Here is a 115,343-nt window from a genome sequence, read left to right as displayed (position 1 = left end):
CAAGCATAGAGCCAAGTAGCCAAAGCCGACCTTGCGAAAGCCGCTAGTAGTTCGCCAAGGAAACTTGGCGGGGTAAAGGGCAAGGGGAAAGGGAAAAGATGTTTACTCCTTTAACCTTTAACCTTTCCCCAATTCCTGCGCCCTCACAAGCGCATTTTTGGGTTGGCAGACTACTAGTCGTCTTGTGATTGATGTGCAGGTTGAAGCAGAAATGGTAGAGGTTGTAACGCGGTTGAGTTCGGTGTTGACGTTTAAGGTGTAGCCCCTGAATAAAAAGCCCCTGGTCAACACCAGGGGTATCCATCTTTATTCCCTGATATTAGAATCGCATCTATAGAGCCATTGTAAATCCAAATCATGCAATTAGTGCATAACCTTGATGGTTATTTTGCAATCAACCCAACCTACGATTATCTGACTATTACGAATTACTTGTTGTACCAAGCTTTTCGCCACTGTTGCATTTCTTTAATTTCTATCTCTTGGGCTTTAACAATTTCTTGGGCTAATTTCTTGATTTCAGGGCGCTTAGACTTACTTAAGGCATCCTGCGCCATTGTTACAGCCCCTTCGTGGTGAGGAATCATCGCATTGATAAAGCGCAGATCAAATTCTGCATCGGCTGCACCTAAATTCTGACTCATCATCATAGTTTTCATTTGATCGGGCGACATTTCCATCATGTGGCCCATTTGGCTGTTGTAAGCCATTGGTTTATCTCCCGCCTTGGGATACCAAGCTTGTCGCCACTGCTTCATCTGAGTAATTTCTTGATTTTGCGATTTGATGATATTGTCTGCTAGTTTTTTGATTTCAGGACGTTTTGATTTCTGCTGTGCAACATTCGCCATTTCCACAGCGCCTTGATGGTGCGGAATCATCGCGTCGATAAATCGTAAATCAAAATTTGCATCGGCTGGGCCTAAATCCATTCCCATACTGTGATTCATACTTCCACCATGATTCATCATCTGCTTATCGTTAGCATTGGTGACAGTTTCCTTTAGGGCTTGGCTTTGGTTTTGGGAAGCAGTATTGGTACATCCTGTGATTAACCCACCGGCTGAAGCGATCGCAGTCAAGGTTAACACCAAAAACCCATTCCTCAAAGATAGCAGTTGCATAAATCTCACCTAACAATTTCCCAATTCTAATCTAATCAAATTGCTAGACTGAAATCTAAAGATCCCCGACTTCTTAAAGAAGTCGGGGATCTGGTTGGTCATTTATCAGTCAAAGTTGTGTAAGCTTCATTAACTAAGTGCATTTTCTCTTGTGCTTGTTTTAGCAGTTGCGGCTGATTAACAAACAAATCTGGATGCCATTTTTTTACTAAAGTTCGATAAGCCTGCTTTATCTCAGCCAAAGAAGCATTTGTTTGCAATCCTAAAATGCTGTAGGCGCGAGTAATCTTATCTTTTTCCGTCTGGGTTTTTGATTGGTTGGGTGTTTTGTTGCTTTGAGCTGTATTTTGCTGTTTGCCAGTTTGAGAACCAGGCGATGTCTGACGAGAAGCCTTAAGGCTACGCATCTCTGCTTTCATTCGCGCTATTTCCTCATTGAGTTCCCACTCACGAAATTTCGCCTCCACTTCTTCTTTCCGTGGAGAGGGAGAAACTTTTGGCGGTGGTGGAGAAACAGATTTTACCTTTGTCTGAGTATTCTTAGCACTATTTTCCTGTTGTTGCTTAACACTAGTATCTTTTTGAGAAAAACTTTGAACTCTCTCTGGCTGTGGTGAATATTTTCTATTAGTATTATTGGATTTGGGTATTTCTTTATAAGGTTGATGATTTGAGGACATTTTTACTTTCTCTAACTCTTGCAACAACTGATTAAAGCCGTTTTGTAACTGTTGCAAACTTTCACGCTTTTTAGTAATTTCTAGCGGTTCTTGACTAAACTCAAAACAAATTACTTTTTCTGCTTTTTGTTCATATTCATTCAAAATAGATAACCCTTGGCTACTGAAGCTAGATAAATAATCTTCAATTGCAGTTATACAAAGTTTAGCAACTTCTTGGTGATAAGATTCCTTTGCTAATTGATCGTCTTGTTTTTGGATATTCTTGTTTAGCAAATAAGAAATACTCCCGACGACAGCAGCACCCACTGGGCCACCTAATAACCAACCAATACCACCACCAACAGCAATAGAACCAGGTTCACTCAAATTATCAGTATTGCTTGGCTTTGATGGTAATATTACTTGTGGTTCGCTAGGAAAGGGAATTATTAAATCTTGCGGTCGTTCTTCTTGGAAAAATTCGTAAGCTTGATAAAGCCATTTTACCGTAGCAAATTGTAATTGAGTCAGGTCTTTTTTAAGAATATTTATTTGCCAATCTTTAAATTTATTTTCTGCCAATGCGACTGCTGCATCAGCTTGATATTTTGTGAGTAGCTTGGGTAATGCTAGCCAATCGCGTAATTCTCCTACGCTAGTAGAAAAACCTTTATAAATTAATTCGGCTGCTTTGCGTTTAATTTCAATTTTGCTATGTTCTTTCTCATCAAAGGATTTTATTTCAAGAGCAATTGGGTCAATTTTAGCTTTTAATGAGTATTGGATTTGAGAAGCGATCGCTTGCACTCTTGGCAAACGCACACTACCACGATTTGGTTGCAAAATTCCTACAATATTTTGCAAAGCTGTTTCAAAAGCCGCTAAACCGCTACTATTAGCAGCAGCAACATCACCTTTTAATCTAGCTCTTAAAGCAGGTAAAGCATCAACACGATATAAATTACTAAAACCTGGAGGTAATTCGGCTCGAAAGCTCTCTGCAACAAACAGCAGGCGATTTTGGACTTGTTTTTGCTCGTCAGGTTCGAGTAGATTAAGAAAATTGGCAACAAAAATAACTGTTTTAATTCCGCGATCTAATAGCCAATCTCGTAAGTTTTCCCGCTCACCTAAAGTCATTAACTTACGTGCATCTAATAATTGTATAACTAAATCTGCACCTAAAAGTTGTTCTCGAACTAAATTATCTTGTTCATCTCTATCATTGGTTCCCGGTAAATCGAGAAATTCTACACCTGTTTCTAAGAAAGGATGCGGACAAAAAAGTTCTACAGATGCTACATCTTTTCGCATCTGTCTATTGCCATCAAGAATTGCAAATTGTTGTAAAACTTCTGTGCCACTGCGATAGACTTCTGTACCGTCTACCAACATAATGCGAGTCCGCACATCAGAACCATACTTGACAGTAATTGCTGCGCCTGTGGTGGGAATTAAATCAATTGGTAAGGTACGATTCCCTAACATGGCATTAAGTAAAGTAGATTTGCCATGATTAAAAGGGCCAAATACCGCAATCCGAAAGCTAGGATTAACGAGATGATTGCAAATGGTAATTATATCTTGATGCAGCTGCGATTTGCGTTCTAAATTCAGTAATTCAGATGCAGATTTGAGAGAATCTGCTAAATTCTTATAACTTTCATACTGTTGTTGCATAATTCCTCGTTTCCAGTCTTTCCCTGGTAATGCAATTACCTCACATTCTTATAGTTATGGGAGGCAGTAGCCCTCCCAGTAGGTATTCCCAGCTAGAAGCTGGAAACGAGAGTAATGAGATTTATCAACTATAATAAGCTAATAAATTGCTATACGCTGCCTCGATTTTTTGCAACTGAGCTATTACATCTTCTTGCAATTTTTTTAAACGGTTGAACTCACTCTCACGATTGATTTCACGGCTTTGTTTCTGTTTGACTAGATTATCTAATTCAGATTTGCGAGAGAGAATATCATCGTTAATCCGCTTACCCACTTCTCTTTCATAAGAGTCAAAACATTCTTTTACAGCATTGTATACAACCTGAGATTGTTCATGTGCAACTTGGGGTAGATGTTTAACTAACTCTTTCTTCGCCGTTTTAACTAACTCTTTACGCGCTTGATCTGCTTGCAAAAATCCGACTCCTAAACCTAGCAGTGCAAACCCAATGGGGCCAAGAAAAATACCTGTCACTGCTGTAATTATCCCGCCAATACCAATTACAGTAAAGTAGTTTAACAAGATATTTTTCCAATCAAATCCGGCTCCTGCCAGTGCGAAACCAGCAAGATTTCCTTTAGACAGTGATAACAATCCCATTGCCCATTTTGCCCAGCCGGGAGAGTTATCTTCTTCAGCTGTAGTAGTAGTATTTAGTTTGACATTTTGTCCGGTGAGCTTTTCTGTGATTTGATCTGTAACTTGACTGTAAGACGCGCCATATTGTGAAGCACTGCGAGAAAGTTCTTTAAAAGCGGCATTGATATCTTTTTCAGCAGTTAATGTCCAAGCAGCAGATTTGTCAGTGATATATTGCTCAAAGGCTTTTTGCAGTGCAGTGTTAAATGCTTCTCGTTTACCACTACTGAGAAAATCAAACAAATTTAATTCCGGTTGATAGCGTAAGAAATCAGTTTCAAAAGTATCACCTAAATTTAAAACGTAGCCGCGAAAAGATTCGGAAATCGTTCTTGCTTGAGTGTCTCTGGTATTGATAATTTCTTTTTGGAATTCATCTCGAATACCTGTGAGTTTATTAAACTCTGGTTCTACTGAATCGATCCGTTTTTTTAATTCATTTACATCTTGGTCAAGTAATGGTATACGTCTTGCAACTGCTTCGCGGGTATGATTGCAGGCAAGTCTAGCTAAGGTTCTGACTTGACGGAGTTCTGCGATCGCACGTTCTCTGGTAAGAAAAGTATTAAGGGCTTCCATAAACTTTGGAAAGCCAGTCCCCTCTAAATCAGCTTGGGGATTTTTCAACCGTCGTCTGAGTGCTTGAATTGACGAAAGCTCAAACACTCGTTCGTCATAAATATTCTGACCTTCTATAGTACAATATTCTGCTAAGTTCGCGTTAAATACTTGGCGTAACCTATTCTCAGATGCTTGTAATTCTTCTACATCATCAGGATCAATCAATGATTCTCGTACCTGATCCCAAGCATTAACTAAGAAGAAAACTGTCAATCCTCGACCTTTAATATAATTTTCTAAGTAGCGACGCTCACCCAAGGTGCAAGGTTGAGAAGCTCTCATGACAAACAAAATTGCATGGCAGTTATTTACATAACCTAAAGATAATTCGTTTCGCGCTTCTGTATCATTCAATCCCGGACTATCGACAATTTCAATTCCTTTTTCTAATAACGTTAAAGGATACTCAACTACTGCATAATCAACATCGGGAAAGGCTTGTTTTTTCTCCTGCTCTAGTTTTTTCGCTTCAGCCGGATCAATGGTATATTTATATTTAAAGTTTTGAAAGTCTAACTGTTGTGGGCTTTTTCCATCATTAAAATGAATAGTAACTTTCTTTTCTGGGCCATAGCGTAAAACTGTTAAGACTGCGGTACAAGGGTTAACATCGCTTGGTAATAAGTTTTCCCCAATTAAGGCGTTGAGAAACGTACTTTTTCCGCGTTTCATATCGCCTAAGACTAAAAGGCGAAATACACCTTGGTGGAGATTTTTACTAGCTACTGTAATATCTTCAATATCTCGCTCCAAACTGAGTTTTCCTGATGAAGAGTCTCCAGCCAACTCAGCTTGATTAATTGTTTGGGCTAGTTTAGTTAAACATATAGAAATCTCCGATCGCACTTGAGCAACGCGCTCTAAATCTTGGATAAATCTGTCAGTTGCTACTTGATCAGTCATAACAATATACCTTAATTAAAGATTGGTTTTTTTAAATTCAAAAAATAATTTGTAAGACATCCACCCCAGCGTACCAACAATAATAAACCCAGCTAACACTGAAGCTATTCTCACTGCAACTAGTGCTACCACACCAAGAGCAAAAAGCTTTCCACCCAAAATTACTTTATTCATCCAAGGTTTTTGGGAATTTTCTGGTTGATGCTTTACAGTTTGATGAAAAGCCGCATCGCTAGCATGAATGTTACTTTCCATTTCCCGCAGTCGCAATTCAACTTCTCGTTCTCGTAATATACGTTCTCGCTGTTCAAGTTCTTTTTCGCGGTTGCTTTCAGATGTCATCGGTATCCATCCCGTTTAAGACAATGAAAAGATATCAGCATTTACTCGTTAATCATGCTGTATCGTAACTCACGTAAATATTTAAAAACCACAGTAAAATTACTATTTAAATTTTCATTACCTACTAAAACTTATAGAGTTAGCTACCACAAAATGCACCTGCTTTCCAGAATCAAAATGAAGTGCCTAAGAGTGCGATCGTGCGATACCTGCGGCGATCTACTCCTACACAAGAGGCATCATATTATGTCTGCTTGATTGCTTATTAAACTCGAAGAACCCCACCCCCAACCCCTCCCCGCAAGCGGGGAGGGGAGACAAAGCATAGCTTTGGCGGGGTGGGGTTCTTTTATTATGGGTAATTTAGCGGACATAATATCATTCACTACAGTGAATGATGGCTAATTTTTGCCAGTTACGCCGTCTGTTTAGAAGTTGCTTTTAAGTCTGCGGTTGATTTTAACCGGGTAATGGTGGCTTTACGAATGCGATCGCTTTTGCGTGTCCCGCCTGTCATTTCGTATTCTCGGCTGTCTTTGCCATACTTCAATGCTACACCACTAACCAAGCGTTCTGAAGTTTCCCGAATGCTCTTTTCAAGGGTTTCTATTTTTGCCTTTGCTGAGTCAATGGAAGTTAGCATCATATTATACTCGTCAATCTGGTTGCGGAGTTGCCCGATTAACTGGGTTAAATGCTTTAAACTAATTGAATCACCAAAGTCAAGGCTGGAATCAATCGATTTAAATCCGATTACTCTCTGTTCGGTTTTTTCTAGCACAGGAGAGGTTCTTTTTTGGCGTGGCATCAATGCATACCTTTTACTAACCTTTACCTTTCTAGAGTGGCTCAATGGGATAATGTAGTGGTTCAGTAAACCTTGCAGAAATAAGTATTGTTTCTAATAAGATTAGATGGCTGGCTCAGTAATTACACGAGAGTGAATAACAAATCGTTAAGAAAAAACTTGCGTTCTGAACGAATGAACTTGCGTTCTGAACGAACGGACTTGTGTTCTGAACGAACGGACTTGTGTTCTGGACGAATGAACTTGTGTTCTGAACGAACGGACTTGTGTTCTGGACGAACGGACTTGTGTTCTGAACGAATGAACTTGTGTTCTGAACGAATGAACTTGTATTCTGAACGAACGGACTTGTGTTCTGAACGAATATAACAACAGCAAAGAGTTGCTGTCCTGATTTTATAGTTGAACTGCGATCGCATCAATGCAGTATCTCGCCAATCACGCGATTTGTATCAGCTAATCGGCGATCGCGGCGGCGAATATCGGCGATAATTTCGGGAAAAAGGTGATAATACGGTGAAGGTTACTGTGGAAACTCCTGCTGTCAGCCATGCCTCTAAACTTCACCTTCGCCCTCAGTCAACAGCAAACTTTTGAACTGCGCTGTGATTATGGCTCACGTCGCCTGGATAAAGCGGAATTGGCAGCGCTGATTGATTTATGTGAGCAAAATTACTATGCTCAACAAAGAGATCATCTACCTTATCTCACCCAGTTGGGACGGCAACTTTATCAATGGCTGGATGGTAAAGAAGTATGGCTGAGAAAGGCGCTGGATGAGGCGGATGAGCAAACGATTAATCTAGATTTGATTCAAACCAGCGAAGCGCAGGGGTTGAACCCGGAAACAGAACGTATAGCGTTGGGACTAGCACATTTGCCTTGGGAATTGCTACATGATGGTGCAGGGTTTTTAATAGAACGCCAGAATCTTTCCGTCTTACCAGTGCGTTCTGTGCAGCAGCGTCAAACCCAAGTGATTGGCGTGCAAAATCGCCCATTGCGGTTGCTGTTCATGGCGACTTCTCCTGAAGATCCCAGAGTTCCACCACTAGGGTTTGAGCAGGAAGAAGCGAACATTTTGCAAGCAACTAAGGATCAAACTTTGGCGTTGATTGTTGAGGAAAGCGGCTCCGTTGCAGAGTTAGCCAATTTGGTGAAATCCTACCCAGAAGACTATTTTGATGTCTTTCACCTCACGGGACACGGGATAATTTATACCAAAAAAGATTACGGCTCTTTGCTGTCAACAGGTGCAACGCTGCCAGACAATACCCCCTGCTTCATCACTGAAGATGAGGTGGGGAATATGCAACTTACTACCGTCAATGATTTAGCTAAAGCCTTTCGCGGACGCTGGCCGCGTGTAACTTTTCTCTCTGGTTGTCATACGGGACAGGTTTCTAACAAGGGGACAGTACCCTCGATGGCGCAGGCATTGGTGAAGGCGGGGGCAGGTATAGTTTTAGGCTGGGCGCGTCCGGTGTATGACCGCACGGGTATTGTAGCGGCACAGGCATTTTATCAAGCTTTGGTGACGGGGGCAACTGTTGAAGAAGCAGTCAAGGCGGCGCAGCAGGAAATGATTGAGAAAGAATGCACCGACTGGCATCTGTTGCGGATGTATCGGGATACGCGCCCTATTGCAGAACTGGTAACACCTCTGAGAACAAGAAATCGTGAAAAGCTGAAGTTTACACCGTCAGAGCAAGAATTTTTGGATGAGAATAATCAAGTTAAAGTTGCCAGTCAGTTTGAGTTTGTCGGACGCAGGCGACCTTTGCAACGCTGTCTCAAGGCTTTGCAAGAAACCAGCGATCAAATCGGCGTGTTTATTGCAGGGATGGGTGGACTGGGCAAAAGTACTCTGGCGGCGCGGTTATGTACGCGGGTGCAGATGCAGCGTTCTAATTTTGTGCGAGTTGTGGTGATTGGGCCTTTGGATGAGATAGGTTTGCTGACTAAGCTTTCTAATAAGTTTGAGCGGTTTGCAGATGTTCCCGCACTTTTGAACGAACCAAAGGTGTCTCTTAAAGGGCGGTTGCAAAACTTTTTTGAAGCAATTGAAAACGAACACAAGCAACCTTTGCTGCTGGTACTGGATGACTTTGAGCAAAATATCCCCGTTAAAGATGGCTCATTGCGGATGACGGCAGAAGCTTACGAGATTTTAGGGGCGATTTGTGGGGCGTTGGAGGAAAACGGGGCAGAAAGTCGGCTGATTGTCACCTGTCGTTATTTGAAAGAAGACACTTTGCCACCTCATCGCCTGCACTTAGAATCTTTGGCAGCGATGAGCAGCAGTGATATTGATAAAATCTGCTTTCCTTTAGATAAAGAAGTTAGGCAGCAGTTAAGAACTCAGCGAATTATTTACATTGCTGATGGTAATCCCCGCTTGCTGAAGTGGCTGTTAGAGGTGATTCAGCAACCAGGAATAGCGGCGGATGAATTACTGAATCGGCTGGAGGCGACTGAGCAGAAATTTCGTGAAGATATTTTGGCACAAACTCTGCTGGATACTTTGGAACCGGAAGAACGAAAGTTTCTCACACGGTTGAGTGTATTTCACTTGCCTGTGACGGAGGAGATTGGAGGGCTATTTCTTCGACTTCCCACCCTAACGCCTGGGACTCGAAGTCCCAGGCTAATAGCGAAAGTCCTCTGAAGAGGACTGAGGATTTAGGGGAGGGAATTTCTAGTCCGCTTGAGCGGACTTTAGCTATGAGCCAGGAAATTGATTTCCTGGCGGTTGTGGGCAAGCTTGTCAGCCTTAGCTTAGTTGAGTCTGCTACCACTCACCCCACCCAGCCAGCTAATTATCGAGTGACGACAATTTTAGAATCGTTGCTAGAAACAGTGTTGATTCAGGAAGAATGGCAAACAACGCGACAGCAAGCGGTGAGGAAAATCCATCAAGCTTGGTGGGAAGAGAATGACAACCGCACGGAAGCAGAAGCACTGGAAATTGTACGTTTGGGATTGCTGGCAAATGAGCAGGAGATTGCTGTCAGCGTTGGAAATACGATTGCAAGTAATTGGGTGAACGATTCTCGCTTTGTGGAAGCTTTGGAGTTATGTAAGCAAGTTCTGGCAGTTTTTCAGGATTACCGCATCTTGGGAACCATTGCCCGTGCTGAAGAGGTTTTGGGTTTTGTGCAAGAGGCTGTTACCCATTATCAGCAAGCTTTAGACCTTTGCCCTGAAGAGGAATTGCAAGAAAAAGCCACTATCCTCAACAACATGGCAGGGGTATTCGCCCAACAAGGGAACATCCCAAAAGCGATCCCACTCTGGGAGCAAAACTTAGAAATATTTGAGCAGATTGGCGATGTTAAAGGTAAGGCTGTTACCCTCAACAACATGGCACAGGTAATCGCCCAACAAGGGGACATCCCAAAAGCGATTACACTCTGGGAGCAAAACTTAGAAATATTTGAGCAGATTGGCGATGTCAAAGGTAAAGCCGTTACCCTCAACAACATGGCAGGGGTAATCGCCGACCAAGGGGATATCCCAAAAGCGATCGCACTCTGGGAGCAATCCTTGGAAATATCTGAGCAGATTGGCGATGTCAAAAGTAAAGCCACTACCCTCAACAACGTGGCACAGGTATTCGCCCAACAAGGGGACATCCCAAAAGCGATCGCACTCTGGGAGCAATCCTTGGAAATAAAGGAGCAGATTGGCGATGTCAAAGGTAAAGCTGCTACCCTCAACAACATGGCACAGGTATTCGCCCAACAAGGGGACATCCTAAAAGCGATTACACTCTGGGAGCAAAACTTAGAAATATTTGAGCAGATTGGCGATGTCAAAGGTAAAGCCATTACCCTCAACAACATCGCACAGGTAATCGCCGACCAAGGGGACATCCCAAAAGCGATCGCACTTTGGGAACAAGTTGTTTCCACACTTGCACAACTAAGTGCCTATGGTGATTTGGTAACAGTTCTGAGTAATTTAGGCTTAACAGATGAAAGCAACGGTTTGGTTTACCTAGCTCAAGCAGTCTGGTTGACGCTAAGGATTCAAGCCACTTTAGAGCAGACCATTCGGTTAATCCCTGCTTTATATAATAGAGTGCCTCAAGGTGATGAACTAGAAGCTTTGTTAGGAGCAACAGCAATATTCTTTTGCAACTACCGTGGTGAAGGTCATCCCCAGTTAGAGGAACTTCAGTATCCCAGTTTCAAGATGCTATCAGCGGCAGCAGTTGCTCAAGGATTTGAGACTGATGAAGCTTTTCATACTTGGCTTGTCCAGCAACGGCTAAACGATCCAGAATATTTCCTTTTCCGACTCAATCAACGCCTAGAGGAGATTGTTGGCGATGGGTGGTTGTTTGACTGTAGTCAGGTTGTGGGGGAGTCAGGGAGTGCGAATATCTCGGCTCAATACCGGGTTGGGTGGTCATAATTTACACAAGACTGTAAGGATTCATAATTTTAACTGGTGTCAGTTTAAAATCATCAATATTACGGGTAACTAAAGTTAATTTATGATGATGTGCTGTTGCGGCAATTAGACTATCCATTACAGCTAATTTTTTACCTTTCAATTCGGCATTTGCAGAAAATTTTGCCCAATTATCTAAAATATCATCGGTTAGCGGTAAAATATGAGAAGTAAATTCAATTTCTACTCTTTGCAGCCATATTTTTAGTTTTTGATATCGTTCCGGTTGTGAATCTTGGATCTTATAAATCCCTTTTTTTATTTCAGCGATAGTAATACTACTTAAAAATAGTTGTTCAATCGGTTGCTGATTAAACCATTGACTAACTTGGGAGTTGGGAGCTTTTTTAACAAACTCAGACATTACACAGGTGTCTATTAGATAAGTCATAGTTCAAAATTCCTACCTGTGTCTCTATCACGTTCAAACAACGAGGCGATATCATCTTCAGCAGATTCGTCGTCTATAAAACGTAGTCGCTCAAATAAAGGCAGTTCTTTTTTTTGTTGCTGCAAGTAATTGGATAATATTTTGATGACTGCTTCCTGTGGATTTTTATAGTGACTGACTGCGATAATTTCATTAATTAGTTCATCATCTATTGTGATAATGGTCATTGCTTTGTCCTCGGTTGTGTAAAATACAATTTATGCAATCTGAATAATTTTTTTAAGCTTATTGCATACTTATAGAAAAGATTCTTCACGCATACACTCTGCTGTAAAAGCAAATACTGCCCTTAATGCTTCTGGAGTTAGAGTAGGATAGTTTTCTACCACTTGTTGTTCTGTCCATCCTGCTGCAAACAAACCCAATAAGAACTCTACAGAGAAACGAGTTACTTTGACAGTCGGCTTACCCAGCAGAATTTTGGGATCTGAATGAATGTACTGTTGCCAGTCCATAATTTGTACTCCGACTAAACTACAGCTATTGTTGCACAGTATGATTTTTGTTGGGTTGGTGAAGAGGGGATGCGATCGCGCTACTCTTAAATTAATTGACAACAATATAATTAGCTTATGCAATCACTAAATATCACACTGCCAGATGCGATCGCTAATGCTCTCAATGCTTACATTGGCGATCAAGAAGTTTCCTTACCTGCTAACGCTATCGTAGAAAATGCTCTCGAAGAATTCCTCAGCCAACGTGGTTATTTACCTCCACAAAAGCAAGGTTTACGCCTTACTCCTGAACCCAAGGGAAGCGGATTTAAAGATACGTCAGTAAATCACGATAAAATTCTAGCTGAACAAACGTTTTTGCAGTCATTGCCACCAAACATACCTTGAGAGCCGTAATTGCTGACACTGGGCCTTTATATGCTGCTGTAGATATAGACGACCAATATCATGAGCGCTCCCAAGCCGAACTACAACGTATAAATACAGAAAATTTAATAATCCTAGTTCCCTTTCCTGTTTACCTGGAAACATATAATCTTTTGCTATATCGTCTCGGAACTGAACAAGCGATTAGCTTTGCTAGACAATGTATAGGAGCAGTTCATTTTGTCAATCCTTCACAGGAACAATATATGGCAGCAGTTGAAAAAGCTGCAAGTTTTCCAGATCAACGGATTACCGTCTGCGATGCTGTCACTGCCGTTTTGTCAGAAGAAATGAAGCTACCAGTGTGGACGTATGACTTTCATTTTGATCTGATGCTGGTTCAGGTATGGCGGTAAACAACTATGATTATTGTTGGATTGCTTAGAGATGAAATGCGATCGCGCTAATCTTAAATTAATTGACGACAATATAACCAGCTTATGCAATCCCTAAATATCACACTGCCAGATGCGATCGCTAATGCTCTCAGTGCTTACATCAACAGCATATTTTGAAATATATCTAGCTCACCTCTATTGTTTTTGGCGGGTTCCCAGCAGCATAAATCTCCCACATGGCAAAATAGGCTTGTTCTAAATTACGGGTAAAGCGTGATGTATCAAATAGAGGATAAGTAGTACGATTCTGGGCTAATCTCTGTCTGAGTTCTTGCAATGCTGTAGGAGAATGGCCTAAATGTATTGCCAATTGCTCATATTGTTCTAAGTTATTAGTGATTAAGTCTGGTAAACCAACTGCCCTCAGCAAACTAGCCCCAACACGAGAAGAAAAGGTGGTTCCGATACAGGTAAGAACTGGTAAACCTGCCCATAAAGCATCACTAGCAGTAGTGTGAGCATTATAATATAGAGTATCTAAAAATAAGTCTGCTAATTGATGTTTTGCTAAATGTTCTGCTTTGGTGTGATATTGGGCAAAAATTAAGCGATCGCTATCAATTCCCCTTGCTTCGGCTTCTCTTCTAAGGTTATCCTCAGCAGCAGGAAATCTTACAAGTAACCACAGCACACTTTCTGGAACTGCGGCGAGAATTCTCATCCAAACATCGAAAATTTGCGGTTCAATTTTATAGTTGTGATTGAAGCAGCAAAAGACAAAACCCGACTCTGGTAAACCATACTGAGAACGAGTTACAGGGGTAGAAGCGATCGCTTGTTGATGATCGTTGACTTGATAACTGTGGGGTAAGGTGACTAACTTCTCGCTGAAACCATCAGCAAATTCTGGCGGTGTGACTACTGGATCGCTAATAATATAATCGATAAAGTCAGCACCCATAGTTCCATGATAGCCCAAATAACTGACCTGAATGGGAGCAGGCCGCAAAGCTAAAATCGCACTGCGAGAACCACCAGTGTAACCCTTGAGATCAATTAATATATGAATGCCATCATCATAAATTTGGCGGGCGCTTTCTTCTATAGATAAATTAGTAATATCTTGGAAGTGTTCGCAGTTAGTAGCAATGTATTGGCGGTATTCGCTATTGTTATCTGCACTGAAAGAGTAAGCAAATATCTCAAAATTAGCTTGATTATGCAGATTAAATAAGCTTTTCATCAAATGACTAGTAGCATGGTTGCGGAAATCATTAGATAAATAACCTATGCGTAGCCGCCCATTCAAGGAACGGGAATGAGTAAAATTGAGAGATTGCTTTTCACTTGCCCATTGTGTTTTAATACTTTCTCCATAAGTTTGAGCTATTTTGAGCAGAAAATTCCTGTCCCAAGGCTTGTATAAGCTATCGAAAGGGCTGATTGTTGTGGGTTTTGCTTTTTCAACTTCAGAGAGAGTTTGTTCCCGAATGCGGGTTAAATCAGATTGACGACTACGCCAATCGCAACTCATTTCTTTGAGGTAAAACAAGTAATTGAATGCTTCAGCCGAGTCTGGTTGTAGTTGTAAAACCTTTTCAAATGCTACCCTGGCTTCATCTACTTGACCTTGAGTAGTCATTGCTAAAGATAACAACCCTGACCCTAAGCGGATATAAGCTTTAATATAGTCTGGGTTGTGGCGAATAGCAGAACGATAACAAGCGATCGCACCTTCTAATTTCTCTTGCGCCTCTAAGACTATGCCCAGATTTAGATAAGCTTCTGGATAATCGGGATTTTTTTGTAAAGCCTCTTGAAACTTAGCAGCAGCAGCTGATAGCTTACCTTGCATTTGCCAAATTAGACCAAGATTATTGTGAGCAAAAGCATAGTTCGGGTTGCTGAGAATTGCAGACTCAAAATAAGCGATCGCTTTTTCTAAATTTTTCTCGGCTACTTCCACAATACCCAAATTATTGTATGCTTCTGCATATTTCGGGTTAATTGTCAATGCTTGTTGATAAGCCAAAACAGCTTGGTGAGTTTGTCCTTGATTGTCCATAATTACCCCCAACTGATACCAAGCCGGAGCATATTGGGGATATTGGGCGATAATTTGTTCGTATAAAGCGATCGCTTCTGTAAATTGTAGTTGTTTTTGTAAGGCTAATGCCTGCTGATATTGTTCTACAACTGAGAATCGCTGCGCTTGTTTTGTCCATAAATCAGAATCAGACCAGACTTGATTTTCAGTCGGGATTGCAGAGATGATATTATGGTTATCTGTGTCACCAGCAAATGGCAGATTTCCTCCAAGTAAAGGAGAACGGGGGTCGAGGGTAATTAACTGCTGAATCTCCTGAGTCTGGAATCCTAACGCTTGGGGGCAACGGACTCCTGGTAAAACCTGCACATCATAAAGTTCTGTCACTTCTCCTTCTAGACGTAGCCAGTGGACAACTTCGCCAGTTTTTAAGTCAATTACCATTAACCCACAACGGGGTTCAGCATTTTTGCTGTGGAGATTCTCATCTAGTTTTAAACCAGAAAAAGTTTTGTCACGGGGTTTAGATAAACCGACAATGGCATAATTGCCACTAAATGCCAAACCACGCAGAAAACCCGGACAAAAAGTCACGGCTTGAAATTTGCCATCAGCGTTAATATAGCCAAATTCCCCGGTGCCAGCATTAAGCAACCACAACTTACCCTGATAAAATCGTGGGGCATGGGGCATAGATAAACCCGTAGCAATTACTTCATCAGATTGAATATCAATAATACAACCGCCGCCTTGTCGCTTGTCGCGCCAACCATCTACCACATCAGATTGACTGCACAGAGTGACATAGCGGGGTTTACCATCTACCATCGCCAAACCATTGAGGTGACAGCGATCTTCATTTACCAAACGAGAAATAAACTTAGGTTTCCATAAAGGAATGCAACTATGGCGATCGCTCACCGTTGCTAAACAATTTAATATAGTACTGATAAAAATAATGCGTTCAGTATCAGCTTCTACTACCAAATCATGAATATCTAAATCCCCAGTAGTATAAGCAATCCGGGGAATATAAAGCTTGTCATAACCATCATAAAGTTGTCCGGGAGTCAGCACATTGTCTAACTGCCAGAGTTGCGATTTAGAACTGAGATAAATTCGTTCTGGGGTAGCATATAATCCCATTGCACGGTCAAAAACACGCTCAAATCCCGACAATTGTCCGTGGGCGTTCACCCCTAATAGCATCAGACGCGAACTTTGATAAGTAGTGAAAGCCAGGCTAATTTGCTGCAATTGCAACCAGTCAACGAAATGACGTGAGGTGAGCATTTCTACAGGGAGAGCAGCTTTAGCAGTGGATTGTACAATCATTAGCAAAAAAATTAACTTTTGACACTAGTAATAAACATTGCTAGAGTGTTGGGCGTTTAGTTATTAACTATACATACATACAAAATCAAGTCAATAGCTACATAAATTCATTAAAACATTTCTCACCCCTGCTCTTCGCCGCCGCAATCCTACTGGGAGCTTTAATATCTCCGACTTATTAGAGAAGTTGGGGATCTGACCACTAAGTAATTTTACTCAAGGTCAAATGAATACCAAAACAGGGAAAAACTTAAACATTATGACAACTGCAACTACCACAAAGCACACCCTAGTCATCATCGACTCAGCAATTGAAGATCATCAAATACTCGTCCAAGGCATCATACCCACAGCCAAAGTAACTGTCCTCAACAAAGACCAAGACGGTATTGCCCAAATCAGCGCCCTCTGCCACAACTATCCGGCAGCCAGTATCCAGATAATTGCCCACGGTAGCTCCGGCAGTTTGCAACTAGGTAGTAGTCAACTAAATTTAGACAACCTCCACACCTATCGCCAGCACCTACAACAATGGCTTGCTGCCGAAATCCTTATTTATGGCTGTGAAGTCGCCAGAGAAGAAACGGGAAAAACCTTTATAGAACAGCTACATCAACTTACTGGGGCAAACATCGCCGCCTCAGATAAAAAAGTTGGCAACGCCCAACAAGGGGGAAGTTGGGAACTAGAAATGAAGATCGGGCAAATCGCCTCTACACTAGCGTTGCAACCAGAAATTAGGGAAGTCTACCCCGGAGTATTCGCCACCTTTGACACCGCCACCAACTTCTCCGTCGGTAGTAGTCCCAGTTCAGTCACAGTGAGAGACTTCAACGGCGACGGCAAGCTGGACTTGGCTGTGACTAACCAAGGCAGCAACACCGTCTCCGTGCTGCTGGGGAACGGCACAGGTGGCTTTAACACTGCCACCAACTTCACCGTCGGCACTAGTCCCTTTTCAGTCACAGTGGGAGACTTCAACGGCGACAGCAAGCTGGACTTGGCTGTGGCTAACCTCAACTACTACGGTACAGTCTCCGTGCTGCTAGGGAATGGTACAGGCGCCTTTTACACCGCCACCGACTTCTCCGTTGGCAAGGGTTCCCGGTCAGTCATAGTGGCAGACCTCAACAACGACGGCAAGCTAGACTTGGCTATCTCTAACTTCTACGACAGCACAATCTCTGTGCTGCTGGGGAACGGCACTGGCGGCTTTGCCAACGCCACCAACTTCGCCGTCGGCGCTGGTCCATTTTCAGTCACAGTGGCAGACTTCAACGGCGACGGCAAGCTGGACTTGGCTACTCCTAACTTCTACACCAGTAGCACAGTTTCCGTGCTGCTGGGGAACGGCACTGGTGGCTTTGGCACCGCCACCAACTTCTCCGTTGGGAATTATCCCACTTCAGTCACAGTAGGAGACTTCAACGGCGACGGCAAGCTGGACTTGGCTGTGGCTAACGGCAACACAGTCTCCGTGCTGCTGGGGAACGGCACAGGCGGCTTTGGTACTGCCACCGACTTCACGGTTGGCAGTGTTATCAATTCAGTCACAGTGGGAGACTTCAACGGCGACGGCAAGCTGGACTTGGCTATGGCTAACGGCAACACAGTCTCCGTGCTGGTAGACAACGGCACAGGCAGCTTTGCCACTGCCACCAACTTCACCGTTGGCAGTAATTCCAGTTCAGTAACAGTGGGAGACTTCAACGGCGACGGCAAGCTGGATTTGGCTGCTGCTAACGTCAGTAGCAATAATGTCTCAGTGCTGTTGAATACTACTCCCAAAATCAGCATCACCGCAGGCACCAGCCCCAAAGAAGGCGTTACAGATGGCACTTTTACCATTAGCCTCGATACTCCTGCCCCAGTTGGTGGTTTAGTCGTCAACTTCAACACCACAGGCACCGCCACCGCCACCACCGATTACACCTTGGCAGCAGGTACAAATATTACCGATGTCACAGCCAACACTTTCACCATCGCCGCCGGGCAAACCACCGCTACCTTAACAGTCAAAGCGATCGCTGATGGAGTCTCTGACCCCAACGAAACTGTCACTGTCAACCTAGAAGCCAGTCCAGACTACATTCTTGGTGCCAACAGCACCGCCAATTTTCAACCAGCCACCAACTTCAGCGTCGGCACTAGTCCCATTTCAGTCAGGGTGGGAGACTTCAACGGCGACGGCAAGCTGGATTTGGCTGCTGCTAACATCGACAGCAATAATGTCTCAGTGTTGCTAGGCAACGGCAGTGGCAAAGCTGCCACTGCCACCAACTTCAGCGTCGGCACTAATCCCCGATCAGTCACAGTGGGAGACTTCAACGGTGACGGCAAGCTGGATTTGGCTGCTGCTAACATCAATGGCAATAATGTCTCAGTGCTGCTAGGCAACGGCAGTGGCAGCTTTGCCACTGCCACCAACTTTAGCGTCGGTAGTAATCCCATTTCAGTCACAGTGGGAGACTTCAATGGCGACGGCAAGCTGGATTTGGCTGCTGCTAACATCAATAGTAATGATGTCTCAGTTCTACTTGGCGACGGCACAGGCAGCTTTGCCACTGCCACCAACTTCAGCGTCGGCACTAGTCCCTTTTCAGTCACAGTAGGAGACTTCAACGGCGACGGCAAGCTGGATTTGGCTGCTAACGTCAGTAGCAATAATGTCTCAATGCTACTAGGCGACGGCACAGGCAGTTTTGCCACTGCCACCAACTTCAGTGTCGGCACTAGTCCTATTTCAGTCACAGTGGGAGACTTTAACGGCGACGGCAAGCTGGATTTGGCTGCTGCTAACATTAACAGCAATAATGTCTCAGTGCTACTCAATGCTAAACCCAGTGCCACTTTAACAATTGCCGAACCTGTTGCCCCAGTCATTACCTTACCTGGTGATAGTATTGTCTATACTGAAAACTCCGCCGCAACTGTTTTAGATTTAAATGCAACTGTCAGCGATACTGACTCGTCCAATTTCAATACAGGTAATCTCACAGTCCGCTTCGCTAGTGGGGGGACAGCAAGCGATCGCTTAAGTATTCGCAATCAAGGCACCGGGGGAACTGAAATTAACCTCGATGGTAGGGAAATTTATTACGGCAGCACCAAAATTGGTAACTTTAGTGGCGGTATTGGTACTGAGAGTTTAGTCATTAACCTGAATTCTGCCGCTACTGTAGCAGCAACTCAAGCTTTAGTACGTAATATTGCTTTTGCTAACACTTCTAAAAATCCTGCCACTGTTGACCGTACTGTAGAGATAGTTTTAACCGATGACACAGGAACTAAAAGTGCAGCTGTAACAAAAACAGTCAAAGTGGCTGCTGTCAACGATGCACCCAGTGTTGGCAATACACTAGTTCTTTACGACGGTAGTACTGGTAAGAAACCTGAAGAATCAGGTGCAGCTAAAGATGCACCTTGGTTTGCTTATCAAGTTATTGCACAGCCTGGTACTGCGACCACTTCTGCTACAAATAATACAACTAATTTAACGACCAATAATTCAGCCGATGCTGGTTATACCAACTACGGTATCACTGGAACATCTTTAACCCCTAACCCTTTAAATAGTTTCTTCCCTACCCTTGATAGGAATACTGGGTTTGTTGTCTCCTTTGGGTTACAGGTAAATTCTCAAACTTTAGCTACCACTGCCGATAAGAATAATGATGCCGAAACAGATCGGGCTGGATTTAGCGTTATTGTTCTCGATCAAGACAAAAAGGGTATTGAATTAGGGTTCCTCACTGACCGGATTTTTGCTCAGGATGACGGCACAACACAAAAAGATCCGTCTCTGGAACCTGATACTTCTGGTAATCCATTCAAAACCCTATTCACCCAAGCCGAAAGGGTGGACTTTAACACCGCTACAACAGCAGTCAACTACGATTTGGCAATTTTAGGCGACAATTACACCCTATTTGCTGATGGTGTCGCCAAATTGACAGGTAAAGCAAGAGATTACACTGCTGCTGTAACACCGGCTCCCATACCTGATGTCTACGAAAAGCCCAATTTCCTCTTCTTTGGAGACGATACCCCATCTGCGGGTACAAATAGCAATTTAGCGTTTGTCAAAGTTACTACTAGCGGTGATATTCCCGACCAAACCATTGATCAGGATACCGCCACAGCCGAAATTCCTTTTAGTATCGGTGACTCGGAAACGGCTGCTAGTAATCTGACGGTGACAGCAAGTTCATCTAACCCAGATTTAATTCCCAACAATGGTATTTTGATTAGTGGTACAGGAAGCGATCGCACTATCACTGTCACACCTGCTGCTACTAAATATGGTCAATCAAAAATCACTCTCAATGTCAGTGATGGGGAGCAAGTAACTTCTCGTGCCTTTGTTGTTAATGTCAACAATGTTAATGACAAACCCACAGATTTGGCATTGAGTAAGACAGATGTCGATGCAAATGTGCAAGCGGGAACAGTCATCGGCACATTTAGCAGCACTGACCCAGATCCAGAAGATACCTTCACCTATAGCTTAGTTTCGGGAATTGACGATGTTGATAATAATGCCTTCACCATTGATGGCAATAGCCTCAAAATCAACAATTCTCCAGACTTTAAAACTAAATCTAGTTACAAAATCCGCGTTCGTACCACTGATGATGGTAATCTCACCTTTGAGAAAGGATTGACTATTAATGTTAATAATAATGTTGAAACACCCAGCCGTCTCACTAACCCGGATGATGATGTCTTTAACATTACAGGTAAAGATGCCAAAGTCAAACTGGAAATCAAACTCACTGGACAAAGTTCTAAGCTGGTGAATGAACTGGTTTTATTTACTGTTGATGATGCCAAAGGTACGATTAATGGTATTGCCCCTGGTGCTGAAGGTTATGCCAAAGCAGCAATAGATCGGTCAAAAGTAATTTTATCAGCGATCGCTAAAATCCCTAAGGGATTTGACACCAATAATCTCACCACTCTGCTGGAATTGAATTCTGGTCAGAGTTTGAGATTCTTATTAGTTCAAGACGGTACGCTTGATGATGTACGCAATAATCCTAACTCCATCGGAAAATTACTGTTTTCTAGTGTTTTAACCCAAAAAATTACAGATTTGGGTGATGATGGTTTCTCTCTCGCTTGGAAAGATGCTTCTGGTAACAGTGCCACAGATTTTAATGCTTTAGTGGTGAAAATTAAACAGACAGATCAAGCTTTACCTTTAGGTACAAATCTCCAAGATAAATTCCAAGGGGAAGTGATTGATTTGCGAGATATCAAACAATCAGTCAAGGTTCAATTTAACGTTAATAGAGAGGCGTCTTACAACAATTACGTCGGCTTCTATCAAGTGACTGATGTTCAGGGTGGAATTGATACCAATGGCGACGGCAATGCTGATATTCTCACGGGACAGGCTGGTTATACTCAGGCTGCTGTGCGTGATCGGGTTGCTGGTATTGATTTGAGTGTAAGTAACCAAAGTAGTGCTACTTACAGTGGTACTTTTCAACCCGGTGCGATTTTTGTTCCCTTTATTATTGTTAATGGTCGTCCTGATGCGCTTTTAGATAACAATTCTAATAACGATCCGGCGGTTTATTTTCCATTCTTGGGTGCTAATTCTGATCAGTCGGATCACATTCGCCTGTTAGCAAGTAACACCTTTGGCTTTGAGGATTTGCCTGGTGGTGGCGACAAGGATTTCAATGATGTGATTATCAAAGTTAATTTAGCAACCACAATTTAACAATTGTATCGCTCGTCTGATATCCGAAATGCTGCAATCGCAAAGATACCATAATGTGTAAGTAGCGATCGTTTTTTTGATCGCCCCTTGTAGAGACGCGATTCATCGCGTCTTTCTTTTCATAGGCATTATAGGATTTTAGGCAAATTAGTTGTAAATTATGCGATCGCTATAAGCCAAAATTTTTATAGATACTCACACAGGTATAGTCAAAATGGATATTAAGAATGGCTTCGTCGGTGCTGTTGGCAACACACCCCTGATTCGCTTAAACAGCTTCAGTGAAGAAACAGGGTGTGAAATCCTCGCTAAAGCAGAATTTCTCAATCCTGGCGGTTCCGTCAAAGACCGCGCCGCACTTTATATCATCGAAGACGCAGAAAAGAATGGTTTACTCAAACCCGGTGGCACAGTTGTAGAAGGAACTGCTGGTAATACTGGCATTGGGCTGGCGCATATTTGCAACGCCAAAGGCTACAAATGCCTAATTATTATTCCCGATACTCAGTCACAAGAAAAAATAGACGCACTAACAGCACTAGGCGCAGAAGTTCGTCCCGTCCCTGCTGTACCCTATAAAGACCCCAACAACTACGTCAAGCTATCTGGCAGAGTCGCTGCTGAGTTGGAAAACGCTATTTGGGCGAATCAGTTTGATAACTTAGCCAACCGCCGCGCCCACTACGAAACCACAGGGCCAGAAATTTGGACACAGACAGATGGTAAAATAGATGCATGGACAACTGCAACTGGTACTGGTGGTACTTATGCTGGTGTGGCCTTGTACTTGAAAGAACAAAATCCGGCAATTAAATGCGTTGTTGCCGATCCATTGGGTAGTGGACTTTATAGCTATGTCAAAACTGGCGAAATCCATATAGAAGGAAGTTCTATCACTGAAGGCATTGGTAACGGTCGCGTTACAGCCAATATGGAAGGCGCACCTGCTGATGATGCCATCCAAATCGATGACCAAGAAGCTTTACGAGTAGTTTACCAATTGCTAAGGAAAGATGGACTATTAATGGGCGGTTCAACAGGTATTAATGTTGGGGCAGCTGTCGCCCTAGCAAAGCAGTTGGGGCCAGGACATACCATTGTCACCATCTTATGTGATAGTGGTTCCCGCTATCAGTCGCGGATATTCAACCCTGAATGGCTAGCCTCAAAAGGACTTTCAATACATTAGTCATTGGTCATTAGTCATTGGTCATTAGCAAAGGACAAGTGACGAATGACAAATGACAAATGACAAAGGACAAAGGACAAATGACAACTCAACCATCAAGCTTCCCCACAATAGACCAACCCTCTTCTCCTAAATGTGTGCGGGTTTGTCAAAATCGCACTTGCAAAAAGCAAGGTGCAGTTAAAGTTTTAGCAGCTTTTACAGCTTTGCCAATCCCTGGTGTATCGGTAATGGCTAGCAGCTGTTTAGGACAATGCGGCAATGGGCCGATGGTGCTGGTATTACCCGATATGGTCTGGTATAGCGGCGTTCAACCCCATGAAGTATCTCTACTGATAGAAAATCATTTGCTAGGTGGTCAAAGAGTCCAACAGATGCTCTATTATCGGTTTCATCACCAGAAATAAAGCCAAGTTTTCAATATCAATGTCTGCAATATTGTTGACTGAAGTGAGGTATCCAATGAATATCCAACAGCTGCGTCAATCCTTAAAACAAAAGTGGCTGAGTTACTATGAGCAAAATATTTCCTGGCTGGTCAAAATACGAATTTGGGGCACTTACGATGGTCTGCGCCGTCCTTTGTCCGGTTTTATTTTGGCAACACTGTCTGTTTTAGAACCCCAGTTTGATGAAATACTTGCTTTTATGCTGGATCTGAATAACGATCCAGATAAAATAGTCGCCGCTTTAGGTCTTAACTTCAATCCTGATGAAGAGTTACGTTTAATAAAATTAGACCATTCTATGGCTATAACCCAAGTTGATAGTGAGTCGCCAGATGAGAAGCATTCTGAGGATAAACATCTGTCATCGGTTGTAACTGCCAGCCAGATTAACTCTCATTCTCTTGCCAAGACTCTAGATTCCAACTTGTCACGCACTGATGAACTTGTGTCATCAATTACAGCTAACACTGAAGTAGTTCGCACACGCAAACCAGAGTTGGTAGTAGCTGCAACTAAAATTGCTCCAGACACTCCGGCAAAAACGCCATCCTCTGGTTTGCCAAGGGAACATCAAACAGTACGCTGGCACTCTGGTCAGTTACCTTCAAGAGGATCGGCGACAATGACCAGTGAGGTTAACAATAAAGGCAAAACTATGCCATCTGTGGCATTAGCTACCGAGGTTAAAAGCAACGCGCCACCTGTCCGAATCCCTGTGAGCGCATCATTGGCAATTACCACTGACATTAATAGTAATGGTAAACCAGTCCGTAGCTGCTTTGCAGCTTGTCGTCAGACATCACCCCTTGGGCGGCTCCCTTCAGAAGCATCGCTAGCAATTACTACTGAGATTAAAAGCAACGGGAAACAGCCGAATATTCAACCAGAAGATGTTAAGAGCAAAGTGAATCTAGAAACCACTAATGCCCGTAGTATAGCTTCTTGGATAGATGAATTTTGTTACGGCGCTAGGAATAAAGAAGAAGATATTTTGACTTGAATTACTTATGGGTAATCGTGAGAAACAAACGGAATTTCTATAATTTCACCCTCAGTTTCTCCCACTTTGACTTTCAACCCCACGCCACCAGCTTTAGTGCGAATGTAACCTAGTCCAAAGTAACCATCAGCCGTTTCTGTGTAACTAGTAAGTTTGCCGACCTTTTCATCTCCAACTGCGATCGCACTTCCAACTGAAGCAGGGGCACTGAGGCGTATACCCAAAAGGTGTTGTTTTACACCTTTATATGTATTTAATCGAGCAATGGTTTCTTGCCCAATATAGCAACCTTTATTAAAAGAAATTGTTTGCCACAAACCAACTTCTAAAGGATTGTAATCATCTGTAAGTTCAGCATCTGGGGCGGGGCGGCCTTGTAAGATTCGCAAGGCATCCCAAGCGCGATCGCTCATTTCTACTGCCCCAACTTCTAACAATTTATTCCACACCGTTTCTTTGTCAGTATAGGGGAAAGTTAAGGTATATCCGGGAGCCGCTAACCCACTACCCACAGCAATCCGTACCCCTTCAGCCGGAGCAATTGTGTATACTTTATGACTACCGTAAGGTTGCCCAATAAGTTCGCCAATACCCAACTTTTCTAAAACAGCGTCACTTCCTGGGCCAATAAGGCTAAAAGTATTGGTGTATTCTGTAATATCAGATAATTCCACCTTATCGGCAAAGAAAATATATTTATCCAGCCATTCCATGAGATATTGGCGGCGGTTGGGTGAAACTAGCAGGATTACTGCATCTTCTCTAACGTAGGCGGTTGCTAAATCAATTGTTCTGGCTGTAGAAGTCACGAAAACAGTATCGCAACCTTGCCCAGGCTTGAGTATTTGGAAATTGTTAGTGCTTTGGTTGTGTAAGAAATTGAGGCGATCGTCGCCAGCTACTTTAATACGTCCCCAGGCGGTGCGATCGCATATTGCAACCCCAACTCTGGCAGCTTGGATAGCTGCTGCATCTTTATCGTCAATTGTAGATGTTGGCATAGTGATGAGAAGTTGCCCTGTTTCAATGTTGTCGCACTGAAAATCTTAGCAAATAATACCAATTCGCAATTCGCAATTCGTAATTCGCAATGACGCTCGTTCCTCTCTACGAGACGCTACGCGAACGCTAACGCTGCGCTAACGTAATGGACTTCGCCCTGCTTGGCTAACGCAATTAAGAAACTTAGATGCAGTAAGACTTTCGTGATTTATGTCTGTTGCATCCTTTTGGAGAATTGGTATAAGCGTTTGCGGCTTCAATGGCAAGGCGATGCCAAGGGCGGGCTGCGCCTACGCTGGTTTTCAAAATTACATTGTAATTGATACCAATTTAATGTGAAGCTGTACTAAATGAGTAACTCTCTATTCTTGGCGGTTCGTTTAATATTCTGTACATCTTCATACATAATTGCTATTAAAAATTTTCTTTCGAGACTTTTTTAATTTGCCCAGCAAAGTATGCTTCCTCATGTTTAAGTTGTTGCGCTACTTCTAACCCTTTCTGAAAAGCTGTTAGTGCTTGAGGAAATTCTTTGCGTTCTAGATACAATTGTCCAATTTGGTCATAAGCTTGCATCAGCCCGTAAAAATTGGCGGCTTGCGTCTCTGTCTCCACAAGAATTTGGCTAGCTTGCAAAGCCTCCTCTGTTTGTCCTTGAGAACGGTACAGCGCAATTAACTTCTGCAAAGCTTCACCAGCACGAACGTATTCCTTTAATTGCCAAGCAGTAGTATAAGCTTCTTGATAATTATTAAAAGCTTCTAGCAGTAAGTTAGGATCTTTCTTTGCTAGAGATTCGTAATCTGAAGCGATCGCTAGCTTTAATTGTGGTATTTCAGTAAGATTATTTTCACCAACGTAAATTTCTACTAGTTTATTAAGTACATTCAATGACTGCTGTGGTTGGCTTGTCCAATCGTAAATTTCAGCCAACTGTCGCAGATATGTTACCTCATTTACACGTTCGCCAACAGATGTAGCTAAACTCAATAATTCCTCGTAGATTGGCGCAGCTTTGGGATAATCAAACCAACTCAAATGCACTTCTCCAATTGTCTTGAGTGTTTCTATGAGTGCTGTTGTATCTTTTTGTTGCCGTACCACTAGCAAAACTTGGTCGTAAGCTTCCGCAGCTAGTTTAGGCGATCGCACATTTTGATAAGCTTGACCTAGCGATCGCCACAATTCTAGATCAATTGGGGCAGTTGTTTTCTGAGATTGTGCCTGCTTTTGAATTGCTTGCAATCGCTGCGTAATATATTGTACTTCTTGTGCATCATTTTGCTTCCAGGCGATCGCCCCGACTCGTGATAGTGCTTGCACCTCTGCTAATGAACCTAAAAAGCGGCGCAAACGAAGTTCCCGGTTCCAAATTTCAAACGCCGCCACTTGATCTCCTGCTTGCAGTTTTGCTGCTGCTTCTTGATTTAAGACATCCAGCGCCGATTCTAACTTTTGCTGTTCTTGGAGAGTTAACGGCTGTTTATCTTTGGGCGAACGTGGTAGCAGTGGATCGGGTGTGGTAATTTCTAGGGGATTAGGAGGAAATTTATCCGGTACTTTGGGGTTTTTAGTTTGTGCCAGCGTCAAGGAACTGCTAAAAAGCATAGCAGCAGTAACAATCACAATTAAACGCCTAAACATGTGTACTTTACCTTGCCTTGAGTTGGTTGCATAAGTTAATTATCCCCATACCCTATTATTTTTACCTTATTCCAGCAATTCCGAAGCGTCACTGACATTGCTTTATGTCTCTATTTATTCTAAATACTAAAGCAATCAAGCTAATATCAAGCTAGTATAGACAAAGGTTTTTAAGTGTAATTGATGGGTTTGTTTATCATGTTTACATAATTTATGCAAGCGAGAATCTATTGAAAATACTTACGGGATATACTGAATAATTTAATAAAGTTTATTATTTGTCTTCCCATGAGTCAGGAAATATACGCTCCCAATAATTAACTAAATATAGGTATCCTTTATTAGAGCTAATTTGCTCTTGAAGTTAAGAAACTTGGTATCAGTTAGCACGACTATGACGAGTAGTACTGTGAAAAACTTTTGGCATTACTGATTTAGACATGAATCAAGAGGTAGAGAAGCGATATATCGCGTCTCTATATCGGTTTTCTTATTCAGCAAGCCAATTTTTTCATGGGTCTTGTTTGGTTGGAACGAAGATATAGCCGCTTGGACTCGGGCTGCTAGTCAACCTTCTCCTTCTGTGCGGTACGACGCTAACGCGTAGCTTGCTTAGAGGTAGAGGTAAGGATTTTCTAAGGTCGCTAACGCTGCACTAATAGGTGTTACCCGTCTACAGAGGTGGCTCACCGTTTTTACCAATTTAGTCAGCAGCTACTTTTTCAACTAGGAAGGTAAAAAATGGAATGGGCTATTTACAAAAAGAATACGGGCAGTTTTGTAATAGCAGTCGCAATTATGACTGGTGTTGGCGTAGTTTCGTATCTTAGTTTGCTTCAGTATAGAGAAAATGCTCAATGGGTAACACATACACGCGAGGTGCTGGACAAAACTAAAGAAGTAATGTCACAAATCAAAGATGCAGAGACTGGACAACGAGGCTATATTCTCACAGGTAAAGAACGGTATCTAGAACCCTATCGCACTGCAACTAGCGAGATTACTCAGAAAATTAAGACTTTGCGCCAATTGACTGCGGATAACCCCAGTCAACAACGGCGGCTTGATCGCCTTGAACCCCTGGTTGCCAAAAAACTAGTTTTGATGGAACAGGCAATTAACGCCAGGAGCAAAAATTTAGAATCTGCGCTGCAAATAATTCAGACAGATCAAGGTCAGCAGGTTATGGAGGACATCCGAATGCTGACTACAGATATGGAGAAAGAAGAGAATGAGTTGTTGAAACAGAGGTCGAGAGAGGCGAACATCAGCGCTCATCAAGCAACTTTGCTAACTATTTTTGGCAGCGTTATCGCTTCTGCGATCGTCGGTTTAGCAGCGATGATTACCAATCAGGAACTTCTCAAACGCAAGCGGATGGAAAATTCTCTGCAAAAAGCTCGTGATGAGTTAGAAATAGAAGTTAGCAAACGGACTGCCGAACTGAGAAACACTAACGAAGAATTGCAAACTGAAATTAATGAGCGTAAAAAGGCAGAGTCAGAGATTCTGCGCTTGAACGCCGAGCTTGAGGGGCGAGTTGCAGAACGTACAGCACAACTCGAAGCCACTAATAGAGAAATGGAAGCATTTAGTTATTCTGTATCTCACGATCTGCGGGCCCCCTTACGGAGCATCGACGGCTTTAGCCAAGCGCTACTAGAAGATTATAGTGATAACCTTGACGCACTAGGGCAAAATTACCTACAGCGAGTGCGTGCAGCCACCCAGCGAATGGCACAACTGATCGACGATTTACTGAATCTGTCAAGACTAACGCGTAGTGAGATGCGTTACGAAAAGGTGGATCTGAGCGCATTGGTGGAAGCGATCGCCACAGAGTTGCACAGAACACAACCAGAACGCCAAGTAGAGTTTGTAATTACACCGGGATTGGTTGCCAATGGTGATACTCATCTTTTACGGATCGTGCTAGAAAACCTGCTGGGAAATGCGTGGAAGTTTACAGGAAAAAATCAAAAAGCACGCATAGAATTTGGGCTTTTGCAGCAAGATGACACCCATGTGTATTTTGTCCGTGACGATGGCACAGGCTTCGATATGGCTTATATTGATAAACTTTTTGGTGCTTTTCAGCGCCTACACGCCATGACTGAGTTTGAAGGCACTGGCATCGGACTAGCTACTGTGCAACGCATTATCCACCGTCATGGTGGCCGTGTCTGGGCGCAAAGTGCAGTAGAGCAAGGCGCAACATTTTACTTCACCCTTTAACTATAGGAGAACACACAACATGATTTTACTTGTAGAAGATAATCCTGATGATGAAGCGCTAACCCTACGCGCACTCAAGAAAAACAATATTATGAACGAGGTAATAGTGGCACGCGATGGGGTAGAAGCCCTAGATTATCTGTTTGGTAAAGGTATATACGCCGATCGCGACATGAGCGTTATGCCGAATCTTATCCTGCTAGATTTGAAGTTGCCTAAAATGGATGGTTTGGAAGTTTTGCGACACCTGCGAACCGACGACAGGACAAAAATCCTTCCCGTCGTCATTCTCACTTCCTCCAAAGAGGAGCAAGACTTAATCAATGGTTATAGCTTAGGTGCCAACAGCTATGTTCGTAAACCAGTAGACTTTTCTCAATTCAGTGAAGCAGTGCGACAACTAGGATTGTACTGGTTTGTGTTAAACGAATCACCGCCAAGGGTATAGGCAGGGGGCAGGGAGCAGAGGGAGAGAAAATCCTTTTAATTCGGTGAAATTGGATAATTTATTTCTTGGAAGTCCGTTATACCAGTCCTTCAAAATGCGGCTAGAGTCCAAGGCTAACTTTCTTAATTGCGAATTACGAATTACATGGGTATACCACTGCGCGTGTTACTTGTTGAGGATTCAGAAGATGACGCTTTGTTGGTGCTGCGTGAACTGCAACGTGGTGGCTATCAAGTAACCTTTGAACGGATTGATACGCCCACAGCTATGAAAGCTGCGATCGCTGGGCAAATATGGGATATCGTCATATGCGATTATTCTATGCCCACCTTTAGCGCCCCTGCTGCATTGAAGCAAGTCAAGGAAAGTGTACTTGACTTGCCATTTATTATTGTCTCAGGCACTATTGGTGAAGATACCGCAGTAGCAGCCATGAAAGCTGGTGCCCATGACTACATTATCAAAGGCAATTTAGCACGACTTATCCCTGCTGTTGCCCGCGAGTTACGTGAGGCACAGGTGAGACGAGAGCGTAAACAAGCAGAGGAGCAGATTAAAGCATCGCTTCAAGAAAAAGAGGTGCTATTAAAAGAAATTCATCATCGAGTAAAAAATAATTTGCAGATTATTTCTAGTCTGCTCAACCTGCAAGCAGAGTATCTCAAGGATAATCAAGCCCTTGAGGTATTCAAAGATAGCCAGAACCGGATTGACTCAATGGCTTTGATCCACGAGAAACTATATCAATCTCAAGACTTGGCAAAGATTAATTTTGCTGATTATATCCAAGATTTAGTAACTAATTTATTTTATTCATATAACGTTAATTCCAGTGCTATTACCTTAAAAATGAACGTTGAGGAGGTTTTTTTAGCCATTGATGCAGCTATTCCTTGTGGCTTGATTATCAATGAGCTTATTTCAAATTCACTAAAATATGCCTTTCCTCAAAGAGAATTAGGAGAAATTTGTATTGAATTTTGTTCCATAGAAGCAAATTTATTTAAACTTACTATCAGTGATAATGGTGTCGGTTTTGCCCAAAATTTTGACTTTCAAGCTACAGAATCGTTAGGTTTGCGATTAGTCAAAGGTCTAACACATCAGCTACAGGGCAATATCGATTTTATCAGCTATAACGGAGTAGAGTATAAAATTATATTCCCGACTAAGAATTTATAAAGCTATAAGCTTAAAAATCATGAATCCAGTAAATATATTAGTTGTTGAAGATGAAATAATCGTAGCAATGGATATACAAAATCGGCTAAGAAAATTTGGATACACTGTTATGGGGCTTGCCGATTCTGGAGAAGAAGCTATTAAAAAAGCAGCAAATGATTCTCTAGATTTAGTTTTAATGGATATTCATCTCAAAGGAAAGATGGACGGTGTGGAGGCCGCTCAAATAATTCATAATATTTTTAAAATTCCAGTAATATATCTTACCGCTAATGCAGATGAATCAACATTGAATCGAGCAAAGGAAACAGAGCCATTTGGCTACATTCTCAAGCCTTTCAAAGAAAAGGAATTAAAGTTCACTATTGAAATTACACTTTCTAAACATCGAACAGAAAAAAAGTTAAAACAGAATGAACAATGGTTGACTACTGTACTTAAAAGTATTGGAGATGCTGTCATTACTAGCGATGCCTCTGGAAATGTAACTTTTATGAATCCTATGGCAGAAGGGCTGACGGGTTGGAATTATTCTGATGCCTTTGGTAAAGAAGCAACAGAAATATTTAATATTGCTCATGAAGAAACTCGGATAACAATTGAAAGTCCGATCAAGCAAGTCCTTCAATCTGGCGTTAATGTCGGTCTACCAGAAAAAACGATACTTATTACTAAAAACGGTACAGAAATCCCAATTGATGATAGTGTTGCAGCGATTAAAGATGACAACGGTAACATCACGGGTGCAGTTTGCGTTTTTCAGGATATTACCGAGCGTCAGCAAATATTGAAGGCACTAGCGCGTCGTCAGCAAGAATTTAAAGCATTAGTTGAAAATGCACCTGATATTATTTCCAGATTTAACACTCAATTGCGCTACGTTTACGTTAATCCAGTTATTGAAAATGTTACAGGAATCTCAGCCGAAACATTTATTGGCAAAACAAACACAGAGTTAAATCTGCCAGACGAATTTTGCCGGATATGCGATCGCAAACTCCAGCAAGTTTTCCAAACTAAGCAAGAGACGGAGTTTGAATGCAGTTTAGCGATCGCTCAGGAAACAAAACATTACCATATCCGTCTTGTGCCTGAATTCGCTAGCGATGGCTCAGTATATTGTGTTTTGAGTATTTCTCGCAACATTACTGCCCTAAAACTTGCAGAGGCGCAATTAATTTATGACGCTTTTCACGATATATTAACGGGTCTGCCAAACCGCGCCTTATTTATGGAACGACTAGAACGGGCGCTGATGCTGTCAAAACGACGTGCGAACTATACATTTGCTGTTCTCTTTCTAGACCTAGATCGCTTCAAAGTTGTTAACGACAGTCTTGGCCATACAATTGGCGATCAACTACTAACTGCCCTTGCTCGCAGACTAGAAAGCTGCCTACGTGCTGGAGATACGGTTGCGCGTCTAGGGGGAGATGAGTTTACGATTTTGCTTGAGGATCTCAACAATATCAATGACGTAACAGGCGTAGTGGAGCGGATACACGAAGCTCTGACATCTGCATTCCAACTCAGTGGATATGAGGTATTTACCACCGTCAGCATTGGTATCGCTTTAAATAAGGGTAATTACAACCTACCAGAAGAACTACTGCGCGATGCTGATATTGCAATGTATCGCGCTAAGGCATTAGGTAAGGCACGCCATGAGATATTTGACTCAAGCATGTACAGGCAAGCAACGGAGCAATTAGAGTTAGAGATGGATCTACGGCGGGCAGTTGAACGCCAGGAGTTTCAGGTTTACTACCAGCCAATTGTATTGTTAGAAACTTACAAAATTATTGGTTTTGAGGCTCTTGTTCGCTGGCAGCACCCACAACAGGGATTAATTCCTCCAGACAACTTTATTCCACTAGCGGAAGAAACTGGGTTGATTATCCCTATTGGTTATTGGGTACTGCGCGAAGCTTGTCGGCAGATGCATGCTTGGCAAATACAATTTCCTATTGACCCACCCTTGACAATTAGTGTAAATCTTTCCACTAAACAATTCTCACAGCCTGGGCTAATTGAGCAAATTTGCCAAATTATGCAAGAGACTGGTCTGGAAGGCAGCAATTTAAAGCTGGAGATTACCGAAAGCGTACTGATGGAAAATATTCAATCAGCAACTTTTATGCTCTTGCAACTGCAAGAGATGAATATCCAAATACACTTAGATGATTTTGGTATAGGCTATTCATCCTTGAGTTATCTGCACCGCTTTGCAAGTAATGCCTTGAAGATTGATCGTTCTTTTGTTACCAAAATTGGTGCTAACGGCGAAAACTTGGAGATTGTTCAAGCGATCATCACCCTAGCTCAGAGTCTAAATATAGATGTAATAGCAGAGGGCGTAGAAACTGTAGAGCAACTGGCACTACTTAGAGCCATGAAATGCAAGCACGCACAAGGATATTTCTTCTCCAAACCTTTAGATAGTAAATCGATAGAAACATTACTTGCATCTGGCATTCAGCCGAGACAAGAATAGCGTTACAAAGCCTAAGTATTTAGCGGTAGGTTAGGGACATCCCATCCAAGAATTAAATTATTCAATTTTTATATCCAACATCACTATCCAATTTTTTCTCCCCCTGCCTTCCAAAACTATTGATTATTTTTTTATTTGAAAGTCCCTTATTTACTCTCTGTTTCTCCTTTGGCTCGTTCCTGTGTCAAGCTATCAATAGCATCACCCAAAGCAGTAGTAAGGCTATTGCGGGTTTGAGCGTGGTTATCCTGCTCAGTTTTCAAAGCTTGCAAGAGGCGATCGCGTTCTTTGATTACGCTGATGAGTTTATCTTGCAATTCCTCTACAGATTTTAGTTGTTCTATTTCTTGTTGGATTGCTGTTACTGGCGTTCCAGGAGCCAGTGTTTCCATCTCAAGACCCTGGAGTTTATGCAATTCTGCCTTGAGGGATGCGATCGCCTGTTGGGACAATTGGGCATCTGTGCGCCGTTGTTCTGCTTCTGTGTTGTAAAGCTGACGCCATTTTTGGGCGCTTTCCCAAGCAGCATCGCGATCGCTCTGAAGTGCCGCCATCTGCTCTTTGATTGTTTGGATTTCGGTCAACCACTCTTGTGTTAAATCTTGATTCATAAATAATTTGTCATTTGTCATTAGTTTTCTTCCCCTGCCTCCTCTGCTCCCCCTGCTCCCCCCACTCCCTACTAAGTAGTATTGCGGAAAAAAGATAAATGCGATCGCTACGCAAAATTTGGCAAAGTAATTAATAAAGCTAACCAGTTTTAACTCTAAATTATGCCAAAGCCTCGTTTTTTACGCTTCTTTCGCCACCTCAATTGGCACACGCTCAAAAAAACTTTTGCTAGGACAATGGAAAGACGACTTTTTGGACTCGCCTCGGAAATTGCCTTCAATGCTATGTTATCCCTGTTTCCGGCAATTCTTGCGATCGTTACAGCCATTGGCTTATTAGCAGAATCTTTACAAGCTACCTTTAAACAACTGGCGGCACAACTCAGTCAAGTTCTACCAGAACAAGCCTTGGCTCTGATTCGTGATTTTGCCACTACAGAAATTACCAGCTCCAAAAACAGTGGTTTATTTTCTCTGAGCTTCGTATTAGCAATTTGGACTGCTTCTGGGGCGGTGAGTACTGCTATGACTGCCTTCGACCAAATCCATCAAATTCCTTCAGAAAACATCCGTCCCTTTTGGAAAGCCAAGCTCGTCTCTCTGGGATTAACAGTCGGTACTATGTTGCTTTTAGTGTTGGCTTCTTTCTTAGTGTTTACCAGTGATTTTCTATTGGCAATGGTAGTGCGTGGAAATAGTTCTTTGATTTTCTTGTTGCATCTTTGGCAACTGTTACGCTGGCCTTTAGCTTTAAGCATTGTTGCTGTCGCCTTTAGCTTTGTCTATCGCTATGGCCCAAGCCAGTGGAACTCAGGCACGCCAATGATGCCTGGAGCAATTTTAGCAGCTGTTTTCTGGGCGATATTGTCAGCTCTATTTCGGCTTTATGTGGCGAATTTTGGCAATTATAATAAAGTCTATGGCGCAGTAGGGGCTGTGATAGTTTTAATGCTTTGGTTATTGATGAGTGCTGCGGTTCTGTTAATCGGCGATCAGTTGAACGTGACTGTCGGTGAAGATATGCGCCCAAAAGCACGTCAGGATCTCGTAAAAAATATTAATTTGTAAATATCGTTATAAATCTCTGAGAAAATTTTTGCAAAAGTTCAATAGGGGAGTAGAATGTCTAACGATTCAAGACAAACTTAGCGATCGCCTTCATGCCTGATTCTCCTTTTCGATTTTCGATGATTGAACCCGATGCCAAAGCACCCACCTTGAAGCGTCTACGTCAGTTAAGCCGACTGCTTGATAACGTTATTACCATTCCTGGTACGCAGATTGGTTTTGGTCTAGATCCAATTTTAGGATTAATACCTATTGGTGGTGATTTTTTGGGAATCATGTTTTCTAGCTACATCATCCTAGAAGCAGCGCGGCTGGGTGTATCTAGAGCCACTTTAGGCAAAATGGTTCTAAATGTAATCATTGATGGCTTAGTAGGCGCTGTCCCAGTTTTGGGAGACTTTTTTGATTTTACCTGGAGAGCTAATACTAATAATATCAAGCTGTTGGAAGATTACTTAAAGTTTCCTAGTCAGCAAAAGAGTGCAGACAGGTGGTTTATCTTTGGTGTTTTGGTAGGATTGTTGCTGATTGCCATTGTTTTAGTAGCATTACCAGTAATACTAGTTAGAATGCTGTGGAATGCCTTAACTGGCAGTTAAATTATTTATTAATAACGGAATGAAAGATTGGTGGCAAGCTACTTTTCCTAAAGGGCGGCAAAGTCTAATTATTACTGATGCACAAGGGTATCCTGTACAAATTGCTTATGGCGAAAAAGGTAAAGGTAAACCGTTAATTTTATTACATGGCATGGGTAGTTGGAGCTATAATTGGCGCCATAGTATAGCACCATTATCTAAATATTTTCGGGTAATTTGTTTTGATGCTAAATGCTTTGGTTTTTCCGAAAAACCATTGTCGCGTAGAGAACACAACGGTCATCAAGTTATTGAGTTTAAAAGAGTTATTGAGGCATTATGTGATGAACCCGCAGTGATAGTGGCTGAATCGTTGGGGGGATTGGTTGCCCTTGCTATTGCTCAAGAAAATCCGCAGTTAGTCGGGCGGCTTATAGTTGTAAATGTACCTATTTTTGCCGAACGTCTACCCCATTGGGCTATGTGGTTACTTGCCCAAACGCCTTTGGAAATAATACAAACAATTGATTCTTTACGTCTAGCATATTTGTTTGCACCTCTATTTAGAGAAATTATGGCGATAGAAAGACGTAGAGTATTATTTGATCCGTCAATTTTGACACAGGAAGATGTCTATTGGATAACTTACCCATTTATTGAGCTACCTGGTACAGTTGCAAAAGTCGCCGAAGAGTTACAAATAGCAGCGCGAGAAATTGAGAATTGGCAAGAAAATAAGCCTAATATGCTCACCAAAATTCAAAATAGCCTAAGTAAAATTAAGTGTCCTACATTAGTTTTGTGGGGTGAACAAGATAGTTGGTTTCCTGTTAGTCATGGTGAAAAATTGCATCAGTATATTCCCAATTCTAAATTACAAATTTTGTCTAACTGCTATCATGATGCCTCAAGTGGTGCTTCTGAAGTATTGAATGCAGCGATTATTGACTTTTTACGGGATACTGACCAATAATATCGTGTTCGGTGAAAGACTTATCATTAAAACCGCAGGGGAGCAGGGGGAAAGAAGTTTTCCTCGTTTTTGCATATATGCGGGAATTATAACTAATTAGGCGGACATGATATAATTCATAATTACGGACAGAAAAACTTTATTTATCAATAGAAGAATAAAAAGAGAGTGGGAGGAAGCGTATCAGTCAGCTTTCAAACTCCCACTCAGCTATTTGCTGCTGAAGTGAACAGGAATGTATACAGACGTTGCCCTTATTTTAGGTTTAATGCGTACTTCAACAACAACGCCCATAAGCATTTAATATTCCTGTTGCAGCAAATACCAAACCTGATTATTAATATTTATCTGCTGATGAAAATCCTCTGCAAATAATTGGTAGAGATAGTTTTTTCTTGTAAATCACTTAGTAAATAGTGTTTTACAAAAGGAATTTGCTTACGTGGTAGTCCCTGATAACAAAACCCTTGAAGTCGTTTATCTTTGTACAATTTAACTTGGTTAATTAGAATTTGGTTGCCATTTTGGCAAGTTTTTAAATCTCGGAATTGCTCGCCTGCCAGTTTGTGAGAAATTTTCATTGCTATAGGCTAGCCATAACCGCATCAACATAAAGTTAGTCTTCCCAAATCCTAAGAATTTCTTAAAGCTAAAAATACAAATACCAGACCCAGACGAAGACGATAGAGATTAAGCTGACTGGGGATTCCTGATAAACCACTCTTAAGCGATAGTATAACTGTAGATTCTTTAAATTCTCTCACCTACTATGCCAAAACAGTCTATAGGTCTTGATCTCCAACTCTATAATTACCTTTTATCTGTTTCGCTGCGGGAACCGGAGATTCTTTTGAAGTTGCGCCAAGAAACCGCCAGCCATCCCCGAAGTGGAATGCAGATTTCACCAGAACAAGGGCAGTTTATGAGACTTTTGGTGCAGCTTATTGGAGCTAAGAAAACCCTAGAAGTTGGAGTATTTACTGGTTATAGCTCACTTTCTGTAGCTTTGGCGCTACCGCCTGATGGGAAGATAATCGCTGCTGATGTAAGTGAAGAATTTACTGCGATCGCCCGCCGATATTGGCAAGAAGCTGGAGTTGCCGATAAAATCGATCTACGATTAGCACCCGGTTTAGAAACTTTAGATCAGCTGTTGGCAACTGGGCAAGCCGAGACATTTGATTTTGCTTTTATTGATGCTGATAAAGAAAATTATGATGGATATTATGAGCGATCGCTGCAATTAGTGCGTCCAGGTGGATTGATTGCTATTGATAATGTTTTATGGTCAGGACAAGTTGCTAACCCAGAAAATCGAGATGAAAGCACCCAAGCTATCCGGGCGCTCAACGAGAAGTTACATCATGACGAACGGGTAACGCTCTCCCTTGTCCCCATTGCTGATGGGCTTACTTTAGCCATCAAGCGACCTTAATACAGTTTGATGCAAACTTAGTATTGATATAAATAAGGGTAGCATAGATATGCTACCCCATTGCGTGTTCTACTTCTATTTACTTAGAAGTTGTAGCCAACGCCAAATAATAGCCCTACATCAGTGTCATCCAGAAAAGCAGCATTTACACCACCTGTCACCGTAAATCGAGAACCAACAGGAAGGTCTACACCACCAGTTAACAGTAATCCAACATCAGTATTAGCATTAGCTTCAATTGCTACACCAGCACCAATATAAGGAGATATGGCAAAGGTTCTTGAACCCACTGAACCTGCTGTGCGGGGCGAAAAATCCAAAGTCAAGGGAACCAGAATTAGTGTATCATCCCCAAAGATCACTGATGGTCGTGCTGATATATTGCGTGTCAGACCAATTTTGCTAATTGCTGCAAAGTTACCATCACTCAAAGCTGTATCGTTACCACTCAAACCAATGTTACCAGCAACTCCAACATAGCTAGGGCCACCAAGAGTAGTTCTACCTGGCCTCACCTCAGGCGTTGTAGCATTTGGGGTTCCTGTCCCTGGTTGATTTAACTGACTGAGCTTAACATCAGGCGGGATCAGGACTTGGTTAATTGCATGGATAACACCATTGCTAGCTTTTACGTCTGCCTGAATAACTGTGGCATTATTCACCGCGACTTGATTATTAGCGCGATCAATTTTAATATTTACAGGGCTTTGTTCAGAGGTTCTAAGTTCTCCAGCCGAGAGTTGACTAGAAGTTACTGCACCAGGAACCACATGGTATGACAAAATCTTAATCAATGCATCTCTGTTTTCTGGTTGCTGTAACTGTTGTAAGGTAGCAGCAGGTAAAGCAGCAAATGCTTGATCGGTGGGAGCGAAGACTGTATAAGGGCCAGGCTGTTGAAGAATATCTGCTAAACCTGATGTTCTTAATAAAGAAGTCAGAGTTGTCAAAGAACTACTGGATGCAGCAAGAGAAACAATATCAGTACCGGTTTGAGTTGAACCGACAATATATTGACTAGCTGGAAGATTGCTCGCAATGGGTTGCACCTTTCCTTGTTTAGCCAAAGCTTGATATAAAATTGCCGCAGCTTCAGCACGAGTTAGAGGCTGTTGCGGATTGAGTTGTTTTACATCTGGATAATTAACAACAATATTAGATTGAGTTGCTGCTGTCACACCAGGAACAGCATAGCCTGGAATAGCTGAAGCGTCGTTGTAGTAGGTGCTGAGGTCAGTACTGCTTCCAGTGGTGCTACCAGTTAAACCCAAACCACTGGTTATAGCAACGATCGCCTGTACCTTCGGTATTTGTTCATTGGGTCTAAACACGTTACCAGGATAGCCTGCCAAAAATCCAGTTTCGTAAGCGTTCTGAATTGCAGAAGCCGCCCAATAGCCAGCAGGAACATCTCTAAATCCACCTGCGCTTAATTGCCGAACTCGATTTTGGCTAGGGAAAGCTTTTTGAATTAGGGCGGCAAACTCTGCACGAGTCACACCTTGATTCGGCCTGAAGCTGCCATCAGGAAAGCCACTAATTACGTTATTTTCAGCTAAGGCTTGAATGAAGGGACGCGCCCAATAATCTGAAGAAACATCAGACAAGTTTACTGTTGAAGTAGGCGATGGTGTCGCAGGTGATGGTGTTGCAGGTGATTGTGTGTCTTGTGATGGTGTCGTAGATGGAACAGTAGTTTGAGATGAGGCTGGGGTAGATATTACGATGGGAGTGATTGTAGCAGCTGTCATTCCCAGAACTACTAAAGCAACCCTTGCTGATGGCCAACGAAAGGAACTAAACATGGAAACATCCTCTATTATCTGAATTTTCACCACACGCAGTACAAAATTTCTATTTGGTTTTTCAAAAACCGCATATAACACTAATATGCATAAGCAACGATATTGTGGTATATGGATATGTTGCAAAAATAAAGATTCTTACATGCAAGTATGCGATTTTATCAGTTATAAAATCGCAGCCAAGCACTAGAATAATTAGCTTTTAATAGCCATCTCTTTATGATTGCAGAAGATGGTTAATGCCGTCAAGCTACATGAATCATAATCTTTAGCAACATTTAAGAAATAAAATTTGTCTTGGCTATATACTGTATTATTAATCTTTGAGGTAAATTATACAACTAACTATTGGCTGGATTTCGAGGAAGAACTTTCACTCTTTAGATAGTTGTCTGTGACAGTAAATTTTCAAATACTAGACTGAAAATTAGCATCGCAATCAAAAATGTTAGGCATGATTGCGCCAAGATTTTTGGCTAGGAATTATTTTTTTGCAAAATACAATTTTATAAAAGTGAATCTACGGATAAATTAGGATTTTTAAAGTGTCTAATATGTAACATTTTTCCTGAGAACTCCTCTGGATATAAAGTAATAAATCCGGTTTTAATCCACCCTTTAACCCAGTATTTTCACATAAATGCAACGTATTATGCCGTTTTAGCTACTGTGAAGCATGATTATAAAAAAGTTTTAGTCATACCTTTGCACTAGCAAATCTGCAATTGAGGTTGGTAATTCAGCTGGTAACTTATTTTGGAAACGCAGGTGTTAAGACTCACTAAGCGATCGCTTTCTCCAGCATAGGGGGTAAGAGCGATCGCAAAAATCGGAAAACCCTTTTTCCCCCCTGCCTGCTTTAAATCAACATCCCAGCAATACAAGCGGTAATAAAACCCGCTAACAATCCGCTAATCATTGACCTTAGACCCATGCGAGCTAAATCATGCTGGCGATTAGGTGCTATTCCAGTAATGCCGCCAATAGTAATTCCAATTGAACCGATATTTGCAAAATTACATAAGGCGTAAGTCGCAATAATTATTGCACGTTGAGAAATTTTACCACTTTCAATTAGTGCTTTCAAATCTAAAAAAGCAATAAACTCATTCAAAATTGTCTTTGTACCCAACAAAGCCCCCACTTGCCGACAATCAGCCCAAGGTACGCCCATCAGCCAAGCTACGGGAGCCATAATAAAAGATAAAATCCACTGTAATGAGAGTTGCTGTAAACCCACAAATGCTCCCAACCATCCCAGCAGTGCATTTAGGGCAGCTAATAATCCTAAAAAGGCAATAATCATCACCCCAACATTAACTGCTAATTTCACACCATCAATTGCTCCGCTAGTAGCAGCATCAATTACATTTACATAGTTGGTTTCTACACTCGCTTTTACCTCGCCAGCCGTCTCTGATGCTTCTGTTTCTGGATACAGCAATTTTGATACCACCAACGATGTGGGAGCAGTCATAAAAAAAGCAGCAATCAGGTGTTCTGCTGGTATCCCAAAGGAGAGATATGCCCCTAGAACTCCACCCGCAATTGTGGCAAAACCACCCGTCATCACAGCATGAAGTTCTGATTGCGTCATGTTCGCTATATAAGGTTTAACCATCAGCGCCGACTCTGTTGGCCCCAAAAAGATGTTACCTGCACAGGATAAAGATTCAGAACCGGATGTTTTCATCGTCTTCATCATTACCCACGCCATCACATTTACGACTCGCTGTAAAATGCCGTAGTAATACAAAACGCTGATGAAGGCAGAGAAAAAGATAATTGTCGGTAGCACTTGGAAGGCAAAGAAATGATCCTTAAAATTTTCTCCAAAGACAAATTTTGCACCAACATCAGAAAATGCCAAAAACTGGCTGACAATATCTCCTAGAGATTTAAACACATTTAAACCCCAAGGAGTTTTAAGAATCATTAGCGCCAATGCAAACTCTAATCCCAAACCCCACGCTACTACGCGCCAACGCACCGCACGACGATTAACTGAGAAAGCGTAGGATATACCGATAAAAACTAAAATCCCCAACGCAGAAATAGCGCGTTCCATGTTTACTCCCGGAAATGTATGGCAAAGGCACTTGGCCACAAAGCATACACAAAAATCCGCGTGTTTTTATGGGTTTGTAGTTAATTACTAGGGTTTTGATGGTGTAAGGGATTTCCAAGAAATAAATTATCTAATCTTGTGGGGTGGGCATCTTGCCCGCCTTTGCTTACTGGGCGGCAGAGGCTACTCGTACTGAAGATTAAACACCAAAACCCGAATTTTTTACCGCAGTTCTATATTTATTTATGTTTCACAACCCCATAACCGTGCGATAATGAGCCTCAATTTGCATGACGCTTTCAGACTTGCGTTTTGTCTCCCATTGACTGCGGTTAAATAATTCTTGTCGCAATTCATCAACGTTAATTGTGGTAAATTTGCCATTAGCAACAATTTGCTTACCATTTACCCAAGCACTATTAACAACATTGGTAGGACGACCTAAGACTAATAACCCAATAGGATCTGTACGGGGTAATAATGATAGATTGGTGAGATCATAAAGTACCAAATCTGCTTGTTTACCCACAGTTAAAGAACCGAGTTTGTCTGCTATATTCAGTCCCTTTGCGCCTCCTAAGGATGCCATTTCTACAGCTTGTCTGGGCGTAATCCAGTTTTGATAATTTGAGTCTGTAACATTATGTAAAATAGAACCTATTTTGATTGCTTCTAGCAAGTCTTGAGAGTCATTACTTGAAGCACCATCACAACCAAAAGTTACATTTACTCCAGCTTGGCGATATTTTAAAATTGAGGCGATGCCACTGCCTAAACGCAAATTACTTAAGGGATTATGAACAACTGTAGATTGAGTTTCGGCGAGAATGGCGATATCAGCATCATTTAACCAAACGCAATGAGCAAGTGAAGTTTTATTGCTCAAATATCCGATTCTTTTCAAATGTTCTACAGCAGTACAACCGTACTTTTCTTGGGCGAGTTTTTCTTGCGCCCTGGTTTCGAGTAAATGAGAGTGACGACAAAGATTATAGCGATCGCTTAACTCACTGCATCCTTCAAATAAAGCATCAGTACACAACTGTATCCCTGTTGGTGCAACTAAAATATTTATACCCTCATCCGGGCGATGAAACTGTCTTACCGCCTCTTCGATAATTTCTAATGTTGCCGCAGTTGAGCGAAAATAAGGTTCATGCTTTCGGGCTGATTCCCCAGATGGGATACCTGCGCTGAGGGATTCATCTTGAATTAAAGGGGCGATAAAGGCGCGAATTCCTACTTCTCTGTAAGCGCGAGTTGCAATGGCGATCGTTTCTAACTCAAGTCCGGGAATTAACACCAGATGATCTACTACACTCGTCCCGCCGGAAAGTAGAGTTTCCACCGCAGTACCCAAGGCGCTGAGATAAACCTGTTCGGGATCGAGAGGGGCAAAATCATACAGTTCTGCTAACCATAATTCTAAAGGGAAAGCTGACATGATCCCCCGTTGCCACATCTCTGATGAGTGAGTGTGAGCATTGAAAAAGCCAGGTAGCAATAGCTTGTTTTTGCCATCTATAGGTGTGCCGATTACCTGTAGATTAGGGGCAATGGCTGCAATTGCACCATCTATAATCTGTACATCTACCGTTGCATAATCATCATCGGCGGCAATTAAAACATTCTGGATGGTGAAACTTACCATATTTAACCTTGATTAAGTAATTGTATTCTCAACTGAATTTCAAGTTACAAAATAGAAAATGGCGTTCGGTATTGCAATTTTATGAATTTACCATTACGGACATTGGGAGTTCCACCAAATGCGTGGACAGTGAATGATGCGATCGCAGATATCACTCGTCCTCAAAAGGCCCCACAACCCGTTATTTTATCAACAGAAACTAAAACCCTGCGCCTAGACTTGGCAAAAGCAGCTATCCTCGTCATTGATATGCAAAACGACTTCTGTCACCCTGACGGCTGGTTAGCGCATATCGGCGTAGACGTAACTCCGGCGCGTCAGCCTATTGAACCTTTGAACAACTTGCTTCCAGAACTACGTGAAGTTGGTGTTCCAGTTATTTGGATAAATTGGGGAAATCGTCCCGACTTACTCAATATTAGTGCTGGTTCGCGTCACGTCTATAATCCCACAGGAGAGGGTGTAGGATTGGGCGATCCACTGCCAAGCAATGGTGCTAGAGTACTCATGGCAGGTAGTTGGGCAGCAGCAGTAGTAGACGAATTAGAAAAAATACCCGAAGATATTTATATAGACAAATACCGCATGAGTGGGTTTTGGGATACGCCATTAGATAGTATCTTGCGAAATCTGGGAAAGACAACATTATTTTTTGCTGGTGTTAATGCCGATCAATGTGTGCTAACTACGTTATGTGATGCTAGCTTCTTAGGATATGATTGCGTGTTAGTTAAAGACTGTACTGCTACCACTTCTCCTGAATATTGTTGGCTGGCGACGTTGTATAATGTCAAACAATGCTTCGGTTTTGTGACTGACTCCCAAAAGATTTTAACAGCGCTGCAAAAAGGTGAGGAGTGAATCAATTTTGAATTTTAGATTTTAGATTGATCCTATTTTAGGAATTTTCATACCCATCGATAACTTCAGAGGGGATAAATAAATGTACGCTACTCGTTGTGTAATTCCGGTTATCAAATCTAGTAAAGATTACCAAGTATATCGCATCAGTCCCGACGCCTCGAATCGATTAGCAATTATCTTCGATTCGACAAGTGCTAATACTTCGTTGACTTGCTGCATAGAAATTTTCGATGTTGGTGGACAAACACCTCCAAATCGCCATCAGTGGGCGGTGGAAATGTTTTTCGTCCTCAAAGGCGAAGGGATCGCCATCTGTGACGGCAAGAGTGCCATAATCAAAGCTGGAGATAGTTTATTAGTACCTCCCACTGGTACTCATTTGATTAAAAATACTGGTTCTACTCGCTTGTACACATTGACTGTTATGATTCCCAATGAAGACTTTTCGGAATTGATTCGCAGTGGTATTCCGGCGGAGTTAGATGCAGAAGACATGGCAGTATTAGGGAGATTCGATGCTTTGATGCCCTGTTAAAATAATTCGTAATACTCGCCTCCGGCGAGAAGCAAGCTACTTAATTCGTAATTCGTAATTTAACTTATGCGGGATTCCTCGTTTCCATGTGAAACACGGTAACGAGGAAATATTATGAATTACGAATAATTTATTGTTAAAAAGTTTTAGCTTATTAACTACGAACTTTAGTCAGGATTCTTTGGGAATAAAACGAAGAATCAGCTTCGTTTTTGGCACAATCTTAGGCAAACTTAATCACATTATTTCCAGCAGTTTTGGACTTTGAGCTAAGTTGAGCGTTGCTTCACAGGCAAACTAGATGGGGTAGCCATTGCGTTTTTGCCAGTCAATCAGATGAAAAACCAACTTCATGGCGGCGCGGCGATCGCTAACAAAGTTATCATCAAAATACACTGCCCTCAGATTGCCAGATTGTCGCATTGCATCTAATGCGATTACTTGCTCTGGTGTTTATCCGGGGACTGTTGCCATAGAATCTGGAATATCACAAAACTCGCAGCGATAAGAGCAACCACTAGAAAACTGCTTGTCAGGAAATAATCATTGATATGCAGCAAATGATAAGCTGGAGTGGGGAAATGTGTTAAAGGCAACTGAGCAGCTAATGTGACAATTTATTGACACAATTAGTTGTAATCGCAACTAGCTTACCGTGATATTTCAGAAGTTTTTAACTGCAAGATAGAAAACTTACCTTGTTCTTTTTTAGAAATTTTACCGGTAAAGTTGGTTAAAAGTTGGTATTGCTGGTACGATTTTACCTAGCATCAATTTTGGAAACAACTTATATCGCACCTTTTCTATGAAAAGAAAACAAATTCTTGGCTTTCTGGGTATAGCAGTTGCAGGCTTGCTCTTGGCAATTGGTTTACCATTGGTTACTCCTTCTCCTGGAATAGCACAATCAAGCACCAGCATAACTGTGTCCGCAGCTTCTAGCTTAAAAGATGCGCTGGAAGAAATTAAGCCTTTGTACCAACGAAGTAAATCAAATATCAACATTAGTTATAACTTTGGGGCTTCTGGTGCTTTGCAGCAACAGATTGAGCAAGGTGCGCCTGCGGATATTTTTATTTCTGCTGGTAAAAAGCAGGTGGATGCCTTAGAACAAAAAGGATTGTTGCTACCAGGTAGCCGTACTAACCTGGCAAATAACAGTCTAGTCTTGATTGTGGCTCAGGATGTTGTTGGTATCAGTAGTTTCTCCAATTTAACAAATAGCAAGATTAAGAAAATTGCGATTGGTGAACCCAGGAGTGTACCGGCAGGGCAATATGGAGAAGAAGTCTTAAAGAATTTGAAACTTTACGATCAGCTTAAATCAAAATTTGTCTTTGGTAACAATGTACGTCAAGTTTTGGCAGCAGTAGAAAGTGGTAATGCTCAAGCGGGCATAGTTTATGCCACTGATGCCAAAACTTCCAACAAGGTAAAAGTCGTAGTCACTGCTGACGAAAAGCTTCACTCACCGATTGTCTATCCAGTGGCAGTAATTAAAAGCAGTAAAAATATTTCTGCCGCTAAACAATTTGTCCAGTTTTTATCTGGCAGTCAAGCTAAAACTGTATTGAGAAAATATGGGTTTATTGTTTGAGTGTCTAATTAGTTGTTTGCAAGTAAGCTGAAAAAACATCTATCAGTAGCTATTCCTCCGTGAGAGAGACAAAGATCCCCGACTTCCTTTGAGAAGTCGGGGATCTTTCTTATTATTCACGGCTGCTATAGTCCTATATATATTAGGACTTACGCACACTCTACGAATTCTCGGTGCTCTTGGCGTCTTGGTGGTTCGATAAATTAAGCTTTTTAGCAATTTTTGCGTAAGTCCTATATATGATACTTATGGCGTAAATCTTCTGATAGAGAGACGGTAACAAGATGAAATTGTATTCTGTTAAGAATGTCATTTTTATAAAGAATTGAAATCAAAAGAATTACTCAATATTATTACCAACAAAAACAGAATGGAGTAAATAGATGAGGTTTGCCCTAAGACGCCGCAAGTTGGGTCAATTGATGATTATTAGCACAGTAGGAGCTACGATCGCTAATTTTGTAGAGAAGGCTGTAGCACAAAATCAAGTAAAAAAAACAACCCCAATGCTGCCAACTTCCACTTCTGAAACTGTGAAGGTGACGCTACAAGTGAACGGAACATCACATAGTTTGCAAATTGAACCGCGTGTTACCTTACTTGATGCACTTCGGGAATACATAGGATTAATTGGTACTAAAAAAGGTTGCGATCATGGCCAGTGTGGTGCTTGCACGGTGCTGGTTGATGGGCAACGGATTAATTCGTGCCTGACATTTGCAATTATGCACACCGACGCAAAAATCACAACTATTGAAGGACTAGAACAAGGAAACAATCTGCACCCGATGCAAGCCGCGTTTCTGTCCCGCGATGCCTTTCAGTGTGGCTACTGCACACCAGGACAGATTTGTTCGGCAGTGGGTTTAGTCAACGAAGGACACGCTAAATCGGATGCCGACATTCGAGAACTGATGAGCGGCAATATCTGCCGTTGTGGGGCTTATCCAAATATCGTGGCTGCTGTCCGCGATGTCTTAGAGGGAAAAAAAGATGCAGCCGTTTAGCTATAAGAAAGCAGGACAAGCAGAAAATGCTGTGGCGTTGGTTACTCCAGATGCTCAAGCTTCGTATATCGCTGGTGGTACTAGCCTCATCGATTTGATGAAGCTGAATGTCCAGACTCCAAGAGAGTTGGTTGACATTAACCCACTCCCACTGAGCAAGATAGAAGTACAGGGTAACGGTGTGCGGATTGGAGCAACGGCAAGCAATAGTGATGTTGCATATAATCCGATCATTCAAGAGCGTTATCCTGTGCTATCAGAGGCGTTGCTGTCTGGGGCATCACCGCAACTGCGAAACATGGCGACAGTGGGCGGAAATTTACTGCAACGTACCCGGTGTTACTACTTCCGCGATACTTCGATGCCCTGTAACAAGCGTGTTCCCGGTTCAGGTTGTGCGGCAATTGAGGGCTACAACCGCATTCATGCGATTCTTGGCGGTAGCGATCGCTGTATTGCCACCCATCCCTCTGATATGGCGGTGGCAATGGTGGCACTCGATGCCGTTGTGCAGACACGCGGGCCAAGGGGAGAGCGGAGTATTCCCCTTGTAGATTTTCATCTTCTACCTGGCGAAACGCCAGAAAGGGAAACAGTTTTAGAGCATGGAGAGTTAATTGTTGCCGTTGATTTACCTGCTTCAACCTTTGGGAAGCGATCGCACTATTTAAAAGTTCGCGATCGCGCTTCCTATGCCTTTGCGATGACATCGGTTGCGGCAGCATTAGATATTCAAAATGGGATTATTCGCTCGGCACGCATTGCCCTTGGCGGCGTGGGAACAAAGCCCTGGCGTGCCACCGAAGCAGAAAAAATACTTTTGAACAAGCCGGCAAACCAGGCAACATTTCAAGCAGCTGCAAACGCTGCGATCGCTGGAGCTAAACCTCAAAAATACAACGGCTTTAAAGTCGAACTGACTAAACGCACAATTGTTAAGGCGCTCTTCGCGGTGGGAGGGATGGCATGAATACAAAGGACACAAATACAGTTGTCGGCAAACCGCTAAATCGAGTTGATGGATACCTAAAAGTAACTGGTGGCGCACGTTACGCGGCTGAGTTTCCCATCGCCAAAATGACTTATGGCGTGACAATTCAAAGCACGATCGCCAAAGGTAAAATAGCCCAAATCGATACCAAGGCGGCGGAAAAAGTACCGGGTGTATTAGCAGTAATTACCCACCTCAACGCGCCCAAAGCCTTTGGAGAAAAGGGCGGTGGTCATAAGGTGCAAGTCCTGCAAGATAACATTGTGCTGTATAGCGGTCAGCATATTGGTGTCGTCGTTGCCGATACCTTTGAACGAGCGATGTATGCTGCCTCACTCGTACAAGTTCGCTATGAGGAAGAGAAACCAACCATTAATATGCGGGAGAATCTCACTAAGGCATACTTACCTAAAGGTAAAATCCCTAGAGAGGAACCACCCGATTTAGCGCATGGCAATGTCAACCAGGGACTAGCGGCGGCGGCTGTCCGCGTCGAGCAAACCTATACCACCCCAGTAGAAAATCACAATCCAATGGAGCCTCATGCTACAACAGCAGTTTGGCAAGGCGATGAACTGCTGCTGTATGACGCAACTCAGGGAATTTTTTCGACTCAAAAAAAAGTTGCGGAGGTATTAGGAATTGAGCCTGAGAAAGTCCGCATTATGTCTTACTTTGTGGGCGGTGGCTTCGGTTGCAAAGGGTCGGCTTGGTCGCATGTACCGCTAGCTGCGATCGCCGCAAAGCAAGTTAATCGCCCAGTAAAATTAGTTCTGGGACGAATACAGATGTATGGGCCTGTGGGCTTTCGACCGGAGACAATTCAACAGGTGGCTCTCGGTGCAACCCGCGATGGCAAATTGACTGCTTTGCGACACTCCGGCACTTCCCAAACTTCAACTTTCGATGAATTTATCGAACCTGTTGGTAAAAGCGCCCGAATGCTTTACGCTAGCCCCCATATCGAAACTAGCCACCGTCTGGTTCAACTCGATCAAGGAACACCAACCTATATGCGGGCCCCAGGCGAAGCTTCTGGTTCCTTTGCCTTAGAATCGGCAATGGATGAACTAGCTTATGCGCTCAATATCGATCCCGTCGAACTGCGTTTGCGTAACTATGCTGAAGTCGATCCTAGTAAAGGACTGCCCTGGTCGAGCAAGTCACTCAGAGAGTGTTACAAATTAGGAGCAGAAAAATTTGGCTGGCAAAAGCGCAATCCTAAGCCTCGTTCAATGCGCGATGGCAACTATTTAATTGGTTGGGGGATGGCAACAGCTACTTATCCTACCAACCGTTCCCCAGCATCAGCGATCGCCCGAATTATGGCAGACGGTACAGCCGTTGTATTAAGCGGTTCCCAAGATATTGGTACGGGAACTTATACTGTCATGACTCAAGTTGCAGCTGAGGCACTTGGTTTACCAGTTAACAAAGTCCGCTTTGAATTAGGCGATACCAAGATGCCAGAAACCCCCGTATCTGGTGGTTCACAAACCGCCGCCAGCGTCAGTTCGGCTGTACATTTAGCCGGAAATCAAGCTCGCAGTCAGCTTTTGCAACTAGCACTTGCCGATCAAAAATCGCCCCTTTATAGTTCAAAGGCTGAGGATGTGATTGCCGAAAATGGCAGCTTTTTCTTAAAAAATAAATCCTCTGCAACCGAAACATATCAGGCAATCTTGGCACGGCATGGAATGGAAATGCTCGAAGCGCGTGCAGATGCCAAGCTGGGAGAAGAACAGAAGAAATTCTCAATGCACTCATTTGGAGCGCAGTTTGCCGAAGTTCGCGTTGAGCCTGATTTAGGTGAAGTGCGAGTAACGCGCTGGGTGGGAACTTTTGGCGCGGGACGCATCCTCAATGCTAAAACAGCCAACAGTCAGCTGATTGGTGGGATTATTTATGGCATTGGCATGGCGCTAATGGAACATACGGTAATAGACCCAAATCTAGGACGCGTTGTCAACCATGATTTAGCTGAGTATCACGTACCAGTGAATGCAGATGTTCCTGATATTCAGGTGTTGTTTGTCGATGAAAACGATCCACATATCAACCCGCTTGGTGTCAAAGGAATTGGTGAAATTGGCATTACCGGCACTGCGGCAGCGATCGCTAATGCTGTCTATCATGCCACAGGTAAGCGCGTCCGCGATTTGCCAATTACATTAGACAAACTGCTGTAGATAATTCATACGCGGCAATAATACCCTGTAGAGACGCGATTCATCGCGTCTTAATTTATCATCATTTATCATCGCGTCTCCAAATACTCAAGACTGATGACCACTCAAGTAAAATTTGGTACTCTTAGCTCGGAATCACTGTATTACGTCCGTGACCGAGATGAGTAGTCCAACAGCCCGCTCCTACGCTTTCTTATCCATTGCAGCAGCAATCATCACTATTGCCTTAAAATTTGGCGCTTACCTGCTAACCGGCTCAGTAGGTTTGCTTTCAGATGCTATTGAATCAATTGTAAATCTCCTAGCAGCATTGGTTGCTCTATGGGCATTGACCTATGCTGATAAACCAGCCGATGCCGAACATGCCTTTGGGCATTCTAAAGCTGAATACTTCTCCAGTGGTGCAGAAGGTGCTTTGATTATAGCGGCAGCCATTAGCATTGCTGTTGAAGCTTGGGGACGCTTGCTGCATCCAGAACCATTAACACAACTGGGATTAGGGTTGGCGCTCTCCCTATTTGCAACCGCAATCAACGGCGTTGTTGCCTTTATTTTGCTACGAGCAGGGCGACGGTTGCGTTCCATTACACTAAGGGCTGATGCTCATCACCTGTTTACCGATGTAGTAACTTCGGGTGGTGTAGTAGTTGGAATCTTACTCGTCAAGCTAACAGGCACTCTCGTCCTCGATCCAATTGTCGCGCTGATAGTAGCAGCAAATATTACTTGGACAGGATTTCGTTTGCTGCGGGAAACCAGTAGCGCCTTACTGGATGCAGCTTTGCCTAAAAAAGAAATTGACGTAATTAAAAGCATCCTTAACGAGTACAAACGTCCAGACATCCAGTTTCATGCCTTGCGAACCCGTACTGCTGGAACCCGTCGCTTTGTTTCCTTTCATGTTCTTGTGCCTGGATCTTGGACAGTGCAACAAGGGCATGATTTATGTGAGGCAATTGAGCTTGCTATTGTTCGAGTGCTGCCTTCAACCCACGTTACAACTCATTTAGAACCTGTAGAAGATCCAGTTTCTTGGGACGATTTGGAGTTGGAGCGTCCGAGCAATCAGCAAATGCAAGATATGAAATAATACCAATTCACAATTTGCAATTCGCAATGGGCTACGCCCCGCTTTGCTGTTTTCATGCCCGCAGGGCTGTACGCAATTAAGAAACTTAGATGCAGTAAGACTTTCGTGATTTATATCTGTTGTCTCTTTTTGGAGAATTGGTATAACTTGCGATCGCTTCTAGCAGGCAGTTACGCCATCGCAACTATCTTTTTACGCGAAGGACGCTTGCGGTCTGATTTTTTCTTCAGTCCCACTGCTTGAGCTTGATCGCTATCTGAGCCATATTGCCCGCGCACAACTTCTTTCATCGCTAATACAGCATTATGAAATTCCCATTCTGCTAATCGAGCAGCATCAGCAGCAGCACGGTATAAAGCTAGTTTCTCGGTTTCGGTTTGTTGAGAAATCAACATTGCCTGATAAACTTCCTGTAATTTTGCAGTTGAGGCATCAGTACGAGTTGTGTTGTAGGTGCTGACGGTTTGTAAACCGTGGAATGAGTCAATATCTTGACTAATGGTTTGAGGGCGCAAACGGTTTGTTGTATTTTGGGGAGGCATACATGCATACTTAGTAAATTATATATTTAATGTACCCATTATAACAAAAAAAATATCAGTAAGATGAAATTTTTAGATAGGGCAAGGTTAGAAAGGATAGTTTCAGATAACAGACCGATGTATTGGCATAACAGACTGATGTATTGGCATAACAGACCGATGTATTAACATAACAGGTCGATGTATTGGCATAACAGACCGATGCAATTACAAAACTGTAAGACGACACTAAAAACCATGAGGAGCATTAAAATTTCTAACACTCCAAAGCTGAAGTGTAACTAGTGGGAATACAATCAAAAAACTTATACAGTTTTGTTAGTAGAGACTGCACTAGAAAATAGCGGAGGTTAAAGCAATGGATGAGCGCGATCGCTACTTACGAATCGCTCTGGTTCTTGTTGGCATAGCTTTTCTACTTATCTATCCGCTAACTCAGGTATGGGCATCAGGCTGGTTATGGCAACCAGGTCAGCACGAATACGAACAGATGATCATTGGTGTTTATGCAACACTTGGTGTCTTTTTACTGTTAGCTTCAAGGCAACCAGAAGCTCACCTCAGTTTAATCTGGTTCACCGTAATATCAAGTGCAGTCCACGGGCTGATCATGGCGGTACATGCAGTAATTGACCCTGTTGAACAGGGACACTTGTTTGGTGATGTTCCAGCATTGTTCTTGGTAGCAATTGTCCTTGGCTTCTTAGCGCCCCGCAAAGTGGTATCAAGTACATGAACGAGCGTAAAATGTCTGTGTATTTCCCACAATTGAATAGATAAGCATCTGCCGACCTATCTAAATAAGAATTACAGGGTTGCTGATTGAACTATTCAACTCTTAAAAATTGGTATGCAGTTAGTTCAGCTAATAGAAGAAGCATGACTACAAAACAGCCGTTAATACTTGACGCTGCCAGCGACGAATTCATTTCAAAAATTGGTTCAAGTGCGCCTGTTCTTGCTAGTCAAAAAGGATTCTGGAATGGAGTCAGAGTTAGTTATTACGAATACCACAATGCTGTTGAAACTCCTGAGCATTGTTTCTCACAGCATTTGATCACAATTCATCTCAATCACGCCGTCGCGATCAAAGAGCAATTACTGAATGGTTATCTACGATGCGCGAGCTTCAGGAACGGCGATATTTGTTTAACTCCTGCAACTGCTCCTGTATCAGTCCGTTTACAGAATGCAAGCGAGTGGATTGCTCTACACCTTGAACCCAAGTTTATCGAGCAGATCGCGGCGGAAGTGGTCGATCCGGATCGACTTGAGATTGTACCCCAATTCAAGTTAAATGACCCGTTAATTTATCAAATTGGGATTGCTCTAAAAGTAAATCTTGAATCTGAGAATGCCTGCGATCGCCTCTACACCGAGTCAATGGCAACCGCACTTTCTGCTCATTTACTACGGCACTACTCAACCCAAAAGCCCAAAATTGCAAGCTATTCTGATGGATTATCACAAGCTCGATTACGACAAGTGACTGAATATATTCACCAGCATTCGACGCAGAATCCTAGCCTGATGAGCATGGCTGAAATGGTGCAGATCAGTCCTTATTACTTTAGCCGTTTGTTTAAACAATCGACTGGGTTAACACCACACCAGTATTTGCTCAAATGCCGCACAAAAGAGGCAAAACGGCTACTCAAGACTACAAATCTCTCGATAGCTAACATTGCAATTCAAGTAGGCTTTGTCGATCAAAGTCACCTTAACCGCCACTTCAAGCGCCATTTTGGTGTTTCACCCAGCCAGTTCCGCGCTTAGAGCAAGAATGTACTGTCAAAAAGCAAGATTATCCAAGACAGTCAGGCTTCATTTTTCCTACGATTTCTAAAGATTGGTCAATCAAGGAATAAAAATTAAGCTTTTTTCACCATAAATTACAACTAATTGAAATAAAGGATTTATACATGAACGCACAAAACAAGCCACAAGCTTTTCAAGTTAATAGTGCCGAAGGTCGCGCTTACTGGGGTATGGGCATTCTCTGGATTATGCTGGCAACTGCTGAAGATACGGATGGACAGTATTCTTGTATAGAACAGTTGGTGCCGCACGGCCCAGCAGCAGGGCCTCATATCCATGAGGCGGCAGATGAAACCTTCTACATTATGGAAGGCGAAGCCACCTTCTTTGTCGAAGACCAGCCGATTAAAGCAACTGCTGGATCGTTTGTGTCAATTCCACGGGGTACAAAGCACGCTTTTCAAATTGATTCTGAAACGGCTCGACTACTCAACACCTATGTACCCGCAGGTTTTGAGTACACGATTATAGCAACGACTGTACCCGCCCAAGCGCGCACATTGCCTCCTGCTTCAATACCTTTTCCCAATCAAGAACAAGCTAATCAAGCGCTTGAGCAAGTCATCCAGCAGTATCCTGCGGCTAAAACCAAATTCTTACAAGGTTTTGCAAGCTAAATTATCGGACACCGGACGATCTAAGTTTGGCTGTTCAAGTTAAAGTTCTCTTTTTGCAACTTCAATCCCTGATCTGACAAGGGAAGCGTCGCGTCTAACGAGAAAAACTGGCTGAAGAGATTGTTAAGATCAATTTCCAGGCTAGTCACGTTGTCTATTGAGCTGAGTTGTGGCTATTACAGGTAAACGAGTTAATAAAGCCGAATTTGTAGACATGTGCAGGTAAACCAATATCTTGGTAAAGGAAATCTATGATGCTCAAAGACAAAGTTGCGCTAGTCACAGGAGCAACATCAGGAATTGGCAAAGCCACGGCACTTGCGCTCGGTATTGCCGGAGCAAAGGTGGTCTTCTCAGGACGACGTGAGGCAGAGGGTAGAGCCACCGAAGCTGAACTTCGTGATGCTGGCATTGACTGTTTGTTTGTCCGATCGGATGTCTCAAACGAAGCCGAGGTTCAAACCTTGGTGCAAACCACCGTCGAGAAGTTTGGAAAGCTTGACTGTGCCTTTAACAATGCCGGGATCGATCCCTCAGTTAAACCGCTGCATGAACAATCGATCGAAGAGTTTGACAAGCTGATGTCAATTAATGTACGGGGTGTCTTTCTATGCATGAAGTACGAGATTGACCAGATGTTGAGTCAAGGCGCAGGTGTGATTGTCAACAACTCCTCAATGGGAGGTTTGATTGCGTTTCCAGGCATTTCTCCCTACATTGCGAGTAAACATGCCGTCATGGGGCTGACTCGATCAGCAGCACTGGACTATGCCAAACAGGGCATTCGGATCAACGCAGTCAATCCTGGCTTGATTGTGACGGCTATGATGGATCGTCTCGACCCAACCACCACTCGATCGCCTGACGCAGCGCCGACTGTGCCAATGGGACGCATGGGAACACCGGAAGAGATTGCTCAAACCGTGGTGTTTCTCTGTTCTGATGCTGCTAGCTACATCACCGGACAACCGTTGGTTATCGATGGCGGATACACAGCGACCTGATCGAGATCAACAGATTTTTACGATGCATCGGGTATTGGTAGTCGGAGTAAAACTTACTTTACTATTTGGCAATAGACATGAAATACCGAGATAAAACAGTCCTCGTTTTCGGTGCGACAGGACAACAAGGCGGATCTGTGGCAAATGCCTTCGCCACCTCGTCTATAGTTCGGCAAATGCTGCGGGAGCGACCAAAACTGGAATGGGGCATTTTGATACCAAAAGTGAGATCGAGGAGTATATTCGCGGTCTGAATATCGTCAGCACTATCATCCATCCGAGCGCGTTCATGGAAATCCTGACGCTACCTGGCATGGGTCTCGAAAAAGGCGAGTTTGCCTTCTTTATGAAACTCGATCGACCGATGCAATTCATCGCAGTGGAGGACAAAAATGCTTTCTTTGGCGGTCTAGCTAGGCTGGTCGATCTGGGGCGATTAGCTGGCAATGCCGATATCGCGTTGCTGCGATCGCAATTTCCTGGGTTGCTGACGATGGATAAGTGGCTTGCGGGAGCTGGTAAACTCGTGCTACTGGCTGCCTTCAATCTGAGGGCGGCGAAGTCGCACTGCGGTGAAATTGGTAGGCGATCGCTATATCAGCTTTAACAGGCTCGATTTACTAGCCTACACTTCAACATGAATGTTAACGAAGTAATTTCCAATCGCTGCTGTCAAAATTATCACAGAACAACAATGAAAGCTATTGCGATCCAAAACGGTTTCGGCATCCACCATCTCGAATCGATTGAAGTGCCTAAGCCGCAACCTGCTACTAATGAAGTCCTGGTCAAAATCCAAGCCGTTTCACTCAACTACGTCGATTTGATGGTAGTCACTGGCAAGCTGAATCCTAACCTACCCCTGCCATTTATACCAGGGGCGGATGGGGCAGGCACCGTTGAACAAGTGGGCAATGATGTGACTGCTTTCAAACCTGGCGATGCAGTAGTCACGACCTTCATTCCCAAATGGACTAGCGGCGAACCGACCAAGCAAGCCGTAGACTATGCGACACGCCAAGGGGTCGGCTCTCCCGGACAATTAAGCGAATATAAAGTCTTTAAGGTAGATCGATTGACAAAGGCTCCTGCCAATCTCTCGGCTTTAGAAGCGTGTACTTTACCCGTGGCTGGGTTGACTGCTTGGAACGCGCTGCACTATGCCAGTGTCACAGCAGGCGAGACGGTATTACTACACGGCACGGGCGGTGTTTCGATTTTTGCCCTTCAGTTTGCCAAAGCACTCGGTGCCCATGTCATTATTACATCGAGCAGTGATACTAAACTCCGACGAGCCAAAGATTTAGGAGCCGACTATCTCATTAATTACCACACTACACCTAACTGGGAAGAAACAGTGCTCTCATTCACTGATGGCGTTGGTGTTGACGCAGTGCTCGAAACCGTCGGCGGCAAAAATCTCGTCCGATCGCTCAACGTATTGCGAACGGGCGGAAGCATCTCGATTATGGGTCTACTTGGCGGTTCGGAAATGACGATCAATGCGCTGTCCCTGATGGAACGACATGCGACGATTCGCGGCATGGAAGTTGGCAATACGTAGGATTTTCAGGACATGAATCAGGCGATCAAACAGCACGACATTCATCCAGTCATTGATCGCACTTTTACTTTCGACGAGGTAAGAGCGGCATTTACCGACCTGGAGCAAGGGAAACATTTCGGCAAAATCGCGATCAAGATTTAACTCAATTCAAACCTTAACTAATTACAAAGTGAAACCTTGATTATCACCCCTAATCTCAACGGCAAGCGTGGCATCGAACTACTTCAAGACCCTTCCTTAAATAAATCTACAGCCTTAACGGAAGCAGAAAAACAAGCGTTGGGATTGGTGGGATTAGTCTTCGATGTTATCGAATTAGAAGATATCTAATTGCGGCAGGTGATGCAACAACTCGGACACAAAGGCACCGATCTCGCTTTGCTGCGATCGCAATTTCCTGAGTTGCTGACGATGAATGAGTGGCTCGCAAGAACTGGCAGGCGATCGCTAATGTGCAGTTGCTTTTTAGGTAGCGAATCCGCCTCATTAAGAAACAGATTTTGTAAACTTCACAAAAAAATCATGACGACAAAATTGACGGTTCTAGTCGCTGGTGCTACTGGGATGCTGGGTTCTAAGATTGTTTCGGCTCTACTTGACAAAGGCGATGTGAATGTGCGGGTAATGGTGCGTTCAGTTAACGACAGCAATCTAGAAAATCGTAAAAAGATCGACGCAATGAAAGCCTTGGGCGCAACGATAGTCGAAGGCAACGTGATGCAACCTGAAACCCTACTGCCAGCGTGTGCAGGGGTTGATGTTGTCGTCTCTGCGATCGGCAATAATGAAGTAACCGTGCCAGGACAGAAAAACCTGATTGATGCGGCAAAACAGCAGGGCGTGAAGCGGTTCATTCCCTCCGATTACTCGGTAGACTATCGCAAGCTGGACTATGGCGACAATGATAACCTGGATATGCGGAAGGAAGTGTTTGAGTATCTCCAGCAAAGCGGTTTGGAATATACCTTAGTTCTCAACGGGGTATTTATGGAATTTATCACCTATATGCCACTGTTTGACTTAGAACATCAGATATTTCAATACTGGGGCGATGGTGAAACGCCGCTCGATCTTACCACTACTGATGATACCGCCAAGTATGTGGCTGAAGCGGTGAGCGATCCAGGCTTGGCAAACACGGCATTGGAAGTCGCAGGTGACACTCTAACCGCGAAGCAGTTGAAAGCCACTTATGAAGAGGCAACGGGCAGCAAATTAACCGAAAAATCATTGGGCAGTATTGCCGAGATGAAAGCTTGGATTGCTAATAAAAAAGCGTCAGCCAATTCACTTGAAGAGTACGTTTACGACCAGTATATGTACGCGATGGTATCGGGTAAAGGCAAACTTGATCGGATTGTGAGCGATCGCTATCCCCACATTAAACCTAAGACGGTTAAGCAATTTCTGAGCAAAGAAAATTCCTAAAACGGCAGCTTTAGTGGAAAAAGTGATGGTGTCTTTGTGTCTTGCTTGCGAGTGAGTTCGTTACGAAGCATAAAACAGAGCAGCCAAATGAGAGTTTTGACAATGCATCGACTTGCATTGTGAATGCATCTTGCGGACTATGTTTCAAAACACACCTTAGCTAGAGTTTCTGTGCCAGATTGCCGTGATACTATACGGCTCATTCCTGTTGTTGCTTGTAGGAGATAATTATGGAAATTAGTAGACGCAGCTTGCTAAAAACTGCATCTGCTTCGGGATTGGTGGCAGCAGGACTTGCAGTTTCGGAAGGATTTTTGCAACCGACTCTCGCCGAAACAAAACCTGTTGATGAAAATACTCAACTGCTAGCCCAAACACCCCCTTCAACTCGACGCGGCGGAATGTTGTATCGCAATCTCGGACGCACCAAAGAACAAGTATCTGTGATTGGCTTGGGAGGGTATCACATTGGAAAAATTGAAGAAGAACAAGAAAGTATCAAGTTGATCCGCAGTGCCATCGATCGCGGCATCAACTTTATGGATAACTCTTGGGACTATCACAACGGACGAAGCCACCGTTGGATGGGAAATGCTCTCAAGAATGGTTATCGCCAAAAGGTCTTCTTAATGACAAAAATCGATGGTCGCACCAAAGCTGCTGCCAAAATGCAGATTGATGAATCGCTCAAAGATTTACAAGTCGATCACATTGATTTATTGCAGCATCATGAAATACTGCGCTTTGAAGACCCCGATCGCGTCTTTGCTCCTGGCGGCGCAATGGAAGCAGTGGTAGAGGCGCAGAAAGCAGGCAAAATTCGCTATATCGGTTTTACAGGACATAAGAATCCCCAGATTCACCTCCAGATGCTAGAAACTGCTGCACAAAATAATTTCCGCTTCGACACTGTGCAGATGCCATTAAATGTTATGGATGCCCATTTTAGAAGTTTTGAAAATCAGGTACTACCTGTGTTGGTAAAAAACAATATTGGTGTCCTGGGAATGAAATCAATTGGAGAGTCTTACATTCTCAGAAGCAACACGGTTAGTGCGATCGAATGCCTGCACTACGCAATGAATTTGCCTACCTCAGTTGTAATTACAGGCATTGATAGCATGAGAATTTTAGACCAAGCCTTCGAGGCAGTCCGCACCTTTGAGCCAATGGATCGCGCACGAGTGGCAGCACTGTTAGCGCGTACCCGTGAGGCAGCAACTAAAGGGCAGTACGAACGATATAAGACCACAACCCAAAATGATAGTACAGCGATGAATCCAGCTTGGCTGGGATAAATATTAATGCAATCAAATGAATGAACTAAAAGCAATTTTAGAAAGCTTCGAGTCAAGTAAAAAAATTGGTAAAATCACTTTCCTTGCTACTGTAGTCAAAACTCAAGGTTCAACCTATCGCCGACCAGGTGCCAAAATGTTGATGACAAATACAGGTGAGATGATTGGAACAATCAGTGCTGGTTGTTTGGAGAATGACGTATTTGAGCATACTCAACAGCGAATGTCAGATGGCGAACCAATTGTTGTTACTTACGATAACACCGCCTCTGAAGATATTCTTTGGGGCTTTGGTCTGGGATGCAATGGAATAGTGCAAGTTCTCATCGAACGTCTTGAGAGAGAAAACACGCCGAATGCGATCGCTTTTACACAAGAGTGCTTTAATAAAAAACATTTGGGTATTATTGCTACAGTTTTTGCATTTGAAGGCGCAGTAAAAGTCAAACTTGGGTCGCGCTTACTGCTATATCCAAATGGTAAAATTATCACCGACATCAAAGATGCAAATTTAATTCAATCTCTGCTTGCAGATAGTCAAGCAGCTTTTGTTCATCAAAAGTCAAAGGTAAATAACTATCATTTACCTTTAGGTAGTGTAGAAGTTTTCATCGAAGTCATCCAACCACCGACACCTTTAGTAATATTTGGTGCAGGTTACGATGCTGTACCTGTAGCACAGTTTGCTCAATCATTAGGTTGGGACGTTACTGTAGTAGATTGTCGAGCTAATGAAGCAACTAAAGCACGATTTACTATGCCTTGTGATGTGATTCTGACTCGACGAGAAACTCTACAAAAACAGATATTTATAGATGCCTACACGGTTGCTGTGGTCATGACGCATAATTACCTTGACGACCTGGAAATTTTAAAAATGTTGCTGCTATCTCCTGCACGCTACATAGGAGTTTTAGGCCCAAAGCCGCGTACTGAAAGATTACTTGAAGATTTACGTTCGCAAGGAATAGTTTATACTACTGAACAATTAAAAAGATTGCATGGCCCTATTGGAATTGACATCGGAGCGGATACACCTGAAGGAATAGCGATCGCCATTATTGCTGAAATTCAAGCAGTGCTAACAAATCGCACTGGCAGTTTTTTAAAAAATCGCAATCAACCAATTCATCAATCCTATGAAAGCAATTCAAACTTGCTACTTACCACATAGTTTTTATAAGAAGAATTCAGAACTCAGGAGTCAGCATTCAGTATTAATTCTGTACGAGTGGGTGACGAATATTGGTTAAAACCTCGCCCGAAGTTAAGCGAAAAAAATTAAAATATTCTTGCCTTAGAACTCTATCCCTTTATGGGTAGAGTATTCTGAATTCTGAATTCTGTATTCTGACTCCTGGTTTATCTGTTATGGTATTTAACACTGAGCAAATAGACAATGAGAAATCAACTATAGCCATTATGATTCTTGCTGCTGGTGCATCTACTCGGATGGGTACACCTAAACAACTATTGCTTTACCAAGGACGTAGTTTTTTGCAATACATTACAGAAATGGCGATCGCTTCAGTTTGTCAACCTATAGTAGTAGTACTTGGAGCAAATGCAGAACAGATTTATCCCCAAATTAAGCAACTTCCCGTTACAGTAGTTAAAAACTTGGATTGGGCTTATGGAATGAGTGCTTCAATCAAAAGCGGTATTGAATTGTTAAATAATCTTCCTCAAAAAATAGAAGCAGTAGTTATTACACTTTGCGACCAGCCATTTGTTTCTCACCAAATTATTAATCAACTTGTTGATGCATATTATTCCACAAAAAAACCGATTATAGCTTGTGAATATGCAGGAACATTAGGTGTACCTGCTCTATTTAGTCAGATATTTTTTTTAGAACTTGCCGCTTTGAAAGAAAATTCAGGAGCAAAAAGAGTTATTAATAAAAACCTTAATGAAGTATTTTCCATTCCGTTTCCACTAGGGGATATCGATATTGATACACCAAAGGATTACGAACAATTGATATCAATTACCAAAGCACAGAATTAACTTATTCTACTGCGATGATGTCCCCGGCTTATCGCCAGTTTAAGAATTCAGAAGCAAAGCCGTAGACTTTTTCGTTAGCTTTGCTCATACCAATCGTAATACTCGCCAAAGGCGAGAAGCAAGCTAGGCAATGGGCTTCTTTATGGAGACGCTGCGCGAACGTAGCGGGGCGATCGCGCAGTGTCTTGTAGAGAAGAGAGCAATTAAACCAATTCGCAATTCGCAATTTGAAACTAATTGTCTAAGAAGCTGTAGATTGTAATTTTTCTAATCGTGCCAGCACTTCTGAACTATGAATGTTTGGGTTGACTTTGACGAAAGTCTCGCGCAATATGCCTTGAGGGTCGATGATAAAACTGTGCCGCATAGATAAAAAGCCCAGCCACGAACCGTAAGCTTTACTCACTGAACCATCAGTGTCAGCCAACAGAGGAAATTTTAGCCCCTCTGAATCACAAAATTCGGCGTGAGAATCAATATCATCAGCACTTACACCAATAATCTGAGCATTTTTTTTGACGTATTGGGGTAAATCTTGCTGAAAACGGCGAGCCTCTATAGTACAACCAGAGGTGAAGTCTTTGGGATAAAAGTAGAGAACTAGCCACTTACCGCGCAAGTCAGAGAGAGAAATTTTGCCATTACCTGTATTGGTTGGCAAAGTAAACTCTGGTGCGGGTTGATTAATTGCAGGAAGTTTACCACCAAGAGCGTCAGCAGCAGGGGTAAAATTCAGCCAGCTGATGAGAGAAATACAACTGGCAAATAATATGCTTAAAAAAGTGCGGCGGGAAATCATGGTGAAAACCAGAATTACAACTTTACACAAGTTTACAATTCTTCGTTGCTGCTAATCTCACTTTAAATCAGATTCGGTTGGGGTATCTGTGCTTTCGATGTATTGGCTATCTAAGAGAAAGGCTCCCCTAGTAAAGCGAATACCCCAATATCCACCAGGTCTGCGGTCAATGACTATACCCTCTTCGCCAAGGTGAATTACGTCGGGTGGGCGCAGCATGGGCATAGGTTCAGCAGTTTTTACGTAAGGCGGTAGTGCCACAACCCGCACTTTACTACCAATTGCAAATTCTTTAGACATTTTAATCAAGCTAGGAGTTTTGAATTAACTCATAACTCATAACTAGCTTAAAAGTCTACTAAATGGGGCATTGGGAATTGGGCATGGGAATAAATAGGGAAAGGGAAAGGGGAAAAATTTCATCCCCTTTCCGCGTCTTCTGCAAGAAGTCTATTAATTTTTGACTATGAAAAATAATGCTTAGGCATTAGTCAAGTTAGCTATTTTTTGAAAAATTATTATTGAGGATTGCCTTGTTGACGGCGCGAAGGAGCATTTTGACGGAATTGCTCTAATTTTTGGCGCTGTTCGGCGGTCAAGACTGCTTGAATCTGTTGTTTTTCAGACTCCCGGATTTGTCGGAGTTGGGTTTTTTGTACTTCACTCAGATTTAAGTCAGCATAACCACCCTTTCCTCGACGTTGACCTGGTTGGCGTTGACCTGTTTGCCCCTGAGCCTTACGCGCTTGCCATTCAGCTCGACGTGCTTGTTTTGCTGCGTCTAACTTGGCCTTTTGTTCTGGGGTGAAAACAGCCTCCATTTTGGTGCGGCTATCACGACGAATTGCCTGAATTTGGGTTTTTTGAGTATCTGTTAGACCCAATTCTTTCCAAGGGCCCCTTTCTTTCTGCGGAGTTTGTGCAAGTAACACGGGTGAAGGAGAGGCTGTTTGGGCGTTAACAGCAAAGGAGGTTGCACTTAAAGTTAGAGCGATCGCTCCAGCGACTAGCGATAATGCTTTTAGTTTCATTGCTTGTTTTGTAGGTTTTTCCTGGTTGGATGCCACTATCATAAGAATTTCTCTTTAGTAATCACATGAGGAGAAAGTCATGGTTTTACCCATGACTTTAGTCATGATTGAATTTAGACAAACATAATTGATAATAAAGAGTTAGTAGCTATAAATAATAATTTTTTTGATTATGATGAATTTATAAATCTTTGTTTAGTTTATTACATAATGTTCTTATACTCTACATTCACTCTTAATTTTTCAAAAAGCGAAAATTTTAAATGACGGATGCTATCGTTAAAACAATCTATAATCCTAACTTTTAACTCTTAAATTTTAACTACTAAATCCTAACTTTTAACTCATTTATGACTGGAGAAACGTGGCTAATGAATCCTCCAATTCAAATTAAGAAACATCCTTTTCCGTCTCTACTTTATCTAGAGTGGACATTACTGGCGATCACCGCATTGACAGCCTTTATACCACCTCCGTTAAAGCATTTTCGTCCTAAGCCTCCAGAAATCTCAATTTGTGGTGCATTTCCAGACTTGTCAGTTTGTAGCATATTACCAGAACTATCAATTTATAGTCTGATTATTTTTGCAGCGATGGGTTTAAGATTACCCAGAAATAACCAGAAGAATAAAGTAATCTACACAACTATTGAAATTCTGTTAATTTTAATAATTGGACTTTTTGGAGAAAGATTTGCTCGATTATTTCCGTTTCTTTACATAATTTTAGTGACTCGAAGTTGTTTAATTTTTCAGTTAATTGGGCGTTTATTCGTTACAGGTTTATCATTTTCCTTATTTTTACTTACTACACAACTAAAATATCAATTATTCAATTTTCAAACATCGCCACAAGCACAAGAGCGATATCGATTTTTGATTTTGAATTCGTCGCTGGTATTTGGCTTAAGTTTAGTTTTTGTGTTGTTAATGATGAATGCAGTATTGTCTGAACGGCAAAGTCGAGAAAAGCTAGCGATCGCTAATGAAAAACTGCGCCAATATGCCATGCAAATTGAAAATCAAGCTACCTTAGAAGAACGCAACCGCATTGCTCGTGAAATTCATGATTCTTTGGGACATTCTCTAACTGCTTTAAATCTGCAATTAGAAACTGCTTTAAAACTATGGCAAGCTAACCCAGGTAAGGCTGAAACATTTCTAGCAACAGCAAAAGAATTAGGTTCAAAAGCCCTAAAAGATGTCCGCGAATCTGTTTCTACTATGCGCTTGAATCCCTTACAAGAACAATCTTTAGAACGGGCGATCGCTAGTCTTTCAGAAAATTTTCATCGCTCAAATGGTATTTTACCAATTTATCAAATTAACCTGCAACATCCTCTACCACCTGAAATAAACACGGCTATTTACCGAATTACTCAAGAATCTTTGACAAATATATCTAAATATGCTTATGCCACAGAGGTTAAACTGGAACTGGCTACGAATAGAGGCAATTTGCGATTGATAATTCAAGATAATGGTAGAGGTTTTGATTTAGGACAAAATACTACAGGTTTTGGACTTCATAGTATGCGCGATCGCACTTTAGCACTTGGAGGTGAGTTTAATATTAATAGCACTCCTGGTTCTGGTTGCAAAGTTACAGTTAATATTCCCTTAATGAGGTTGACATAATGATTAAAGTGCTGTTGGTAGATGACCAAGGTTTAATTCGTCAAGGATTAAGAGCGTTATTAGAATTAGAACCAGATTTAGACATAGTAGGAGAAGCAGAAAACGGGCAACAGGCGATTAATTTAGTTGCTGAATTTCAGCCCGATGTAGTATTGCTAGATATCAGAATGCCCATTATGGATGGAGTTGCAGCTACGCGAGAAATTCAAAAACGCTTTGGCAAAACTAAAATTTTAGTACTGACGACTTTTGATGATGATGAATATGTATCAGCAGCGTTGCAAAATGGGGCAATGGGTTATCTATTGAAAGATACACCCTCAGAAGAATTAGCTGTTGCTATTCGTGCCGTTTATAAAGGATATACTCAATTAGGCCCAGGTATAGTTAAAAAGCTGTTAACTCAGTTTTCTAATGGTACACCAACCCAATCACCCCCTGTACCGTCTACTTTAGCTGAACTCACTCCGAGAGAAAAGGAGGTTTTGCGGCTAATAGCTACAGGCGCTAGTAACCGAGAAATTGCTCAGGAACTCTACATTTCTGAGGGGACAGTAAAAAATCATGTTACGAATATTTTAAACAGATTAAATTTGCGCGATCGCACTCAAGCTGCGATTTGGGCAAATACTTATTTATCTTATTTGAATGAATCAAGTTAAATATTTCCTAATTCATCACACTTATTTAAATAAATCCAAACATTCATTTTTTAAAACGTCTTTTGTGAGCTTGATGTCTCTAAATGACTTAGCGATCACTTCTCCGCAAGATATATTAACTTGTGATTGATTTAGGGTAATCAAATCTTGAATTGAAGCACCATATACGATTTCTGATAAACCACTCCAAACACAAGCAGTTGCACACATGGGACAGGGTTCACCAGTTGTATATATGCTATAACCTTCTAAAGAAGGGTTTTTAAGTTTAGCTGTTAAACTACGAATAACGTTAATTTCCGCATGGGCTGATGGATCGTTGTCTCTATTAACGGTGTTATGAGCTACAGCAACGACTTCGTTATCTTTAACAATCACAGCACCATAAGGCGCATCTCCTTTTTTTGCTTCTGCCAAAGCTAAACGCATAAAATATTCTGGGTTCATATAAGCTGAGGTTAACATAAGGATAATGATTAATAATATCGTATTTCTAATGCTATAAATGGGAATTAAGATTATTAATGATCGAATATGTTACTGAGCAGACAAGAAACAGAATTCTACTTAAAAGACCTAGAAACACCAATAGGTAAAGCGATTAATTTAACACTTGCCGTTATGGTGTTAATATCATCGGGGATTTTTGTAGCAGAGACTTATAATATTCCTGATTCTGTACGGTTTCAGTTGCATTTAGTCGATTGTGCGATCGTTATCATCTTTGCGGTGGAATATTCGCTTCGTCTCTGGAGTTCTGAAAATAAGATTAAGTATATTTTTAGCTTTTATTCAATTATTGACTTAATAGCAATTTTGCCTTTCTTTCTAGGAATGGTAGATATTAGCTTTATCCGCTTACTGCGATGGTTTCGGATTTTACGATTAATCAGATTGATAGATAGGAAATTTTTATTCGCCACTATCAGCACCGAAGATGGAGTGATCTTTGCGCGAATATTATTTACATTATTTACAATTGTTTTTATTTATTCTGGCTTAATTTATCAAGTAGAGCATCCGGTTAATCCTCAAAATTATGGTACGTTTTTAGATGCTTTTTATTTCTCTGTTGTCACAATGACAACTGTAGGGTTTGGCGATGTTATTCCAATTTCGGGATTAGGGCGCTTGCTAACAGTCCTGATGATTTTTACGGGAATTGCGCTGATTCCTTGGCAAGTGGGAGATTTAATTAAGCAAGTTGTGAAAACTGCTAATCAGGTAGAAACAGCTTGTTCAGGTTGTGGTTTGGCTTTTCATGATGTAGATGCTGGTTTTTGTAAAAGGTGCGGGACTAAGTTACCTAGTCGTAGGGGTGATTCAGAGAGTTAAGTTGTGGCACTGACGGAGGATAAATTTTAGGGTGTGCTACAATCTTGTGGTAAAGTAGATGACAAACATGAGAAAGCCAAATGTTCTAAAAAACGCTGCAAACATTGAGTCATTTAATTTCTCTTACTTTCAGTAATTCCCTAAAAAGGAGTAAAGCCAATGAATGCATTACTGCATAATCAAATTGCAGATATGTATGGGCCAGATTTTTTACTGTTTTATTGCTTTGTCATTGGGATAACTTTGGTAGTTTGCCAGAAGCTAGTGCAAGATCCAACCAAAAACCAGCCTCTGCCGTTAATTCCTGCTGAACCAGATCCCTACGAAATCGCGTATTTGCGTTCTCAAGAAACAGGAATCGCCAATGTAGCGTTATTTGACTTGATTGTTCGGGATTATTTGCAAGTCAATGAACAATCCATCAGCCAAGCACCAAATCATCCTGATTTATCTCACCTAGAGCCTATAGAGCGTGAGGTATTTGATAAATTCTCTTCTTCTTCCACAGCTAAAACATCTGTTTGGTTGGCAACGCAGAGTATCCAGTCATACAGCAATGCCTATAAAGAAAAACTCCAAAATGAGCAATTGTTGTATGCTTCCCAGTGGCAAGAACGGAATATCAAAGTTGGCTTGATTGGGGCGATAATTATTTTCAGCTTGGGGAGCTATAAGCTGCTCATTGCCTTGGGTAAGGGACGCTATAACGCAAGTTTATTAATCACCATTGGTGTATTATCCATTATCTATTTGCTGTGGTTTGTCAGTAGACGTACACATCTCAGTCATCGCGGAAAAATGTATCTGCAACAACTGCAAGAAACATTTACTCGATTGCAGCAGAAAGCAAAATTCGATATCCCTTCTGTATTTGACTACAACTTACTGGTGGCACTCTTTGGCGTTGAGGCGTTAGCTGGAACCTCTTATGATTCCTACTACAAAGCGTTTTTCCCGCCAACATTTTCTAGAAAAGTTACTACAGTAGAGAGTTCGTCTAGTAGCTTATGCGGTAGCTTTTCATGTAGTAGTAGCCCCTCATACAGTACTAGTTATCGCAGCACTAGTTCTGACACTAGCTCCTCATGCAGTACAAGTTCTGGCTGTAGCTCCTCATGCAATAGTAGTTCTGACAGTGGCTCCTCATGCAGTAGTGGTTCTGACAGTGGCTCTTCATGCAGTAGCTCTTCATGCGGTGGTGGTTGCGGTGGTGGCTGTGGAGGAGGTTAACAGCAATGCTTTCTCATCTCCCTAGTTTAGGCGTGGGGTTGGGTTTTCGAGAACCGTTTAAAAGTGATCTGTTTCTTAACCGTCACCAAGTTGACTTTTTAGAAATTGTTGCTGAACACTATTTAGATGCATCTTGGCAAAAACAGCAGGAGTTAGAATTGCTTGCTGCTCATTTCCCAATAATTCCCCACGCGATTAATCTGTCGTTAGGTAGTGCTGAAGGCTTGGATACAGATTATTTATGCAAACTTGCAGCATTAATTAAGCAACTCAACCCGCCTTGGTGGAGTGAGCATATCTGCTTTACAAAAGCGGGTGGAGTTGATATCGGGCATTTGTCTCCACTACCTTATACTCAAGAAGCTGTGGAAGTAGTCTGTCGCAACATTGCCGAAGTTCGTCGCTGGGTTGATGTACCACTGATTCTGGAAAATATCACTTACATGGTGACGCTTCCAGGTGCAGAAATGACTGAAGCCCAGTTTTTAGCTGAGGTGGTAGAACGTTCTGATTGTGGACTGTTATTAGATATAACGAATCTCCACACTAATGCTGTGAACTACGGCTATGATGTCCATGAGTTTTTGCAACAGTTACCGTGCGATCGCATCGTACAATTACATTTTGTTGGTGGACATTGGCATGATGGTATATTAATTGATAGCCATTCGCAATCCACACCACAGGAAGTATGGCAACTTATGGAGGAAGTTGTTGCCCGTGTTCCAGTTAAAGGGATTATCCTAGAACGAGATGAAAACTTGCCACCTTTTGCAGAATTGACAAAAGAACTGCAAAAAGCACGGGAGATTAGCAGGAGTAATGGGAGATGGGGTTAGCACAAACCCAACAAGTTTTAGCCCAACTTTACACCAATACCGATTTCAGAGAGCGTTTCTTTGCTAATCCAGAAGCTGTTTGTGCAGAGTTGGGGCTAAGTTGCGATGAAGCACAAAAGTTAGCTCAACTCTCAGCAAAAGAGGTAAATATCTTTGCCAATTCTCTGAAGTGGAAACGGTTGGGAGAAGTACGCGAACTACTTCCACGCACTGCGCGGGCGTTAGGTAAAAATTTTACTGCTTTGTTTTGGCGATATGCCCAAACCCATGTACCAAAAGGAATCAAAAAACATAGGGAAGATGCGATCGCTTTTGCTAATTTTATCGCCATTGTTGAAAAGGAAAACCCAGATCCACCTTGGATCAGTGATTTGGTGCGCTACGAAAAAACATGGCTATTGGCTTATGAACCTACTAGCCGCTTAATTGTGTGTTGGTTTCGTTATCCTGTTGGTATAGCGAGTGCAGAGGGGATGAAGCGCCAAGCAACGATCGCAATTTGGTTTCGATTCTCAAAGCCATCGCAACTGCGGCATATTGTGCGCTCACTATAGCGTGTTAATTACCAGGTAGTTCACGGTAAAATAATCTTTCTCTGGCGATCGCTCAAAGAAAGAAAATATAACCAATGTCTAACCTCAACCTCATTTCCGAATATAAAAGCTTTGGTGGCAAACTCGGCTTTTACAGCCATCCCTCCTCAACCTGTAACGGTGAAATGCGTTTCGCTGTCTATCAACCACCACAAGCAACTCAAAAACCTGTGCCGATTCTCTATTTCCTCTCTGGGTTAAGTTCCACAGAAGAGAATTTTATGGTGAAGGCAGGAGTGCAGCGTTTTGCAGCTGAGTACGGTTTGATATTGGTTGCACCAGATACAAGTCCGCGTAATACTGGCATTGCAGGTGAGGATGAAGACTGGGACTTTGGCACAGGTGCGGGCTTTTATGTTGATGCTACAGAGGAACCGTGGCGTAAAAACTACCAAATGTATAGTTATGTTGTCCAGGAACTACCTGCTTTAATTACTGCAAATTTCCCTACGCAACCTGAAAAACAAGGTATTTTCGGTCATTCAATGGGGGGACATGGGGCGCTTGTCTGTGCAATGAGAAACCCAGAACTTTACAAATCAGTATCAGCTTTTGCACCTATCACTGCACCTATGCGTTGTCCTTGGGGTCAAAAGGCTTTTAGTGGTTATCTTGGCAGCAATCAAGAAAGTTGGCGTGATTATGATGCTAGTGAATTAGTCAAAAAATTAGGATATCACAGTTCGATTCTCATTGACCAAGGGACTGCTGATAAATTTTTAGCTGAACAATTAATGCCTGAAGTGTTTGAGCAAGCTTGTGCAGATGTTAGTCAACCGCTAAACTTGCGTTACCAAGAAGGCTATGACCACAGTTATTATTTCATCGCCAGTTTTATTGAAGATCATATCCGCCACCATGCATTAGCGTAGCTTCCCGTAGGTATCGCTTTATTAATTACAGCAGTTTTCATCTATTTAAACCCCACATTTCCATTTTTATTTTTGAACAAGACTACCAAAAATGATGCTAGAAAAGTCTAATAAAAATAATGTAATATCAGCTTTGAGTGATAACTTTTAATAAAATCTATCAATGTAGCGACTGTCTTAAAAGCCAAGCGATCTTTGATGATATGGCGATACATGACAGATATATAATTGGTTCAACTTTGTTTCTAAGCAAATAAATATGAGTGATTTTGACCAGTCTCAACATCGAAAAGATTATATTATCCTGTTAGTAATTTGGCTGATAGCATTAGCTATAGATAGAGCTTGGTTTTTCATGGATGACTCGATTCCAGCCTTCGATCAAAGCGCACATTTAGCTACAGCATTACATCATTATAGAATTTTTCAAAACTTCAATATTTTCTCAGGAGATTGGTGGTTATCTCTGTGGGAATTAACTCCAAGTTATCGCGCTCCTTTTGTATATATTTGCACTGTTCCATTTTTGATGTTATTTGGACGTGGATATGACCAAGCAAGTTTGGTCAACTTATTGTATACTGCGATGATTATAGTTTCAGTATATCATCTAGGTAATTTTTTATTTAAGAACCGAAAAATTAGCATAACTGCCAGCATATTTTGTGTATTATTTCCTATTTTGGGAGTTACTCGGACAGATTATTTAATAGATTATGGTTTAACAGCAATTGTTACAGTAACTTTTACCGTTTTAACAATTTGGAAAGATAGTTGTATTGGGTTTGTATCATGGGCGTTAACTATCCTTTTGGGCGTAGGAATAGGTTTAATATTATTATCTAAACCTACAGGTTTTGTTTTTATTTTAGTTCCTAGTATTTGGGCATTAATTAGTTTTATTAGAAAAAGTAGATTTGTCAAGCTAATTCAAGCTTGCTTATCTTTAATGATAGCTTGGTTAATTTGTAGTTTTTGGTATGGCTTAAATTGGTTAACAATTGTTACATCAGCATTAAACGCTAACCAAGTCGGAAAAAGGGAGGGCGATCCTTCTGCCACAACTATTGCTGGATGGTTATACTATCCACAGATGATTCCAGAAACCGTTGGTTTACCAATATTATGTGTGAGTATTGGCATTTTATTGGTTTATCTGATTAAATATAAATTTACTACTAATTTAATTTCAGCAAATCTCCATAAATCGGCTCGAATTTGGTTATTAGTTACGTTAGTAAGTAGCTATATAATTTGTACTTTGGGCACAAATAAAGACATTAGATTTATTCTGCCATGCTTTCCGATAATTAGTTTAATATTGGCGGATTTATTCAATTTAATTGAAAATATATATTTTGATAGATTGAGATTAGTCACTCTAGTATTAAGTTGTATAGTTTTACTAAATAATTTGTTTCCATTACCATTAATTCAAGCATGGGGTGGTAGACATTTACCTAATAATGATGCTAAAGAATATCCTCTAGAGAAACTGATACATAAAATCACCGAAACCAATTTATATTTAAGGTCGAATTTAGGGGTAATTCCTGTTTCTACACCGCAGATAAATGAGTATAGTTTAAATTATTTTGGTGCATTAGCAGATTTTCGGGTATCCGGTAGAAAATTAACAACCAAATTATCCCAGGTAGAACAAGATTTACAGTATTTTTGTTGGTATATTACTAGAAATAATGAACCATATAACCCTGGAGAAAGTGGAGAGACTAAACGGAAATTAAAATCTTTAGTCGAATCTTCTACTGATTTGAAATTACAAGGCGATTGGATATTACCTCATGGAGATAAAATGCATTTATATAACTGCAAAAATCCTCCTGTAACTGTTGAAAAAATAAATAATAGTCAGTCTGTAATTAGTCTAGAAAAAGTAGCGATTTCTCAGCAATTAATTTTAGATAAAAGTAACCCTGTAAATTATGAAATCACAGGTTCATGGGATGATTTGCAAAACGGTATATTACTGTTAAGATGGCAAAATAGCCAATCATCTTGGTATCACGATCATGCCATTGGTTTGGGTAATTTATATTGTGGTATCAAATGTCGTCCTGAAGGAACTTTCCGAGTAAAAGAAGCCTTGGCGACATTTATTCCTAAAACACTACCATTAGGAAAATATCAGCTATCAGCACTATATTTAGATAGAAGAAACAACAAAACCACATCTTTAAATATTCCAGATATTACCGTAGATGTGACAGATGTCGGAACAGTAGACAAATCGCCAGCTTTAGATTTAGTTACCCGAACTTCACAGCTAGCCCAAGAGTTACAACAAGGTAAAATAAATAATATATTTGTGCAAGTAGCTCATTTCAATCAATACGATCCTACTCAAGATTATTTAAAACAAATTGATTTTGCAGCTAATTATTATCTGCAAACAGAGCCAAATAATTTAAATTGGCGTTACACCTTAGTCTTATCACAACTTTTACAGCGCCAAGTCCCAGAATTAATCCAAAATTTAAAAGAATTAACTAAATATGATGCTCAAAATCCTTACACATGGATTTATTTAGCTTTTGTTTATTTATATAATTTTCAACCTGCACAAGCTGAAACAAATTTAGCGATCGCAGAACAATTAAAACCAGATATACCAGAATTAAAAACCTTAAAAACTGTAACAAATATTATGAAATTTTTGCCCCTACAATGGTTTACTACCAAGGAATAGGAGAAAGGGGGGGGCAACCTCGGTGTTACGATCGTTATGGTGTAAGCCTACAATTAAAATTGTTGGGAAGACTCCAAGAGTTGGAGCTGATGCTTCCAGAATTCACTTATTCGACAGATGTTGGTTTTTGCTCCAATTCCTCTACCGTTTGTGTCACAATGATTTGAACAATTAAAGGCAAACCTAAACTAAACAAAAACGGCAAGATTTTCAGGCTTAACATAGATTTTCAGCTTAAAATAACTAAGTCAATCTTCACATCAAGCTTAATCTCAGTATTTAAGTTTGTAATGCGTAAAACTTACCATACTGAGGACATCAGGCAAAAATATGGCTACGAAAATTCCTGTCACAGTAATTACAGGCTTCTTAGGTAGTGGAAAAACCAGCCTAATTCGCCACCTGCTACAAAACAACCAAGGACGGCGCATTGCCGTTTTAGTCAATGAATTTGGCGAACTGGGTATTGATGGCGAATTGTTAAAATCCTGTCAAGTTTGCCCAGAAGATGGTGAGGGCGACACTAATATCTTTGAATTAACTAATGGCTGCTTATGCTGCACCGTGCAAGAAGAGTTTTATCCGATGATGCAAGAGTTAATCAAGCGGCGGGATAGCATCGACTGCATTTTGATTGAAACCTCTGGTTTAGCCTTGCCAAAACCACTGGTGAAGGCTTTTCGCTGGCAAGAAATTCGTAACGCCGCCACTGTGGATGCGGTGATTACTGTAGTAGATTGTGCGGCTGTAGCGGCGGGGACATTTGCTAGCGATCTGGATGCGATCGCAGCCCAGCGCCAAGCAGATGATAGTCTAGAACACGAAACACCCTTACAAGAACTGTTTGAAGACCAACTTGCTTGTGCAGACTTGGTAGTGTTAAATAAAATTGATTTGGTAGATGCCGAAGCAAAAGCCAGAGTTGAGGAATTGATTAAGCAAGAATTGCCCAGAGTGGTGAAGATTGTCGAAAGCAATGGTTCTCAACTAGACGCATCTATATTATTAGGATTCCAAGCCGCAGTAGAAGATAATTTAGATTCTCGTCCTAGTCATCACGATACCGAAGAAGACCACAATCACGACGAAGAAATTATCTCAACTAATTTAATTTTGGATCGTACATTTGACCCAGAAAAATTGCAACAGCAGTTGCAAACATTAGTGCAAGAACAAGAAATTTACCGAATTAAAGGCTTTGTGGCAGTGCCTAATAAAGCTATGCGTCTAGTGATGCAAGGTGTAGGAACCCGATTTGATAAATTTTACGATCGCCCCTGGAAACCAGAAGAAGCTAGGCAAACGCGTTTAGTTTTTATCGGACGTGATTTGAAGTCTTCAGAAATCGAATCACAACTTGTAGGTTTATAAAGCTACCCAGATACCCGACTTTTTTGATAAGTCGGGTATCTATACCCTGAGAGTTACAAGTTATGAATAACTAGTTAATTCAGAACAAATAATAACTGAAAATTCTTCGCCTTACAAAAATATGACGTCCCAACTATTTAACATTGCCAATCTTTTTGTATTGCCTTTTTGGGCATTGATGATTTTATTGCCAAATTGGAAAGTTACACGGCAGATTATGTCATCATATTTGCCCTTTGTGCTGTTAGCTGGGGCGTATGTGTATTTGTTTATTAACAGCATTACGCCAGAAAATGCCCAAGCGTTATCAAATCCCCAATTAGCCGATATTGCGCGGTTTTTTACAGATGAAACGGCTGCTGCAACAGGTTGGATTCATTTTTTAGTGATGGATTTGTTCGTCGGGCGTTGGATTTATTGGGAAGGACAAAAAACAGGTATTTGGACAATTCACTCCCTTGCACTGTGTTTGTTTGCTGGCCCTATGGGATTATTGTCTCACATCTTAACTGACTGGATTACTAAGACATTTTTCCCAAAGTCTCAGCAGAATGAAACGGTGACAGTAGAAGAAAAAGCTGCGTCATAATGTTGCATATAGTAGGGTAGCACAACTATGTTACCCTACTATATTAATCACTAAGCGTTGTCGTGTCTATAGTCGGCATCTAACCAACAGCGTGGTAAAACTTCACCTGAAGGAAAAACAAGATTTTCTTTTTTAAAACTTTCAGGTTGCTGTTCTTCTTGACCTTCTTGGTCTTTTGCGTGAACAACATCATTATTCGGGTCAATTAATTCCTGAATCTCAACAATCTTTACCAATTCGCCACTATCTTTGACTTGTAAAAGCATAGAAATTGCCTCAATGAGTTTGCATGGAAGTTCAAAGCGAGTCTCAAAATAAACTCGCTCAAATATCAACCGATTTTGAACGCGGAGATTCCTTAATTGTTAAAGGAAATTTTTATCAGATATACACACATAAAATTACACGAAATGAATTTGTGTGTATCTGTAGAGTTCATTTTTCTAAAATAAATACAGCAGATTTATACCTAATCCAGAACCTAAAATCGAATCGGGGAATGCTGATTAATAAAATTATCCAGCTAAGATAATCTTGGTTTTAGCCATTAAAAATCACGTAGATATTTTTCCAAAATATCTACTAAATTTACTTGGCATTGCAGGGGTAGTAAATCGATTAAAGGAACTTCACGTTTACCGCCGCCAATTTTTACTGGAATCGATCCCAAGACTTGTAAAACCCGGTCTTCATTGACAGCGTTGGAAGTAATTAAGGGATACAGTTGCTCGGCAACAACTGTATGCAGTTTGGCATTAGATAAATAAAGATGCCATTTGGCAACGTCTATGTAGACGTTTTCGCCAATTTCAGCTGCTAGGGCTTCTAGTAATTCTGTGGTGTTAGTCTTAGCCATAAAAATAACCCTACATTAAGAAAAAGTGCGAAATCTCATGCTTTTTTATATTATGGCTCAATTAACAGTCTAATCCTACTACCAGAGGTTACAATCGCCCCAGCATGAGTAATCCATCTTCAGGTGGATTTTGGCGGAGTTTCGGTGTAGTTAGCGATCGCACTAATATAAATCAGATGCACCAACAATATTCCTGTCCAACTTAAAGTTACCCAAGGCAGCCACTCCCAAGTAGTGCCTTTCAATATGTGGAAAAACCACAAGCCAGAATTAATCGTAGCAGCGATCGCTACATGCACAGCAAAATTCATTCTGTCATCGATCTTGCGGTAATCAGGGTCTTTGCGATCGGGTTTGCGAGGCCAACGAGGAGGCATAAATATTTGTTACAGATTTAAATACACCCTATTTATTCTAAGGTTTTTGTGGCATTGGTTGCTATTTGACCCTTACAACCAGTCATAATTGAACTGGAAGCCAAGAGCCGATGGGTTAAATCAGATGACGATCTTTGAGCAAATAGACCCCGATCTCCTCTATCCAGATAGCGACGGCAAACCAATGGCAGACAATACAGAGCAATATCGTTGGATTGTCCTGATTAAGGAGAATTTAGAGATTCTGTTTGCTAATAATGAGAATGTTTTAATTGCGGGAGATTTACTTTGGTATCCCGTCCGTTCTCAGCTGATTACACCGACTGCACCTGATGTAATGGTTGTCTTCAGTAGATCAAAGGGAAAACGTCGTTCTTATCGTCAGTGGCAAGAAGATAATATTCCACCGCAAGTAGTTTTTGAGATTCTTTCTTATAGTAATGATACTAAGGAAATGGAGCGTAAGTTGGAGTTTTACGATACTTACGGTGTTGAAGAATACTATTTATATGACCCTGAAAGTTTTCAACTAGATGGCTGGTTGCGGCAAAATAACCATTTGAATAAGCTATGGCAAATGGATGGTTGGGTCAGCCCCCGCTTAGGAATTAAATTTCAAACGGGGCTTGGGGAGTTGGTAATTTACCGTCCAGATGGACAAAGATTTTTGAATTCCTTGGAACTTAATCAACGGGCGGAACACGCTGAGTTATTGCTAGAACAAGAACGCCAACGCGCTGAACAGTTGGCAGCATATTTGCGTAATCTCGGCATTGATCCTGATAATCTTCCGTAACTGGGGGGTGGGCAGTGAAATAGAGTAACTTACTTACTCTGGCGGTGAATAATCTCCTGATTTCCCGCCACTCTTACTAATCAAACGAATTGATTCAATTTGAATCGATTTTTCTAAAGCTTTTGCCATATCGTATAAAGTCAAGGCAGCCACAGAAACGGCAGTTAAGGCTTCCATTTCTACACCAGTTTCAGCTTTGGTTTTGACTGTGGCTTGAATTTGATAACCGGGTAGTTGGGGATCGGGTATGATTTCAACTGCAATTTTTTGCAAAGGCAACGGATGACACAGAGGAATTAAATTGGCTGTTTGCTTGGCTGCCATAATCCCAGCCAATCTTGCAGTTGCCAACACATCCCCTTTTGGGACATTTCCGGCTTGAATGGCAGCGAAGGTGGCTGGTAGCATCCGCACATTGGCTGCGGCTACTGCTTGGCGGATGGTGGGTGCTTTATCAGATACATCTACCATCTGCGCCTGTCCTTGGCGATCTAGATGGGTTAAGTTAGCAAAATTGGATGGAAAATTATCTTGCGCCATTTAGTTAGAACGTGTTAATATAGATTGTCGGTGAGGGCGTGTAGCTCAGTGGACTAGAGCACGTGGCTACGGACCACGGTGTCGGGGGTTCGAATCCCTCCTCGCCCGTTTTTAAAAGTTGAAAGTTAGGAGTGAGGATTTAAAGTTCCTCACTCCTAAGTTTTAGGTTGTTCAAGGCATAGGCATCTGGAGCTAGACCTAGTGCAAAGCGCAGGGAGTTCGATAGGTTTTTGCTCGACTGGGTGAGGAAAAGGACAAGTGCAATAGAAGTGATCCCAGCACCGTAGCCAAACATATCGCGGTAGCCTACCCGTTCGGCGATGATACCCAGAAGAGGAGCAGCGATCGCAATTCCCATATCAAGTCCAGCTACGCATATAGCAAAAATTTGCCCCCGTTCTTGCGGCTGTGAGCGGTCTGCCATCATTGTGATCATCATTGAGATGAGTGTACCACCACCAGCACCTTCAGTGATCGCAGCCAGTAAGAAAAACATCACGCTGTGAGCCTGCCACAGCAGTATTAAGGCTAAAATATAGCAAAAAATACCAAAAGTTATAAACAAACCACGGCCAAAGCGATCGCTTGCCTTACCAGCAAATACTCTGATACTAAAACTAGAAATTGCCGAGGCTGTAAAAAACAGTCCGCCATTAAAGTCCACATCGCTGGATTTGAGGTATAACGACACAAAAGTATGTACAGCACCGATAGATAAACCAACCAATAACATAACTATCGTTGGAACTTTTACCCGTGGGCTGCTCAAAATTTGCCAAAAGTTGCGAGCGTTTTCTTCAGTTTGCTGTTGTATCTGCACTGGCGGATTTGTGACTTGTACAATCTCCAAGAGAGCGACAAAACCCAATTCGGCACAGAAGAGAAATAATATCCCGTAACTACTTGTAGCTTCCAAATATCCACCCAAGGCAGGGCCAATTGCTAAACCAAGGGGAGTTGCTAAGGTCATGTAACCAATGATTTCGCCACGAGTTTCAGTGGGAGCTAAATCTGCGACTAAGGCACTGTAACCAGTGGTGAAAGCCGCAACACTAAGACCGTGAAAAATCCGCACTAGGATTAATAACCCAAGAGATTGGGTTGCCAAGTAACCAAAAGGTGCGATCGCAGCTACTATCGTACCAATCAATAAGGTAATTTTTCGACCACGTTCATCAGCTAACCGTCCCAGCATTGGACGAGATAGCAATAAGCCAATGGCAAAACTGCCCATCACAATCCCAATTTCTTGCTTACTTGCGCCCACATCATCGATGTAAAGCGGTAGGGTTGGTAAGAGCGAAGACAGGCTTGACCAGAATAATAAACCTGCCGTAAATAAAATCAGCAGGTTGCGCCGAAGTTCGGTATCAAAGGTATTAAATGCTTTCAAGGTAGATGCGATTTAATGGGGTTTTGTCATTTGTCATTTGTCCTTTGTCTAGAGTCAAGCAATATTTACCCTTAACTATTTACTAATGACTAATGACCAATGACTACTATTGTTACGTTACTTAACCTTTTTTGCTACTACTTTTCGGACGGACTATCTATCCCGTCCTTGGAATTCATCGCAGCCAGAAAGAAAGAAAGAAAGAAAGCGATCGCGCTGTTAGCCGACCACCTACTACGTAGATATGGCATTATTGAAATCACTACCTAACCGTAAATTGCAGTACAGATAACGACGCCCCAATTCGGTCTGTTTTTTTTATTTGTGTCCAACGCCAAGTGATGCCCAATAAATTGAAAGCAAGTTCTTTTTGACAATAAAAAGTTTTGTAAAAATACTGGATTCCTGCGTAAAACTTGAGTTTTGGATTGATCTAACAATAGAAGCAAAAAGCAAGCCAGGAAAGATATTTTCTCGCTTCCGTTCGTCCTGGCTAAAAACCGTAGACAGTTTCAGTCTGAATTTATAAATTTTAAAAAAGGACAAAAAAATGAATGTAAAGAAATATCTGGCTTCTAGTATTGTTTGCCTGGTAACGTTGTTTCACGGCAGCCAAGCTGTTCAGGCACAACAGAATAATGGCTTCTTTATAATTAACTCACTATCTGGAAGATGCATTGATGTGGGTGGAGCTCCAGGTACAGGTAATGGTGCACCATTACAACTTTATGATTGTGAACTATCTGGATTTAACCGTGATAACGGTTCGCCCACAGATCAAAAGTGGGAATTTATAGGTGGGGGATTTATCAGGAATACATTGTCTGGAAAATGCATTGATGTGGATGGAGCTCCAGGCACAGTTAATGGTGGACGATTGCAACTTTTTGATTGTGAACTATCTGGATTTAACGGTTATAATGGTTCGCCCACAGATCAAAGGTGGGAATTTATAGGTGGGGGATTTATCAGAAACACATTGTCTGGAAGATGCATCGATGTCAATGGAGCTCCAGGTACAGGTAATGGTGCACCATTACAACTTTTTGATTGCGAATCATCTGGATTTAACGGTTATAATGGTTCACGCACAGACCAGACCTGGAGATTATCCTTTTAAGGATTAAATACTAGGTAGTGTTTTACATTTGTTGGTTCAGTTATGTAAGCGCCTGAGTTAGTTCAAGAGCAACGCTATCAACCACAAATCTATAACATCACACTTGTCAAGATTATGTTATAGATTTGTAGTTACTGGTTTCGGGATATAGTTCAATAAAGCAGAAAATCATTTATCCTGTCTTAATGGCCAATGCCCTCACTTAACCTTTTTTGATACTACCTCTCGCACGCGATAGATAGGCCGCCCTTGGGATTCATGGTATGTACGCATGAGTAATTCTGCTAAAAGACCGAAGCAAAATAACTGCACTCCGGTTACTAGGAGGAGAACTGCTAAAATCAGCAAAGGGCGATTACCAATCATCTCACCTAAAGCCAATTTAACGAAAGTCAAGTAAATTCCGATCGCAGTTCCCGAAACCATTGACATCAAGCCCAACAGCCCAAAAACGTGCATTGGGCGGGTAAGGAATCTTTTCATAAATAGGATGGTTAACAAATCCATCAGAACGCGGAATGTCCGCCAAATTCCATATTTACTGCGACCAAAGCGACGGGCGTGATGGCGCACTGGTACTTCAGTAATTCTAGCTCCTTCGATGTACGCCAAAGCTGGTAAAAATCGGTGTAATTCTCCGTAGAGGTTCATATCTGCTAACAGTTCTGCACGATATGCTTTCAGCGAACAGCCATAGTCATGAATATTCACGCTAGTAGTACGGCGAATTAGCCAATTAGCAATTTTGGAAGGAAGTAAGCGATTTACAGCCCCATCTTGGCGTTTTTGCCGCCAACCACTCACCAAATCGTAACCCTCATCCAGCTTTGCTAATAACATGGGAATATCAGCCGGATCATTCTGGAGATCAGCATCTAAAGTAACGATCGCTTTACCAACTGCATAATAAAATCCAGCAGCCATCGCCGCAGTTTGTCCGTAGTTGCGACGCAAAATTACCGCCTTTAAATCTGTGCGGATTTGCGCCTGTTCTTTGAGAAAATCCCCAGAACCATCTGTAGAACCATCATCTACACAAATGATTTCATAATTTATCTGACTAGAAGATAAAGTAGATGCGATCGCTTCTAGTAAAAGCGGCAAACTTTCCACCTCATCATGTATCGGCAGCACCACCGAAACATCTGGGACAATAGTTGAACTCGCCCCATTTTCATGACTCAACCCTTGATCGACTAACCCACTCCTCATAAGCCTCAGTGCCCTCAGCGTCTCTGTGGTTCGTAACTTTTGATAACTCTACCAGCACCTCGCAGCTGCTGATAGTACGACTGACTAACAACATCTCCCTGTTCCGAGAGAATATCAATCCCAATCCCATCCCGTCCCTGATCTTTCCCAGAACTATGAATGTAATAACCATCTGCCAAATAAAGCCCGACATGGGTTGCTTTTTGGCTAGTTCCAAAAAATACCAGATCCCCGGCTGCTAATTCTGCAATAGTAATTGGTTGAGTGAATCCTTCCTGTTGATAGGCATCTCTAGGTAGCCAAATACCCACCGAAGCAAACGCCGTCTGCATCAACCCAGAACAGTCATAATTTGGCCCAACCGTACCACCCCAAAGGTAATAATTGGATTGTTGCATCGCTTTTTGGGTAAAGGCGATGACCCCCGATAGCAGTTTTTTAATTTCAGATTCAGAAAATGTTGCAGCTTGATAATGTACAGTAGCAGATTGTAATGAATCAAAATCTGAAAGGGATACCCATCCGGGATAATCATCTTCACACAAATACACCTCAATCGCTGAATTTTGATGATTTGATGTTACCCATAAATGTCTCCCAGATGCAGCTTGAGTTGCTAAACGCGTACATTCAGGAGAATCATATAAATTAAGGTCAGCAATACACTGATACTCCCCTGATTTTGGATTTTGGATTTTGGATTTTAGATTAAAGGACATTACTGGAGAATGATTTTTTTTAATAAAGACGAACAACTCGAAAATCTTGGTAATGGCATTTTAGATGCAAGTTGGGCAGAATTTCCGACCTTAGCCCGGAATCAAATTGCCTTGACTTGGGTTGTTTACGATCCACCGGTGCTAGTAAATACTGGTGGGGCACTGACTCCCAACGCTTTTTGGGATCATCCAGTTCGTGGTTTTACTTATCGTGGTGTTGAACGGATTTATCCCGCCAGCGTAGTCAAGCTATTTTACCTAGTGGCGGTAAACGAATGGCTAGAAAAAGGGATGACTAACACTTCCAAAGAGTTGGAACGCGCCTTGCGGGATATGATTGTAGATTCTAGTAATGATGCTACCAGCTTGGTTGTAGATATTCTGAGTGGTACCACATCAGGGCCAGAATTGCCAACTGGGCCCTTTGAAACCTGGAAATATCAACGTAATATTGTTAACCGCTATTACCAATCGTTGGGTTGGGAAGAAATGGATACGATTAACGTCTGTCAAAAAACTTGGGGTGATGGCCCTTATGGACGGGAACGGGCATTTGCGGGAGAGTTACTGGAAAATCGCAATATGTTGACAACAAATGCGATCGCTAGGTTACTGCATAGTATTGTAGGTGGGGTGGCGGTTTCAAGTGTGCGATCGCAAGCAATGATGGCTTTACTTAAACGTCCTCTGAACGATTTACCTACTGACACCGAGGAAAATCAGGTAACAGGTTTCTTAGGTAGTGGACTGCCTGAAAATGCTCAAATTTGGTCAAAAGCAGGTTGGACAAGTCAAGTTCGCCATGATGCTGCGTATATTGAAATACCAGAACAGCGCCCTTACCTCTTAGTGGTATTTACTGAAGGTAAAGCGCACGCTAAGAATCAGGCAATTTTGCCCTTTGTTTCTAAACTAGTTGCCGATGCGATCGCTAGTTTATAGATTTAATAAAGTTCAGTTAAGTATTTCTTCCTTCTCTACCAGACACTATGACAATGCGTAGCGTCTCGTAGGCGCAGCCTCTCGTAGAGAAGAGAACGAAAGGAGGTTCGTTAAACAGTTAACTTTTGTTTTACGGCACCAATTCTCATTATGAGAATAATTATCACCGCTCATCGACAAGCCTCAAATGGCGCAAAATCGTTCTTGTTCTGGTAGTCCGTTCCGATTTATTGAGTAGTTACGTTTGCTTGAATACGTGTGATGAAGGGATGTGCTGCATCTACGGTGTTGCCATTAATTGTAATGTCAACTGTGTTAGCGTTGATTACTCCAGACAGTACTGTTCCTTGAGCCATAGCCAATGGAAAAGGCAAGACAATAATATTAGGTGCAATCTCGCTTGGTACGTTGATTAAGTTAGAACTAAACGCTAATTCATTAGCAGGGTTTGTCAGAGTGGCATTAGTAGCTCCTGTTGCTTGGTCGTAAGCTATTGTCCAGTACTGCACTAGTAAGGGCCCAGCAGTAGGAGCTGTACTAACCAAGGCAGAAGCAATTGATATTGCACCATTAGCATTAGAATACGCTGGCGATGGGCTGACAATCAAATTAAATGGATTAAACTCTACCTGTCCCCCTCCTTGTTGTCGTTGCCCTACGCGGACTAAAACTTCAGTTTGGAATACAGGCTGTCCTATTATTTGTCCGTAGACATTTAGTACTTGCACTTGAGTTGTCGCAATTCCTGTATAATCTAATGCTATTGCTGCGATCGTTGTCGCTGCCCAAGTTGCCGCAGTTGTCACAAAAGTTACTAATCCCTTCATACTCTTTTTGCTTAGTTGGGACACCACTTGGAAAGTTATTAAAATTAAAGTTGTTAAAACTAGCTATTCTTACATTACCTGATCGCTTCTCATTTTTTCCGATGGCATGATCGCCGCCACTAATCGCCGCAATTATTAAAAAAATCCAATCAGCGATCGCACTTACTACTTGGGTATTAGGTATTGAATATGGTGCGATCGCACCTCTCCATCAAGCAAAACACCCTAGCTACTAGAGGCAGTATAGGGCGTTAGGTTGAGTGAATAGGGAAATTGAAAGGGAAATTGGAAGTTAAATTAAAGGATAATGTCGCTTGCCACTAGTTGTGGCGCTCCTGCAAGCTGAATCTCAAAGTCAGCGCCAAGATTCGTATTGATGTTAGCTTGAAGGATACCTCCTACATAACGGACTTGACCAGATGCAGTGAATTGATTTGCCCCAATAAAAGTGAAGGCTTGGTTGCCGTCTATGGTTGAGTTAGCGTCGATAGTAGATAAATCGATTTGATCGCCTAGCAAATTCCCGTTACCAACAAAGTCAGTGATAACATCTCGTAACAAACCAGGTTGACTCTCAGAGACGAAGTTGAAATCGAAAACATCGTTACCTGATTCTCCTGTAAGAACATCAGTCCCAGCAACACCAATGAGGTTATCATCGTTACCAAAATCACCGCTAATTATATCGTTGCCAGATCCGCCGTTAATAGTATCATTCCCAAATCCGCCAAGAAGGCTATCGTCACCCTCTTTGCCAAGAAGGCTATCGTTACCACTACCGCCCGTAATCGTATCGTTGCCAGATCCGCCGTTAATAGTATCATTCCCAAATCTGCCAAAAAGGCTATCGTTGCCCAATCCACCGTTAATCGTACTGTTGCCACTACTGCCCGTAATTGTATCGTTGCCTGGTCCACCGTCAATACTATTCTGGTTGCCTAATCCAAATCCGCCAAGAAGGCTATCGTCACCCTCTTTGCCAAGAAGGCTATTGTTGCCACTACCGCCCGTAATCGTATCGTTGCCTGCTCCACCGTCAATACTACTATTCTGGTTAACTAATCCAAATCCGCCAAGAAGGCTATCGTTGCCCAATCCACCGTTAATCGTACTGTCGCCACTACTGCCCGTAATCGTATCGTTACCGTCGAATCCGTTGATGATATAAGGGAGATCAGAAGAAAAAAAAGGAACACTAAGACTGTCAGGGAGATTAGTACCGTTAATCGTTGGCATAGTAAGTTTCTCTTGAATTTATATTACAGAGTAAAAAAATTACCTCGTGACTTCCCCATCAGAAAATGGCATTGCTGATTAAGAGGATGAATTTGGTTTCCTTTAAAGGAGCAAAGGAAACAGTTTCAAACATTGAATTTTATAATTTCACAATTTTATTCAGCAATACTGAAAAAACAAAGTAGAGAAATAACGAGTGGAAATATCCTAACTGAACCACATCTGATTAGAACAGATATTTGCTATTAACTCTAAAAATTTGAGAAAATTTAAGAAGCACTGGATTTTGGCTAATACTCATAATTTCTAGTGTGTCATTAATGATTGCACTATCTGTTTGGGCATCTTTTGTCTCTAAAGTCAATCATTCTGCTGCTGTTTAATTCTGTCATCCCCTCACAGTCTGTCTTACAATAATGTTAAGAAAGATCCGGGTAATAGATAGTACTATTGGGAGAGGGGAGTAAATTCTCCAGTTCCCCTTCTCTAATGTTGAGAGAAGGGGTTAAGGGATGAGGGTAATATACTTCTATCTTAAGTTGACACTTATAACATCTGTGCTGCCCTAGTATTTCAACTTAAATTCATCAAACTTCAATACTTCCGAATCAGGCTTGCGAGTATCAAAACGATAACTACTTATCGTACCTGTCCCCGTATCAAAGATACTAAAAACTGTAATATCATTACTCGAAATATAAGGCATTGGCTTTCCATCTTCACCCAACAAAGGGGAAATTGTTGGCACTATCGGTTCTAACCCATTGGGATCGCCAAGCTTAACATAATCCTCTTGATATCCAATTGGCACTTCTCGCTTTCTATCACCCCAAGCAGCGCCGTAAGTATTACCTACATTAGATGTTTCTAGAAAGTGCATTCCAGTCTGACTAACAAAGCGGTTCCACAAATGGGAATGCCCATAGAATACCAGTTGCACATTAGCTGCTTCAAGTAAAGGGACAACATCGTGGATAATATAATCTGCGTCTTTTGGGTACTCATAACGCACTGCTTTAATATTATTATCATCCCGTTCAATTATTTGAACTGGTTCTGTATAAGCAGGAACTATATTATCGCCCAGAGTATGAGGCGGATGATGGAACATCACAACTTTGTATTTTGCTTGTTGAAACTCAGGGCTGTTGAGTTCTGCTTCTAGCCAATTGTACTGCTTGCTGTCTTTAGCAATTGGCTCATAAATTACTTGTCCATAACCCCAATCTTCAGGATTATTTAAATCCTTTTCCGCTTCTCGATATCTACCCTTATACTTTCCACCTAAGCTAGGAGTCCGCCACATATTCGTAACGTAGAGTACTATCAAACGCGCATCGCCAAAGCTGACTGCATAATATTTTTTTCCACCTTCTTTACTTTTTGGTAAAGAGAAAATCTCTTCATAAGTATTAGTATTAAAAGAATTATCTATTAAAGATTTGTCACCGTAGATTTTTTGAGCAATTGCACGGGGAATTGTATCATCAAATTCATCATCTAAACTTCCCGTTCTGGCAAAGCGTCCCATTACCTCATGATTGCCAATGCAAGTAAAGATGGGTGCGTGTTGAATTATTTGTCCACCGGTGTAGGTTGTTTTAACACCATCGTGTGTCATTTCATATTTAGCACGACCTTGTAAACCAGGAAATAACGCACCACCACCATTATCATCAAACCATTCTGAGGCGCGATCGCTAACATTCACTAAATCACCAGCAAACCACACCCCATCAACCCGTCCAACTGTTTCCACTACTTTTTGTAGATTTGCTGCCGTCATTGGCTTTAACTGATGGTCAGAGGTGAGTAAAATTTTTAGTGGTGTATCCGGTTTGGGAGTAGCTGCGAGGCTAAAAACATCACTGCTAACAGTTTCGCCGTCTTCTCGAACACTTTTAATGCGATAGTTTACCCGCAAACCAGGAGTTAACCCAATCACCTCAGCCTCATGCCGCCAAATGTCGCGTTGAATAGGTTTTTGATAAACTTGTCCATCTTTGATTTGGTTTGCAACTCTTGAGTGTTGGTCTTCACGAGTGCGAGTGAGTTTGGTAGTATTTGCCTTAGCAGTTTGTTGAAGATTTTCGCCGTAGGTTACTGTATGATTAACACCAGCAAACTCAGTAAACCAAACTACTTGCACTGAGGTTTCAGTTGGCAGTTGCAAAAATGGGTCGGTGAGCAATTGGGGTGCTGATGTCATAATTCTTTGCCCAAATGAACGCACAGTTAACAGAGTAAAGCATATAACAAGCACAAGCATAGCTACCGAGAAAATTTTACGGCGGCTTTTGCGTTTGAGCATGAGTAACATCCCAAATTTTTTAGCGAGTTCACCGACTGAACGCAATTTTATTATTACTCCCTTTCCGTTACTCGCCCATGAACAATAAGGGTGTTAGGATATCTTTCACCAGCTGAATCTGACTTATGAAATTAGTTTGCTCCCAAAGCGATCTCAGTACAAACCTCTCACTTGTCAGTCGTGCAGTACCTTCACGACCAACTCATCCAGTCCTTGCCAATGTGCTGTTACAAGCGGATGCCCAAACTAACCAGGTAAGCTTAACAGCCTTTGATCTCAGCTTGGGAATCCGTACCAGCTTTAACGCAGAGGTATGGCAAAGTGGTGCGATCGCACTTCCTGCTAAGTTACTTGTAGACATCACCTCGCGTCTTCCAGAAGGTGAAATCACTCTAGACGATGAATCAGCCCTTACAGGTGTTACACCCGGTGGAGAAGGATTAATTGTCACACTTACACCCAAGAGTGGACACTACCAAGTCCGAGCAATGGGGCCTGAAGAATTTCCCGACCTACCTATAATTGAAAATACAGAAGTAATTCATCTCACTACCACCGCATTAATTGAGGGATTACGCGGCTCATTATTTGCAACTAGTGGTGATGAAACCAAGCAAGTACTCACAGGAGTGCATTTGACAGTTAAACAAGATACTCTAGAATTTGCCGCTACCGACGGACATCGCCTAGCAGTTGTAGAAACTAGCAACGAGCGTCCTTTAGGTGGAACTAGTCAATTAGAAGTGACAGTACCAGCTAGAGCATTACGCGAACTACAACGAATGCTAGCTCATAGCGCCTCATCAGATGAACCTGTAGCTTTATATTTCGATCAAGGTCAAGTAGTGTTTGCATGGCAAAATCAACGTTTGACTAGTCGTACATTAGAAGGGCAATATCCTGCTTATCGACAACTAATTCCGCGCCAATTTGAGCGACAAGTCACAATTGAACGCCGACAATTTGTCAGTACTTTAGAGCGAATTGCTGTATTAGCAGATCAAAAAAATAATATTGTTAAGCTTAGTATTGATAGCGAAGCCCAAGAAATTACCCTATCTTGTGAAGCTCAAGATGTGGGCAGTGGTAGAGAGTCAATGCCAGCACAAATTTCTGGGGAAAATATTGAGATTGCTTTTAACATTAAATATTTGATGGAAGGCTTGAAAGAGTTACCATCTTCGGAGATTCAAATGCATTTAAATCAAAGCCTAACTCCAGTAATTTTTACCCCATTGGGTGGTTTAAAAATGACCTATTTAGCTATGCCGGTGCAACTTAGAAGTTAAGTTAGAAGCTGATGCGCGTCTAGATTGTACATTGAAAGCGGCGGGAAACCCAGAGACTTGTGGCGTCTACGGTGTAGACACAAGTCTCTTGACCTGCACTTTTATTGCATTGACCTGCACCTTTGTTGCATCGAGCTGCACCTTTATTGCATTGACCTGCACCTTTATTGCATCGAGCTACACTTTTATTGCATCGAGCTACACTTTTATTGCATTGACCTGCACCTTTATTGCATCGAGCTTTTTTTGACTTGTGTGTACACCGTAGCAAGTGGCGTGGAGTTTTTCATAATTTCTACAGCCTTTGAATTAAATTGCTAAATAATCTCCTCTACGGAAAATACTACTCTAAAGCCACAAACCCTCAGTCCACCGTCTGACTCATTCCAGCTACGGCTAGCGCTGCGACACAGTTCGGCGTTGAAACTCCAAGAACCACCGCGTAGCACTCGGCGATTAATATCACCACCGACTTCCCAAGGTGTTCCATCTGAAGGTGCGTCGCTGTAATTGTTATGCCACGAATCAGCGCACCATTCCCAAACTAGCCCGTGCATATCGTACAATCCAAAGGCGTTGGCGACTTCAAAACTACCAACGTTTGTTGTTTCTTTACGGAATTTGCTGTTTGGTTCAATAGTGCAACTGACTAACTCAGAGGTAATAGTTTCGCCAAAGTGGAACGATGTTGTAGTTCCAGCCCGACAAGCATATTCCCATTCAGCTTCACTCGGTAAACGATAGTCGCGTCCAGTTTTTTCTGATAGTCTGAGACAAAATTCTACAGCCTCATACCAAGATACATTTTCCACTGGTCTATCTAAACCCTTGAATTTCGACGGATTGGGATTTAAATCTTGTTTGACTTTTGGTAAAGCTGCTACAACTCTCCACTGTGCTTGAGTAACGGGAAATTTCCCCATAAAAAATGGTTCAACGCTAACTTTATGTCGAGGACGTTCGTCAGCATCTCCTTCACACTCCGGTGAACCCATCATATAAGTACCGCCAGGAATCGATACCATTTCTAATGTGACAGATTTACCCAATTCTTCGGCAAAAAAGTTTGCATTACAACTCACGCGGTTTACTTCTCTACCACCTGTGTCTACTGTCACTACGTCAAATTCAAAGGTTTCTAAGGGGGGTAATGGTACTATTACTTTTTGTGGTGGCGGCGATAAAATGGGCTGAGGCATTGAAACAATTTTTAGGGCAACAGGTTGAATGTTCAATGTTGCAAATTTCAAATCGTTGAGAACTTCTGCTGCTGTTTGATACCTTTCACTTGGTAAATGTTTTAGTAATTTATCTAAAATTTTCCCTAAATCGTCGCTGATAGTAATACCTTTTTCTTGTAACCGTTCGCGCCATAACCACTTAGCGTTCATGGCATCATAAATAGGGTCATTAATCTGTCCAGAAGCATCCTGCAACGGCAAACATCGAGTTAAAAGACGCACACAAGTTACACCCAAAGCATACAAATCACTGCCGTGACAAGCAAATCCAGCCATCTGTTCGGTTGGGGCATAACCAAGGGTATAAATTACTGTCGCTTGTCTTCCTATGCTGGTTTGTGTTACCTGTTTAGCACCGCCAAAGTCAATTAATACGGGTTTTTGATCGCTTGCACGGCGGATAATGTTTTCTGGTTTAATATCCCGATGAATGACATTATGAGTATGAATAAATTGCAGTACTGGTAATAAATCAGCTAAAAGTTCCCAAATTTTTGATTCACCATAAGTTTGTTGCTGAACTTCTTGTAAGAGAGTCTTTCCTTGAATAAATTCTTGTACGAGATACAAACTAGCACCTTGTTCAAAATAAGCAAGTAATCTAGGAATTTGAGTATGATTTTCTCCCAGATCATACAACCGAAAAGCCTCTTCTTTAAAAAATTCTGCTGCTTTGGTACGTTGTCCTGTTCCTTGAAATTGTGGAAAAAATTGCTTGATGACGCAGGGCGCGTTTAGTCTATCTACATCTTCTGTAGCATAGGTTCTGCTAAATCCACCTTCACCTAAAAGTCTCAATACGCGGTAACGGTTTCTTAGAAGTTTGCCAAAGTTGCTTTGTCCGCAACTCACGCAAAATCTATTGCTATCAGAGTTGAATGGATTTGAGCAATTGGGATTTTGGCAGATTTGCATAATGAGGGGGAAATAGCATCTTCTCCAAAGTTAGCCCCAATATTATCTAATTGAAAACAGTTATGTAGAGAAGCGAACACGGAACTTTATTGATGTGCTTAAAAAATATTTTTTATCTGAGGATAAATAGATCATAAAAATTTAAGAGAGATACATCACAGAATTGAAACCCCAAAGTGAACTGATATTAGTATTTTAGGCTTGCCGGAACGCACCCTACATTTTAATATAGCTGTTGTTGAATATAAAAAAAAGTTCACAAATAACCAATTGAAGAATTTAAAACTCGAAATCTAAGAGAATTACATAAGTGGATTGCAAACCCAATGAAACTTAAAATACTGGTATAGTTAGGCGTATAAAATCTTTTAAATATCTCCGAAAAAGAATGTAGAGGCGTTGCATTTCAACGTTCTTACAAGAGTTTCAAATAAAGCATAATTCAATACAGTTCAATTAAGCATTTTTTCCTTTTATTTGCGTCTTTGGCGGTAGCCTGCGGCAAGCCGATGCAGCGTCTACGTTAAAAAAACTAATTTTGACAAGCGTACTGGTTTAAATTACCCTTTTCTCTTTTCCCTTTAACCGAATCGTGGAGGAGTGGGAGAGACAAGAAAGAAAACAATAATTCCTAACTCCTGTAGAGACGCTATTAATCGCGTCTTTACTCCTCACTCTAAATATCAGATAACTTAGTTAACCTTACGTTGGAAAGTAAATGTTCCAGACTGTCCAGGTTGAAGTGGCCCAGGAATTGTGTCTAGATAGGTGGTGATATCAACGCCAATCGCATCCGTTACTGCTGCTCCCACATTTAGATAAGTTACAATTCCGGCAGGATCAGTTGCAGTACTAAATACATGGCTAGTATCTACTTTCCCATTGTTGTCATTGTCTTTAGCCCAGTTATTATTAGTGGAATTACCATTTTCAGTAATAATAATTCCAGTTGCATTCAGAGTAGCGTTATTTGAGCCGATGGGAACTGACGAAATATTGGTGTAAGTAATGCGATACTCAATAATATTGCCTACACCAGGCTTTTTCACTGTTGTACTAAAAGTGCTATCATTCGCAGCAACAGCAGAGCCACTTCCTTGTAAAATCCGAGATTCTTTCACAAGTTTCAAGAAACCTGTGTAAACTTGGTCAATTGTATTATTGGAAGATTCTCCAGAGTTAAACGCTCCATCATTATTACTATCCACAAAAGCTCGAATTGTCACAGGAAAAGCTTTACCCGTATCTGTTGATAGAGGCGTTCCTGCTGGTAAATCTACAGTTACGGTATAATCAACTGGCAAATTATTGAGGGTTGGTAGGGTAATTCCTAAGCCAGAAGTCAAGGTGAACACAGTGCCATTATATGTGTAAGTGGCAACACTGACTCCAGAAATCAAGGTTACGGTTGTACCTGATGGTAGGTCACTCGTATTGGTTGGGGTAACTGGTACTAATAAGACGTTACTCAACAGAGTTGGATCGGGGTTTAGTATAGTATTGAAGAAGCTCACAGCAGCAGGATCAATGGTAGATCCTGGCGGTAGATAGAGTGGAACGATCGCTGATTGGTTTGAAAAATCATTATTATTATCAGTTGCTCCCACAGCGTTAGCGTGCAGGTGCGGCCCATTCAAAATCGAGGTTTGGGCAGTCATCGTAAAGGTGTTAACTTCACCTCCAGGCCCTTGACCTGTGTTGTTATTACTAGTATCTGCTCCTTGAGTAATAACATTTGCTACTCCAAGATTCGGAACATTTGAACCAACAGTACCATCATCATTAAAGTTGCTAGGGCTTTGGTCGCCCGACTCATCATAAACTAGCAGATTGAGTGCATCACCTTGAGTTTGACCAAAACTTTGAGCAATATTAGAAATTGTGGCGGTGGAAGTTAGAACTCCATCTGTTACTACTTGAAAAGATAATCCATTTACTGTTGTACCTGCGGTAAGAGTGCCAGAGTAAACAAAGCCAACACGAGTTACCAACTTTAAATCAACGGGGGCAATAGTAGTCCAAAGGGCATTGTTCGCCGTCACTAGTGTAGGTGTCACAGTGTAAACAACACTCCAACCTGTAGGAGGAGTAACTACGCTTGCTAAGTGAGTATTTACGGGAATAGCATCAGATACCAAAATTTTGGCACCAATCAGCCCATTTACATTGATGTTCGTACCTACCAAATTTGCAGGAGTTAATCCTGTACTACCAGTGGGACTTGTGGAATCAATTTTTAGACTCAAATCGTAGGTCAACTTATCATCACTCAAATTGTTGGGTGTACTAGAATCTGAATACCCAGAACGAACTTTTAAGACTTTAGCAAAAGCCTGTGGAATTGCAGAGATAGTAGTTGTTTGTATAGCACTAGCTTCTCGTTCTCCATTCAGAGGTATCCCTGCTGTTTCTCCTGCTGTTCCATCTAAGTTATCAATGGTACGGACTTCTGTCGCGTTTGAGCCATCAGAACTATCAGGTTGGTTCTGGGTAGTATTACTGTTATCGTTAGGGCCTGTGTCACCTAATAATACAGTAATAACTGAACCTGGCGTTGCTAAAAGATTAACTGTGACAGGAACACGTACTTTGACAAATCCACTGACAGGAATAGAACTAGTAGTAAATCCAGTATTAGGAATAGTAGTTTCAAATGTGCCGTTACCATCTAAATCTGCGGTGATTGTGCCAGCTGTTGCTGACCCTGTAATAGTAGCTTTACCCGGAATGAAGAAACGGGTAGGATCATTCCCCACATTAGTAATCAAAAAATCGTAGTATAGCAAATCGTTAGATACAACACTACCACCTGTTGTATCTGTGATACCTTGAGAAGTCACCGTAATTCCTGCTGTCTCTGCTACAGAAACTGTTACAGTATTGGAAGTAGTTTTATTAAGAACATTTACTCCCAAATTATTCACGTAATTATATTCAGCAGTTGCAGTGTTGTCGATAGTAGTACCAGCAGTTGTACCATCTGCTAGAGAAGGCATTACTACTGTAAATGACCCTCCTAAAGAAATTGCTGCTACTAGTAAAAAACGGTAGTGATGAAAATTATGAGCAAAAAAGTTCCGTAATGGTTTCATGATTTATGAACTGATTTTCAGTCCTTGAGTTGTTGTGTAACATCTTGCACCAGTTGTTTTAAAATATTTTTGTAGTTAAACACTGCTTTATATTTGCTTAACCCATGATTTTGGATCTCTAAGCAATGCTTACTCTACGAATATTGAGAATGGTGTAAGATATGTTTTTCTAGTACCTTTATCTACGAGACGCTGTACGACCGTGTAACTTTTAATAAATGTTACTCATAGACTCATTAATAGAATTATTAATTGCTATTAATTAGGGGTTTGAGATATTTCATTAAGGTGCCTTTTTTTTAACGAACTGTAGTAGTTATAGAAAAAAAACGACGCAAAAATTATGGCTAAATCAAACCACAAATGTATGAATTTGTTTTCAATTATTTAGTAATAAATCACAACAAAATTTCCATAATATTTTATGGACTGTTTATTTAGTACAGACAATTAATCCACAAATTACAAAAATAAGTGGATGAAAACAAATTAAACATTAGACTTGTACTTTCAAAGTCCTATTACTGATAACTTTGATTTCAAGTAACTTCGTCTGTTTTTTATAAAAAACCAACGCTTCTAGGCTAATTTGGTACTGAACTTTACATACTCTATTGTGTTTGTGGAGCTTGATACTTCACCACCGTGAACTTACTTAATTTAAAATACTGATGGATGTTAAGCAATTGTTACAAATACTAAATTTTTGACCCTTAACTCTTACTACAGTTCGGTTAAGACAAAAACTAGATAAACTCAGGGTTATTACTGAAGTGTACTGAGATTAAATCAAGTACGGTATTCTAAGCCTGAGAAACTGCGATGCCATTTGATGTCATTAGAGAGGCGAAATTGATTTGACTCTTATTTGAAATTTTTATTCTCTCCCGAAATGCGGATTAATTCAGCTACAAGAGCAGCGATCGCAGATACTGTAATCAACATCACACTCAATGCGTTAATATCAGGCTTGACTCCCGATCTAATCCGGCTAAAAATTTCCATTGGCAGGGTGTTATAACCGCTACCAGCAGTAAAACTGGCAATAAGAAAGTCATCTAAACTGAGAACAAAGGCCAAGAGACAACCAGCTACAATACCAGGCATTAATTGAGGTAACAATACTTTAATAAAAGCTTGCGTTGGTGTAGCGCCTAAATCTAATGCTGCTTCTTCTAAGTGAGGATCTAAATTGCTCAGTCGTGAAGCAACCACAAGTCCTACGTAAGCCAGACAAAACACGATATGGGCTGCAACTATCGTCCACAAACTCAAAGGTATGGCAAAGGCTGCTAGACATACTAGGGTAGCGACTGCGATCGCAATATCGGGAATAATCAATGGTAGATAAGCAATACCCTGATACAATTTTTTTCCAGGAAATTCGTAACGCGCCAACCCAACCGCCATTAAAGTTCCCAGTACTGCTGATATAGCCACGGCACAACCACCAACTATTAAACTGTTTTGCAAAGCTGATAAAATGCGATCGTCACTGAATAACTTGCCATACCAATCAAGAGTGAATCCTTGCCAACCTGCACTATAGGGTGACTGATTAAAGCTATAAAAGCTAAGTACCAGTATAGGCAGGTACATGAACACAAACATCAGCAGTGAGAAAACCGCCTGCCATGAGACACGCGGTTTTTTGATCGATGGAGATATATTCACGTTTATATTTGATTTTATTGATAGCAATATAAAATATCATATTTAATGTAATAAGTCAATACATTAACTCTTTTTTCTCCCTTTTGTCTGTTGTTAAAAGCTTAGATAGAATTCCTAATACAACTTCACCGCTTCTAATTTCAAGTACCTACTTTACGAAAATGTTTCCTTTGGGTGGCTACGAGTTCTTCTTTAGAGTACGGAAAGTCGTCCAAAAAGTGCCTATGCAATTCATGCTTGAAACAACGTTTTAAAATCAGATAATTGACAGGTGATAATAGACTATTTTCGTTCATTCTCACCATTTAACTTAGATTTTGACAATTTTAGAAAATTGCCATTTGTAAAAAAATCTGTATTTCAAATTTTACCAAATCACCAAAAATCAATAAATTAAAATATATTTACCTCTTTAGGAGAGGGTAATTTCCATACAAAGATAGACAAAGGATATAGAAATAAGGGCATAAGATTTTGAGAGAAGTTTTAAGCAGCTTGGTATCTAAAATTACTTTTGCATGCAAAGTGAATTAATTACAAGCACTAGAACAACAGAAAGAAGAAACTTTTAATTCAAATTTTATTTGTTAGGAGGTTTGTGATGCGAATAGCTCAAGTAGCCCCACTATGGGAAAGAGTTCCACCTCCAGCTTATGGGGGTACAGAGTTAGTAGTGGGGTTACTGACCGATGAATTAGTTCGACGCGGACACGAAGTAACTTTATTTGCGTCGGGAGATTCTATTAGTCTGGCAAAACTAGTGTCAGTTCATCCGCGTGCCCTCAGACTCGATCGCACTATTAAAGATTACAACGTTTACGAAATGCTGAATCTAGCTTCGGTTTATGAACGTGCAGAAGAGTTTGATATTATTCACTCGCATATCGGATGTGGGGCACTGTCCTACACAAATCTCGTCACAACCCCAACAGTTCACACATTGCACGGTACTTTTACGCCTGACAACGAAAAGATGTTTAGTTTTGGGAAAAAACAACCCTACGTTAGTATTTCCAATTCACAACGAGAACCAAGGTTAGGGTTGAACTATCTAGCAACGGTTTACAACGGAATTGATGTCAGCAGTTATAATTTTCACGCCCAACCAGAAGATCCGCCCTACTTAGCCTTTTTGGGTAGGATGTCTCCTGAGAAGGGAGGGCATTTAGCAATAGAAATTGCAAAACAAGCTGGTTGGCGTTTGAAAATGGCGGGTAAGATTGATGCCGTTGATACGGAATACTTTGAGAAGGAAATCAAACCGCACATTGACGGGAAGCAAATTGAGTATTTGGGTGAAGCTAACCATGCTCAAAAAAATGCTCTTATGGGAGGTGCAGTCGCAACTTTATTCCCCATCACTTGGCGAGAACCCTTTGGATTGGTGATGGTGGAGTCAATGGCTTCGGGTACGCCAGTGATTGCGATGAAATTGGGTTCTACTGAGGAGGTAATTTCTCACGGCAAGACGGGTTTCCTTTGCAATAATACTCAAGAATGCATTAGTGCCATTGATCGGGTAATAGAATTAGACCGCTACGCCTGTCGCCAGTATGTCCAAGACTGTTTTAGCGTTGAGCAAATGACTGATGGCTATGAGGCGGTTTATCAAAAAATAATAGCAAAACGATTTTCTCAAAATGGGCGTTTCCGTAGTTTGATTAGTTTAGGTAGCGATCGCACTTAAATATCGCATGTTTTTAACTAAGTAGGGAGGCACAGCTGTGCGACCCTACCAAATTACGCGATTGCTCCATTTTTCTACAGTTATAGTACTCAATCCTGGAACTCTTTCTAAGTCTTATAAAGATATAAATTTTTGCTGTTGACGGCTAATAATTATTCGTTGTGCTAACTTCTTACCTACACCAGGCAGAGTTGCTAATTCTTCTAGACTTGCAGTGTTAATGTTTATTTGTTTAACTGCTTGTAGTTCACTTTATGAAGTTTTTATCTGTGGACACCGTGTTTGTTCTACTTTAATCTTTGTTTGAATTGCTGGTGGCAAGCCAGGTTTAATTTTAGTATAAAGACGAGTAAATTCGCGCGCGTAATGGGCAGCAACTATGGGACTTTGAATCACTACAAGCGTCTCATCGTTACCATTATTGGCAGCATCAGACCAATTATGAGAACCTGTAATTACTGTTTTACTATCAATAACACCAAATTTATGATGCAATAAATCGCCTTTGGGTAACACAGGTACGCCTACGGTTGTAATTGGATTTGACCAAGGATGGTTATCAACTTCATATTTACATTTGTTACTAAGAGCAACCCCCATCATATCCAATGCTTCGCTATAAGGACGATAGGCAAATTGTGGTTCAATTAAAGCGCGAATTTGTACACTCTGTTGATGGCGATTTTCTAAGATATTGGCAAGACGCTGATCGGAAAATACAAATAACGCCATATCAACAGATTTGGTTGCTGAATCTAAAGTTTTACCAATTAAACCATTACTACTCTTATTCCAGGGTTGAGTTGGGGAAGTAGGCGAAAACTGCACAGTGATTTTGGTGTTCCCTAAAGTTATTTGTTGAGGCGATCGCATTGGTTTTTGTAAACCAAATTTACTATCTGGTTTACCTCCTGGGCCATCTCCCCACATAATGTTAAACTCTTGTGTAAATAAAGATGCTAATTCGGGGCTGTCAATTTGCAATAAGTTATTGGCATTGCCTAAACTGCTAGAATTTGTGAAATCACCATAAGTATCACTTAAAGTAAAATTAGCTGAAGTTATAATTAGAATGCGATTATCCACAATCACAAATTTGTGGTGCATCAAACTACTACCTGCTGAACCATCTGCTTGATCGTCTATCCAGGGAATTTTGGCATTTTGCAAAATTATCAAAGCATCTCTTTGATTTATTTCTGCTGGACTGAGTTGATTATCTTGGTTAATATCGATAAATTTGCGAAATTCGTTGTAACGTTCCTGTTCCCTTTTATCTAACTTACCTACTTCAGTAGATGTTAAGCTGCTCCAAGGTCGGCTATAGGTATTTTCTAAAATTATCCTGACTTTTACCCCAGCTTTTTGTCTATCAACCAGTGCTTGGGCAACTTTGGGTAAACGTAATTCTTGCACTGCCACATCTACTGTAGATTTAGCTTGGGTAATAGCATTAACAATCTGTTTTTCTAAATCATCCCCAAGACGAGTTTGCTGACGGTAAGGTTCTTTGTATTCTGAAGACTCAGAATGGTTAAAGTAAACTTGAACTACCGGATCTTGTGGTAAAGGTTGTAGACGTTGATTAGAAGACTGAACTCGCTGACAAGCAGCAAGGGGAAATATCAGTAAAAAGACATATAAAAAATATCTTTGTCTAGAGATAAGTTGCACTGTAATCTGTTAAAAGTGGATTAGGAGTGGACATATTTATCATTCCCAAAATTTTGTCTTCTGAATTAAGTAGAAAAATAACTTTCTTAGTATTGGGAAAAATCTACTGCTAGAGGCATTACAGAGATTTTTTCAGGATTTGTCCACTCAAACTGTATATGCTGACAAGATCAGCTATTACCAACGTGTGTTCTCACCATTATCGGTTATATGCAAATTTATCTAGATTACAGCGCCACTACTCCGACTCGAAAAGAAGCGATCGCAGTTATGCAAACAGTCCTCACCGAACAGTGGGGCAATCCTTCCAGCTTACATGAGTGGGGGCAAAGGGCGGCAACGGTTGTAGAAGAAGCCAGAGTCCAAGTTGCTGGATTAATTAACGCTATCGATCCAGCATCAATAATCTTTACATCTGGTGGTACCGAAGCAAATAATCTAGCGATTATGGGTGTGGCTCGGTTGTATGCTGTTCCTCAACATATTATTATCTCCAGCGTGGAGCATTCAGCAATTTCTGAAACAGTAAGGTTGCTAGAAATGTGGGGTTGGGAAGTTTCACGCCTATCTGTAGATGTCAAAGGCAGAGTCAATCCCCTAGATTTAAAGGCAGCATTGCGACATAACACAGTTTTGGTTTCTATAATTTACGGACAAAGTGAAGTTGGAACAGTGCAACCGATCGCACAACTGGGTAAAATTGTGCGATCACATGGCGCTTTGTTCCATACAGATGCGGTGCAAGCTGCGGGACGTTTACCTATAAATGTGCAACAACTACCCGTAGACTTACTTAGCCTTTCCAGCCATAAAATATATGGCCCACAAGGTGTAGGGGCGCTGTACGTGCGTCCTAGTGTGGAATTGATGCCCTTACTGGGTGGTGGTGGACAAGAAATGGGACTACGTTCTGGTACGCAAGCAGTACCGATAATAGCGGGGTTTGGTGTAGCAGCAGAATTAGCAGCCGAAGAATTGGCTACAGAAACACCACGGTTAATTGAGTTACGCGATCGCGCCTTTGCCCAATTAGCTGAAATTCCTGGTTTAATTCCTACAGGGGATAGCTGCGATCGTTTACCTCACCATATCAGTATGTGCTTAGAATACGCCGATGGGGAAAAACTTAGCGGTAAAACCTTGGTACGACAGCTAAACCTTGCTGGTATCGGCATCAGTGCTGGTGCTGCCTGTCATAGTGGTAAACTTAGCCCTAGTCCGATATTGTTAGCGATGGGTTATTCCGAAAAAGCTGCCCTGGGTGGAATTCGCATAACTTTGGGGCGTGATACGACTGAAGCTGATATAGATTGGACAGTTATGGTATTGAAGCAAGTTTTACAAAGACTGACACCGGATTTATCTTTAGTTAAACATTAAATCAATATCATAAATTACGTACCTGCTAGATAGGGAATATTGCATATTGAGCGTGTTTCTGGTTAATTTTACTGTCTATTACTATGTAAATATCCCAAAACAGGATAAGATCAAAGATATTGAAGTTTCAGAGCCACGTAAACCAATAAATGAGTCTATCTAACCCAGAATCGAGTTCCCTCAAAACTTTAAAACGCAAGGCTACCAGCACAGTAGGTCGGGGAAAAGTAGTCAACCTCAACACCAACTTAAATTTTTCTGCATGGAATGATGAAAGGGTTGCTTTATATCTGGGTGATAGTCTCGAACATTACAACAATTGGGAGCAACCTACAGTCATCGTTTCAGATGGAGCTTACGGTGTTCTTGGTTTTGAAGGAGACACTTCAGATCATATTGATTTACCAAATTGGTATGAACCTCATATTGAAGCATGGTCAAAAGCAGCCATACCATGCACAACGCTCTGGTTTTGGAATTCAGAAATTGGCTGTGTATTCATACCTCCTCCTTACAAGATGCTTCAGATATCTTTTGTTCAAGTTTTCTGAGAATATCGCAAGGATCTACGCCGATTACGCTAGTAACTAACAGAAACTCAATTACATCTAACCGCCGTTCACCATTTTCATATTTGGCTACAAAAGATTGTGGCTTATTCAAGGATTTAGCAAGCGTCTGTTGAGTTAGTTTTGCTTCCTTACGAGCCGCAATCATACAGCGACGGAATATTTCATAGTCCTGACTGAAAACAAATTTCATTGTGCCTTGGCTTTAGCACTATGTATACATTGAATACAATAAACCTATTTCAGGATAATCCCAAAATAGGATATTTAGAGATTTTGCAGTATTTAGAGGCGATTCCACTGCTTGTGAATGACTATCAGGTTACGATCGCGCGAATGGCAACCTTAAATTTTCTTGGTAGCGGTATTTTCTTAAGTTGCTGTCACGGCTGCTGAAAGTGTTAAATAAATCTTTTCCCAAAAGGTAATATTTTGAGTCATAAAGGAGCTTAAGCATGACTTATTTTGATTACTTTTGAGGCTTTTGCTAAATGAATAAATTCATCATTGGAATTGGGATGTTTGTTGGCTCTACGATTGGTAGTTACATCCCTGCATTGTGGGGTGGAAGTGTGCTATCATTTACCTCGATTATTTTCAGCGTCATTGGTGGCCTTGTAGGGATTTGGCTTGGGTATCGCGTATCAAAATATTTAGGTTTTATCTGATCGGCGCGTTGCTGAAAGCCTTAAAGGAGTCTTTTACCAACAGTACAATTTTAAGTGTGTCTTCTATGCGATCGCACTTCTTCAATAAATGGGCAACCAGTTAGAGAATCTTAACTGAGCAGTTTGTTTTGCAAGCATGAACGATTCCATTTTTATCAACCGTTAACTGATAGCAAATCACATCACCAACTTGTGGACGATGATTTGTTTCTTTAAGTGCATTTTGTCAATTTACGATCGCCTTCTAAAAAGTATTGTGATTTTTCTCTGCTTGTATGAAACCACCCTGCTTGCCTTCTCCTCAACCCCACAATCTTCTACCTGCTTTCCCACTTAATTTTTGGTGAGCATCTTCCAACAAAGCTGGAATATCTAACTTTTCTGGACACCGAGGCAAACAGTCACCGCATTCTGTACAACGGTTGGCTTTCATGCCAGGGAACCAGTGACCGGCATTTTCAAACATTCCGTAACGATATTGTCCATAGTCAGTCATATCGTATGCCACTGCAAGATTTCGTAACCGCAACACCTCTGGAATATTGATATTTTCTGGGCAGGGCAAACAAGCATAACATTGACTACACTTATCAGTTTCTAAAGCAACTTTTTGGTGATTTTCTAACCGTTCAAAAGCAGAATTTTCGCCTGATGTTAACTCTCTATCATCGTCAGCGATTCGCAAAGGTTCCCTTAATTCATTTGGGTTTGCTGGGCCGATACTCAAAGTAGTAATACGGCTATCAGCAAGTAAAAAACGATAGTTTAATTCTAAGGGTAAATACGGAGAACATAGGTCTTTTAGAGTTTGGGGTGGTGTATAGAGCCGTCCTCCCTTATCAGCAGGGGAAATAATGAAAATGCCCATGTCCTTTTCGGCAGCTAGTTGAATCGCTGGTGCGTGCCGTTGGAAAAAATAGTAATAATGCAGATTGACAAATTCAAAATAATCTGTGTCTATTGCTGCCTGAATTAGCTCTAATGACCCGTGGCTGGAAAAACCAACATGTCGCACTCGACCATCAGCAACAGCTTCTTCTACGGCTTGCATACAGCCATTTTTGGCTTGCACCCACTCTAAATGTTGCCAGGTGTTCAAGCCATGAACGCCTAAGCAATCTAAATAATCTAGCTGTAATTTTTCTAGGGATTCGTTGATGTACCGACGCATGGTGTCAGCATCTGCTGTGGCTGAAATTTTGGTAGTGATATAAAGCTTCGTTCGGGGTACTGATAACCCAGCTTTTAACGCCCTACCAAGATACTCCTCACTTTTGCCGTAACCTCTGGCGGTTTCTAGATGATTAATTCCTAGCGCTAAGGCTTGTTCGATAGTCTGGTGAGCATTTTCAAAATCAGCCAGGTAGCGCATTGTTCCCAGAGAAAAAACCGAGAGGCGCAGATTCGTTTTCCCAAACCGTCGGTATTGCATCTTTAACAAAGAGTTAAGAGTTAGGAGTTAGGAGTTAGGAATTAGGAGTTAGAAGTTGAAGGAAGTAATTCATAACTCTTAACTTTTACTTTTTTTGCTTAGGAGTTAGGAGGAAGCAAAATCACTCATAACTCATAACTCATAACTCCTAATTCCTAACTTTTTTAGCTGTCGCCATTACCAAAACGCTTAATCAAATCTTCAGGACGGAGATTGGAAATAAATTCACGGAAGGCTTGCTGTTCGGCTTCATCTGCATCACGATCGACAGGGATAGAAGCATCGGCAATCACTTCTTCCATTACCCAAATGGGGGTATTTGTACGGAGGGCAATGGCGATCGCATCGCTAGGACGCGCATCAATTTCTTTTTTGACCTCGCCTTGCTGGACGATTAAAGCTGCATAAAATGTATCCTTTTGCAGGGAATGAATGATCACCTTTTCTAGAGTCATATTCCAAGCCTCTAGAAGATTCACAATCAGGTCGTGGGTTAAGGGTCTGGGAGGCTTTTGATTCTCCAGTGCGCCCATAATTGCCCTAGCCTGTTCCTGACCAATGTAAATTGGCAAAGCGCGCCGATCTGAAGAATCTTTCAAAAGGACAATCGGGCTACGGGTTATGGCATCTAATGCTATGCCAGCGACTTTCATTTCAATCATTGCCTAAGCCTCTACAATGCTTCGAGAGCCTTGGATGCTGTGTAACAAATAGTACCCCTTTTTAGGCGGTTGAGCGACAGTAATAAACATAAGCATTCGTTCTCTATAATTGCTTCTATTAAACTCCGAACTTGTGGTGAAAACCAGAGTAAGTCAAATTGGTCTTCTTAGACAATAACCTTCTTACCCAAGTATGCCCTGTGAAGGATGCTAATGTGTTAATATTCATAGACGAAAAAAAGTCAGAAAATATACTTGAATGTTCAAGATTTCTGTGAGAATTACCAATTGATTTCAAGCAAAAATAGGCAATAACTAGAGTTAGTTTGACAAAAAAGCCGTGTTTACAGGATTAATCCAGGCATTAGGAACGATGGAACCCTTAGGGGGCGATTCTTGGCAAATTACTTGTGTAAGTCATTCGTGTGAAGTAATTATGCAAGATTTGGCTTATGGTGACAGTGTTGCAGTAGATGGTGTTTGCTTGACAGTTGAAAAAGTTTTAAAAGACGGTTTTATTGCCACGGCTTCACCGGAAACTCTACGCCGCACGACGTTGGGAGGTGAGCAAACGCAACAGAAATATGTCAATTTAGAAGCATCGCTAAGGGTAGGCAGTAAAGTTGGCGGTCATTTTGTGATGGGTCATGTAGACGGCATCGGTCGATTGCTAGTGGCAGAACAAACGGCTAGTTCTTGGGAAATGACCTTTATCGCATCCGAGGCGATCGCACGGTATATTGTCCCCAAAGGTAGCATAGCTGTCAATGGCATCAGTCTCACAGTAGCGGCTTATGAGCCAGAACTCTCTCAATTCAAAGTAGCGGTAATTCCTCTCACATACGCCGAGACAAATCTTCGCTATTTGGTTTCTGGGAGTTTGGTAAATCTAGAAGGGGATATTCTCGGCAAATACGTCGAAAAATTCGTTTACCCTGGCAACCCACACACCACCACTGATGAAACTAGCATGGATGGCATTACACCCGCATTCCTAGCAGAACACGGGTATTTGTAATTGGGTATGGGGCATTGGGCATGGGAAAGAAGACTTGGGGGACAAGGAGAAAGACTTGTTGGAGTTCTAAACTTTTGTCCCCTTGTCCCCTTGTCCCCTCTGCTCCCCTGCTCCCCCTGCCCCTCTGCTTCTTCTAGCTTCCTGGTTCCTGGCTTACCTGAGCAGTTTGCAAGCCTCGTACTAACTGGCTGAGGGCGCTTTGTAATTCCACGCCTGGGTCAGTAGCAACCCACCCGTTCGGTGTCAGGTGGCGAACTTCAAAATGCAGGTGAGGGCCTGTGGAGTTACCGGTGCTGCCAACTAGCCCGATGACAGTTCCAGGTTGTACCCACTGACCGGGTTGAACAAGGATTTCTGACATGTGACCGTAGAGAGTTTGTTCAGCAGATTTGTGATTTAGAATCACGGTTAAACCGTAACCACCCACCCAGTTAGCAGTTTCTACTTGACCAGCAGCAGCTGCCAAAACAGGTGTTCCCGTAGGCGCACCCAAGTCTGTACCGGCATGGAAGCGTTGATTACCTGTGATTGGATGAATTCGCCAACCAAATAAAGAAGTAATAGGAGCAGGTATAGACAAGGGATACATCATTCCTGTACCACTATAGGCAACTCTCCCTACGTAGGGGATTTGCGGCAATACTGATGCCAGTGAGAAGTCATAAGATACGTTGCTGGGACGGGGTGCAATGTTGCCATCTGCCATTGGTGGAGGTAAAGTTCCGCCACTCGGTGCGATGGGAGTTGCACTCACTCTCGTAGGGGTAAACTCGCTAGGACTTGGTATAAACCGATTCGGGCTAAATCCGCCCTTGGTGACACCGCTAGAACCAGTTTGAGTTGGAGTACCACGCCATCTGCTAGTGTTGCCAATAGAAGAAGATGCAATCTGCCGCACGGGTGGAACTACTGGTAATTGTGCATTTTGGCTTCTTCTAAGCCAAGTAGGTGCTGGTTTACTATTAGAATCAGCTACACTCCTTTGTGGTACTTTGGCGCAAACGCCGCCTAATATGCTTTGCCCTGATGGCAAAGTGGCTCGACAACCACTGGAGCGTTCTGTAAGAATTACAGAATTTGGTGCTTGATAAGTAGGTGTTGCACCACTGTCATAACTATTAGGATCAATATAGGCGTTATTATAATCCTTGGTTTTTTCCGGCGTTGCACTGACAGGGCTGTTGGAGTTATTTGATGGTTGAGCAACTTCTGGAAGTTTTTCAGGTAAAGACCGCAAAGGGGTATTGGGTTTTGACTGTCTCACCGTTGCAGGAGTAACCTGAGAGGTTTCTACCTTGGGTTTTGACTGTCTGATAATCACAACAGGTTGGGCGGCTTCGATTTTGGGTGTAGATTGCCTAACTGGCTCTTTTGATTGAGCAACCTCTGGCTTGGCTAATCTCTTTCTGAGTCTGGCTCGCCGTTGGGAAAATTCCGGTTGTGCTTGAGCGGCTTCGGGCGCAACAGCCTGCTTTTTAACTGGATTTATAACTGCTGAAGGCTTGGGACTTTCAACTGTGGGAACGATGTTGTCTATTTGTGTTTCTGTTTGGGCAAACACAAAGCCGCCGCTAAGGAGGCTGACGCTACTCAGCCAACAGAGGCTCTGGGCTGGTAGTGTTGAAGCAAAACGTTTTTTTGTTAGACCTTGCTGCCATAAGTAATTTAAACGATGAGGGGCAGAATTATTGCGCTGCGTCATTTGTTCTCTCAGTTGTGTGTAATTAGCCTAAAGAGATGATGCTAGTGGTTTGTCTTGCCCAAAGAGCGGAATTTGAACAAACCTCAAATTTAAACGGAAGATTTATGGTACCCCAAACTGATTGTACCGGGTTCAATATAAATTTCCGGTGTAATTAGTTCCTTTGTATTGTATGTTTCTAAATCAACTCGTAAATTTCCTTGAGGAGTCACCCCAACTACTTTACCTGAAATATTGTTGACGTAGACGCGATCGCCCATATTTATAAGCAAATCTAAATAGCGAGACAAGAGTACCTTTACTCCTTCTTGGCAAAGGCACTCCATACCGGATTCTATTCCCAGCAAGACTTTAGAGGTGAGCATTTCCAGACAAGAAATTGGTCTGAAATCTTGAGAAGCTTGCCACGATTCCAGATTGATTCCAGTTTCTGGTACTGGGTTTGTCCAGTTAATACCAACACCAATTACTGCTTGAGTGATTTGTCCTTTGTTTACTTTTGTTTCTGTCAAAATGCCGCCTAGTTTGCGACCATTTAAAACTAAATCATTGGGCCATTTTATCCCAACATCTACACCGCACTGGCGCAATTGAGACGCAATTCCCCAAGCAGTAGCAAAAGTTAGTTGGTAGCTGTCAGTAGCCTCTATTTTGTGGTCGAAAGAAATCGCTACAGAAATATATAATCCGCCAACCGGAGAAATCCACTCACGGCCCCATTGTCCCCGCCCAGCAGATTGCACAGTTGCGATTACGACTGTTCCGGAAATAGCCCCTTGGTTAAGTAAGTTCCAGAGGGTTTGGTTAGTTGAAGAGACACTTTCAAAAAAGTGCAGAGAAAATGGTAAATATGTATACTTACGCGCTGCCTTCAAGGCTGCTTCCAAGTTTTGCAAATTAAATCCCACAGCAGTTAACCCAAATTCCGTTGTTCAAGTTAGCATTGATTGGCTGATGAGTGAGTTCTGTTTAGGTTTGGTTGAAGATGCACACTTGGCACTGGCACAATTGGGAAGGACTGCCCTATCTAACTTGTAGTATTCTGGAACGTTGGCATCACGGCTTCTTTACCCAGCAGTTTTGGCCGCGATCGCCACAAGTTATCACAGAAGTATTGCAACCAGAGGCATCAGTCTATCGCTTAAAGCAGGTTCATGGCAATACTGTTCTCACCCCTCAAGAAGTTGAAAGCATCTTTTGCACTGCCGAGGAGGATTTAGCATCGGCAGATGGTTTAGTTAGCGAACAGCCTCTCCAAGCCCTTTGGGTAGCTAGTGCAGATTGTACACCCGTGCTGATTGGGGATGTGCAAACTGGACAAGTAGCAGCATTACACGCAGGCTGGCGGGGAACTGCCAAGAAGATTGTCCCCTTAGCGATCGCTCGATTACAATCTCAAGGCAGCAAATTAGATGATTTACGTATTGCGATGGGGCCAGCGATCGCTGGTGAGGTTTACCAAGTCTCTCTTGAAGTGGCTGCTGAAATTGGGGCTAGCATTGTACCATATAACGACGAAGAAAAAATTGTTCAAGCATTACATGAATTACCAAATTCACCCTTACTAGAAGATCCTAATCCTGGAAAGGTAAGGTTAGATGTGCGGCGGGTGAATACCTTACAACTGGAAAATATGGGGATTAGTGCAGAACAAATTGCGATCGCGCCTTATTGTACTTTCCAAACTCCAGAGCATTTCTTTTCTTACCGCCGGGAGAAAGAGAAAAAAGTTCAATGGTCAGGGATTGTTAGCGGTAAAATCAGTCACTAGTATTCAAATGTGTTTTGGCTCATAAAAGCACTATCCACCAAAGATTGAATTTTCTCTGATGATCAGTTCTTAGGCCAATACGCTTGAGTTAAGCATTTCTTTTTTCTCTCTGTGTCCTCTGCGCCTTAGCGGTAGCCTGCGGCAAGCCGTACCCTTCGGGAAGCAAGCTACGCGTAGCGTCTCGTAGAGAAGCGTCTACGTTCAAAAATTTACTATATTCTCATCACCGGATAGTTAGGATGCTCAGGATTCGGAATAAGTCGCTGATTTCTACAGTCCACCAGTAAATCCAGCGTCTCAAGCACCGTTTGTCCAATCAAAACGATATCACCTGTAACCAATGTTGCTTCGGTAGTTTCTCGCCCTGTCAATTCAATAATTACGGGTTCAGTCACACCGATAGATTCTTGGCTGCCATTGGCGTATTGAGCAATCTGCTGTCCTCGAATTCTCAAACCAAGTTGCAGGGCAATAGACATGGGTAGTACAGTACGTACTGCCCCAGTGTCCACTAATGCTTCAGTTTCATACACCCGCAACATATTTGGATTCAGCATTCCTCGGCTGACAAGCGCTTCATCAATAGCATTAGTGAGCTTGACTTTGACTCGAACTGCACCCATAGGTTGATTGTTGGCAGAATGGTAACGGTTGAGATTTACCATAATTTGTATGTTTTAGAAAATTATTTAATCTCCTTCTAAAGTATCCTATGTTGCCCAAGTGTTTACCCAATTTTAGATTTTAAATAATGGAATTCAATATTAAAAGTTGAAAATCTAAACGGGTTTGAGAGCAAGCGAATTAAATTGCGAGAATAAATGCAAAGCCAAAATTTTTAACCTAGTTCAGGAGTCTGTGTTTCGGCTTTGCTCAACATAAATTCGCCTTCGAGGAAGTCAAAAGTTAACACTGAGCGGAGTCGAAGTATCAAAACTAAAATCCAATATCCAAAATTGATTCAAACCCGATTCAAAGGTTTAAATTCTATCACCTCTTTTTGACGAAGAGAACTAATTGCTAAAACTAAAATACTCAGAGTTATTCCTAAAACTGCATAACTCGGTAGGGCAAAGATAGTTATTTTCATAATGTATGGCAATTCCCCTGCTTTCACATTCCATCGGTTTGCTAGAGAGTGGATCAGCCAACCATGAATAACTGCTGTTTGCACTGCAAGACAGCAAACCCCTACTAACCAAACAGACATTCTTTCCCTAGAGAATTTAGAATGCCTGATCTGATGCAGCAAATCATTTAGCAAAAAAACAACAGCAGGTATTAACATCACAGAACTAGTTTCTTGCGAATAGGTGATGCCAATACTCAAGCAAGAAACTATTGCCATTTCTGTTAAATATATTTTTTTTGACCAGTCGGTGAGAGATTGCTGTAGATACCAATACCAACCCGCCAAACCAAGAAGTATCAAAACAATTAAGTTTGATAAAAGCTTGGCAAAGAATGGGCTATTGGGAATTAACCTCGGCCCCACAACCATCAAATCTAGACGACTAATCGATATATAAGGGCTAACTGCGGGATCGTTTTGCCAGAGGGAAAATCCACGAAATGCATCCGAGACAAATCGTGTTAAAGAATTACCTGTCAAGGCTAGACCTAAAAATGCTAAACAAGTTACTGTGATAACAGATGCAAAAACTAGAGAGAACCGTCTTTTAAGTAGAAAATACAGAATGAATAATGCAGCTAATGTTGGTTTAAAAAGGGCAATCCCCAAGCAAACTCCTGCTAGAATATCCTGATTCTTTCTAGCGAATATAAACATCCATAAGATAAGAACTACAATAAAAATTGCAACATTACCAACTTGAAGATCCCGAACTACGCCATAAATCAAGGCAACCGAAATTGTGCAAATAGTTCTGAAAGCTCGTGATTTAGACTCTAGTAATATATTTGCTCCCCATAAAGCTAAACCAATTGTTAATATATGCATTAAAATCGAGATTTTAAATGCAGTATTCATTGAAAAATAGCCGAGAAACCAGATGAGAGGAATAATATTGGGTGGATAGACAAACGGTGGAAGAGAGCCACACACCGTAGTTATGCTACAAAAAGTCTGATTAAAAATCTCGACATTAAAAGGACTCACATGCTGATGAGCCAATTTACTCGCCACATAATACCACTGAAAATCCCATAAAGGTGGATTTGGCTGGTTTAGAAAATAAAGTAGCCAACCTGTATAACAGAGGAATCTTGTAACGACTAATACAACACCTGCTTGAAGGAGGAAGTTAACAATTGGTTGACGAAAAAATTGTATTAACCGTTGGATAACTGAAGATTTTAAGAATAAAGAATTTCTCCAAGCTACCTTTTCTTCATCTAATCGCCAATTATTTTTGAGAACTACAACAACTAAACCTAGTATAATTAGGTTCCAAAAGCCAAAGCTGATCATTACAATTATCTCAATAATTATTTTTGCATTTAGTAAATAATATCGCTAAAGTGAATCTGGATAATAAATATTTAGATATTTTTATTCTTATCTAGCCAGCCTCAGAATTTATTCTGAGGCTAATAGCATTCATTCGTCTAAAGACGATTAATAAAGGCTTTTATTCCACCAAGTGTGGAGTTGGGCTATAAGACAATACGCTTGGGTTAAGAAGAATTTTAGGTTGGGTTGAACTTTAGTGGAACCCAACAAAGCTTTGATAATGTTGGGTTTCGTTCTTTAACCCAAGCGTATTGGACTATAAGAGAGGAACTTTAGTTCTGGGCGGTTTATGTCTAGAACGAAATAGCCCTGCTATAAGTAGCCCTTTCAATGTGACTGGTAAAATCTCTTTTTTTCTCTCTCTGTGCCTCTGCGGTTTAAAAGTAATTTTTCTAACCACAGAGACGCAGAGAACACAGAGTAAAGAAATTAAAAAGGATTTTTTTCACCTACCTTGAAAGGGCTAGTTTTATAAGTTTTCCATTTTTTTTCATTTTATATTATTTAATTTTACTTATTACATAAAGCGTCGCTTAACAACTCGCGGTGCATTAATGCTCTATCTACTAAAGATTGTATTTGCTCTGGTGATAACGGATCACCGTTGGCGTAATGCTCCATCCAAGTCAGACTAATCAAATTGGGGTCATCTGGTAAACTAGCTAAATCCCATCCAGGCATTTGCAAGTCTTCCATGAGGCGATTTACTTTAGGATCATAACTGAGAGCAAAGCAGCGACAACCTTCAGATGCAGCCATAATCAAGCTGTGGAGGCGCATCCCAATTGCCATTTCTACGCCGCGAAACACGCCTTTCAAAAGTTGCGGATCTTCCAGACATAAAATCTTGCTAACATCTTTAAGGTGTGGTTGAATAGCTTCGGCAATACTTAAATCTTCACTTTTTTGAAATGGTAATAATAAAATAAAACTTTGTGTAGCTTTTTGGAAGTCAACTAAAGCACGGGTTAAGTTTGCTAGGCGGGTTTCTGTAAGTTGGGGATGCGATCGCAACGTTACCGCAACTCTCGGCGCAGGTAAATCCCAAAGTCCCGGTACTGGTTTCGATTCTAACGCCCAAACCGGGTCAGGAGCTATAATACAAGGAATTTGCCAATCAGATAATAAAGCCGCACTGGCGCGATCGCGGACACTAATTTTGGTACAATTACCAAAGGTTTGCCGTGCCAACCAACGAGTTTGCGGACGCACTAACGGGCCAATCCCCTGCGCCCAAGCAACAGTTTTCAAGCCCATTTTCTGCGCCAATGCCATTATTCCGCCATAATAAAATGGGCTGATAGTGCTGGTAACATCTTGAATGAGACTCCCACCGCCCCAAATCAAGGCATCACTTGAGCGTAAAGCTTGCAGTACAGTTAAAGGAGCCATGCGATCACAAGTTTCTACATTGTAGCGATCGCGCGTTTCCTCTGGATTCCCCGAAAGTACCACTGGGGTTACATGAGATGATAACATTTGCAAAAGCGTTGCCAATAAAGCTTCGTCACCACCATTACCTTTACCGTAATATCCAGATAATAACGCCCGCATCTTGACCATTTTAGATTTTAGATTTTGGATTTTAAATTAACAACTTTTTTTATACAGAATATCTGTAATTGATACAGATAGTAGACTCATTCACAAGCTCTATTTTCAAACAAGGAAGATACAAAAGACTCCTAACTCTTGTACAGACGCGATGAATCGCGTCTCTCCTAAAAGGCGATTAATCACGTCTCTCCTAAAAGGCGATTAACCGCGTCTCTCCCAACTCCCAACTCCTAACTTTCTTATGCACGCCCTATCGATTCCCACCTGGATTATTCATGTTTCTAGCGTTATAGAGTGGATTGTCGCCATTTGGTTAATTTGGACTTACGGCGAACTCACAGGTAATCGCAATTGGTGGGGATTATCCCTTGCCATGTTACCAGCTTTAGTTAGCGCCATGTGTGCTTGTACCTGGCATTATTTCGACAACGCCGAATCTCTAGAATGGTTGGTAACGCTTCAAGCTACCATGACCTTAGTTGGTAATTTTACCCTTTGGGCAGCAGCGTATTTGATTTGGCGTTCTACCAAGTCTGCTGACACTGTTGAACCAAAACCTATCAAATCAGAACAATGATTTCTAAAGAAACCCTGTTTGCCCTTTCACTGTTTCCCTATTTGGGTTTCTTGTGGTTTATCAGCCGCAGTCCGCAAATGCCGCGTTTAGCGCTGTATGGATTCTATGGCACTCTCGTCTTTGTTGCCATCACCATCCCAGCCGGAATTTATGCTGTATTGCATTATGGCAAGTCTTTGGCAGATGTAGATTGGTTGCACGGTGGTGCAGAACTATTTTTGACCCTTTCTAATATTTTGCTTGTGCTGGGTTTTGGGCAAGCTGTAAGGCAATTAAAAATGAAAAATGAAAAACAGGAACCCCAGCAATAACTAAGGTTTTGATTGCATTGAGTTATGAGGAAGAGTTAAATGGATGTAATTCCAGCAATTGATTTACTAGAAGGTCGCTGTGTGCGACTGTATCAAGGAGACTACGATCGCTCCCAAGTTTTTAGCGATAATCCTGCTGATGTTGCCAAACAGTGGGTAGATCAGGGTGCTACCAGATTGCATATAGTTGATTTAGATGGTGCCAAAGCGGGTAAAGTAGTAAATCTGGGGGCAATTGAAGCGATCGCTCATGCGGTGTCAGTGCCGATTGAAATTGGTGGAGGATTGCGCGATCGCACCAGCGTACAACAAGTATTCAATTTGGGCATACAGTGGGCAATTCTCGGAACCATCGCCGTAGAACAACCCCAGCTAGTGCAACAACTGTGTGAAGAATTTCCTGGACAGATTATTATTGGCATTGATGCCCGTAACGGACTCGTAGCAACTCGCGGTTGGTTAGAAACTTCAGAAGTTTTAGCAACCCAACTGGCTGTACAAATGCAAGAATTGGGTGCAGCTGCCATCATTTACACAGATATCCACCGAGATGGTACACTTATTGGCCCCAATTTAGAAGCTTTGCGAGAACTTGCAGCAGTAATTTCTATCCCGATAATTGCCTCTGGTGGGGTAAGTTCTGTCACCGATTTGTTAAGTTTGTTAGCGTTAGAACCTCAAGGCGTGACTGGTGTGATTGTCGGACGTGCCTTGTATACTGGGGATATTTTACTCAAAGAAGCATTACGAGCGATCGGGCCTGGGCGGATTCAGGATATCCCCCCCAATCTTGGTTTTTCTACCTTTGCTTGATATTTTCTGCCTTTGGTCAAACTGTAGTAGGGCTACTGTGTACACCATAGAATTGTAGGGTGGACAAATATTTGCCCATCCTACAAGCTTTTTTGATACTAGTACAGCACGGCAGAAATAAACCATCCATTCAAAATTAATAAAACCCTTACGGTGTAACCTGTTTAGATTATTAATTGTTTAAATAAACTTAAATTTTTTATGTTATATTTCTGTAATCAACAATACCCATGATGTAGATAATACTGTAAAAGATTTTAAAATTTAGTGTTATGTCTAGTCAAGAACCAAATTCCAATAAAGTATTTAAGCAAACACAGGCTACCGGAACAAAGAAAAAGAAACCACAGCCTCCCACAGACATCAAAAAACCAGATAAAACTGAA

101 protein-coding genes, 1 tRNA gene and 3 pseudogenes are annotated in these 115,343 nt (G+C 41.7%); 60 read left to right on the top strand and 45 right to left on the bottom strand.

Annotated features, from left to right (window positions below; all coding sequences use genetic code 11):
* Nucleotides 1-428: 428 nt before the first annotated feature.
* The 6 genes from RMZ43_RS13995 to RMZ43_RS13970 all read right to left on the bottom strand — a co-directional run bounded on the left by RMZ43_RS13995 (nt 429) and on the right by RMZ43_RS13970 (nt 7,241).
* Nucleotides 429-1,124 carry a DUF305 domain-containing protein gene (locus tag RMZ43_RS13995; RefSeq protein WP_322647913.1) on the bottom strand — a complete coding sequence of 232 codons (696 nt, stop codon included), beginning with the start codon at nt 1,122-1,124 and terminating at the stop codon, nt 429-431.
* A 98-nt stretch (nt 1,125-1,222) separates the two neighbouring features.
* The gene (locus tag RMZ43_RS13990; protein ID WP_322654790.1) at nt 1,223-3,466 is read right to left on the bottom strand and encodes a dynamin family protein; all 2,244 of its coding nucleotides are present in this window, start codon (nt 3,464-3,466) and stop codon (nt 1,223-1,225) included.
* A gap of 124 nt (nt 3,467-3,590) precedes the next feature.
* On the bottom strand, nt 3,591-5,672 hold the full coding sequence (locus tag RMZ43_RS13985; protein WP_322654791.1) for a dynamin family protein: 2,082 nt from the start codon (nt 5,670-5,672) through the stop codon (nt 3,591-3,593).
* A 15-nt stretch (nt 5,673-5,687) separates the two neighbouring features.
* Complete coding sequence (locus RMZ43_RS13980; protein ID WP_322654792.1) at nt 5,688-6,014, bottom strand: DUF3040 domain-containing protein; 327 nt, start codon at nt 6,012-6,014, stop codon at nt 5,688-5,690.
* Between the two features lie 415 nt (nt 6,015-6,429).
* Nucleotides 6,430-6,822 (bottom strand): hypothetical protein, encoded by a 393-nt coding sequence (locus RMZ43_RS13975; protein ID WP_322647917.1) that lies wholly within the window; start codon nt 6,820-6,822, stop codon nt 6,430-6,432.
* Between the two features lie 122 nt (nt 6,823-6,944).
* Nucleotides 6,945-7,241: a hypothetical protein gene (locus RMZ43_RS13970; RefSeq protein WP_322654793.1), complete on the bottom strand. Its 297-nt coding sequence runs from the start codon at nt 7,239-7,241 to the stop codon at nt 6,945-6,947.
* A 131-nt stretch (nt 7,242-7,372) separates the two neighbouring features.
* Between RMZ43_RS13970 and RMZ43_RS13965 the strand changes: the two genes are divergently transcribed.
* Both RMZ43_RS13965 and RMZ43_RS13960 read left to right on the top strand, forming a co-directional pair.
* Complete coding sequence (locus RMZ43_RS13965) at nt 7,373-9,490, top strand: CHAT domain-containing protein (RefSeq protein ID WP_322654794.1); 2,118 nt, start codon at nt 7,373-7,375, stop codon at nt 9,488-9,490.
* 56 nt (nt 9,491-9,546) lie between these two features.
* Complete coding sequence (locus tag RMZ43_RS13960; protein WP_322654795.1) at nt 9,547-11,241, top strand: tetratricopeptide repeat protein; 1,695 nt, start codon at nt 9,547-9,549, stop codon at nt 11,239-11,241.
* Nucleotide 11,242: 1 nt separating this feature from the next.
* On the opposite strand, the gene RMZ43_RS13955 is transcribed toward RMZ43_RS13960, so the two are convergent.
* From RMZ43_RS13955 to RMZ43_RS13945, 3 genes are all read right to left on the bottom strand, one after another.
* Nucleotides 11,243-11,671 carry a type II toxin-antitoxin system VapC family toxin gene (locus RMZ43_RS13955; RefSeq protein WP_322654796.1) on the bottom strand — a complete coding sequence of 143 codons (429 nt, stop codon included), beginning with the start codon at nt 11,669-11,671 and terminating at the stop codon, nt 11,243-11,245.
* The gene (locus tag RMZ43_RS13950; RefSeq protein WP_015131253.1) at nt 11,668-11,898 is read right to left on the bottom strand and encodes a type II toxin-antitoxin system VapB family antitoxin; all 231 of its coding nucleotides are present in this window, start codon (nt 11,896-11,898) and stop codon (nt 11,668-11,670) included. The genes RMZ43_RS13955 and RMZ43_RS13950 overlap by 4 nt, the downstream gene beginning before the upstream one ends.
* A 69-nt stretch (nt 11,899-11,967) precedes the next feature.
* Nucleotides 11,968-12,288, bottom strand: coding sequence for a DUF433 domain-containing protein (locus RMZ43_RS13945; protein ID WP_428850728.1), 321 nt, complete (start codon nt 12,286-12,288; stop codon nt 11,968-11,970).
* Between the two features lie 15 nt (nt 12,289-12,303).
* On the opposite strand from RMZ43_RS13945, the gene RMZ43_RS13940 reads away from it, so the two are divergent.
* Nucleotides 12,304-12,576, top strand: coding sequence for a hypothetical protein (locus tag RMZ43_RS13940; RefSeq protein WP_322654798.1), 273 nt, complete (start codon nt 12,304-12,306; stop codon nt 12,574-12,576).
* Entirely contained in the window at nt 12,573-12,971 is a 399-nt protein-coding gene (locus RMZ43_RS13935) for a type II toxin-antitoxin system VapC family toxin (protein WP_322654799.1), read from the top strand. Before RMZ43_RS13940 ends, RMZ43_RS13935 begins: the two co-directional genes overlap by 4 nt.
* 166 nt (nt 12,972-13,137) lie before the next feature.
* Here RMZ43_RS13935 and RMZ43_RS13930 read toward each other — a convergent pair whose 3' ends face one another.
* Nucleotides 13,138-16,335, bottom strand: coding sequence for a TIGR03032 family protein (locus tag RMZ43_RS13930; RefSeq protein ID WP_322654800.1), 3,198 nt, complete (start codon nt 16,333-16,335; stop codon nt 13,138-13,140).
* Between the two features lie 259 nt (nt 16,336-16,594).
* Between RMZ43_RS13930 and RMZ43_RS13925 the strand changes: the two genes are divergently transcribed.
* The 4 genes from RMZ43_RS13925 (at nt 16,595) to RMZ43_RS13910 (ending at nt 24,704) form a co-directional block, all read left to right on the top strand.
* Entirely contained in the window at nt 16,595-22,066 is a 5,472-nt protein-coding gene (locus RMZ43_RS13925; protein WP_322654801.1) for an FG-GAP-like repeat-containing protein, read from the top strand.
* Between the two features lie 214 nt (nt 22,067-22,280).
* Nucleotides 22,281-23,255, top strand: a complete 975-nt coding sequence (locus RMZ43_RS13920) for a cysteine synthase A (RefSeq protein WP_322654802.1) — start codon at nt 22,281-22,283, stop codon at nt 23,253-23,255.
* Between the two features lie 59 nt (nt 23,256-23,314).
* Nucleotides 23,315-23,662, top strand: coding sequence for a (2Fe-2S) ferredoxin domain-containing protein (locus tag RMZ43_RS13915; protein WP_416212456.1), 348 nt, complete (start codon nt 23,315-23,317; stop codon nt 23,660-23,662).
* A 55-nt stretch (nt 23,663-23,717) separates the two neighbouring features.
* Nucleotides 23,718-24,704 (top strand): DUF5331 domain-containing protein, encoded by a 987-nt coding sequence (locus RMZ43_RS13910; RefSeq protein WP_322654803.1) that lies wholly within the window; start codon nt 23,718-23,720, stop codon nt 24,702-24,704.
* A 5-nt stretch (nt 24,705-24,709) separates the two neighbouring features.
* Here the strand turns inward: RMZ43_RS13910 and RMZ43_RS13905 are convergent, their stop codons facing one another.
* Complete coding sequence (locus RMZ43_RS13905; protein WP_322654804.1) at nt 24,710-25,705, bottom strand: YgfZ/GcvT domain-containing protein; 996 nt, start codon at nt 25,703-25,705, stop codon at nt 24,710-24,712.
* Nucleotides 25,706-26,120: 415 nt separating this feature from the next.
* Nucleotides 26,121-27,350, bottom strand: a complete 1,230-nt coding sequence (locus RMZ43_RS13900; protein WP_322654805.1) for a tetratricopeptide repeat protein — start codon at nt 27,348-27,350, stop codon at nt 26,121-26,123.
* Between the two features lie 741 nt (nt 27,351-28,091).
* Between RMZ43_RS13900 and RMZ43_RS13895 the strand changes: the two genes are divergently transcribed.
* From RMZ43_RS13895 to RMZ43_RS13880, 4 genes are all read left to right on the top strand, one after another.
* Nucleotides 28,092-29,585 carry a sensor histidine kinase gene (locus tag RMZ43_RS13895; protein ID WP_322647930.1) on the top strand — a complete coding sequence of 498 codons (1,494 nt, stop codon included), beginning with the start codon at nt 28,092-28,094 and terminating at the stop codon, nt 29,583-29,585.
* Nucleotides 29,586-29,604: 19 nt separating this feature from the next.
* Nucleotides 29,605-30,033, top strand: coding sequence for a response regulator (locus RMZ43_RS13890; RefSeq protein ID WP_322647931.1), 429 nt, complete (start codon nt 29,605-29,607; stop codon nt 30,031-30,033).
* A 144-nt stretch (nt 30,034-30,177) separates the two neighbouring features.
* Nucleotides 30,178-31,215 (top strand): sensor histidine kinase, encoded by a 1,038-nt coding sequence (locus RMZ43_RS13885; protein WP_322654806.1) that lies wholly within the window; start codon nt 30,178-30,180, stop codon nt 31,213-31,215.
* Between the two features lie 19 nt (nt 31,216-31,234).
* Nucleotides 31,235-33,709, top strand: coding sequence for a GGDEF domain-containing response regulator (locus RMZ43_RS13880; protein ID WP_322647933.1), 2,475 nt, complete (start codon nt 31,235-31,237; stop codon nt 33,707-33,709).
* Between the two features lie 146 nt (nt 33,710-33,855).
* Here RMZ43_RS13880 and RMZ43_RS13875 read toward each other — a convergent pair whose 3' ends face one another.
* Entirely contained in the window at nt 33,856-34,320 is a 465-nt protein-coding gene (locus tag RMZ43_RS13875; protein WP_322654946.1) for a hypothetical protein, read from the bottom strand.
* Nucleotides 34,321-34,482: 162 nt separating this feature from the next.
* Here RMZ43_RS13875 and RMZ43_RS13870 point away from each other — a divergent pair, with 162 nt between their 5' ends.
* The 4 genes from RMZ43_RS13870 (at nt 34,483) to RMZ43_RS13855 (ending at nt 38,374) form a co-directional block, all read left to right on the top strand.
* On the top strand, nt 34,483-35,388 hold the full coding sequence (locus RMZ43_RS13870) for a YihY/virulence factor BrkB family protein (RefSeq protein WP_322647935.1): 906 nt from the start codon (nt 34,483-34,485) through the stop codon (nt 35,386-35,388).
* 92 nt (nt 35,389-35,480) lie between these two features.
* On the top strand, nt 35,481-35,987 hold the full coding sequence (locus tag RMZ43_RS13865) for a DUF4112 domain-containing protein (protein ID WP_322647936.1): 507 nt from the start codon (nt 35,481-35,483) through the stop codon (nt 35,985-35,987).
* Nucleotides 35,988-36,006: 19 nt separating this feature from the next.
* The gene (locus RMZ43_RS13860) at nt 36,007-36,939 is read left to right on the top strand and encodes an alpha/beta fold hydrolase (RefSeq protein WP_322654807.1); all 933 of its coding nucleotides are present in this window, start codon (nt 36,007-36,009) and stop codon (nt 36,937-36,939) included.
* 769 nt (nt 36,940-37,708) lie between these two features.
* Complete coding sequence (locus tag RMZ43_RS13855; protein ID WP_322647939.1) at nt 37,709-38,374, top strand: class I SAM-dependent methyltransferase; 666 nt, start codon at nt 37,709-37,711, stop codon at nt 38,372-38,374.
* 83 nt (nt 38,375-38,457) lie between these two features.
* Here the strand turns inward: RMZ43_RS13855 and RMZ43_RS13850 are convergent, their stop codons facing one another.
* The 3 genes from RMZ43_RS13850 to RMZ43_RS13840 form a co-directional block, all read right to left on the bottom strand.
* Entirely contained in the window at nt 38,458-40,179 is a 1,722-nt protein-coding gene (locus RMZ43_RS13850) for a fasciclin domain-containing protein (RefSeq protein WP_322654808.1), read from the bottom strand.
* An 859-nt stretch (nt 40,180-41,038) separates the two neighbouring features.
* Nucleotides 41,039-42,247 carry a NupC/NupG family nucleoside CNT transporter gene (locus RMZ43_RS13845; protein ID WP_322654809.1) on the bottom strand — a complete coding sequence of 403 codons (1,209 nt, stop codon included), beginning with the start codon at nt 42,245-42,247 and terminating at the stop codon, nt 41,039-41,041.
* A gap of 250 nt (nt 42,248-42,497) precedes the next feature.
* Nucleotides 42,498-43,898, bottom strand: a complete 1,401-nt coding sequence (locus RMZ43_RS13840; RefSeq protein ID WP_322654810.1) for an amidohydrolase — start codon at nt 43,896-43,898, stop codon at nt 42,498-42,500.
* 81 nt (nt 43,899-43,979) lie between these two features.
* Here RMZ43_RS13840 and RMZ43_RS13835 point away from each other — a divergent pair, with 81 nt between their 5' ends.
* The gene (locus RMZ43_RS13835; protein ID WP_322647947.1) at nt 43,980-44,759 is read left to right on the top strand and encodes a cysteine hydrolase family protein; all 780 of its coding nucleotides are present in this window, start codon (nt 43,980-43,982) and stop codon (nt 44,757-44,759) included.
* Nucleotides 44,760-44,841: 82 nt separating this feature from the next.
* Nucleotides 44,842-45,297 (top strand): cupin domain-containing protein, encoded by a 456-nt coding sequence (locus RMZ43_RS13830; protein ID WP_322654811.1) that lies wholly within the window; start codon nt 44,842-44,844, stop codon nt 45,295-45,297.
* Between the two features lie 297 nt (nt 45,298-45,594).
* Here RMZ43_RS13830 and RMZ43_RS13825 read toward each other — a convergent pair whose 3' ends face one another.
* Nucleotides 45,595-45,720: a hypothetical protein gene (locus RMZ43_RS13825; protein ID WP_322647949.1), complete on the bottom strand. Its 126-nt coding sequence runs from the start codon at nt 45,718-45,720 to the stop codon at nt 45,595-45,597.
* Nucleotides 45,721-46,102: 382 nt separating this feature from the next.
* On the opposite strand from RMZ43_RS13825, the gene modA reads away from it, so the two are divergent.
* The 5 genes from modA to RMZ43_RS13800 all read left to right on the top strand — a co-directional run bounded on the left by modA (nt 46,103) and on the right by RMZ43_RS13800 (nt 52,171).
* Nucleotides 46,103-46,894, top strand: a complete 792-nt coding sequence (modA, locus tag RMZ43_RS13820) for a molybdate ABC transporter substrate-binding protein (RefSeq protein WP_322647950.1) — start codon at nt 46,103-46,105, stop codon at nt 46,892-46,894.
* Between the two features lie 383 nt (nt 46,895-47,277).
* Nucleotides 47,278-47,901 (top strand): (2Fe-2S)-binding protein, encoded by a 624-nt coding sequence (locus tag RMZ43_RS13815; RefSeq protein WP_322647951.1) that lies wholly within the window; start codon nt 47,278-47,280, stop codon nt 47,899-47,901.
* Nucleotides 47,888-48,871, top strand: coding sequence for an FAD binding domain-containing protein (locus tag RMZ43_RS13810; RefSeq protein WP_322654812.1), 984 nt, complete (start codon nt 47,888-47,890; stop codon nt 48,869-48,871). The genes RMZ43_RS13815 and RMZ43_RS13810 overlap by 14 nt, the downstream gene beginning before the upstream one ends.
* A complete protein-coding gene (locus tag RMZ43_RS13805) occupies nt 48,868-51,081 on the top strand; it encodes a xanthine dehydrogenase family protein molybdopterin-binding subunit (RefSeq protein ID WP_322654813.1) in 2,214 nt (737 codons plus the stop codon). The genes RMZ43_RS13810 and RMZ43_RS13805 overlap by 4 nt, the downstream gene beginning before the upstream one ends.
* Nucleotides 51,082-51,241: 160 nt before the next feature.
* Complete coding sequence (locus tag RMZ43_RS13800; RefSeq protein WP_322654814.1) at nt 51,242-52,171, top strand: cation diffusion facilitator family transporter; 930 nt, start codon at nt 51,242-51,244, stop codon at nt 52,169-52,171.
* A gap of 170 nt (nt 52,172-52,341) precedes the next feature.
* On the opposite strand, the gene RMZ43_RS13795 is transcribed toward RMZ43_RS13800, so the two are convergent.
* Nucleotides 52,342-52,713, bottom strand: a complete 372-nt coding sequence (locus RMZ43_RS13795; RefSeq protein WP_322654815.1) for a hypothetical protein — start codon at nt 52,711-52,713, stop codon at nt 52,342-52,344.
* A gap of 358 nt (nt 52,714-53,071) precedes the next feature.
* Between RMZ43_RS13795 and RMZ43_RS13790 the strand changes: the two genes are divergently transcribed.
* The 3 genes from RMZ43_RS13790 (at nt 53,072) to RMZ43_RS13780 (ending at nt 55,148) form a co-directional block, all read left to right on the top strand.
* Nucleotides 53,072-53,449 carry a DUF6632 domain-containing protein gene (locus RMZ43_RS13790; protein ID WP_322647956.1) on the top strand — a complete coding sequence of 126 codons (378 nt, stop codon included), beginning with the start codon at nt 53,072-53,074 and terminating at the stop codon, nt 53,447-53,449.
* Between the two features lie 143 nt (nt 53,450-53,592).
* Nucleotides 53,593-54,489 carry an AraC family transcriptional regulator gene (locus tag RMZ43_RS13785; protein ID WP_322654816.1) on the top strand — a complete coding sequence of 299 codons (897 nt, stop codon included), beginning with the start codon at nt 53,593-53,595 and terminating at the stop codon, nt 54,487-54,489.
* Nucleotides 54,490-54,635: 146 nt separating this feature from the next.
* Nucleotides 54,636-55,148 carry a quercetin 2,3-dioxygenase gene (locus RMZ43_RS13780; RefSeq protein WP_322647958.1) on the top strand — a complete coding sequence of 171 codons (513 nt, stop codon included), beginning with the start codon at nt 54,636-54,638 and terminating at the stop codon, nt 55,146-55,148.
* Between the two features lie 154 nt (nt 55,149-55,302).
* Here the strand turns inward: RMZ43_RS13780 and RMZ43_RS13775 are convergent, their stop codons facing one another.
* Nucleotides 55,303-55,560 (bottom strand): hypothetical protein, encoded by a 258-nt coding sequence (locus RMZ43_RS13775; RefSeq protein ID WP_322648113.1) that lies wholly within the window; start codon nt 55,558-55,560, stop codon nt 55,303-55,305.
* Here RMZ43_RS13775 and RMZ43_RS13770 point away from each other — a divergent pair.
* The 9 genes and pseudogenes from RMZ43_RS13770 to RMZ43_RS13730 all read left to right on the top strand — a co-directional run bounded on the left by RMZ43_RS13770 (nt 55,448) and on the right by RMZ43_RS13730 (nt 62,455).
* On the top strand, nt 55,448-56,152 hold the full coding sequence (locus tag RMZ43_RS13770; protein ID WP_322648105.1) for an SDR family oxidoreductase: 705 nt from the start codon (nt 55,448-55,450) through the stop codon (nt 56,150-56,152). The two genes, RMZ43_RS13775 and RMZ43_RS13770, sit on opposite strands and share 113 nt — an antisense overlap.
* A gap of 133 nt (nt 56,153-56,285) precedes the next feature.
* Nucleotides 56,286-56,444, top strand: a pseudogene (locus RMZ43_RS13765) (NmrA family NAD(P)-binding protein); the annotation flags it as partial.
* Nucleotides 56,445-56,465: 21 nt separating this feature from the next.
* Nucleotides 56,466-56,759, top strand: a complete 294-nt coding sequence (locus tag RMZ43_RS13760; protein ID WP_322654817.1) for a hypothetical protein — start codon at nt 56,466-56,468, stop codon at nt 56,757-56,759.
* Nucleotides 56,760-56,789: 30 nt separating this feature from the next.
* A pseudogene (locus RMZ43_RS13755) lies at nt 56,790-57,860 on the top strand (zinc-dependent alcohol dehydrogenase family protein).
* A 36-nt stretch (nt 57,861-57,896) separates the two neighbouring features.
* Nucleotides 57,897-58,049 carry a hypothetical protein gene (locus RMZ43_RS13750; protein ID WP_322647961.1) on the top strand — a complete coding sequence of 51 codons (153 nt, stop codon included), beginning with the start codon at nt 57,897-57,899 and terminating at the stop codon, nt 58,047-58,049.
* Nucleotides 58,050-58,058: 9 nt separating this feature from the next.
* Nucleotides 58,059-59,147, top strand: coding sequence for an aromatic alcohol reductase (locus RMZ43_RS13745; protein WP_322654947.1), 1,089 nt, complete (start codon nt 58,059-58,061; stop codon nt 59,145-59,147).
* A 230-nt stretch (nt 59,148-59,377) separates the two neighbouring features.
* Nucleotides 59,378-60,445: an aldo/keto reductase gene (locus RMZ43_RS13740; RefSeq protein ID WP_322654818.1), complete on the top strand. Its 1,068-nt coding sequence runs from the start codon at nt 59,378-59,380 to the stop codon at nt 60,443-60,445.
* Nucleotides 60,446-60,461: 16 nt separating this feature from the next.
* Nucleotides 60,462-61,619: an XdhC family protein gene (locus tag RMZ43_RS13735; RefSeq protein ID WP_322654819.1), complete on the top strand. Its 1,158-nt coding sequence runs from the start codon at nt 60,462-60,464 to the stop codon at nt 61,617-61,619.
* A 197-nt stretch (nt 61,620-61,816) separates the two neighbouring features.
* On the top strand, nt 61,817-62,455 hold the full coding sequence (locus tag RMZ43_RS13730; protein ID WP_322654820.1) for a nucleotidyltransferase family protein: 639 nt from the start codon (nt 61,817-61,819) through the stop codon (nt 62,453-62,455).
* Between the two features lie 241 nt (nt 62,456-62,696).
* On the opposite strand, the gene RMZ43_RS13725 is transcribed toward RMZ43_RS13730, so the two are convergent.
* The 3 genes from RMZ43_RS13725 to RMZ43_RS13715 all read right to left on the bottom strand — a co-directional run bounded on the left by RMZ43_RS13725 (nt 62,697) and on the right by RMZ43_RS13715 (nt 64,285).
* Nucleotides 62,697-63,254 (bottom strand): peroxiredoxin, encoded by a 558-nt coding sequence (locus tag RMZ43_RS13725; RefSeq protein ID WP_322647968.1) that lies wholly within the window; start codon nt 63,252-63,254, stop codon nt 62,697-62,699.
* A 57-nt stretch (nt 63,255-63,311) separates the two neighbouring features.
* On the bottom strand, nt 63,312-63,554 hold the full coding sequence (sipA, locus tag RMZ43_RS13720; protein WP_322647969.1) for a regulatory protein SipA: 243 nt from the start codon (nt 63,552-63,554) through the stop codon (nt 63,312-63,314).
* Between the two features lie 218 nt (nt 63,555-63,772).
* The gene (locus tag RMZ43_RS13715; RefSeq protein WP_322648106.1) at nt 63,773-64,285 is read right to left on the bottom strand and encodes a Spy/CpxP family protein refolding chaperone; all 513 of its coding nucleotides are present in this window, start codon (nt 64,283-64,285) and stop codon (nt 63,773-63,775) included.
* Between the two features lie 371 nt (nt 64,286-64,656).
* On the opposite strand from RMZ43_RS13715, the gene RMZ43_RS13710 reads away from it, so the two are divergent.
* Nucleotides 64,657-65,922: a sensor histidine kinase gene (locus RMZ43_RS13710; RefSeq protein WP_322654821.1), complete on the top strand. Its 1,266-nt coding sequence runs from the start codon at nt 64,657-64,659 to the stop codon at nt 65,920-65,922.
* Entirely contained in the window at nt 65,922-66,584 is a 663-nt protein-coding gene (locus tag RMZ43_RS13705; protein ID WP_322647971.1) for a response regulator transcription factor, read from the top strand. Before RMZ43_RS13710 ends, RMZ43_RS13705 begins: the two co-directional genes overlap by 1 nt.
* 21 nt (nt 66,585-66,605) lie before the next feature.
* On the opposite strand, the gene RMZ43_RS13700 is transcribed toward RMZ43_RS13705, so the two are convergent.
* The gene (locus RMZ43_RS13700; RefSeq protein ID WP_322654822.1) at nt 66,606-67,031 is read right to left on the bottom strand and encodes a nucleoside deaminase; all 426 of its coding nucleotides are present in this window, start codon (nt 67,029-67,031) and stop codon (nt 66,606-66,608) included.
* Between the two features lie 87 nt (nt 67,032-67,118).
* Between RMZ43_RS13700 and RMZ43_RS13695 the strand changes: the two genes are divergently transcribed.
* The 8 genes from RMZ43_RS13695 to RMZ43_RS13660 all read left to right on the top strand — a co-directional run bounded on the left by RMZ43_RS13695 (nt 67,119) and on the right by RMZ43_RS13660 (nt 76,123).
* Nucleotides 67,119-67,919, top strand: coding sequence for an ion transporter (locus tag RMZ43_RS13695; protein ID WP_322654823.1), 801 nt, complete (start codon nt 67,119-67,121; stop codon nt 67,917-67,919).
* 159 nt (nt 67,920-68,078) lie between these two features.
* Nucleotides 68,079-69,149, top strand: a complete 1,071-nt coding sequence (locus tag RMZ43_RS13690; RefSeq protein WP_322654824.1) for a TIGR04222 domain-containing membrane protein — start codon at nt 68,079-68,081, stop codon at nt 69,147-69,149.
* Nucleotides 69,110-69,988 carry a DUF692 domain-containing protein gene (locus RMZ43_RS13685; protein ID WP_322654825.1) on the top strand — a complete coding sequence of 293 codons (879 nt, stop codon included), beginning with the start codon at nt 69,110-69,112 and terminating at the stop codon, nt 69,986-69,988. Before RMZ43_RS13690 ends, RMZ43_RS13685 begins: the two co-directional genes overlap by 40 nt.
* On the top strand, nt 69,979-70,542 hold the full coding sequence (locus RMZ43_RS13680; protein ID WP_322654826.1) for a hypothetical protein: 564 nt from the start codon (nt 69,979-69,981) through the stop codon (nt 70,540-70,542). Before RMZ43_RS13685 ends, RMZ43_RS13680 begins: the two co-directional genes overlap by 10 nt.
* A gap of 74 nt (nt 70,543-70,616) precedes the next feature.
* Entirely contained in the window at nt 70,617-71,453 is an 837-nt protein-coding gene (gene fghA / locus RMZ43_RS13675) for an S-formylglutathione hydrolase (RefSeq protein ID WP_322654827.1), read from the top strand.
* A 259-nt stretch (nt 71,454-71,712) separates the two neighbouring features.
* Nucleotides 71,713-74,163 carry a hypothetical protein gene (locus RMZ43_RS13670; protein ID WP_322654828.1) on the top strand — a complete coding sequence of 817 codons (2,451 nt, stop codon included), beginning with the start codon at nt 71,713-71,715 and terminating at the stop codon, nt 74,161-74,163.
* A 330-nt stretch (nt 74,164-74,493) separates the two neighbouring features.
* Nucleotides 74,494-75,534, top strand: coding sequence for a cobalamin biosynthesis protein CobW (gene cobW, locus RMZ43_RS13665; protein WP_322654829.1), 1,041 nt, complete (start codon nt 74,494-74,496; stop codon nt 75,532-75,534).
* A 121-nt stretch (nt 75,535-75,655) separates the two neighbouring features.
* A complete protein-coding gene (locus RMZ43_RS13660; RefSeq protein WP_322647979.1) occupies nt 75,656-76,123 on the top strand; it encodes an ABA4-like family protein in 468 nt (155 codons plus the stop codon).
* A 50-nt stretch (nt 76,124-76,173) separates the two neighbouring features.
* Here RMZ43_RS13660 and RMZ43_RS13655 read toward each other — a convergent pair whose 3' ends face one another.
* From RMZ43_RS13655 to RMZ43_RS13645, 3 genes are all read right to left on the bottom strand, one after another.
* Nucleotides 76,174-76,389, bottom strand: a complete 216-nt coding sequence (locus RMZ43_RS13655; protein ID WP_322647980.1) for an acetyltransferase — start codon at nt 76,387-76,389, stop codon at nt 76,174-76,176.
* Nucleotides 76,390-76,670: 281 nt separating this feature from the next.
* Entirely contained in the window at nt 76,671-76,979 is a 309-nt protein-coding gene (locus tag RMZ43_RS13650; protein ID WP_322654830.1) for a DUF3181 family protein, read from the bottom strand.
* A gap of 119 nt (nt 76,980-77,098) precedes the next feature.
* On the bottom strand, nt 77,099-77,356 hold the full coding sequence (locus RMZ43_RS13645) for a 2TM domain-containing protein (protein WP_190728676.1): 258 nt from the start codon (nt 77,354-77,356) through the stop codon (nt 77,099-77,101).
* 124 nt (nt 77,357-77,480) lie between these two features.
* On the opposite strand from RMZ43_RS13645, the gene RMZ43_RS13640 reads away from it, so the two are divergent.
* Nucleotides 77,481-78,152: a Uma2 family endonuclease gene (locus RMZ43_RS13640; protein ID WP_322648108.1), complete on the top strand. Its 672-nt coding sequence runs from the start codon at nt 77,481-77,483 to the stop codon at nt 78,150-78,152.
* Nucleotides 78,153-78,185: 33 nt separating this feature from the next.
* Here RMZ43_RS13640 and moaC read toward each other — a convergent pair whose 3' ends face one another.
* A complete protein-coding gene (moaC, locus tag RMZ43_RS13635; protein WP_322647982.1) occupies nt 78,186-78,692 on the bottom strand; it encodes a cyclic pyranopterin monophosphate synthase MoaC in 507 nt (168 codons plus the stop codon).
* A gap of 34 nt (nt 78,693-78,726) precedes the next feature.
* Here moaC and RMZ43_RS13630 point away from each other — a divergent pair.
* A tRNA-Arg gene (locus RMZ43_RS13630) sits at nt 78,727-78,800 on the top strand.
* Between the two features lie 31 nt (nt 78,801-78,831).
* Here the strand turns inward: RMZ43_RS13630 and RMZ43_RS13625 are convergent.
* Nucleotides 78,832-80,085 carry an MFS transporter gene (locus RMZ43_RS13625; RefSeq protein WP_322654831.1) on the bottom strand — a complete coding sequence of 418 codons (1,254 nt, stop codon included), beginning with the start codon at nt 80,083-80,085 and terminating at the stop codon, nt 78,832-78,834.
* 99 nt (nt 80,086-80,184) lie between these two features.
* On the opposite strand from RMZ43_RS13625, the gene RMZ43_RS13620 reads away from it, so the two are divergent.
* Nucleotides 80,185-80,355 carry a hypothetical protein gene (locus tag RMZ43_RS13620; RefSeq protein WP_322654832.1) on the top strand — a complete coding sequence of 57 codons (171 nt, stop codon included), beginning with the start codon at nt 80,185-80,187 and terminating at the stop codon, nt 80,353-80,355.
* 280 nt (nt 80,356-80,635) lie between these two features.
* Nucleotides 80,636-81,205 carry an RICIN domain-containing protein gene (locus tag RMZ43_RS13615; RefSeq protein ID WP_322654833.1) on the top strand — a complete coding sequence of 190 codons (570 nt, stop codon included), beginning with the start codon at nt 80,636-80,638 and terminating at the stop codon, nt 81,203-81,205.
* A 198-nt stretch (nt 81,206-81,403) separates the two neighbouring features.
* On the opposite strand, the gene RMZ43_RS13610 is transcribed toward RMZ43_RS13615, so the two are convergent.
* Both RMZ43_RS13610 and RMZ43_RS13605 read right to left on the bottom strand, forming a co-directional pair.
* Nucleotides 81,404-82,417, bottom strand: a complete 1,014-nt coding sequence (locus RMZ43_RS13610) for a glycosyltransferase family 2 protein (RefSeq protein WP_322654834.1) — start codon at nt 82,415-82,417, stop codon at nt 81,404-81,406.
* 14 nt (nt 82,418-82,431) lie between these two features.
* Entirely contained in the window at nt 82,432-83,136 is a 705-nt protein-coding gene (locus RMZ43_RS13605) for a C40 family peptidase (RefSeq protein WP_322654835.1), read from the bottom strand.
* Between the two features lie 9 nt (nt 83,137-83,145).
* Here RMZ43_RS13605 and RMZ43_RS13600 point away from each other — a divergent pair, with 9 nt between their 5' ends.
* On the top strand, nt 83,146-84,078 hold the full coding sequence (locus RMZ43_RS13600) for a serine hydrolase (protein ID WP_322654836.1): 933 nt from the start codon (nt 83,146-83,148) through the stop codon (nt 84,076-84,078).
* A gap of 227 nt (nt 84,079-84,305) precedes the next feature.
* Here the strand turns inward: RMZ43_RS13600 and RMZ43_RS13595 are convergent, their stop codons facing one another.
* The 3 genes from RMZ43_RS13595 to RMZ43_RS13585 form a co-directional block, all read right to left on the bottom strand.
* The gene (locus tag RMZ43_RS13595) at nt 84,306-84,905 is read right to left on the bottom strand and encodes a hypothetical protein (RefSeq protein ID WP_322654837.1); all 600 of its coding nucleotides are present in this window, start codon (nt 84,903-84,905) and stop codon (nt 84,306-84,308) included.
* A gap of 297 nt (nt 84,906-85,202) precedes the next feature.
* Nucleotides 85,203-86,141 (bottom strand): calcium-binding protein, encoded by a 939-nt coding sequence (locus tag RMZ43_RS13590; protein ID WP_322654838.1) that lies wholly within the window; start codon nt 86,139-86,141, stop codon nt 85,203-85,205.
* A gap of 565 nt (nt 86,142-86,706) precedes the next feature.
* Nucleotides 86,707-88,350 (bottom strand): metallophosphoesterase family protein, encoded by a 1,644-nt coding sequence (locus tag RMZ43_RS13585; RefSeq protein ID WP_322654839.1) that lies wholly within the window; start codon nt 88,348-88,350, stop codon nt 86,707-86,709.
* A gap of 227 nt (nt 88,351-88,577) precedes the next feature.
* On the opposite strand from RMZ43_RS13585, the gene dnaN reads away from it, so the two are divergent.
* Nucleotides 88,578-89,741 carry a DNA polymerase III subunit beta gene (gene dnaN, locus RMZ43_RS13580; RefSeq protein WP_322654840.1) on the top strand — a complete coding sequence of 388 codons (1,164 nt, stop codon included), beginning with the start codon at nt 88,578-88,580 and terminating at the stop codon, nt 89,739-89,741.
* Nucleotides 89,742-90,058: 317 nt separating this feature from the next.
* Here the strand turns inward: dnaN and RMZ43_RS13575 are convergent, their stop codons facing one another.
* The 3 genes from RMZ43_RS13575 to RMZ43_RS13565 form a co-directional block, all read right to left on the bottom strand.
* A complete protein-coding gene (locus tag RMZ43_RS13575; RefSeq protein ID WP_322654841.1) occupies nt 90,059-91,897 on the bottom strand; it encodes a bifunctional serine/threonine-protein kinase/formylglycine-generating enzyme family protein in 1,839 nt (612 codons plus the stop codon).
* A 692-nt stretch (nt 91,898-92,589) separates the two neighbouring features.
* Nucleotides 92,590-94,989, bottom strand: coding sequence for a beta strand repeat-containing protein (locus RMZ43_RS13570; protein WP_322654842.1), 2,400 nt, complete (start codon nt 94,987-94,989; stop codon nt 92,590-92,592).
* 864 nt (nt 94,990-95,853) lie between these two features.
* A complete protein-coding gene (locus tag RMZ43_RS13565; RefSeq protein WP_322654843.1) occupies nt 95,854-96,663 on the bottom strand; it encodes an ABC transporter permease in 810 nt (269 codons plus the stop codon).
* A 601-nt stretch (nt 96,664-97,264) separates the two neighbouring features.
* Here RMZ43_RS13565 and RMZ43_RS13560 point away from each other — a divergent pair.
* On the top strand, nt 97,265-98,350 hold the full coding sequence (locus RMZ43_RS13560; RefSeq protein WP_322654844.1) for a glycosyltransferase family 4 protein: 1,086 nt from the start codon (nt 97,265-97,267) through the stop codon (nt 98,348-98,350).
* 45 nt (nt 98,351-98,395) lie between these two features.
* Here the strand turns inward: RMZ43_RS13560 and RMZ43_RS13555 are convergent.
* Nucleotides 98,396-100,024, bottom strand: a pseudogene (locus RMZ43_RS13555) (phospholipase D-like domain-containing protein).
* Nucleotides 100,025-100,234: 210 nt separating this feature from the next.
* On the opposite strand from RMZ43_RS13555, the gene RMZ43_RS13550 reads away from it, so the two are divergent.
* Both RMZ43_RS13550 and RMZ43_RS13545 read left to right on the top strand, forming a co-directional pair.
* Nucleotides 100,235-101,404, top strand: coding sequence for a cysteine desulfurase family protein (locus tag RMZ43_RS13550; protein WP_322654845.1), 1,170 nt, complete (start codon nt 100,235-100,237; stop codon nt 101,402-101,404).
* A gap of 149 nt (nt 101,405-101,553) precedes the next feature.
* Nucleotides 101,554-101,955, top strand: coding sequence for a hypothetical protein (locus tag RMZ43_RS13545; RefSeq protein WP_322654846.1), 402 nt, complete (start codon nt 101,554-101,556; stop codon nt 101,953-101,955).
* On the opposite strand, the gene RMZ43_RS13540 is transcribed toward RMZ43_RS13545, so the two are convergent.
* Nucleotides 101,903-102,166: a helix-turn-helix domain-containing protein gene (locus tag RMZ43_RS13540; protein WP_322647996.1), complete on the bottom strand. Its 264-nt coding sequence runs from the start codon at nt 102,164-102,166 to the stop codon at nt 101,903-101,905. The genes RMZ43_RS13545 and RMZ43_RS13540 overlap by 53 nt on opposite strands.
* Nucleotides 102,167-102,195: 29 nt before the next feature.
* On the opposite strand from RMZ43_RS13540, the gene RMZ43_RS13535 reads away from it, so the two are divergent.
* On the top strand, nt 102,196-102,369 hold the full coding sequence (locus RMZ43_RS13535; RefSeq protein ID WP_322647997.1) for a hypothetical protein: 174 nt from the start codon (nt 102,196-102,198) through the stop codon (nt 102,367-102,369).
* A gap of 573 nt (nt 102,370-102,942) precedes the next feature.
* On the opposite strand, the gene RMZ43_RS13530 is transcribed toward RMZ43_RS13535, so the two are convergent.
* Nucleotides 102,943-104,073 carry an aldo/keto reductase gene (locus RMZ43_RS13530; RefSeq protein ID WP_322654848.1) on the bottom strand — a complete coding sequence of 377 codons (1,131 nt, stop codon included), beginning with the start codon at nt 104,071-104,073 and terminating at the stop codon, nt 102,943-102,945.
* A gap of 164 nt (nt 104,074-104,237) precedes the next feature.
* Nucleotides 104,238-104,735, bottom strand: coding sequence for a bifunctional nuclease family protein (locus RMZ43_RS13525; RefSeq protein WP_322648000.1), 498 nt, complete (start codon nt 104,733-104,735; stop codon nt 104,238-104,240).
* Between the two features lie 340 nt (nt 104,736-105,075).
* Here RMZ43_RS13525 and RMZ43_RS13520 point away from each other — a divergent pair, with 340 nt between their 5' ends.
* Entirely contained in the window at nt 105,076-105,753 is a 678-nt protein-coding gene (locus tag RMZ43_RS13520; protein WP_322654849.1) for a riboflavin synthase, read from the top strand.
* A 133-nt stretch (nt 105,754-105,886) separates the two neighbouring features.
* On the opposite strand, the gene RMZ43_RS13515 is transcribed toward RMZ43_RS13520, so the two are convergent.
* Together RMZ43_RS13515 and RMZ43_RS13510 are read right to left on the bottom strand one after the other, a co-directional pair.
* On the bottom strand, nt 105,887-107,455 hold the full coding sequence (locus RMZ43_RS13515) for a M23 family metallopeptidase (RefSeq protein WP_322654850.1): 1,569 nt from the start codon (nt 107,453-107,455) through the stop codon (nt 105,887-105,889).
* A gap of 89 nt (nt 107,456-107,544) precedes the next feature.
* Nucleotides 107,545-108,363 carry a biotin--[acetyl-CoA-carboxylase] ligase gene (locus RMZ43_RS13510; protein ID WP_322648003.1) on the bottom strand — a complete coding sequence of 273 codons (819 nt, stop codon included), beginning with the start codon at nt 108,361-108,363 and terminating at the stop codon, nt 107,545-107,547.
* Nucleotides 108,364-108,440: 77 nt separating this feature from the next.
* Here RMZ43_RS13510 and pgeF point away from each other — a divergent pair, with 77 nt between their 5' ends.
* Nucleotides 108,441-109,226, top strand: a complete 786-nt coding sequence (pgeF, locus tag RMZ43_RS13505; protein ID WP_322654851.1) for a peptidoglycan editing factor PgeF — start codon at nt 108,441-108,443, stop codon at nt 109,224-109,226.
* A gap of 212 nt (nt 109,227-109,438) precedes the next feature.
* On the opposite strand, the gene RMZ43_RS13500 is transcribed toward pgeF, so the two are convergent.
* The 3 genes from RMZ43_RS13500 to csaB form a co-directional block, all read right to left on the bottom strand.
* The gene (locus tag RMZ43_RS13500) at nt 109,439-109,891 is read right to left on the bottom strand and encodes a retroviral-like aspartic protease family protein (protein WP_322654852.1); all 453 of its coding nucleotides are present in this window, start codon (nt 109,889-109,891) and stop codon (nt 109,439-109,441) included.
* A gap of 296 nt (nt 109,892-110,187) precedes the next feature.
* Nucleotides 110,188-111,657, bottom strand: a complete 1,470-nt coding sequence (locus tag RMZ43_RS13495; RefSeq protein ID WP_322654853.1) for a glycosyltransferase family 87 protein — start codon at nt 111,655-111,657, stop codon at nt 110,188-110,190.
* A gap of 552 nt (nt 111,658-112,209) precedes the next feature.
* The gene (gene csaB / locus RMZ43_RS13490; protein ID WP_322654948.1) at nt 112,210-113,253 is read right to left on the bottom strand and encodes a polysaccharide pyruvyl transferase CsaB; all 1,044 of its coding nucleotides are present in this window, start codon (nt 113,251-113,253) and stop codon (nt 112,210-112,212) included.
* A gap of 244 nt (nt 113,254-113,497) precedes the next feature.
* Here csaB and RMZ43_RS13485 point away from each other — a divergent pair, with 244 nt between their 5' ends.
* From RMZ43_RS13485 to hisA, 3 genes are read left to right on the top strand one after another with little or no spacing between them, the layout of a single operon-like run.
* Nucleotides 113,498-113,833, top strand: a complete 336-nt coding sequence (locus tag RMZ43_RS13485; RefSeq protein WP_322648006.1) for a DUF2499 domain-containing protein — start codon at nt 113,498-113,500, stop codon at nt 113,831-113,833.
* Complete coding sequence (locus RMZ43_RS13480; RefSeq protein ID WP_322654854.1) at nt 113,830-114,144, top strand: DUF3593 domain-containing protein; 315 nt, start codon at nt 113,830-113,832, stop codon at nt 114,142-114,144. Before RMZ43_RS13485 ends, RMZ43_RS13480 begins: the two co-directional genes overlap by 4 nt.
* 39 nt (nt 114,145-114,183) lie before the next feature.
* Nucleotides 114,184-114,957, top strand: a complete 774-nt coding sequence (hisA, locus tag RMZ43_RS13475) for a 1-(5-phosphoribosyl)-5-[(5-phosphoribosylamino)methylideneamino]imidazole-4-carboxamide isomerase (RefSeq protein WP_322648008.1) — start codon at nt 114,184-114,186, stop codon at nt 114,955-114,957.
* Nucleotides 114,958-115,343: the final 386 nt, after the last annotated feature.

The sequence above is a fragment of the Nostoc sp. CmiVER01 genome (assembly GCF_034531135.2).
Lineage (GTDB): Bacteria > Cyanobacteriota > Cyanobacteriia > Cyanobacteriales > Nostocaceae > Nostoc.
Note: the sequence above shows the minus strand (reverse complement) of the source record. Positions and strands in the feature narration are given on the sequence as shown.

Bases quoted from the DNA above. Each gene is read 5' to 3' on its own strand.
- RMZ43_RS13995 (WP_322647913.1), bottom strand. From the start codon at position 1,124: ATGCAACTGCTATCTTTGAGGAATGGGTTTTTGGTGTTAACCTTGACT.
- RMZ43_RS13990 (WP_322654790.1), bottom strand. From the start codon at position 3,466: ATGCAACAACAGTATGAAAGTTATAAGAATTTAGCAGATTCTCTCAAA.
- RMZ43_RS13985 (WP_322654791.1), bottom strand. From the start codon at position 5,672: ATGACTGATCAAGTAGCAACTGACAGATTTATCCAAGATTTAGAGCGC.
- RMZ43_RS13980 (WP_322654792.1), bottom strand. From the start codon at position 6,014: ATGACATCTGAAAGCAACCGCGAAAAAGAACTTGAACAGCGAGAACGT.
- RMZ43_RS13975 (WP_322647917.1), bottom strand. From the start codon at position 6,822: ATGCCACGCCAAAAAAGAACCTCTCCTGTGCTAGAAAAAACCGAACAG.
- RMZ43_RS13970 (WP_322654793.1), bottom strand. From the start codon at position 7,241: ATGCGATCGCAGTTCAACTATAAAATCAGGACAGCAACTCTTTGCTGT.
- RMZ43_RS13965 (WP_322654794.1), top strand. From the start codon at position 7,373: ATGCCTCTAAACTTCACCTTCGCCCTCAGTCAACAGCAAACTTTTGAA.
- RMZ43_RS13960 (WP_322654795.1), top strand. From the start codon at position 9,547: ATGAGCCAGGAAATTGATTTCCTGGCGGTTGTGGGCAAGCTTGTCAGC.
- RMZ43_RS13955 (WP_322654796.1), bottom strand. From the start codon at position 11,671: ATGACTTATCTAATAGACACCTGTGTAATGTCTGAGTTTGTTAAAAAA.
- RMZ43_RS13950 (WP_015131253.1), bottom strand. From the start codon at position 11,898: ATGACCATTATCACAATAGATGATGAACTAATTAATGAAATTATCGCA.
- RMZ43_RS13940 (WP_322654798.1), top strand. From the start codon at position 12,304: ATGCAATCACTAAATATCACACTGCCAGATGCGATCGCTAATGCTCTC.
- RMZ43_RS13930 (WP_322654800.1), bottom strand. From the start codon at position 16,335: ATGATTGTACAATCCACTGCTAAAGCTGCTCTCCCTGTAGAAATGCTC.
- RMZ43_RS13925 (WP_322654801.1), top strand. From the start codon at position 16,595: ATGACAACTGCAACTACCACAAAGCACACCCTAGTCATCATCGACTCA.
- RMZ43_RS13920 (WP_322654802.1), top strand. From the start codon at position 22,281: ATGGATATTAAGAATGGCTTCGTCGGTGCTGTTGGCAACACACCCCTG.
- RMZ43_RS13915 (WP_416212456.1), top strand. From the start codon at position 23,315: ATGACAAAGGACAAAGGACAAATGACAACTCAACCATCAAGCTTCCCC.
- RMZ43_RS13910 (WP_322654803.1), top strand. From the start codon at position 23,718: ATGAATATCCAACAGCTGCGTCAATCCTTAAAACAAAAGTGGCTGAGT.
- RMZ43_RS13905 (WP_322654804.1), bottom strand. From the start codon at position 25,705: ATGCCAACATCTACAATTGACGATAAAGATGCAGCAGCTATCCAAGCT.
- RMZ43_RS13900 (WP_322654805.1), bottom strand. From the start codon at position 27,350: ATGTTTAGGCGTTTAATTGTGATTGTTACTGCTGCTATGCTTTTTAGC.
- RMZ43_RS13895 (WP_322647930.1), top strand. From the start codon at position 28,092: ATGGAATGGGCTATTTACAAAAAGAATACGGGCAGTTTTGTAATAGCA.
- RMZ43_RS13890 (WP_322647931.1), top strand. From the start codon at position 29,605: ATGATTTTACTTGTAGAAGATAATCCTGATGATGAAGCGCTAACCCTA.
- RMZ43_RS13885 (WP_322654806.1), top strand. From the start codon at position 30,178: ATGGGTATACCACTGCGCGTGTTACTTGTTGAGGATTCAGAAGATGAC.
- RMZ43_RS13880 (WP_322647933.1), top strand. From the start codon at position 31,235: ATGAATCCAGTAAATATATTAGTTGTTGAAGATGAAATAATCGTAGCA.
- RMZ43_RS13875 (WP_322654946.1), bottom strand. From the start codon at position 34,320: ATGAATCAAGATTTAACACAAGAGTGGTTGACCGAAATCCAAACAATC.
- RMZ43_RS13870 (WP_322647935.1), top strand. From the start codon at position 34,483: ATGCCAAAGCCTCGTTTTTTACGCTTCTTTCGCCACCTCAATTGGCAC.
- RMZ43_RS13865 (WP_322647936.1), top strand. From the start codon at position 35,481: ATGCCTGATTCTCCTTTTCGATTTTCGATGATTGAACCCGATGCCAAA.
- RMZ43_RS13860 (WP_322654807.1), top strand. From the start codon at position 36,007: ATGAAAGATTGGTGGCAAGCTACTTTTCCTAAAGGGCGGCAAAGTCTA.
- RMZ43_RS13855 (WP_322647939.1), top strand. From the start codon at position 37,709: ATGCCAAAACAGTCTATAGGTCTTGATCTCCAACTCTATAATTACCTT.
- RMZ43_RS13850 (WP_322654808.1), bottom strand. From the start codon at position 40,179: ATGTTTAGTTCCTTTCGTTGGCCATCAGCAAGGGTTGCTTTAGTAGTT.
- RMZ43_RS13845 (WP_322654809.1), bottom strand. From the start codon at position 42,247: ATGGAACGCGCTATTTCTGCGTTGGGGATTTTAGTTTTTATCGGTATA.
- RMZ43_RS13840 (WP_322654810.1), bottom strand. From the start codon at position 43,898: ATGGTAAGTTTCACCATCCAGAATGTTTTAATTGCCGCCGATGATGAT.
- RMZ43_RS13835 (WP_322647947.1), top strand. From the start codon at position 43,980: ATGAATTTACCATTACGGACATTGGGAGTTCCACCAAATGCGTGGACA.
- RMZ43_RS13830 (WP_322654811.1), top strand. From the start codon at position 44,842: ATGTACGCTACTCGTTGTGTAATTCCGGTTATCAAATCTAGTAAAGAT.
- RMZ43_RS13825 (WP_322647949.1), bottom strand. From the start codon at position 45,720: ATGCGACAATCTGGCAATCTGAGGGCAGTGTATTTTGATGATAACTTT.
- modA (WP_322647950.1), top strand. From the start codon at position 46,103: ATGAAAAGAAAACAAATTCTTGGCTTTCTGGGTATAGCAGTTGCAGGC.
- RMZ43_RS13815 (WP_322647951.1), top strand. From the start codon at position 47,278: ATGAGGTTTGCCCTAAGACGCCGCAAGTTGGGTCAATTGATGATTATT.
- RMZ43_RS13810 (WP_322654812.1), top strand. From the start codon at position 47,888: ATGCAGCCGTTTAGCTATAAGAAAGCAGGACAAGCAGAAAATGCTGTG.
- RMZ43_RS13805 (WP_322654813.1), top strand. From the start codon at position 48,868: ATGAATACAAAGGACACAAATACAGTTGTCGGCAAACCGCTAAATCGA.
- RMZ43_RS13800 (WP_322654814.1), top strand. From the start codon at position 51,242: ATGAGTAGTCCAACAGCCCGCTCCTACGCTTTCTTATCCATTGCAGCA.
- RMZ43_RS13795 (WP_322654815.1), bottom strand. From the start codon at position 52,713: ATGCCTCCCCAAAATACAACAAACCGTTTGCGCCCTCAAACCATTAGT.
- RMZ43_RS13790 (WP_322647956.1), top strand. From the start codon at position 53,072: ATGGATGAGCGCGATCGCTACTTACGAATCGCTCTGGTTCTTGTTGGC.
- RMZ43_RS13785 (WP_322654816.1), top strand. From the start codon at position 53,593: ATGACTACAAAACAGCCGTTAATACTTGACGCTGCCAGCGACGAATTC.
- RMZ43_RS13780 (WP_322647958.1), top strand. From the start codon at position 54,636: ATGAACGCACAAAACAAGCCACAAGCTTTTCAAGTTAATAGTGCCGAA.
- RMZ43_RS13775 (WP_322648113.1), bottom strand. From the start codon at position 55,560: ATGCCAGCATCACGAAGTTCAGCTTCGGTGGCTCTACCCTCTGCCTCA.
- RMZ43_RS13760 (WP_322654817.1), top strand. From the start codon at position 56,466: ATGGGTCTCGAAAAAGGCGAGTTTGCCTTCTTTATGAAACTCGATCGA.
- RMZ43_RS13740 (WP_322654818.1), top strand. From the start codon at position 59,378: ATGGAAATTAGTAGACGCAGCTTGCTAAAAACTGCATCTGCTTCGGGA.
- RMZ43_RS13735 (WP_322654819.1), top strand. From the start codon at position 60,462: ATGAATGAACTAAAAGCAATTTTAGAAAGCTTCGAGTCAAGTAAAAAA.
- RMZ43_RS13730 (WP_322654820.1), top strand. From the start codon at position 61,817: ATGGTATTTAACACTGAGCAAATAGACAATGAGAAATCAACTATAGCC.
- RMZ43_RS13725 (WP_322647968.1), bottom strand. From the start codon at position 63,254: ATGATTTCCCGCCGCACTTTTTTAAGCATATTATTTGCCAGTTGTATT.
- sipA (WP_322647969.1), bottom strand. From the start codon at position 63,554: ATGTCTAAAGAATTTGCAATTGGTAGTAAAGTGCGGGTTGTGGCACTA.
- RMZ43_RS13715 (WP_322648106.1), bottom strand. From the start codon at position 64,285: ATGAAACTAAAAGCATTATCGCTAGTCGCTGGAGCGATCGCTCTAACT.
- RMZ43_RS13710 (WP_322654821.1), top strand. From the start codon at position 64,657: ATGAATCCTCCAATTCAAATTAAGAAACATCCTTTTCCGTCTCTACTT.
- RMZ43_RS13705 (WP_322647971.1), top strand. From the start codon at position 65,922: ATGATTAAAGTGCTGTTGGTAGATGACCAAGGTTTAATTCGTCAAGGA.
- RMZ43_RS13700 (WP_322654822.1), bottom strand. From the start codon at position 67,031: ATGAACCCAGAATATTTTATGCGTTTAGCTTTGGCAGAAGCAAAAAAA.
- RMZ43_RS13695 (WP_322654823.1), top strand. From the start codon at position 67,119: ATGTTACTGAGCAGACAAGAAACAGAATTCTACTTAAAAGACCTAGAA.
- RMZ43_RS13690 (WP_322654824.1), top strand. From the start codon at position 68,079: ATGAATGCATTACTGCATAATCAAATTGCAGATATGTATGGGCCAGAT.
- RMZ43_RS13685 (WP_322654825.1), top strand. From the start codon at position 69,110: ATGCGGTGGTGGTTGCGGTGGTGGCTGTGGAGGAGGTTAACAGCAATG.
- RMZ43_RS13680 (WP_322654826.1), top strand. From the start codon at position 69,979: ATGGGGTTAGCACAAACCCAACAAGTTTTAGCCCAACTTTACACCAAT.
- fghA (WP_322654827.1), top strand. From the start codon at position 70,617: ATGTCTAACCTCAACCTCATTTCCGAATATAAAAGCTTTGGTGGCAAA.
- RMZ43_RS13670 (WP_322654828.1), top strand. From the start codon at position 71,713: ATGAGTGATTTTGACCAGTCTCAACATCGAAAAGATTATATTATCCTG.
- cobW (WP_322654829.1), top strand. From the start codon at position 74,494: ATGGCTACGAAAATTCCTGTCACAGTAATTACAGGCTTCTTAGGTAGT.
- RMZ43_RS13660 (WP_322647979.1), top strand. From the start codon at position 75,656: ATGACGTCCCAACTATTTAACATTGCCAATCTTTTTGTATTGCCTTTT.
- RMZ43_RS13655 (WP_322647980.1), bottom strand. From the start codon at position 76,389: ATGCTTTTACAAGTCAAAGATAGTGGCGAATTGGTAAAGATTGTTGAG.
- RMZ43_RS13650 (WP_322654830.1), bottom strand. From the start codon at position 76,979: ATGGCTAAGACTAACACCACAGAATTACTAGAAGCCCTAGCAGCTGAA.
- RMZ43_RS13645 (WP_190728676.1), bottom strand. From the start codon at position 77,356: ATGCCTCCTCGTTGGCCTCGCAAACCCGATCGCAAAGACCCTGATTAC.
- RMZ43_RS13640 (WP_322648108.1), top strand. From the start codon at position 77,481: ATGACGATCTTTGAGCAAATAGACCCCGATCTCCTCTATCCAGATAGC.
- moaC (WP_322647982.1), bottom strand. From the start codon at position 78,692: ATGGCGCAAGATAATTTTCCATCCAATTTTGCTAACTTAACCCATCTA.
- RMZ43_RS13620 (WP_322654832.1), top strand. From the start codon at position 80,185: ATGACTACTATTGTTACGTTACTTAACCTTTTTTGCTACTACTTTTCG.
- RMZ43_RS13615 (WP_322654833.1), top strand. From the start codon at position 80,636: ATGAATGTAAAGAAATATCTGGCTTCTAGTATTGTTTGCCTGGTAACG.
- RMZ43_RS13610 (WP_322654834.1), bottom strand. From the start codon at position 82,417: ATGAGGAGTGGGTTAGTCGATCAAGGGTTGAGTCATGAAAATGGGGCG.
- RMZ43_RS13605 (WP_322654835.1), bottom strand. From the start codon at position 83,136: ATGTCCTTTAATCTAAAATCCAAAATCCAAAATCCAAAATCAGGGGAG.
- RMZ43_RS13600 (WP_322654836.1), top strand. From the start codon at position 83,146: ATGATTTTTTTTAATAAAGACGAACAACTCGAAAATCTTGGTAATGGC.
- RMZ43_RS13595 (WP_322654837.1), bottom strand. From the start codon at position 84,905: ATGAAGGGATTAGTAACTTTTGTGACAACTGCGGCAACTTGGGCAGCG.
- RMZ43_RS13590 (WP_322654838.1), bottom strand. From the start codon at position 86,141: ATGCCAACGATTAACGGTACTAATCTCCCTGACAGTCTTAGTGTTCCT.
- RMZ43_RS13585 (WP_322654839.1), bottom strand. From the start codon at position 88,350: ATGACATCAGCACCCCAATTGCTCACCGACCCATTTTTGCAACTGCCA.
- dnaN (WP_322654840.1), top strand. From the start codon at position 88,578: ATGAAATTAGTTTGCTCCCAAAGCGATCTCAGTACAAACCTCTCACTT.
- RMZ43_RS13575 (WP_322654841.1), bottom strand. From the start codon at position 91,897: ATGCAAATCTGCCAAAATCCCAATTGCTCAAATCCATTCAACTCTGAT.
- RMZ43_RS13570 (WP_322654842.1), bottom strand. From the start codon at position 94,989: ATGAAACCATTACGGAACTTTTTTGCTCATAATTTTCATCACTACCGT.
- RMZ43_RS13560 (WP_322654844.1), top strand. From the start codon at position 97,265: ATGCGAATAGCTCAAGTAGCCCCACTATGGGAAAGAGTTCCACCTCCA.
- RMZ43_RS13550 (WP_322654845.1), top strand. From the start codon at position 100,235: ATGCAAATTTATCTAGATTACAGCGCCACTACTCCGACTCGAAAAGAA.
- RMZ43_RS13545 (WP_322654846.1), top strand. From the start codon at position 101,554: ATGAGTCTATCTAACCCAGAATCGAGTTCCCTCAAAACTTTAAAACGC.
- RMZ43_RS13540 (WP_322647996.1), bottom strand. From the start codon at position 102,166: ATGAAATTTGTTTTCAGTCAGGACTATGAAATATTCCGTCGCTGTATG.
- RMZ43_RS13530 (WP_322654848.1), bottom strand. From the start codon at position 104,073: ATGCAATACCGACGGTTTGGGAAAACGAATCTGCGCCTCTCGGTTTTT.
- RMZ43_RS13525 (WP_322648000.1), bottom strand. From the start codon at position 104,735: ATGATTGAAATGAAAGTCGCTGGCATAGCATTAGATGCCATAACCCGT.
- RMZ43_RS13515 (WP_322654850.1), bottom strand. From the start codon at position 107,455: ATGACGCAGCGCAATAATTCTGCCCCTCATCGTTTAAATTACTTATGG.
- pgeF (WP_322654851.1), top strand. From the start codon at position 108,441: ATGCACACTTGGCACTGGCACAATTGGGAAGGACTGCCCTATCTAACT.
- RMZ43_RS13500 (WP_322654852.1), bottom strand. From the start codon at position 109,891: ATGGTAAATCTCAACCGTTACCATTCTGCCAACAATCAACCTATGGGT.
- RMZ43_RS13495 (WP_322654853.1), bottom strand. From the start codon at position 111,657: ATGATCAGCTTTGGCTTTTGGAACCTAATTATACTAGGTTTAGTTGTT.
- csaB (WP_322654948.1), bottom strand. From the start codon at position 113,253: ATGCGGGCGTTATTATCTGGATATTACGGTAAAGGTAATGGTGGTGAC.
- RMZ43_RS13485 (WP_322648006.1), top strand. From the start codon at position 113,498: ATGCACGCCCTATCGATTCCCACCTGGATTATTCATGTTTCTAGCGTT.
- RMZ43_RS13480 (WP_322654854.1), top strand. From the start codon at position 113,830: ATGATTTCTAAAGAAACCCTGTTTGCCCTTTCACTGTTTCCCTATTTG.
- hisA (WP_322648008.1), top strand. From the start codon at position 114,184: ATGGATGTAATTCCAGCAATTGATTTACTAGAAGGTCGCTGTGTGCGA.